General features: G+C 44.4%; 118 protein-coding genes and 2 pseudogenes (2 of these 120 only partly in view). 40 read left to right on the plus strand and 80 right to left on the minus strand.

Annotated features, from left to right (window positions below):
- From rpsE to AC3IT7_RS12940, 20 genes and pseudogenes are all read right to left on the minus strand, one after another.
- Positions 1-221, minus strand: partial view of a 30S ribosomal protein S5 gene (rpsE, locus tag AC3IT7_RS12845; protein ID WP_004281496.1) — the 5' end (the start) only. 277 nt of this gene lie to the left of the window's left edge; only the first 221 of its 498 coding nucleotides appear in the window; it begins with the start codon at positions 219-221; the stop codon falls past the left edge of the window.
- A gap of 2 nt (positions 222-223) precedes the next feature.
- The gene (rplR, locus tag AC3IT7_RS12850) at positions 224-574 is read right to left on the minus strand and encodes a 50S ribosomal protein L18 (protein WP_004281497.1); all 351 of its coding nucleotides are present in this window, start codon (positions 572-574) and stop codon (positions 224-226) included.
- Positions 575-588: 14 nt separating this feature from the next.
- Positions 589-1122, minus strand: a complete 534-nt coding sequence (rplF, locus tag AC3IT7_RS12855; RefSeq protein ID WP_004281498.1) for a 50S ribosomal protein L6 — start codon at positions 1120-1122, stop codon at positions 589-591.
- Between the two features lie 13 nt (positions 1123-1135).
- Positions 1136-1531 (minus strand): 30S ribosomal protein S8, encoded by a 396-nt coding sequence (rpsH, locus tag AC3IT7_RS12860; RefSeq protein ID WP_005094144.1) that lies wholly within the window; start codon positions 1529-1531, stop codon positions 1136-1138.
- Positions 1532-1543: 12 nt separating this feature from the next.
- Entirely contained in the window at positions 1544-1849 is a 306-nt protein-coding gene (gene rpsN / locus AC3IT7_RS12865; RefSeq protein WP_004281500.1) for a 30S ribosomal protein S14, read from the minus strand.
- Between the two features lie 9 nt (positions 1850-1858).
- Complete coding sequence (gene rplE / locus AC3IT7_RS12870; RefSeq protein WP_005094146.1) at positions 1859-2395, minus strand: 50S ribosomal protein L5; 537 nt, start codon at positions 2393-2395, stop codon at positions 1859-1861.
- Between the two features lie 16 nt (positions 2396-2411).
- Positions 2412-2729: a 50S ribosomal protein L24 gene (rplX, locus tag AC3IT7_RS12875; RefSeq protein WP_004281502.1), complete on the minus strand. Its 318-nt coding sequence runs from the start codon at positions 2727-2729 to the stop codon at positions 2412-2414.
- Between the two features lie 9 nt (positions 2730-2738).
- Positions 2739-3107, minus strand: a complete 369-nt coding sequence (rplN, locus tag AC3IT7_RS12880; protein ID WP_004281503.1) for a 50S ribosomal protein L14 — start codon at positions 3105-3107, stop codon at positions 2739-2741.
- Between the two features lie 91 nt (positions 3108-3198).
- Positions 3199-3456, minus strand: coding sequence for a 30S ribosomal protein S17 (gene rpsQ, locus AC3IT7_RS12885; RefSeq protein ID WP_004281504.1), 258 nt, complete (start codon positions 3454-3456; stop codon positions 3199-3201).
- Complete coding sequence (gene rpmC / locus AC3IT7_RS12890) at positions 3453-3650, minus strand: 50S ribosomal protein L29 (protein WP_004281505.1); 198 nt, start codon at positions 3648-3650, stop codon at positions 3453-3455. The genes rpsQ and rpmC overlap by 4 nt, the downstream gene beginning before the upstream one ends.
- The gene (gene rplP / locus AC3IT7_RS12895) at positions 3650-4063 is read right to left on the minus strand and encodes a 50S ribosomal protein L16 (RefSeq protein WP_067731185.1); all 414 of its coding nucleotides are present in this window, start codon (positions 4061-4063) and stop codon (positions 3650-3652) included. The genes rpmC and rplP overlap by 1 nt, the downstream gene beginning before the upstream one ends.
- Positions 4003-4819: pseudogene (gene rpsC, locus AC3IT7_RS12900) on the minus strand (30S ribosomal protein S3). Before rpsC ends, rplP begins: the two are co-directional and overlap by 61 nt.
- A gap of 1 nt (position 4820) precedes the next feature.
- On the minus strand, positions 4821-5150 hold the full coding sequence (rplV, locus tag AC3IT7_RS12905; protein WP_001982638.1) for a 50S ribosomal protein L22: 330 nt from the start codon (positions 5148-5150) through the stop codon (positions 4821-4823).
- Between the two features lie 11 nt (positions 5151-5161).
- Positions 5162-5437 carry a 30S ribosomal protein S19 gene (rpsS, locus tag AC3IT7_RS12910; protein WP_004281508.1) on the minus strand — a complete coding sequence of 92 codons (276 nt, stop codon included), beginning with the start codon at positions 5435-5437 and terminating at the stop codon, positions 5162-5164.
- A 19-nt stretch (positions 5438-5456) separates the two neighbouring features.
- A complete protein-coding gene (gene rplB / locus AC3IT7_RS12915; RefSeq protein WP_475654608.1) occupies positions 5457-6281 on the minus strand; it encodes a 50S ribosomal protein L2 in 825 nt (274 codons plus the stop codon).
- 11 nt (positions 6282-6292) lie between these two features.
- Positions 6293-6613 (minus strand): 50S ribosomal protein L23, encoded by a 321-nt coding sequence (rplW, locus tag AC3IT7_RS12920; protein WP_004281510.1) that lies wholly within the window; start codon positions 6611-6613, stop codon positions 6293-6295.
- Positions 6610-7212 carry a 50S ribosomal protein L4 gene (gene rplD / locus AC3IT7_RS12925; protein WP_005094150.1) on the minus strand — a complete coding sequence of 201 codons (603 nt, stop codon included), beginning with the start codon at positions 7210-7212 and terminating at the stop codon, positions 6610-6612. The genes rplW and rplD overlap by 4 nt, the downstream gene beginning before the upstream one ends.
- Positions 7213-7223: 11 nt before the next feature.
- Complete coding sequence (rplC, locus tag AC3IT7_RS12930) at positions 7224-7862, minus strand: 50S ribosomal protein L3 (RefSeq protein WP_005094152.1); 639 nt, start codon at positions 7860-7862, stop codon at positions 7224-7226.
- Positions 7863-7922: 60 nt separating this feature from the next.
- Positions 7923-8234 (minus strand): 30S ribosomal protein S10, encoded by a 312-nt coding sequence (gene rpsJ / locus AC3IT7_RS12935; RefSeq protein ID WP_000070912.1) that lies wholly within the window; start codon positions 8232-8234, stop codon positions 7923-7925.
- A 247-nt stretch (positions 8235-8481) separates the two neighbouring features.
- A complete protein-coding gene (locus AC3IT7_RS12940; RefSeq protein ID WP_489248718.1) occupies positions 8482-9243 on the minus strand; it encodes a type 1 glutamine amidotransferase in 762 nt (253 codons plus the stop codon).
- A gap of 163 nt (positions 9244-9406) precedes the next feature.
- On the opposite strand from AC3IT7_RS12940, the gene AC3IT7_RS12945 reads away from it, so the two are divergent.
- The 5 genes and pseudogenes from AC3IT7_RS12945 (at position 9407) to AC3IT7_RS12965 (ending at position 13984) form a co-directional block, all read left to right on the plus strand.
- A complete protein-coding gene (locus tag AC3IT7_RS12945; protein WP_489248719.1) occupies positions 9407-10612 on the plus strand; it encodes a PLP-dependent transferase in 1206 nt (401 codons plus the stop codon).
- 358 nt (positions 10613-10970) lie between these two features.
- Positions 10971-11732 carry a globin domain-containing protein gene (locus tag AC3IT7_RS12950; RefSeq protein ID WP_489248720.1) on the plus strand — a complete coding sequence of 254 codons (762 nt, stop codon included), beginning with the start codon at positions 10971-10973 and terminating at the stop codon, positions 11730-11732.
- 100 nt (positions 11733-11832) lie between these two features.
- Complete coding sequence (locus tag AC3IT7_RS12955) at positions 11833-12273, plus strand: RrF2 family transcriptional regulator (protein WP_489248721.1); 441 nt, start codon at positions 11833-11835, stop codon at positions 12271-12273.
- A gap of 105 nt (positions 12274-12378) precedes the next feature.
- Positions 12379-13155: pseudogene (yihA, locus tag AC3IT7_RS12960) on the plus strand (ribosome biogenesis GTP-binding protein YihA/YsxC); the annotation flags it as partial.
- A gap of 409 nt (positions 13156-13564) precedes the next feature.
- Entirely contained in the window at positions 13565-13984 is a 420-nt protein-coding gene (locus tag AC3IT7_RS12965) for a VOC family protein (protein WP_489248722.1), read from the plus strand.
- Here AC3IT7_RS12965 and AC3IT7_RS12970 read toward each other — a convergent pair.
- Together AC3IT7_RS12970 and AC3IT7_RS12975 are read right to left on the minus strand one after the other, a co-directional pair.
- Positions 13981-15219, minus strand: a complete 1239-nt coding sequence (locus tag AC3IT7_RS12970; protein WP_489248723.1) for a dicarboxylate/amino acid:cation symporter — start codon at positions 15217-15219, stop codon at positions 13981-13983. The two genes, AC3IT7_RS12965 and AC3IT7_RS12970, sit on opposite strands and share 4 nt — an antisense overlap.
- A 176-nt stretch (positions 15220-15395) precedes the next feature.
- Complete coding sequence (locus AC3IT7_RS12975) at positions 15396-16268, minus strand: acyl-CoA thioesterase (protein ID WP_475654616.1); 873 nt, start codon at positions 16266-16268, stop codon at positions 15396-15398.
- Between the two features lie 284 nt (positions 16269-16552).
- Between AC3IT7_RS12975 and plsB the strand changes: the two genes are divergently transcribed.
- Complete coding sequence (plsB, locus tag AC3IT7_RS12980; protein WP_489248724.1) at positions 16553-19120, plus strand: glycerol-3-phosphate 1-O-acyltransferase PlsB; 2568 nt, start codon at positions 16553-16555, stop codon at positions 19118-19120.
- 176 nt (positions 19121-19296) lie between these two features.
- Here the strand turns inward: plsB and AC3IT7_RS12985 are convergent, their stop codons facing one another.
- Entirely contained in the window at positions 19297-20136 is an 840-nt protein-coding gene (locus tag AC3IT7_RS12985; RefSeq protein WP_489248725.1) for an NAD-dependent epimerase/dehydratase family protein, read from the minus strand.
- A gap of 33 nt (positions 20137-20169) precedes the next feature.
- On the opposite strand from AC3IT7_RS12985, the gene recG reads away from it, so the two are divergent.
- Both recG and AC3IT7_RS12995 read left to right on the plus strand, forming a co-directional pair.
- Positions 20170-22215 carry an ATP-dependent DNA helicase RecG gene (gene recG, locus AC3IT7_RS12990; RefSeq protein WP_489248726.1) on the plus strand — a complete coding sequence of 682 codons (2046 nt, stop codon included), beginning with the start codon at positions 20170-20172 and terminating at the stop codon, positions 22213-22215.
- Positions 22202-22837 carry a ComF family protein gene (locus tag AC3IT7_RS12995; RefSeq protein ID WP_489248727.1) on the plus strand — a complete coding sequence of 212 codons (636 nt, stop codon included), beginning with the start codon at positions 22202-22204 and terminating at the stop codon, positions 22835-22837. Before recG ends, AC3IT7_RS12995 begins: the two co-directional genes overlap by 14 nt.
- A 3-nt stretch (positions 22838-22840) precedes the next feature.
- On the opposite strand, the gene AC3IT7_RS13000 is transcribed toward AC3IT7_RS12995, so the two are convergent.
- Together AC3IT7_RS13000 and AC3IT7_RS13005 are read right to left on the minus strand one after the other, a co-directional pair.
- Entirely contained in the window at positions 22841-23242 is a 402-nt protein-coding gene (locus tag AC3IT7_RS13000; protein ID WP_489248728.1) for an NUDIX hydrolase, read from the minus strand.
- Between the two features lie 31 nt (positions 23243-23273).
- Positions 23274-23864, minus strand: coding sequence for an LOG family protein (locus tag AC3IT7_RS13005; protein ID WP_489248729.1), 591 nt, complete (start codon positions 23862-23864; stop codon positions 23274-23276).
- Between the two features lie 152 nt (positions 23865-24016).
- On the opposite strand from AC3IT7_RS13005, the gene AC3IT7_RS13010 reads away from it, so the two are divergent.
- The gene (locus AC3IT7_RS13010) at positions 24017-25030 is read left to right on the plus strand and encodes a CorA family divalent cation transporter (RefSeq protein WP_475654623.1); all 1014 of its coding nucleotides are present in this window, start codon (positions 24017-24019) and stop codon (positions 25028-25030) included.
- Positions 25031-25271: 241 nt separating this feature from the next.
- Here AC3IT7_RS13010 and AC3IT7_RS13015 read toward each other — a convergent pair whose 3' ends face one another.
- The 8 genes from AC3IT7_RS13015 to dxs form a co-directional block, all read right to left on the minus strand.
- Entirely contained in the window at positions 25272-25562 is a 291-nt protein-coding gene (locus AC3IT7_RS13015; RefSeq protein WP_475654541.1) for an STAS domain-containing protein, read from the minus strand.
- Between the two features lie 15 nt (positions 25563-25577).
- On the minus strand, positions 25578-26210 hold the full coding sequence (locus tag AC3IT7_RS13020) for an MlaC/ttg2D family ABC transporter substrate-binding protein (RefSeq protein ID WP_489248730.1): 633 nt from the start codon (positions 26208-26210) through the stop codon (positions 25578-25580).
- A gap of 18 nt (positions 26211-26228) precedes the next feature.
- Entirely contained in the window at positions 26229-26906 is a 678-nt protein-coding gene (gene mlaD, locus AC3IT7_RS13025) for an outer membrane lipid asymmetry maintenance protein MlaD (RefSeq protein ID WP_489248731.1), read from the minus strand.
- Positions 26906-27685: a lipid asymmetry maintenance ABC transporter permease subunit MlaE gene (gene mlaE / locus AC3IT7_RS13030; RefSeq protein ID WP_005248230.1), complete on the minus strand. Its 780-nt coding sequence runs from the start codon at positions 27683-27685 to the stop codon at positions 26906-26908. The genes mlaD and mlaE overlap by 1 nt, the downstream gene beginning before the upstream one ends.
- On the minus strand, positions 27682-28500 hold the full coding sequence (locus tag AC3IT7_RS13035; RefSeq protein ID WP_489248732.1) for an ABC transporter ATP-binding protein: 819 nt from the start codon (positions 28498-28500) through the stop codon (positions 27682-27684). The genes mlaE and AC3IT7_RS13035 overlap by 4 nt, the downstream gene beginning before the upstream one ends.
- A 409-nt stretch (positions 28501-28909) precedes the next feature.
- The gene (locus tag AC3IT7_RS13040; RefSeq protein ID WP_489248733.1) at positions 28910-30793 is read right to left on the minus strand and encodes a DEAD/DEAH box helicase; all 1884 of its coding nucleotides are present in this window, start codon (positions 30791-30793) and stop codon (positions 28910-28912) included.
- Between the two features lie 551 nt (positions 30794-31344).
- Complete coding sequence (locus AC3IT7_RS13045) at positions 31345-32175, minus strand: inositol monophosphatase family protein (protein WP_475655171.1); 831 nt, start codon at positions 32173-32175, stop codon at positions 31345-31347.
- 114 nt (positions 32176-32289) lie between these two features.
- Positions 32290-34200 (minus strand): 1-deoxy-D-xylulose-5-phosphate synthase, encoded by a 1911-nt coding sequence (gene dxs, locus AC3IT7_RS13050; protein ID WP_489248734.1) that lies wholly within the window; start codon positions 34198-34200, stop codon positions 32290-32292.
- 308 nt (positions 34201-34508) lie between these two features.
- Between dxs and ribA the strand changes: the two genes are divergently transcribed.
- Positions 34509-35111, plus strand: a complete 603-nt coding sequence (ribA, locus tag AC3IT7_RS13055) for a GTP cyclohydrolase II (RefSeq protein ID WP_475654408.1) — start codon at positions 34509-34511, stop codon at positions 35109-35111.
- 99 nt (positions 35112-35210) lie between these two features.
- Here ribA and hemN read toward each other — a convergent pair whose 3' ends face one another.
- Entirely contained in the window at positions 35211-36584 is a 1374-nt protein-coding gene (gene hemN, locus AC3IT7_RS13060; protein ID WP_489248735.1) for an oxygen-independent coproporphyrinogen III oxidase, read from the minus strand.
- A 236-nt stretch (positions 36585-36820) separates the two neighbouring features.
- Here hemN and hemF point away from each other — a divergent pair, with 236 nt between their 5' ends.
- The 5 genes from hemF (at position 36821) to AC3IT7_RS13085 (ending at position 41781) form a co-directional block, all read left to right on the plus strand.
- On the plus strand, positions 36821-37762 hold the full coding sequence (gene hemF, locus AC3IT7_RS13065) for an oxygen-dependent coproporphyrinogen oxidase (protein WP_489248736.1): 942 nt from the start codon (positions 36821-36823) through the stop codon (positions 37760-37762).
- Between the two features lie 149 nt (positions 37763-37911).
- Positions 37912-38118, plus strand: coding sequence for a hypothetical protein (locus tag AC3IT7_RS13070; RefSeq protein WP_475653727.1), 207 nt, complete (start codon positions 37912-37914; stop codon positions 38116-38118).
- 97 nt (positions 38119-38215) lie between these two features.
- Positions 38216-39004, plus strand: a complete 789-nt coding sequence (gene aroE, locus AC3IT7_RS13075) for a shikimate dehydrogenase (protein ID WP_489248737.1) — start codon at positions 38216-38218, stop codon at positions 39002-39004.
- 397 nt (positions 39005-39401) lie between these two features.
- Positions 39402-41225: an acyl-CoA dehydrogenase C-terminal domain-containing protein gene (locus AC3IT7_RS13080; RefSeq protein WP_489248738.1), complete on the plus strand. Its 1824-nt coding sequence runs from the start codon at positions 39402-39404 to the stop codon at positions 41223-41225.
- A gap of 346 nt (positions 41226-41571) precedes the next feature.
- A complete protein-coding gene (locus tag AC3IT7_RS13085) occupies positions 41572-41781 on the plus strand; it encodes a cold-shock protein (protein WP_004281542.1) in 210 nt (69 codons plus the stop codon).
- 95 nt (positions 41782-41876) lie between these two features.
- On the opposite strand, the gene AC3IT7_RS13090 is transcribed toward AC3IT7_RS13085, so the two are convergent.
- A complete protein-coding gene (locus tag AC3IT7_RS13090) occupies positions 41877-42806 on the minus strand; it encodes an HNH endonuclease (RefSeq protein WP_489248739.1) in 930 nt (309 codons plus the stop codon).
- A 171-nt stretch (positions 42807-42977) separates the two neighbouring features.
- On the minus strand, positions 42978-44132 hold the full coding sequence (gene hemW, locus AC3IT7_RS13095; RefSeq protein WP_489248740.1) for a radical SAM family heme chaperone HemW: 1155 nt from the start codon (positions 44130-44132) through the stop codon (positions 42978-42980).
- A gap of 125 nt (positions 44133-44257) precedes the next feature.
- Between hemW and AC3IT7_RS13100 the strand changes: the two genes are divergently transcribed.
- The 4 genes from AC3IT7_RS13100 to AC3IT7_RS13115 all read left to right on the plus strand — a co-directional run bounded on the left by AC3IT7_RS13100 (position 44258) and on the right by AC3IT7_RS13115 (position 48260).
- Complete coding sequence (locus tag AC3IT7_RS13100) at positions 44258-44716, plus strand: DMT family transporter (RefSeq protein ID WP_475653408.1); 459 nt, start codon at positions 44258-44260, stop codon at positions 44714-44716.
- Between the two features lie 39 nt (positions 44717-44755).
- Complete coding sequence (locus AC3IT7_RS13105) at positions 44756-46114, plus strand: MATE family efflux transporter (RefSeq protein WP_489248741.1); 1359 nt, start codon at positions 44756-44758, stop codon at positions 46112-46114.
- A 499-nt stretch (positions 46115-46613) separates the two neighbouring features.
- Positions 46614-47912, plus strand: coding sequence for an ABC1 kinase family protein (locus tag AC3IT7_RS13110; protein ID WP_489248742.1), 1299 nt, complete (start codon positions 46614-46616; stop codon positions 47910-47912).
- 96 nt (positions 47913-48008) lie between these two features.
- The gene (locus tag AC3IT7_RS13115) at positions 48009-48260 is read left to right on the plus strand and encodes a type B 50S ribosomal protein L31 (protein ID WP_489248743.1); all 252 of its coding nucleotides are present in this window, start codon (positions 48009-48011) and stop codon (positions 48258-48260) included.
- Between the two features lie 80 nt (positions 48261-48340).
- Here the strand turns inward: AC3IT7_RS13115 and crcB are convergent, their stop codons facing one another.
- On the minus strand, positions 48341-48721 hold the full coding sequence (crcB, locus tag AC3IT7_RS13120) for a fluoride efflux transporter CrcB (protein WP_489248744.1): 381 nt from the start codon (positions 48719-48721) through the stop codon (positions 48341-48343).
- Positions 48722-48894: 173 nt separating this feature from the next.
- Between crcB and AC3IT7_RS13125 the strand changes: the two genes are divergently transcribed.
- Positions 48895-49227 carry a HopJ type III effector protein gene (locus AC3IT7_RS13125; protein WP_489248745.1) on the plus strand — a complete coding sequence of 111 codons (333 nt, stop codon included), beginning with the start codon at positions 48895-48897 and terminating at the stop codon, positions 49225-49227.
- A gap of 347 nt (positions 49228-49574) precedes the next feature.
- On the opposite strand, the gene AC3IT7_RS13130 is transcribed toward AC3IT7_RS13125, so the two are convergent.
- Positions 49575-50138, minus strand: a complete 564-nt coding sequence (locus AC3IT7_RS13130; RefSeq protein WP_489250021.1) for a hypothetical protein — start codon at positions 50136-50138, stop codon at positions 49575-49577.
- 191 nt (positions 50139-50329) lie between these two features.
- Between AC3IT7_RS13130 and AC3IT7_RS13135 the strand changes: the two genes are divergently transcribed.
- Complete coding sequence (locus tag AC3IT7_RS13135; RefSeq protein ID WP_489248746.1) at positions 50330-50959, plus strand: class I SAM-dependent methyltransferase; 630 nt, start codon at positions 50330-50332, stop codon at positions 50957-50959.
- An 18-nt stretch (positions 50960-50977) separates the two neighbouring features.
- Here the strand turns inward: AC3IT7_RS13135 and AC3IT7_RS13140 are convergent, their stop codons facing one another.
- Complete coding sequence (locus AC3IT7_RS13140; protein WP_489248747.1) at positions 50978-51556, minus strand: hypothetical protein; 579 nt, start codon at positions 51554-51556, stop codon at positions 50978-50980.
- A gap of 27 nt (positions 51557-51583) precedes the next feature.
- Complete coding sequence (locus AC3IT7_RS13145; protein WP_489248748.1) at positions 51584-52051, minus strand: Holliday junction resolvase-like protein; 468 nt, start codon at positions 52049-52051, stop codon at positions 51584-51586.
- Positions 52052-52176: 125 nt separating this feature from the next.
- Between AC3IT7_RS13145 and AC3IT7_RS13150 the strand changes: the two genes are divergently transcribed.
- The 4 genes from AC3IT7_RS13150 to AC3IT7_RS13165 all read left to right on the plus strand — a co-directional run bounded on the left by AC3IT7_RS13150 (position 52177) and on the right by AC3IT7_RS13165 (position 55348).
- Positions 52177-52821 (plus strand): ParA family protein, encoded by a 645-nt coding sequence (locus AC3IT7_RS13150; RefSeq protein WP_475655300.1) that lies wholly within the window; start codon positions 52177-52179, stop codon positions 52819-52821.
- Between the two features lie 89 nt (positions 52822-52910).
- Complete coding sequence (locus tag AC3IT7_RS13155; protein WP_489248749.1) at positions 52911-54080, plus strand: AI-2E family transporter; 1170 nt, start codon at positions 52911-52913, stop codon at positions 54078-54080.
- Positions 54081-54202: 122 nt separating this feature from the next.
- Positions 54203-54745, plus strand: coding sequence for a superoxide dismutase [Cu-Zn] SodC (gene sodC / locus AC3IT7_RS13160; protein WP_489248750.1), 543 nt, complete (start codon positions 54203-54205; stop codon positions 54743-54745).
- Between the two features lie 306 nt (positions 54746-55051).
- Positions 55052-55348 (plus strand): DUF3817 domain-containing protein, encoded by a 297-nt coding sequence (locus tag AC3IT7_RS13165; RefSeq protein WP_489248751.1) that lies wholly within the window; start codon positions 55052-55054, stop codon positions 55346-55348.
- A 252-nt stretch (positions 55349-55600) separates the two neighbouring features.
- On the opposite strand, the gene craA is transcribed toward AC3IT7_RS13165, so the two are convergent.
- The 5 genes from craA to AC3IT7_RS13190 all read right to left on the minus strand — a co-directional run bounded on the left by craA (position 55601) and on the right by AC3IT7_RS13190 (position 60793).
- A complete protein-coding gene (gene craA / locus AC3IT7_RS13170) occupies positions 55601-56830 on the minus strand; it encodes a chloramphenicol efflux MFS transporter CraA (protein ID WP_489248752.1) in 1230 nt (409 codons plus the stop codon).
- A gap of 147 nt (positions 56831-56977) precedes the next feature.
- Positions 56978-57634 carry an HNH endonuclease gene (locus tag AC3IT7_RS13175; RefSeq protein WP_489248753.1) on the minus strand — a complete coding sequence of 219 codons (657 nt, stop codon included), beginning with the start codon at positions 57632-57634 and terminating at the stop codon, positions 56978-56980.
- Positions 57631-58791 (minus strand): AAA family ATPase, encoded by a 1161-nt coding sequence (locus AC3IT7_RS13180; RefSeq protein ID WP_489248754.1) that lies wholly within the window; start codon positions 58789-58791, stop codon positions 57631-57633. Before AC3IT7_RS13180 ends, AC3IT7_RS13175 begins: the two co-directional genes overlap by 4 nt.
- A gap of 74 nt (positions 58792-58865) precedes the next feature.
- On the minus strand, positions 58866-59243 hold the full coding sequence (locus tag AC3IT7_RS13185) for a hypothetical protein (RefSeq protein WP_489248755.1): 378 nt from the start codon (positions 59241-59243) through the stop codon (positions 58866-58868).
- 140 nt (positions 59244-59383) lie between these two features.
- Positions 59384-60793 carry an FAD-binding oxidoreductase gene (locus AC3IT7_RS13190; RefSeq protein ID WP_475654260.1) on the minus strand — a complete coding sequence of 470 codons (1410 nt, stop codon included), beginning with the start codon at positions 60791-60793 and terminating at the stop codon, positions 59384-59386.
- 354 nt (positions 60794-61147) lie between these two features.
- Between AC3IT7_RS13190 and serA the strand changes: the two genes are divergently transcribed.
- Entirely contained in the window at positions 61148-62380 is a 1233-nt protein-coding gene (gene serA, locus AC3IT7_RS13195; protein WP_411689810.1) for a phosphoglycerate dehydrogenase, read from the plus strand.
- Between the two features lie 126 nt (positions 62381-62506).
- Complete coding sequence (locus AC3IT7_RS13200; protein ID WP_489248756.1) at positions 62507-63373, plus strand: EamA family transporter; 867 nt, start codon at positions 62507-62509, stop codon at positions 63371-63373.
- A 57-nt stretch (positions 63374-63430) separates the two neighbouring features.
- Here the strand turns inward: AC3IT7_RS13200 and AC3IT7_RS13205 are convergent, their stop codons facing one another.
- A complete protein-coding gene (locus AC3IT7_RS13205; RefSeq protein ID WP_489248757.1) occupies positions 63431-64561 on the minus strand; it encodes a hypothetical protein in 1131 nt (376 codons plus the stop codon).
- Positions 64562-64872: 311 nt separating this feature from the next.
- Here AC3IT7_RS13205 and AC3IT7_RS13210 point away from each other — a divergent pair, with 311 nt between their 5' ends.
- Positions 64873-65751, plus strand: coding sequence for an EamA family transporter (locus tag AC3IT7_RS13210; protein ID WP_489248758.1), 879 nt, complete (start codon positions 64873-64875; stop codon positions 65749-65751).
- A 148-nt stretch (positions 65752-65899) separates the two neighbouring features.
- On the opposite strand, the gene AC3IT7_RS13215 is transcribed toward AC3IT7_RS13210, so the two are convergent.
- The 3 genes from AC3IT7_RS13215 to truB form a co-directional block, all read right to left on the minus strand.
- Complete coding sequence (locus AC3IT7_RS13215) at positions 65900-66367, minus strand: hemerythrin domain-containing protein (RefSeq protein ID WP_489248759.1); 468 nt, start codon at positions 66365-66367, stop codon at positions 65900-65902.
- A 127-nt stretch (positions 66368-66494) separates the two neighbouring features.
- Complete coding sequence (locus tag AC3IT7_RS13220; protein WP_489248760.1) at positions 66495-67262, minus strand: sulfite exporter TauE/SafE family protein; 768 nt, start codon at positions 67260-67262, stop codon at positions 66495-66497.
- 12 nt (positions 67263-67274) lie between these two features.
- Positions 67275-68180, minus strand: coding sequence for a tRNA pseudouridine(55) synthase TruB (truB, locus tag AC3IT7_RS13225; protein WP_489248761.1), 906 nt, complete (start codon positions 68178-68180; stop codon positions 67275-67277).
- A gap of 154 nt (positions 68181-68334) precedes the next feature.
- Here truB and AC3IT7_RS13230 point away from each other — a divergent pair, with 154 nt between their 5' ends.
- The 4 genes from AC3IT7_RS13230 (at position 68335) to AC3IT7_RS13245 (ending at position 72923) form a co-directional block, all read left to right on the plus strand.
- Positions 68335-69363, plus strand: coding sequence for a lipase secretion chaperone (locus AC3IT7_RS13230; RefSeq protein ID WP_489248762.1), 1029 nt, complete (start codon positions 68335-68337; stop codon positions 69361-69363).
- Positions 69364-69751: 388 nt separating this feature from the next.
- On the plus strand, positions 69752-70762 hold the full coding sequence (locus AC3IT7_RS13235; RefSeq protein WP_489248763.1) for a lipase family alpha/beta hydrolase: 1011 nt from the start codon (positions 69752-69754) through the stop codon (positions 70760-70762).
- 80 nt (positions 70763-70842) lie between these two features.
- Entirely contained in the window at positions 70843-71814 is a 972-nt protein-coding gene (locus AC3IT7_RS13240) for an esterase/lipase family protein (protein WP_489248764.1), read from the plus strand.
- A gap of 140 nt (positions 71815-71954) precedes the next feature.
- A complete protein-coding gene (locus AC3IT7_RS13245; RefSeq protein WP_489248765.1) occupies positions 71955-72923 on the plus strand; it encodes an esterase/lipase family protein in 969 nt (322 codons plus the stop codon).
- A 71-nt stretch (positions 72924-72994) separates the two neighbouring features.
- On the opposite strand, the gene rplS is transcribed toward AC3IT7_RS13245, so the two are convergent.
- The 12 genes from rplS to ispH form a co-directional block, all read right to left on the minus strand.
- The gene (gene rplS, locus AC3IT7_RS13250; protein ID WP_489248766.1) at positions 72995-73369 is read right to left on the minus strand and encodes a 50S ribosomal protein L19; all 375 of its coding nucleotides are present in this window, start codon (positions 73367-73369) and stop codon (positions 72995-72997) included.
- A gap of 189 nt (positions 73370-73558) precedes the next feature.
- The gene (gene trmD, locus AC3IT7_RS13255; protein WP_489248767.1) at positions 73559-74293 is read right to left on the minus strand and encodes a tRNA (guanosine(37)-N1)-methyltransferase TrmD; all 735 of its coding nucleotides are present in this window, start codon (positions 74291-74293) and stop codon (positions 73559-73561) included.
- A gap of 27 nt (positions 74294-74320) precedes the next feature.
- Positions 74321-74869, minus strand: coding sequence for a ribosome maturation factor RimM (gene rimM / locus AC3IT7_RS13260; protein ID WP_005168821.1), 549 nt, complete (start codon positions 74867-74869; stop codon positions 74321-74323).
- 18 nt (positions 74870-74887) lie between these two features.
- Positions 74888-75145, minus strand: a complete 258-nt coding sequence (gene rpsP / locus AC3IT7_RS13265; RefSeq protein WP_005013161.1) for a 30S ribosomal protein S16 — start codon at positions 75143-75145, stop codon at positions 74888-74890.
- Between the two features lie 142 nt (positions 75146-75287).
- Entirely contained in the window at positions 75288-75776 is a 489-nt protein-coding gene (locus AC3IT7_RS13270) for a type IV pilin protein (RefSeq protein WP_489248768.1), read from the minus strand.
- Entirely contained in the window at positions 75770-76231 is a 462-nt protein-coding gene (locus AC3IT7_RS13275) for a type IV pilin protein (RefSeq protein ID WP_489248769.1), read from the minus strand. Before AC3IT7_RS13275 ends, AC3IT7_RS13270 begins: the two co-directional genes overlap by 7 nt.
- A gap of 9 nt (positions 76232-76240) precedes the next feature.
- A complete protein-coding gene (locus AC3IT7_RS13280) occupies positions 76241-80242 on the minus strand; it encodes a pilus assembly protein PilY (protein ID WP_489248770.1) in 4002 nt (1333 codons plus the stop codon).
- A 17-nt stretch (positions 80243-80259) separates the two neighbouring features.
- On the minus strand, positions 80260-81021 hold the full coding sequence (locus AC3IT7_RS13285; protein WP_489248771.1) for a pilus assembly PilX family protein: 762 nt from the start codon (positions 81019-81021) through the stop codon (positions 80260-80262).
- Positions 81018-82031, minus strand: a complete 1014-nt coding sequence (locus AC3IT7_RS13290; protein WP_489248772.1) for a PilW family protein — start codon at positions 82029-82031, stop codon at positions 81018-81020. Before AC3IT7_RS13290 ends, AC3IT7_RS13285 begins: the two co-directional genes overlap by 4 nt.
- A 2-nt stretch (positions 82032-82033) precedes the next feature.
- The gene (pilV, locus tag AC3IT7_RS13295) at positions 82034-82540 is read right to left on the minus strand and encodes a type IV pilus modification protein PilV (RefSeq protein ID WP_489248773.1); all 507 of its coding nucleotides are present in this window, start codon (positions 82538-82540) and stop codon (positions 82034-82036) included.
- Positions 82540-83028: a GspH/FimT family pseudopilin gene (locus AC3IT7_RS13300; RefSeq protein WP_489248774.1), complete on the minus strand. Its 489-nt coding sequence runs from the start codon at positions 83026-83028 to the stop codon at positions 82540-82542. The genes pilV and AC3IT7_RS13300 overlap by 1 nt, the downstream gene beginning before the upstream one ends.
- Before the next feature lie 161 nt (positions 83029-83189).
- The gene (gene ispH, locus AC3IT7_RS13305) at positions 83190-84140 is read right to left on the minus strand and encodes a 4-hydroxy-3-methylbut-2-enyl diphosphate reductase (RefSeq protein WP_489248775.1); all 951 of its coding nucleotides are present in this window, start codon (positions 84138-84140) and stop codon (positions 83190-83192) included.
- 134 nt (positions 84141-84274) lie between these two features.
- Here ispH and gmk point away from each other — a divergent pair, with 134 nt between their 5' ends.
- The 6 genes from gmk to bfr all read left to right on the plus strand — a co-directional run bounded on the left by gmk (position 84275) and on the right by bfr (position 89263).
- A complete protein-coding gene (gene gmk, locus AC3IT7_RS13310; RefSeq protein WP_407595271.1) occupies positions 84275-84898 on the plus strand; it encodes a guanylate kinase in 624 nt (207 codons plus the stop codon).
- Between the two features lie 76 nt (positions 84899-84974).
- Positions 84975-85256, plus strand: a complete 282-nt coding sequence (gene rpoZ / locus AC3IT7_RS13315) for a DNA-directed RNA polymerase subunit omega (protein WP_004896248.1) — start codon at positions 84975-84977, stop codon at positions 85254-85256.
- Between the two features lie 214 nt (positions 85257-85470).
- Positions 85471-87576 carry a RelA/SpoT family protein gene (locus AC3IT7_RS13320; protein WP_489248776.1) on the plus strand — a complete coding sequence of 702 codons (2106 nt, stop codon included), beginning with the start codon at positions 85471-85473 and terminating at the stop codon, positions 87574-87576.
- A gap of 75 nt (positions 87577-87651) precedes the next feature.
- On the plus strand, positions 87652-88035 hold the full coding sequence (locus tag AC3IT7_RS13325) for a RidA family protein (protein WP_005263848.1): 384 nt from the start codon (positions 87652-87654) through the stop codon (positions 88033-88035).
- Positions 88036-88378: 343 nt separating this feature from the next.
- Complete coding sequence (locus tag AC3IT7_RS13330; RefSeq protein ID WP_005094295.1) at positions 88379-88573, plus strand: bacterioferritin-associated ferredoxin; 195 nt, start codon at positions 88379-88381, stop codon at positions 88571-88573.
- A 225-nt stretch (positions 88574-88798) separates the two neighbouring features.
- Positions 88799-89263: a heteropolymeric bacterioferritin subunit Bfr gene (gene bfr, locus AC3IT7_RS13335; RefSeq protein WP_180049914.1), complete on the plus strand. Its 465-nt coding sequence runs from the start codon at positions 88799-88801 to the stop codon at positions 89261-89263.
- A 49-nt stretch (positions 89264-89312) separates the two neighbouring features.
- Here bfr and AC3IT7_RS13340 read toward each other — a convergent pair whose 3' ends face one another.
- Complete coding sequence (locus AC3IT7_RS13340) at positions 89313-90950, minus strand: PglL family O-oligosaccharyltransferase (RefSeq protein ID WP_489248777.1); 1638 nt, start codon at positions 90948-90950, stop codon at positions 89313-89315.
- 298 nt (positions 90951-91248) lie between these two features.
- Here AC3IT7_RS13340 and AC3IT7_RS13345 point away from each other — a divergent pair, with 298 nt between their 5' ends.
- Positions 91249-91689 (plus strand): pilin, encoded by a 441-nt coding sequence (locus tag AC3IT7_RS13345; RefSeq protein ID WP_489248778.1) that lies wholly within the window; start codon positions 91249-91251, stop codon positions 91687-91689.
- 119 nt (positions 91690-91808) lie between these two features.
- Here AC3IT7_RS13345 and AC3IT7_RS13350 read toward each other — a convergent pair whose 3' ends face one another.
- From AC3IT7_RS13350 to AC3IT7_RS13415, 14 genes are all read right to left on the minus strand, one after another.
- Positions 91809-91997: a hypothetical protein gene (locus tag AC3IT7_RS13350; RefSeq protein WP_489248779.1), complete on the minus strand. Its 189-nt coding sequence runs from the start codon at positions 91995-91997 to the stop codon at positions 91809-91811.
- A gap of 19 nt (positions 91998-92016) precedes the next feature.
- Positions 92017-92577, minus strand: a complete 561-nt coding sequence (locus tag AC3IT7_RS13355; RefSeq protein ID WP_489248780.1) for a TPM domain-containing protein — start codon at positions 92575-92577, stop codon at positions 92017-92019.
- Complete coding sequence (locus tag AC3IT7_RS13360) at positions 92571-93617, minus strand: TPM domain-containing protein (protein WP_489248781.1); 1047 nt, start codon at positions 93615-93617, stop codon at positions 92571-92573. Before AC3IT7_RS13360 ends, AC3IT7_RS13355 begins: the two co-directional genes overlap by 7 nt.
- 30 nt (positions 93618-93647) lie before the next feature.
- Positions 93648-94238, minus strand: coding sequence for a LemA family protein (locus AC3IT7_RS13365; protein WP_489248782.1), 591 nt, complete (start codon positions 94236-94238; stop codon positions 93648-93650).
- 183 nt (positions 94239-94421) lie between these two features.
- Positions 94422-95843, minus strand: a complete 1422-nt coding sequence (locus tag AC3IT7_RS13370) for an FAD-dependent oxidoreductase (protein ID WP_489248783.1) — start codon at positions 95841-95843, stop codon at positions 94422-94424.
- 73 nt (positions 95844-95916) lie between these two features.
- Entirely contained in the window at positions 95917-100392 is a 4476-nt protein-coding gene (gltB, locus tag AC3IT7_RS13375; protein ID WP_489248784.1) for a glutamate synthase large subunit, read from the minus strand.
- 448 nt (positions 100393-100840) lie between these two features.
- Complete coding sequence (locus tag AC3IT7_RS13380) at positions 100841-101713, minus strand: hypothetical protein (RefSeq protein ID WP_489248785.1); 873 nt, start codon at positions 101711-101713, stop codon at positions 100841-100843.
- 12 nt (positions 101714-101725) lie between these two features.
- Positions 101726-102805, minus strand: a complete 1080-nt coding sequence (gene aroB / locus AC3IT7_RS13385; protein ID WP_489248786.1) for a 3-dehydroquinate synthase — start codon at positions 102803-102805, stop codon at positions 101726-101728.
- Between the two features lie 28 nt (positions 102806-102833).
- Positions 102834-103370 (minus strand): shikimate kinase AroK, encoded by a 537-nt coding sequence (aroK, locus tag AC3IT7_RS13390; RefSeq protein WP_475655143.1) that lies wholly within the window; start codon positions 103368-103370, stop codon positions 102834-102836.
- Between the two features lie 36 nt (positions 103371-103406).
- Positions 103407-105572 (minus strand): type IV pilus secretin PilQ, encoded by a 2166-nt coding sequence (locus tag AC3IT7_RS13395; RefSeq protein ID WP_489248787.1) that lies wholly within the window; start codon positions 105570-105572, stop codon positions 103407-103409.
- Positions 105573-105587: 15 nt separating this feature from the next.
- Positions 105588-106115 (minus strand): pilus assembly protein PilP, encoded by a 528-nt coding sequence (locus tag AC3IT7_RS13400; RefSeq protein WP_475654396.1) that lies wholly within the window; start codon positions 106113-106115, stop codon positions 105588-105590.
- Positions 106115-106828 carry a type IV pilus inner membrane component PilO gene (locus AC3IT7_RS13405; RefSeq protein ID WP_475654397.1) on the minus strand — a complete coding sequence of 238 codons (714 nt, stop codon included), beginning with the start codon at positions 106826-106828 and terminating at the stop codon, positions 106115-106117. Before AC3IT7_RS13405 ends, AC3IT7_RS13400 begins: the two co-directional genes overlap by 1 nt.
- On the minus strand, positions 106825-107463 hold the full coding sequence (locus AC3IT7_RS13410; protein WP_489248788.1) for a PilN domain-containing protein: 639 nt from the start codon (positions 107461-107463) through the stop codon (positions 106825-106827). The genes AC3IT7_RS13405 and AC3IT7_RS13410 overlap by 4 nt, the downstream gene beginning before the upstream one ends.
- Entirely contained in the window at positions 107463-108521 is a 1059-nt protein-coding gene (locus tag AC3IT7_RS13415) for a pilus assembly protein PilM (protein ID WP_475654399.1), read from the minus strand. The genes AC3IT7_RS13410 and AC3IT7_RS13415 overlap by 1 nt, the downstream gene beginning before the upstream one ends.
- A gap of 165 nt (positions 108522-108686) precedes the next feature.
- On the opposite strand from AC3IT7_RS13415, the gene ponA reads away from it, so the two are divergent.
- Positions 108687-111212: a penicillin-binding protein PBP1a gene (gene ponA / locus AC3IT7_RS13420; RefSeq protein ID WP_489248789.1), complete on the plus strand. Its 2526-nt coding sequence runs from the start codon at positions 108687-108689 to the stop codon at positions 111210-111212.
- 53 nt (positions 111213-111265) lie between these two features.
- Here ponA and AC3IT7_RS13425 read toward each other — a convergent pair whose 3' ends face one another.
- The 4 genes in view from AC3IT7_RS13425 to AC3IT7_RS13440 are tightly spaced (at most 55 nt apart) and all read right to left on the minus strand, a layout consistent with a single transcriptional unit that may run on beyond the window.
- Complete coding sequence (locus tag AC3IT7_RS13425; RefSeq protein ID WP_489248790.1) at positions 111266-112069, minus strand: putative RNA methyltransferase; 804 nt, start codon at positions 112067-112069, stop codon at positions 111266-111268.
- A 55-nt stretch (positions 112070-112124) separates the two neighbouring features.
- Complete coding sequence (gene mraY, locus AC3IT7_RS13430) at positions 112125-113243, minus strand: phospho-N-acetylmuramoyl-pentapeptide-transferase (protein ID WP_005094334.1); 1119 nt, start codon at positions 113241-113243, stop codon at positions 112125-112127.
- Positions 113244-114647: a UDP-N-acetylmuramoyl-tripeptide--D-alanyl-D-alanine ligase gene (locus AC3IT7_RS13435; protein ID WP_489248791.1), complete on the minus strand. Its 1404-nt coding sequence runs from the start codon at positions 114645-114647 to the stop codon at positions 113244-113246.
- Positions 114648-114656: 9 nt separating this feature from the next.
- Positions 114657-115343 carry the 3' portion of a UDP-N-acetylmuramoyl-L-alanyl-D-glutamate--2,6-diaminopimelate ligase gene (locus AC3IT7_RS13440; protein ID WP_489248792.1) on the minus strand. It continues 810 nt past the right edge of the window, so 687 of the gene's 1497 nt are visible here — the last part of the coding sequence; its start codon lies beyond the right edge, outside the window; the stop codon is at positions 114657-114659.

The following is a 115343-nucleotide window of genomic DNA, read 5'->3' on the forward strand; positions in this document are numbered from 1 at the left end:
TCAACAGTAATCATGTTGCGACGAGCAGCTTCAAGTGCTTTAGAGATAGCAGCTGGAACTTCACGTGCTTTACCACGACCAAAACCTACGCGACCATTACCATCACCCACAACAGTTAATGCTGTGAAAGAGAAGATACGACCACCCTTAACAACTTTGGCTACACGATCAACGGCAACCAGCTTTTCAACAAGACCTTCGTTTTGTTCAACTTTAGCCATGATTAGAACTCCAAGCCGTTTTCACGAGCAGCATCAGCCAAGGCTTTGATACGACCATGATATTTAAAACCAGAACGGTCAAATGCAACTTTAGTAACACCAGCTGCTTTAGCGCGTTCTGCGATTAAAGCACCTACTTTCTGAGCTGCTTCAACGTTACCAGTTGTACCTGCACGTAGAGTAGCGTCTAAAGTAGAAGCTTGCGCTAATACTTTGCCACCATCTGCAGAGATAACTTGAGCATAGATGTGACGCGGAGTGCGGTTTACACACAAACGAGTCGCACCCAATGCACGGATGTGCAAGCGTGTGCTTTTCGCACGACGCAAACGGGATTGTTTCTTTTCGTTCATAAGAACCTCGCGCCTTATTTCTTCTTAGCTTCTTTACGAAGTACAACTTCGTCAGAATAACGAACACCTTTGCCTTTATACGGCTCTGGTGGACGGTAACCACGGATATCTGCAGCAACCTGACCTAAAGCTGCTTTATCAGCAGACTTAAGCACGATTTCAGTTGCAGTCGGAGTTTCAGCAGTTACACCTGCAGGAAGTGCATAATCGATCGGGTGAGAGAAACCAAGGTTAAGATGAACAACGTCACCTTTAACCGCAGCTTTATAACCAACACCGATAAGCTGTAACTTACGTTCGAAACCTTCGCTAACACCTTTTACAAGGTTGTTTAGCACAGCGCGAGCAGTACCAGCTTGCATCCAAGCGTCTTTCGACTCTTGTACTGGAGCAATAGCTAGAATACCGTCTTCCTGTTTAAGCTCGACCAGCGCATGCAGGTTGAAAGACAATGTACCTTTAGTGCCTTTCACTTCGACCTGCCGGCCGTTCTGAGTAACTGTTACACCATTCGGTACAGTTACTGGGGCTTTAGCCACACGAGACATGAGGAATCACCTATTAAGAAACAAAAGCAATAACTTCACCACCAACGCCTGCAGCACGTGCAGCGCGATCAGTCATGATGCCTTTGCTTGTAGAAACAATTGCAATACCTAAACCTTGCTTAACGCTTGGAAGTGCATCTTTACCGCGATACTGACGTAGACCTGGACGGCTTACGCGTTTCACAGTGTCAATCACTGGTTTGCCTTCAAAATATTTTAACGTAATTGTTAAAGTTGGTTTGCCTTCAGCTTCCGCAACTTCTACGTTAGAAATGTAACCTTCTTGTTGAAGTAAGTTAGCAATTGCAACCTTCAACTTAGAATTAGGCATAGAAACAGTTTGTTTCTTTGCCATTTGTGCGTTACGAACACGTGTTAGCATGTCGGCAACGGTATCTTGCATACTCATTTATAGTGCTCCTTACCAGCTTGCCTTAACAACGCCAGGTACATCACCTTGCATTACTGTTTCACGTAATTTGTTACGGCTTAAGCCGAACTTACGGAAGTAACCATGAGGACGACCAGTTAAACCACAACGGTTACGTAGACGTACTGGAGATGCATTACGTGGTAATGCCTGTAATTTCATCATCGCTTCGAAACGTTCTTCATCTGATGCATTTACGTTGGCAATCGTAGCTTTTAATTCAGCACGTTTTGCAGCGTATTTAGCAACAGTAGCTTCGCGTTTCGCTTCGCGATTAATCATACCTTTCTTAGCCATATCGACCTCTTATTTGAACGGGAAGCCGAATGCACGCATTAGCGCACGGCCTTCGTCATCGGTGCGAGCAGTCGTAGTAATGGTAATATCCATACCACGAATACGATCAATCTTGTCAAAATCGATTTCAGGGAACATGATCTGTTCCTTAAGACCCATTGAGTAGTTACCACGACCGTCAAATGATTTCGCTGAGAAACCACGGAAGTCACGGATACGAGGGATCGCAATCGAGATCAAACGGTCTAAGAATTCGTACATACGTTCGCCGCGTAAAGTAACTTTACAACCGATCGGCCAACCATCACGGATTTTGAAACCAGCGATTGATTTGCGAGCTAACGTAAGTACTGGTTTTTGACCAGCAATAGCTTGCATATCTGAAAGAGCACCATCAAGGAGTTTTTTGTCAGCAGCAGCTGCGCCAACACCCATGTTGATCGTGATTTTAGTGATGCGAGGAATCTCCATCACATTCTTAACGCCTAAAGTCTCTAGTAACTGAGCTTTAAGTTCGTCATTGTAACGTGTTTTAAGTCTGGCCATGGCCTATATCAACCTATTACTTCGCTACCGCCACTGATTCACCATTTGATTTGAATACGCGAGTTTTCACGCCATCAATCACTTGGTAACCAACACGGTCAGCCTTTTGGGTTGTAGCATTAAAAACTGCCACGTTTGAAATATGAAGCGAAGCTTCCTGAGTTACAACGCTACCTTCAGCGCCTGTAGCACGGTTCGGCTTTTGGTGCTTCTTCACCAAGTTAAGGCCTTCAACCTTAACACGGTCATTAGAAACAGACAGAACAGTACCCTGTTTGCCTTTTTCTTTACCTGCGATCACAATTACTTGATCGCCTTTTTTAATCTTAGCCATGATCGCCTCTTATAGAACTTCAGGAGCCAATGAAATAATTTTCATGAACTGTTCAGTACGAAGTTCACGAGTCACTGGTCCGAAAATACGAGTTGCAATCGGCGCTTTGTTGTTGTTCAAAATAACAGCAGCGTTATCGTCGAAACGAATCACTGAACCGTCTGCACGACGGATACCGAATTTTGTACGAACCACAACTGCATTCATCACGTCACCTTTTTTAACACGTGCGCGTGGAATTGCTTCTTTTACAGTAACTTTAATAATGTCGCCAACAGAAGCATAACGACGATGCGAGCCACCAAGTACTTTAATACATTGTACGCGGCGTGCACCACTGTTGTCTGCTACGTCGAGCATAGTTTCGGTCTGAATCATTGCCCTACTCCAAAACCGAGCAACACCGGTCGAAATTTCGAAAGGCTCAAAGAGTACTCGAAATTGACCGATGATGCAACAAGAACGTTAATTACTCAGCAGCTGCTTCAACAACTTCAACTAGAGTCCAAGACTTAGTTTTAGAAATTGGGCGGCTTTCTTTAATGGTTACAACATCACCAGCTTTCGCTGTGTTGTTCTCATCATGAGCATGTAATTTTGTTGAACGGCGGATTAATTTGCCATACAACGGGTGTTGAACTTGGCGTTCAATAAGAACAACGATAGATTTATCCATCTTGTCGCTTACAACTTTGCCAGTTAACGTGCGGACTGTTTTATCACTCATTGTCCGTTCCCCTGTTTTTCGGTAAGGAGGGTCTTAATACGAGCAATTGTCTGACGAGTAAGTGCAACTTCATGCGATTTACCCAATTGACCAGTTGCTTTCGCCATACGAAGACGGAATTGGTTAAGCTGTTGCTCATCAAGCAAAGCTGTCAACTCTTCTACCGACTTTTCACGTAGATCTTTAGTTTTCATTACATTACCGTCCGAGTCACGATAGCGGTTTTAAACGGAAGCTTAGCTGCTGCAAGCGTAAACGCTTCGCGAGCCAATTCTTCGTTAACACCATCAATTTCGTACAAGACTTTACCTGGTTTGATTTGGCAAACCCAATATTCCACAGAACCTTTACCTTTACCCATACGCACTTCAAGAGGCTTAGAAGTAATCGGTTTGTCCGGGAATACACGGATAAAGATCTTACCACCACGCTTAATACGACGGCTAATTGTACGACGCGCTGCTTCAATTTGACGCGCAGTCATTTGACCACGTTCAATTGATTTAAGTGCAATAGTACCGAAAGATACTGTGCTACCGCGGTGTGCTAGACCAGTGTTACGGCCTTTCTGCACTTTACGGAATTTAGTACGCTTAGGTTGCAACATGGATTATTCTCCTTTTTCAGCAGAACGATCATTGCGACGACCACGACGCTCTTGACCTTCACCACGACCACGACCGCGTTTAGCTGGACGTTCTTCTGCTGGAGCTGGGTTCATGACTTGTTTCATGCCGCCCAAGATCTCACCACGGAAGATCCAAACTTTAACACCGATCGTACCGTAAGTAGTCTCAGCACGCATAGTCGCATAGTCGATATCTGCACGAAGCGTATGTAAAGGTACACGACCTTCACGATACCACTCAGTACGAGCAATCTCAGCACCACCTAAACGGCCTGAAACTTCTACTTTGATACCTTTAGCACCAGCACGCATGGTGTTTTGTACCGCACGCTTCATAGCACGACGGAACATTACACGTTTTTCCAATTGAGAAGCAATTGCTTCAGCAACTAGACGCGCGTCTAAGTCTGGACGATCAATTTCATTGATACTTACTTGCGCAGGAACACCCATGATAGATGTTAATTCGCGTTGTAGTTTCTCAATATCTTCGCCTTTTTTACCGATAACGATACCAGGACGAGCAGTGCTAATAGTTACTTTAGCAGCGCCTGTAGGACGTTCGATAAGAATATTGCTGATCATCGCGTTTTTAAGTTTTTTGATTAAAAACTCACGAACTTGAAGATCTTTAAGCAAGTATTCAGCGTATTGTTTCGGATTCGCATACCAGTTAGCGTTATGACGTTTCACAACACCTAGGCGGATACCGATTGGATGAACCTTCTGACCCATATCAAACCCCTACCTTAACGGTGATGTGACAAGTACGCTTAGTAATACGATCTGCACGGCCTTTAGCACGTGGCATAATACGTTTCAGGCTCATGCCTTCATCAACGTAGATCGTAGAAACTTTAAGGTCGTCTACATCTAAACTGTTATTGTGTTCAGCGTTTGCAATCGCAGATTCCAACGCTTTCTTAACCAGAACTGCAGCTTTTTTGTTGCTGAAGTTAAGGATGTTAAGAGCGTGCGCAACAGATTTGCCGCGGATAAGATCTGCAACCAAACGAGCTTTTTGTGCCGAGATAGCGGCACCGCGTAATTTAGCAGTTACTTCCATCATAGCACCCATTAACGTTTAGATTTCTTGTCAACACCGTGACCGCGATAGGTACGAGTTGGTGCAAATTCACCAAGCTTGTGACCAACCATGTGTTCAGAAACGATCACAGGAACGTGGTTACGGCCATTGTGTACAGAAATTGTTAAACCAACAAAATCCGGTAGGATCATCGAACGACGCGACCAAGTTTTGATCGGCTTACGGTTATTAGCCGCGATAGCCGCTTCAACCTTAGCGAACAAGTGCGCATCGACGAATGGGCCTTTTTTCAGAGAACGAGGCATTGTCAGATTCCTTTACTTGTTACTTAACGCGACGGTCGCGAATGATCATCTTAGTCGTACGCTTATTGGTACGTGTCTTGTACCCTTTAGCTTTTTGACCCCATGGGCTTACAGGTTGAATACCTTTATTACGCCCTTCACCACCACCGTGCGGGTGATCAACCGGGTTCATCGCCATACCACGAACGGTAGGACGAACACCACGCCAGCGCGATGCACCAGCTTTACCCAGTGAACGAAGGTTGCTTTCTGAGTTAGATACTTCACCTAACACAGCGCGGCATTCAACGTGAATTTTACGCATCTCGCCTGAACGTAGACGAACGATAGCGTAAGAACCGTCACGACCCAACAGCTGAACTGAAGTACCAGCTGAACGAGCAATCTGCGCGCCTTTACCGATTTTAAGTTCGATGTTGTGAAGAGTAGAACCGATTGGCATGTTGCGAAGCGGCAAGCAGTTACCTGGACGAATTGGAGCATCGTTACCAGACTGTACTTTATCGCCAGCGCGAAGGCCTTTAGGCGCAATGATATAACGACGTTCACCATCAGCATACAATACAAGTGCAATGTGTGCAGTACGGTTAGGATCGTATTCAATACGCTCTACAGTTGCAGGAATACCATCTTTGTTACGTTTGAAGTCAACTAGACGATAGTGCTGCTTGTGACCGCCACCAACGTGACGAGTCGTGATGTGACCGTTGTTGTTACGGCCGCCAGTACGTTTTTTAGCTTCCACCAACGGAGAGTACGGTGCGCCTTTGTGAAGGTGACTATGAACCACTTTCTCTACAAAGCGACGTCCTGGAGACGTTGGCTTACATTTTTGAATAGGCATAATTCTCGTCCTTATTCCGCTGTGCTTTCAGCGGTATCGCCCAAGTCAGCCATTTCTACATCTTGGCCAGCTTTCAGGGTGACGTATGCTTTTTTAACATCAGAACGACGTCCTAATGTTTTACCAAAGCGTTTAGACTTACCTTTAGTAATAGTCGTGTTAACTTTAACAACTTCCACACCAAAGAGTTGTTCCACTGCTTTTTTGATTTCAAGCTTGTTTGCATTTAATGCAACTTTAAACACTTGAACACCAGCAGTTTCACCTAAAACTTGTGCTTTTTCTGAGAATACAGGTCCTTGCAGGACTTGATAGATACGTTCGTTGTTCATCCGAGTTCTACCTCAATTTTCTTAGCAGCAGCTACAGACATAACAACTTTGTCGAACGCAATCAAGCTAACCGGATCAATTGCAGCAGCATCAACCACATCTACGTGTGGAATGTTGCGCGCAGCAAGATACAGGTTCTCATCAACAGCATCAGTAACGATTAATGCACGAGTTGCATTCAAGTCGTTAAGCTTTGCAAGCAATTCTTTAGTTTTTGGCGCTGCAACAGCAAACTCATCAACTAAAATTAGGCGATCTTGACGAACAAGTTCAGCCATGATGCATTGCATAGCACCGCGGTACATTTTACGGTTTACTTTTTGAGACCAGTCTTGTGGACGAGCAGCAAAAGTTTTACCACCGCCAACCCAGATTGGGCTACGAATAGAACCAGCACGAGCGCGGCCAGTACCTTTTTGACGGAACGGCTTGCGACCACCGCCAGAAACGTCTGCACGTGATTTCTGAGCTTTTGAACCTTGACGGCCACCAGCTAAATAAGCTGTAACCACTTGGTGAACAAGAGCTTCATTAAATTCACGACCGAACGCAACTTCTGATAATTCAACAGCAGAGCCGGAAACAGTATTTAAATTCACGTTATTTCCCCTCAGGCCTTGATCGTAGGACGAACGATGACGTCGCCACCAGTAGCACCAGGAACCGCGCCTTTCACAACAAGAACTGAACGTTCTGTGTCGATAGCAACGATTTCAAGACCCTGTGTAGTTACGCGTTCAGCACCTAAATGGCCAGCCATTTTTTTGCCTTTGAATACGCGACCAGGAGTCTGGTTTTGACCAGTAGAACCTAAAACACGGTGAGAAAGTGAGTTACCGTGAGTTGCATCTTGCGTACGGAAGTTCCAACGCTTAACACCACCTTGGAAACCTTTACCTTTAGATTGACCAGTTACGTCAACAACTTGACCAACCTGGAACAATTCAACGGTAAGCGTACCACCAACTTCACGACCTTCAAGATCAGCTTCTGTAGCGCGGAATTCTTGAACCAGACGACCAGCAGCAACACCCGCTTTCGCGAAGTGGCCTTTCTGAGCGTTAGTTACGCGAGATTCGCGACGTTCACCAGTAGTGATTTGAATCGCTTGATAACCATCAGTTTCAAGCGTTTTGATTTGAGTGATGCGGTTAGGATCAACCTCAATCACTGTAACAGGCACAGAAACACCAGCATCTGTAAAGATACGTGTCATACCGCACTTGCGACCGACTAAACCAATAGCCATGTGCATAAACCTCTAAAAAAGCGGCCTAATTAACTTAGAGTGTTAATTAACCCGAAAGCCTTAACCCAATGCGATCTGAACATCAACACCAGCTGCAAGATCTAACTTCATCAATGCATCTACAGTTTTGTCTGTAGGTTGAACGATGTCGATCAAACGCTTGTAAGTACGGATTTCGTACTGGTCACGCGCGTCTTTGTTTACATGCGGTGATGTTAAAACGTTAAAACGTTCAATGCGTGTTGGCATTGGAATTGGACCACACACTTGTGCGCCAGTACGTTTTGCGGTTTCTACGATTTCTTGAGCTGATTGATCAATTAAACGATGATCAAAAGACTTAAGACGGATACGAATTCTCTGGTTAGACATACCAGTAAACTCCAAGCCAAATATATAAAGAATCACTCTTGACGCATCTCACCCCACTTTAATATGGGTAAGTGTCAAGAGCAGTGAAATATCACTAAGGTCGTGATCGATGCCACAACTGTAACGATAGTTAACTACTTTATTCGCAGTTAACCCCCTTCCTATCGAAGGGTCGCTTATTATAGCCATTGTTTAATGCATAAGCAAATCTCTTTTATGGTTTTCTCCAAGTTTTCACTTCTTGCTCTTAAAACAAGAGTTTATTTTCTGAATGCACAGCCGTTTTCGCCAGGACATATTCTATAGCTCGATTTAACATCTGATTTCCTTCAATAAATTTATTTTTATTGGTTTTTTTTAATTCAGACAGATCTTGCACATATTTTCCTGAAAATTGCCCCAGCTCCTCTTCATTCTCTAAAAATAAAGACAAGGTTTCCGGAGTAATCTCTGGATGAAACTGAAAACCCAGTACATTTTTGCCCAACTGGTACATCTGATTGCGGCAGGCTTCACTTTCTGCCAGATGCACCGCACCTTTAGGTAATTCAAAGGTTTCACTATGCCATTGCAGAACATTAAATTGTTCCGGCAATCGAAAACACTCTTTGGGAGGATGAGCAATTTTACGTACCGTGGTCCACCCCAGTTCCTGTTCCGGATTACGACTCACCCCCGCCCCCAAGGCATTGGCAATCAATTGCCCGCCCAGACATAAACCGATCGCCGGCTTGCCGTGGGACAGATAGCGACGTAACCAGCGTTTCTCTATCTTTAACCAGGGAAAATTTGCCTCATCATTGACGCTCATCGGTCCGCCCATGATGATCAGCAAATCCACCTCTTCAACCGCAGGCAATGCTTCAATATCCAAAGGACGATCCAGAGGTAAAGCAAAAAATTCGGTCGCGCTAATGTGCGCCTTGTGCTGCTTTAAAAACTCATAACAACTACCGTAGCCTTCAGCAGCAATATGCTGAAAATAATGCACTTTTAAATGCGACTTCATGTTCCTCAACCTATTTTTTTAGCTATATGGTTTTAGGTTTTGCAAAAATGAAGCCAACTATTTCCAAGACTTCATCTTTTTAAACAATTCACTACCTAACTGGCAGTGCGTCACGGATTCTCTTAAGCTAGGGTAATATTTGATTACATTTAAGAGCATTCACGTGAAAAAAAACTCTCAAACCGCCCTCATTCATGCACCACGAAAAGCCCCTCAATATATTTCTACGGTTCAACCTCCTCTGTTTCGTGCATCCACGATTATTTTTGAGAATACGGATGCACTATTTAATCGCCACTGGAGCGATGCTTATGACTATAGCTATGGCACCCATGGGACACCGACCACATTTACCTTAGCGGACAATATTGCCCAGATTGAAGGTGGTGAGTACTGTTTACTTGCCCCGAGCGGTTTATCCGCGATCAATCTGGTGAATTCATGTTTTTTAAGTCAGGGCGATGAAGTCTGGGTTGCCGATAATATTTATGGCCCAAATATGGAACATCTACGCAATCTGGAAAAGCGTTATGGCATATCAGTTAAAGTTTATAACCCTGTTGATGTCGAAACGTTCCAACCTTCAGAAAAAGCCAAACTGATCTGGCTGGAAGCAGCAGGCTCTGTGACTTTAGAGTTCCCAGATCTAACCGCTCTAGTCAAAAAAGCCAAAGCACACAATATCTTGACGGCGCTGGATAATACCTGGGGTGCAGGCTTGGCCTTTAATGCTTTTGATTTTGGCGAGGAACATTTAAGTGTCGATATCACCGTGCATGCTTTAACTAAATATCCAAGCGGTGGTGGTGACATCCTGATGGGTTCAGTGGTGACACGTGACCAAGCCTTACATCACAAACTGTTCCGTATGCACGCGCTTCAGGGCATAAGTGTTTCTGGTGATGATGTGGCACAGGTGCAGCGTAGCCTGGCTTCAATGCAACTGCGTTATCAGCATCAGTCACAAAGTGCGCTCAGTTTAGTTAAATGGCTCAAACAGCAAGTCGCCTTCGTACAGGTGCTACACCCTGCTGATCCAGACAGTGCAGGCCATGAATACTGGAAGGAGGTTTGCAAGGAGAATCATAGCGCAGGTTTAGTCAGTGTAATTTTCAATGCTGAATATGGTCTGGAAGATATCCGTCGATTTTGTGATGCACTCACACTGTTTAAATTAGGCTTTAGCTGGGGTGGCCCGGTCAGCCTGGTCATGCTGTACAATTTAAAAGACATGCGTGTATTGGCCCATTCCCATTTGAAAGAGGGCTTTCTGGTTCGCTTCTGTATTGGACTGGAACAGCCTGAAGATTTGATCCAAGACATTCAATCTGCCTTGGAACAGATTAAAAAGCCTACAAATCAAGCATAAAGAATAATGCTTTGTGCCCCTGGCTGTATTACTAAAACACTCCCTCGCAAGAGCTGGTTTTGTATTTGCAGTCTGCCTATCAGCATGGCCTGCTTGCTGGGGAAAGACCTCGCAAGCAATTTTAGCAAAAGTGCCGCTCATCGTCTGGGTAGAGATGGGTTTCAAAAAAAAACACCTTGCCTATTAGGCCCAATTCGGGCAATCCAACTGTTTTTTATCCGATCATGATGGCGAGTTTTATTGGATATTTTTATATCCCATAATTTTTTTAAGGTTTTATCATCTGCAGGGATTGTCAAGCCGATTTAAAAGATGTAATTTAAATACATCTTTTAAAAACCACCTGTAGATGGCTCTCATGACTCCACAACATATTGAACTTGTACAAGCCACTGTTCCTGTCTTACGTGAAAACGGCGTAGCACTGACCACTTATTTTTATAACCGCATGTTGAACAATCATCCAGAGTTGAAAAATACCTTCAACATGGATCACCAAAGTACTGGCCGTCAACCGCGCGCCCTGGCTGCTGCAGTACTGGCTTATGCCGAAAACATTACCAATCCAAGTGTTTTGGCCAAAGCTGTAGAACGCATTACCACCAAACATGTCAGTCTGGATATCCAGCCAGATCAATATGCCATTGTCGGTGAGAACCTGCTGCACTCGATCAGTGAAGTATTGGACGTACCAATGGACTCAGACCTGATTGCAGCCTGGAAAGAAGCCTATATGCAACTGGCAGATATCCTGATTGGGGTAGAGAAATCCAAATATGCAGCTTTGGCATCTGAAACAGGTGGCTGGGCGGGCTGGCGCGAATTTGAAGTGACCGCAGTCAATGATACTGATGCAGGCAAAACCTTCACCCTTAAAGCCAAAGATGGTGCAGCAATTGCACCTGCTGAAGCGGGTGAGCACATTTCAGTACGTGTACAGGTACCTGAACAGGATATTCGCCAACCGCAACAGTTCAGCTTTGACAATACGCAACATGATCAATATCAAATTAACGTGAAAGCGGAAGAAAACCCAACTGCATTCTCGGTTGCACACACCTTGATCAACCATTATCAGGTGGGTGATGTGGTCGAAGTTTCTGCACCATTAAAGCTTTAATTCTAAACATGGTTTAGACTAGTATTACATTTTTATTAAAAGCTCCGTTTTCGGAGCTTTTAATGCTCCACTCCTTCACTTGGTTTTTGCTGCCCATTCTATGCAACTCAATAAATTCACCGACTATGCGCTGCGAATCCTGATGTATGTCGCACAGCCACGTGATCTGCCCTATACCATTGCAGAACTTGCCGAGCGCTTGCAGGTTTCGCAGAACCATGCCATGAAAATTGTACATTTTATGGCAAAGCAGGACTGGCTGATTACAACCCGGGGTAAAGGTGGCGGGATCCGTTTAAATCCATCCAGCTTAAAGCTTCAGCTGGGACAGATTGTGCGGGTTTTGCAACGTGACAGCAATGTGGTGGAATGCAATAGTCCCCCTTGTGTATTACGTCCGACATGCGGATTAAAAGGCATCCTGGATGATGCCGTGGAACAGTTTTATAGCAGCCTGGACCAATATGTGCTGAAAGATGTCATTGCCCCACGTAATCCACGTTTAAGTAGCCATTCTCCGATCAGCCTGGTCAATCTCTGATTTATTTCTGGTCAGCCCTCATGACTTATTCTTGCGGCAAAGTTCGCTTGCCTGTGCGACTTCCTTTATAATGTTTCTTTGTAGATCATTTATTGAAGTTGAGTTATGCACCACAGCAGAGGAAAATCCAAAAACAGTAAGACAGCCCATGCACCCAAGCAAAAGATCAGCTATGCGAAAAAAGTTGATTCTGCCATTACTGAATATTCTGTGCGCTCACTCAACTGGCTACGCAAAGCCGAATTTTTAATGAGTGCACCAAAACTCAGTCTTTGTGTAGAAGATACTGGCTATGAAATTGCCTTTGCCGGCCGTTCCAATGCAGGCAAATCCAGTGCGATTAATGCCCTGACCAACCAAAAGCAGTTGGCACGTGCATCGAAAAGACCTGGTCGTACCCAGATGATCAACTTTTTCAGCCTGGGTAATCCGGATCAGCGTCTGGTCGATTTACCGGGGTATGGCTATGCTGCCGTACCTGAAGCCATGAAAATTGTTTGGCAAAAAGAACTGGAAAACTATCTGATTCATCGTCAAAGCTTACAAGGCTTGGTGCTGTTGATGGATATCCGCCATCCACTGCAACATTTCGATGTGATGATGCTGGAATGGGCTTATTCACGTCATTTGTTTGTACATGTGCTTTTGACCAAATCAGATAAGCTGAACCGTGGCCCTGCCTCGAAAGCACTTCAGGAAGTCAAAGCCGCATTGAAAAAAATGAAACTGGACTTCTCCATTCAACTGTTCTCCTCCATGAACAAAGAAGGTCTGGAAGAACTGGCCAGTGTTATGGGCGGACGTCTGAATTTCACCCTGGATCAAGCGACTCAATTTGATTTAGACAGCATTCCGGAAGTATCGGCTCATGACCTGAATGAGTTCGATGAACCGCTTGAAATAGCTGAATTCGACTCCGAATCTGCTGTAGCGACTAGCGACGATGTTTCGGCGCATGATTTAAATGAGGCTGAAGAACCACTGGAACTGCTGGAGCAGGATCAGTCAGAGCTTAAGGCCGCAGATGAGCTGAACCAGAATCAACGATCAGCTGAATAATCAAATAACAAAATATTTGATTAATTGATTTAAATGAGAAACCTCCGTTATGCCGCATAACGGAGGTTTTTTTACAGGCTAATTTTCGCTAGATCATACAGTGCTACTGATAACAGCAGCAGTTTGTTGAGATGCTGCACTGTATTTACATGAACACTGTATTTCTGCTGAATGGCCGAATCTCGATTCATATTAGAATAAATCTTGTTCAACTGTAGATCAGGAAAACATTATGAAACCCTCTATCTCTGTCATCACTCTGGCGGTACAGGATCTAGAGCAAGCATTGCAATTTTATTGTGAAGGTTTAGGTTTTAGCAGTGATGGAATTATTGGTCAGGAATTTGAGTATGGAGCGGTGGCTTTTATTCAACTGCAATCCGGCCTTCAGCTTGCCTTATGGCCACAGCGTAGCCTGCAGCAAGATACCGGTCTTGCCTTGAGTCCGATCTGCCCCACGCAAATGGCACTGGGGCATCATGTATTTAGCCCCTTAGAGGTTGACCAGATCATGACGCTGGCTGAACGTGCGAGCGCTCAAATCATCAAAGCTGCACATACGACTTTTTATGGCGGATATGCAGGTTATTTTCAGGATCCCGATGGTCATCTCTGGGAAATTTTCTGGAATCCTGGCTTAGAGCAGAACTAAACCGAACTTTCGGGTTCACGGGTATGTCGGTCTACCACCACACTGATCATCATATCGCCCTGCACATTGACCACGGTACGTACCGTATCGAGTAAACGGTCAATCGGCAACAGAATCGCAATTGCTTCTGCCGGCAAACCCACCGATTGCAAGACCATGATCATGGTGACCATACCGGCGCTTGGAATCCCAGGTGCACCCAAAGAGGCAATCATCGCCGTGGCACATACCACCAGCTGTTGTCCCAGACTCAGATCCAGTCCCATTAAATTGGCGATAAATAAGGCGGCGGCGGCCTCATAAAGAGCTGTACCATCCATATTCAATTGCGTTCCCAATGGAATCACAAAACCTGCCGTATGCGGACGCACACCCAGATTTTCCTGCGCACATTTCATGGACAGTGGCATGGTGGCCGAACTGGAACTGGTGGCAAATGCGGTGATTAAAGCTGCCCGCGTACCTTTAAAAAAGGTGATCGGATCCATTTTGCCAAAAATCCACAACAATACAGGCAAGACCACAATGCCATGAAAAATTGTGGTGCCGGTGACTACCGCAGCAAACTCAGCCAGACGACTGAGAACCGAAATATCCTCGGTTGCGATCAGCTTGGCCAGCAAGGCAAAAATACCGAAAGGTGCCAGCTTCATGACCCAGCCAATCATCAACATCATGATTTCAAAAAACTGGTGACTGAGTTTGCGCACAGTACGGAATTTATCTCCACCTGCGACCAGTGCTACACCGACAAATAAGGCAAAGACCACCACCGCCAGGACATTGCCATCTGCAAATGCTTTAAACGGATTGATCAAGGTATTTTGAATAAAGTTGGTAAAAAATGAGGACGGTGTCAGTGTATCCGGAGTCTGATGCTGTGCCATGGCATCTTGGAACATCAGTACATCGACGCCCTTGCCGACATTAAACAGATGCGCACAGGCCAACCCTAAAATGAGTGCCAGAGTGGTCGTGGTCACGCAGCACATCAGGGTGATTTTCCAGGTACGACTCAACTGTCCACCGGCCTGCAGATTGGATACGCCGACCACAATCGAGCTGAAAATCAGCGGAACCAACAGCATTTTGAGTAAGCCGATAAAGATACTGCTGACAATTCCGATGCCATACAAGCTGACATCAAAAAATGAGGTCTGCGGAAATACAGTCAGTAAAAATCCAAACAGCACCCCCAATACGGCGGCAATTAAAATTTGCGTATTTAAGCTCATCTTTTCATGCATTTTAATATTGATCTTAAGCGGCACTATGCCATGCCGATTCTGCAGAATCGAGTAGTATTTTATAAACGCGTGCTTGGCACAGGGCGTCAAATCATGATTTTTCTGTAGATTAAAAATAAAAAAACCGAATCTGGGATTCGGCTTTCTGAGCAAGCATATAAAAATTATTGGGTTTCGATTTCACGCAAGCGGATCAGACCTTCCTGGGTGGTACTACAAACCAGTTCACCATTCTGCCACATCCGGCCAAAGTTCAGACCGCGTGAGCTGGCGCTTTGCGTCGCTTCCATGTCATACAGCATCCATTCATCAGCACGAAATGGCTTATGGAAATACATGGCATGGTCAATACTGGCACATTGCAGGCTTGGCGAAATATAGCTCAGACCATGTGGACGCAGTGCAGTCGTCATCAAAGTAAAGTCTGAATAAAAAGCGGCAATGGCCTGATGTAATGAAACCTGATCTACCTCGGCTGGAATACGGTCATGGGTGCGGATATAGTGCGCATAAGACGGCGCTTCCGGCTGAGGCTGGAACGGATTTTGCGGATTAATCGGGCGGATCTCGACGTGACGATCACGGGTGAAAGATGCACGGACATTTTCCGGAATAAACTCAATCATTTGTTTGATCAGTTCTGCTTCATTTTTCAGGCTTTCTGCTGGCGGATATTCAGGTTCAGAAATCTGGTAATTCAAACCTTCTTCTGGCTCTGCAAAAGACACCATACACATGAAAATGGTCCGGCCATGCTGAATCGCACGAACCTGACGGCTGATAAAGCTTTTACCGTCACGGATACGTTCTACTTCATAAATAATAGGTGCATTGACATCACCCCCAAACAGGAAATAGGCATGTAATGAATGTGCAGGACGGTCTGTTGTATAAGACGCAGCGCGCAGTGCCTGCCCCAGAACCTGACCGCCGAACACGCGCTTGCCTACCAGATTACGGCTGATTCCCCGGAAAATGTTTTCTTCTAACTTTTCTAAGCTGAGCAGCTCGACCAGTTCCTGTGTTAAGGCATTCATAAGCAACCTACGTAATATTGGAGATATCCCAAAATGGAAAAACAGATCTAAATAACGAATATGGAATATTCTGCCACAAAATCAGACCGAAACTCTAAAGATTGCATGACTGTTCTGTCATACTGATGGCATAAGTGACTAGGAAAAGCATCTGCTTTCACGCTAAAATTAAAGCACTTCTGTTGAAGTTGTTAAAAAAAGATATATGGTTTCACTTTAGAAACCCGCAAAATAAATCCCCCTCAGAAGTCCTGTGGTTTTGGTCAGTAAAATTAGGAGCAGCTATGTCCAAGAATGGCTTTGGTCAAATGTATCGCAAGCTTTCAAGTAAGCTACTTGATCTTGTGGTTACCCCTCATGTTCTTGGGGAAGTACCAAGTGAAGTGACAGCACCTGAATCTGATCAGACCGCAGCAGAATCGCACAAGCTGGTCTGCTACGTCTTACAGAATCATTCGCGCAGTAATGCACTGGTGGTCGATGCCGAAACTCGCCGTCTGAAGTTAGCCCCTGCCCTTGATCCGATGCAGATCGGCAACAGCAAAGAAAAAGCATCCGTACTGTTCCTGCAGCATCATGATGAAAACAACCTGCTGAGTTCACCTCCGCATGCATTTCCACCGCGCCTATTACGCCTGATTGAAATCCTGGAGCAGCACCCTGAGCTGGATGTCGAACTGGTACCGGTGACCGTGCTTTGGGGACGTGAACCGGAAAAAGAAGACTCCTGGTTTAAACTGCTGTTTACCGATACCTGGTCTACACCAAGTCGGGTCAAGCAACTGGTCAATATCGGCCTGCATGGTCGTCAGTCTTATTTAGAGTTTCATGAGCCACAGTCGTTACGTGCCATGATTGACTATGCCAAAGAAACGCATCCAAATTCAGCGCCGGCGACTTATATTGTCAGCACTTTAAATGACTATCTGGATGGTCAGCGCGAAGTGATTCTCGGGCCGGATCTGTCTGACCGTCGCAATGTCATGCATGGCTTGATCAAATCGCCGGATGTACAGGCAGCTATTCGCAATGACAGCATTCGCAGTAAAATTTCCATGCTGGAATCCGAACGTCGTGCCATTGGCTATCTGAACGAAATCGTTTCCGATTATTCTCACTCGACTGTACGCTTTGCCGACAAAGCCCTGACCCGCTTATGGACGCAACTGTATGACGGCGTGGAAGTGCATAACTTCAGTACCGTGCGGGAACTGGCCAAGGATTACGAGATTGTCTATACCCCATGTCACCGTAGCCACATCGACTATTTATTATTGTCTTATGTGATCTATCGTCGTGGTCTGATGGTGCCTTATATCGCTGCGGGCGATAACCTGAATATGCCTTTTGTCGGGCAGATTTTACGTGGTGGCGGTGCCTTCTTTATTCGCCGTACTTTCCGTGGCAATGCACTGTACACTACGGTATTTAAAGAATATCTGTATAGCGTGCTATCACGTAACACCCCGCTGGAATACTTTATTGAAGGCGGTCGTTCACGTACCGGTCGTTTGCTGCCACCTAAAACGGGCATGCTGGCAATGACCGTACATGGCCATTTACGTGGCAAGTCCAAGCCGATTGTTTTTGTTCCGACCTATATTGGCTATGAACGCCTGATGGAAGGCGGCACCTATGTCGGTGAGATGAGCGGCAAGCCGAAAGAAGCAGAATCGATTTTCGGGATTGTAAAAACCCTGCGCAAAATTGAACGTATTTTTGGCAAGGTGCATCTGAACTTCGGTGAGCCGGTCTTTCTGGATGACATCCTGAAACAGCATGGCGCAGAAAACATTAAAATTGAAAAGAACGATGATCCGATTCCGCAAGCTGTTTCTGATGCGGTAAACAGCTCTGCACAGGCAATTCTGGAAAATATCAACCGTGCGGTGGTGATCAATCCGGTATCCCTGTTGTCGCTGATCCTGCTGGCAACGCCAAAACATACCCTGGATGAAGAAATCTGTATCAAGCAGCTGGATACCTATCGTACCCTGCTGGCAGCATTACCCTATGATGAACGGATGGAAGTTACTCCGCTGTCCGGCAAAGAAATTATTGCCTATGCGATGAAACTGAAACTGATCAAGCGGGTAAAACATGTGCTGGGCGATATTATTGCCATTGAAGATAATCAGGCAGTGTTGCTGACCTATTTCCGCAACAATATCGTACATTCCTTTGTACTTCCGTCGTTAATTGCAGCCCTGGCCGAACACAATGGCACGATCCGCCGTCATGATGTGGTCAATATCAGCAGTACCCTGTATCCATTCTTGAAAGCAGAGCTGTTTTTAAAATGGCGTGAAGATGAGATTCAGGATCAGGTCAATGCGCATATCGACAACCTGATTTATGCCAAACTGATTGCTGAGGATGGCGAAAACCTGGTTGCTCCGGCACCAAATAGCGAAGCGCATCATCAGCTGGAAGTACTGGCTGCACCGGTGACCCAAAGTCTGGAACGTTATTACATGACTCTGGCCCTGATTACCCAGCGTGGTTCAGGCAATATTTCAACCCGTCAGGTTGAAGAATTGAGTTATTTGGTGGGTCAGCGTCTGTCTGTGCTGTACGAGTTCAATTCGCCAGAATTCTTCGATAAAGCCCTGTTCCAGAGTTTTATCAAAGTCTTGACCCAAAAAGGTTATCTGTGTACCAATGAAGACAATGCCATTGTCTTTGATGAGCAGCTGACCAACGTGGCGCAATATGCCGATCTGGTACTGGATGAAGTGAAACTGCAGATGCTGCATCACATCACCGCCTTTACCGATGACGAGCTGAAAGAAGCCCTGGATGCAGTAGCGGCGGAACAAGCCAAGAAACGCGCCAAGCGCAAGAAGAAGTAAGTTTTAGGTAAAGCTAAAGAGAGGTTGAGACCTCTCTTCTTTATTTGGGTCGTTATAAAAACGATACATTCCCTTTCTTTGCATGAGATGAGAAACACTGCTTCGCAAGGGGATGAGGGAAAATGTTCAAAAAATTCTTTACCTCTCCCTAGCCCTCTCCTAACAGGAGAGGGAATTTAATTCTCCTTTTTAAAGGAAGCTGAGGAGGAATTACTTTTCTTCATTAATTCAAAATAATCTTCAAAACAGTCTGGATGCTTTAATTCAAATCCCATTTGCTGCATTCGAGTCGCATAGAGCTTTTTACCGGTGATCTGCCCGCTCTCGAGCTTCAGTACAGGCAACTGCATCTGCTGCTGAAACCACTGCACAACTTCATGCAAAAGTTTCGGATCATTATTGGTCACTATATAAGACTTTTCAGGATGTTCCACGTGAATCATCTGTGACAAGAAACGTGATAAATCTTCAATATGAATTCGATTCGACCAGTGCAGATTTGGATAGGCCGTCATAGAGACTGCCATTTTCTGCATACGCGCAACTGAAGCGCCATAAATTCCGCTTGGCCGAATAATCGTACATTGCTCAGGATAAGCCGCTAAATACGCCTGCTCCATCTGATACAGGATTTTGCCTTGCACATCATTGGGCTGTAAAGACGTATCATCATCTACCCTTTCTCCAGAATTTTGCCCATAGACCCGTGTCGATGACACCACCACAATTCCTTGCAGTGGATGCTGCTTCAAGGCAGTCACAATCGGCTGAACTGAGTCCAGATAGGTCTGCTGATAGCCTTCAACTGTACTTTGTTTGGGGCTAAGTAATACATAGACCCAGTCAATCGGTACGACTGTGGTTAAATCCAGTTGATGCACATCCTGAATCAGATGAGTTGCAAATGAATCTGTTTTGGGACTTGAGCTAATTGTGCTAATTTGATGACCTTGCTCAAATAGTTGTTTGGCAACACGCCGGGATGTTTTACCATAACCGATAAATAAAATATGCATTGAGCACCGAATCACGAATCTGGTTGAGGGGACATGGCTGCAGTCCATCAGTTACAAGGCGTTGGCAATGCCGCCGCTGCATTACTTGAAAAATTAAATATCTTCAATACTGATGATTTGCTTTTTCATCTACCACGTGACTATGAAGACCGTAGCACGATCATTCCCATGAATCAATTGAGCGTGGGACGCAGCTATTTGCTGGAAGGCATCGTTAAAGGCGTAGATTTCCCGCCGGGTAAACGCAAGTCCATGGCAGTACTGCTAGATGATGATTTTGGTAAAGTCACTTTACGTTTTTATCATATTTATAAAGGCATTACCGACCGCTGTAAACTCGGTAACCGTTTAAGAATTTTTGGTGAAGTCCGGGTTGGTGCGCGCGGTCTGGAAATGTATCACCCCGAGCTGCAAGTCATTAGCGAAGATACCCCGCTACCGCAAACCCAACTCACCGCAATTTACCCGGCAACTGAAGGTCTGACCCAGCCAAAAATACGGGATTACATTCAGCAGGCCCTGGCACAGTATAGCGATCATCTGCCCGAACTGCTGCCGGCCAAGTTTAGCAATGGTTATGCCCTGAAACAGGCACTGGAATACATCCATCATCCGCCAGTCAATGCCAATATGTTGCAACTGGCGCAAGGTTCTCATCCGGCTCAGCAACGTCTGATTTTTGAAGAGCTGGTGGCGCATCAGATCAGCTTGTTGACCCGGCGTGCCTTTATCCAGCAGGTCGAAGCACCTTCATTCGCGCCAAGTAAGACTTATGCCAAACAGTTTTTAGCCAGTCTAGCTTTTGAAATGACTGGTGCACAAAAACGCGTATCCAGGGAAATTGCACAGGATTTAAAAAGCAATAAGCCGATGTTGCGTCTGGTGCAAGGCGATGTTGGCGCCGGTAAAACACTGGTCGCCGGTGTCGCAGCCTGCCATGCCTTGGAAGAAGGCTGGCAAGTGGCACTGATGGCACCCACCGAAATTCTGGCCGAGCAGCATTATCTCAACTTTAAACGCTGGTTTGAGCCTTTGGGCTTAAATGTCGCCTGGCTGTCTGGCAAGCAGAAAGGCAAAGCCCGCGCCGCAGCAGAACAGCTGATTCGGGACGGAAGTGCGCATCTGGTCATCGGCACCCATGCCCTGTTTCAGGAAAATGTCGAGTTTGCCAAACTGGGTCTGGTGATTATTGATGAACAGCATCGCTTCGGGGTCGATCAGCGACTTGCTTTACGCAATAAAGGTCTAGATGGCATGTCACCACATCAACTGGTGATGACTGCAACCCCGATTCCGCGCACCCTGGCCATGTCAGCCTATGGTGACCTGGACACCTCGGTAATTGACGAACTGCCACCGGGACGCACCCCGATTCAGACCGTGACCATTCCACTGGATCGCCGTGAAGAAGTCTTGCAACGCATTGCCAGCAACTGCGCCGAAGGCAAACAGGCCTATTGGGTCTGTACGCTGGTAGAACAGTCTGAAACCCTGGATGCCCAAGCGGCTGAAGCGACTTTTGCCGAGATTCGCGAGCGTTTTCCTGAACTGAATATTGGTCTGGTGCATGGCAAAATGAAAGCCGATGAAAAACAGGCGGTGATGCAGCAATTTAAGAACAATGAATTACAGCTCCTGATTGCCACCACTGTGATCGAAGTCGGCGTGGATGTTCCGAATGCCTCCATTATGGTGATTGAAAATGCCGAGCGTCTGGGTCTGTCACAGCTACATCAGCTACGCGGCCGGGTCGGTCGTGGTGCCAAGGCCAGTTTCTGTGCGCTGCTATATAAACATCCGCTCTCCCAAAATGGGCAGGAACGTCTAAGGATTATGCGCGAGACCAATGATGGTTTTATGATTGCCGAGAAAGATCTGGAATTGCGTGGCCCGGGTGAACTTCTGGGCACTAAACAGACTGGTGACATGAATTTCCGCGTGGCCAAGCTGGAACGTGACGATCATCTACTCAATCAGGCACATTATGTGGCACAGCAAATCCTGAAAGATTATCCAGATCAGGCCGAAGCATTGTTACAGCGCTGGCTACCAGAAGCACCACGCTATGCCTATGTTTAAATTATTTGCCCATGGAAAAACCTGGCTGAATAAATTGCAACCCTGTCAGCTGTGCCAAACCGATTATCAAACCATTCATTCGGTCTGTCAGGACTGCTGGCAGCAACTTCCCTGGACACGAAATACGATTCAACGTCAGGAAATGCAGTTCCAGATTGCCTGCGACTATGCCTATCCCATGGATCGGTTGATTCAGCTGTTTAAATATGAACAGAAGCTACATTTGCAAAATTTACTGGCCGGTACACTGCTAAGTTTAGAGCTACCCAAGGTCAGTGCCATAGTCCCGATGCCGATTTCGACTCAGCGTCTGGCCGAACGCGGCTATAATCAATCTCTGGTGCTGGCCAAACATGTGGCGAAACAGTTGCATGTTCCCATCTGGCAACCGATCACTCGTCTCAAACAGCATTCACAAAAAGGCTTAAGCCGTCTGGAACGGATTGAAGATATCCAGTCACAATTCCAGATCAGCACCACCACCAGAATTCGTTACCGCCGCGTACTGATCATTGATGATGTAGTCACCACAGGCAGTTCGGTTCGAGCTTTAAGCCAGAAACTTGAAGAACTGGGCTGTCAAAAAATTTATGCAGCCTGTCTGGCAGGTGCACAAATCTGAAATTTAAGCCTGAGCCAGTAAATTGGACTTGACCCATGGAATCACAATTTCAGTGGTCAAAGGCGCCAGCAGAACCTCTTTTTCGTCCAGATCCACCCATTTCATTTCTGCAATTTCGGCTTCAATTTTAGGTGCTCGCTCCAGCGTTACCCAATAGACATAGCTCACCAGTTGATGATCGGGCTCATTGGCGGTCTGGGTTTCAAAACGTCCAATAAATTGCTGAATCTGTGCCTGCGTGCCAATTTCTTCCTGAATTTCACGCAACATGGCGGCTTCGGGCGCTTCATTCGGTTCCAGCTTGCCACCAACCTGCATAAAGCAGGATGTACCCTGCTTGCGAACCACCAGCAGTTGCTGTGCCTCATTCAAAATAATGGCTGCAGCCACCGTAATCACTTTCATTTATGTTCTACAATTGCCCAATATGCACGGCTTATTTTACAAGGTCAGTCTGATCAACCATACCCCATTTCGCTTCAGGCGGCTGATAACTTGCAAATTGCTGCAAAATATCTTCCAGATCATCACTAATAATCAACGCCTCGGTAAAACGTGATTTAGTAAAACCTTTCTCGGTGGTCATGCGGATAAACTTGATCAGATCATCATAGAAACCATCCGTATTGAGAAAAGCACAAGGTTTCTGATGAATTCCCAATTGTGCCCAGGTCCATTGTTCAAAAATTTCTTCCAGCGTTCCTGCACCCCCCGGAATAGCAATAAATCCCTGTGCCAGTCCCGACATCCGGGTTTTACGCTCATGCATATTGTCCACCACATACAGTTCGGTAATATGCGGATGTGCCAGCTCGCGATTGACCAGCTGTCTTGGAATCACTCCAATCACCTTACCGCCAGCCGCCAAGGCACTATCAGCAATAATACCCATTAAACCGGAACGACCTCCGCCATACACTAGAGTTTGCTGTCTTGCCGCCAGAGTCTGGCCGACTTTTTCGGCAACCTGCGCATACAGCGGATCAGAACCCAGTGCGGAACCACAAAATATTGCGATAGAATTCATCATTTCATCCTTCAATTGACGCTATATTGTACGAAATCGCTGCAAGCGCGCTATTTCCGAAAATAACTGCTTAATATCAGTGTTTTTATTCAATTCCTTGTCTAAAATACACCCATTCCAATTCATATACTGCGCCCGGGAGAAAAGACAGCATGCTTGAAGCCTTTTACGCCACAGAGCGCGGTAGCTTAGAAGATATCACCATCAATGGTGATTTCGACCTGCATCCAGATTTAGTCTGGCTCGATCTGATTGCCCCTTCACAGGAAGAGCAGCAATGGATTCTCGATGCCTATGAGCAAAACTTACCGACCTTAAAATCACTGGAAGATATCTCCTCGAGTGCCCGATTTTACCGTGATGATGACGGTATTTTGCACATCAGTACCTATTTTTTAACCAAAAATAAAAATTATCAGGTCGAAAACGAACACGAAGATGAATCCAGCATGCTGGCGACGGTACAAACCGTGGCGTTTATTCTGCATAAGGATCGTCTGTTTACCTTGCGCGGCGAAAAACTGGTGGCCTTTCGTGCCTTCCGTGCCCGCGCACGGCGGAATGACTATGAAATCGACTATAAAGATCCAACCTGGATTTTATTGGGTCTGCTTGAAGCCAAGCTGGATGAACTGGCCGATATTCTGGAAGATGTGCATAAAGATTTAGAAAAATATTCAACTGAAGTGTTGAATAACCGTCACCGTGAACAGATTCTGGATCTGGATGACATGATTACCCGCTTGGCTCAACTCGAAGATATGCTGGGTAAAGCGCAGCTGTGTTTAATCGATTTACGTCGTGTTCTGACCTTCCTGTCACGTCCACGTGCCTTGGGCAGTCATATTTATGATGCGGATATCCGGGAACTGAGTGAAGATGTGCGCTCGCTGGTCGAGCATGATGCCTTCCTGTTCCAGAAAGTACGCTTCCTGCTGGATACTACGTCCGGATTTATTAATACTGAACAGAACGATACCATTCGTCGATTCTCGATTCTGCCAAGTATGCTCGCACCACCGATGCTGATTGCCAGTATCTACGGCATGAATACCGAAGTGCTGCCCTTTGCACAAGGCACCATGAGTTTTGTTATGGTCAGTATTATTTTGATTGGCTTCCTGATTGGCCCATTGATTTACTTTAGATGGAAGAAATGGATTTAATTTCTTCACCCTCTCTCTAACTCTCTCCCATAGGGAGAGAGGATTTCCAATATTTATTGAGATAGTAGTTTTTAAAAATATCATTTCTATCCATAAATTTAGAGAGGAAGTTCCCTCTCCTTTTAGGAGAGGGTTAGGGTGAGGTCATATTTTAATCCTTCCTAACGTCCTTTTGATAAAGGAAGGAATTTACTTTTAAAATGTATCAACAATAAAAGAAAGCACCTTACGGTGCTTTCTTTTACTGAATGATATTTAAATCACCCTGCAAATGACTGGCCTGAATGATATTCATCATTTTCGCAGGAACAGCTTTAAACTGAAGCCCTTGAGCCTGGGGGGTCTGGCGCAACCAGCGCACCAAGACCGCCAAAGCCAAAGTACTGCCACTTTCAAGCCCAGCCAGGTTAACCACAAGCGGAAACTGGTTCTGTGACTGGATTAGCCGCAGGCCATCTAAGTAATAGTCCTGCGCATTGTCATAGTCAATTTTGCCTGAAACCTGTAATTCCTGATCCTTGAATGTAATCACGGCTCACCTGTCTGATTATTTCTTGTCGATTGCAGCTTCTGCATCCGGTTTGAAGTTGGCAATCGCTTTATCAATATTACCGCCATTACGTTTTACTGTCGCAGCAAACTGGTTACGGAACTGCAGACCTAGATCAATACCAGATACGTTGATATTACGGATTTTCCATTGTGAACCCTTGTCCACCAGCTGGAAAGCTACCGGAATTTTCTCGCCCTTGTTGTTAAAGTCGATGGTCACGACAGGGTTTTTGCTGTTGCTGGCCTTGTAAGGACGAATGCTATAAGTCTGATTGCTGAACTTGGCAAATGCAGAACCATAGTTTTCAATTAAGGTTTCACGGAAATTCTTTTCAAACTGTGCACGCTGCGCTGCAGTACTATACTGGTTGGTCGCATAAGTTCCCATCACAATACGTGTGAAAGATTGAGAATCGATATATGGATCCAGATTTTGACGCACAATGCTTTTTACCAAAGCTGGATTGGATTGCAATTTTGCATTATCAGCTTTGAGGCGTTCAATTAAACCATCTGCTACTTTTTTAATAAAAGCAGGTGGTGCTTCAGACGGTGCAGCAAACACTGTACCAGCAATCATTGTGGAAAGAATGCTTACTGCAAGCGTTTGTTTTACTAAAGTCTTCACTGAAATCTCCTCAATCTATTATTCAACAAATGCAGGCTCTGCAGTTGCTGTTGCTGAATCTGTCGCCTGTTCTGGCGCAGCTTCTTGACTCTCTGACGATTTGCCGGCGCCGCCGGTAATGAACTTCGTCACTAAATCTTCAATTTCCATGGTGCCTTGGGTATTGGCAATCTGGTCGCCGCGCTGTAAATAACTCAGACCGCCACCTGGAATAATTTTCAGGTATTTTTCACCCAATAATCCATTGGTCGCTACCATAATATAAGCGTCTTCATCAATATTGGTGATGGAGTTCATGTTAGCTAAGAGTTGTTTTTCCATGTCTTTTTGTTGCGCTGGTGCAGCTGCTTCATAGTCCGAACTGTAGCGTAACTCGTCCAGAGCTTCCTGCTGAACTTGCTTTAATTGTTCAGCATTAAACGAGGTTAATGAACCATCCAAAGTCATATGCACGGTCGCCAGACGTGTTACAGGATCCAGGGTAATCTCATCGACCTGTCCTACTTTCACGCCACTTAAAGCGACTTTGGCACGGGGCTTGATGCCATTTACATTTTCAAAGGTTGCCGTCATTTTATAGCTGTCGGAAATATTACTTCCCACCAGTCCACTGACACGCATCGCCAAAAAGAACAGGGCAATCCCGAACAAAATAACAAAAACACCAACGGCCAGCTCACTAGTACGTGATTTCATTAAACACCTCCGAACATGACCGCAGTCAACACAAAATCAAAGCCTAAAACGCACAGTGAAGAATATACGACTGTACGGGTTGTAGAAGTTGCAATACCTTCCGATGTGGGTACACAGGCATAGCCTTGATATACCGCAATCCAGGTACAAATTAATGCGAATACAAAACTTTTAATAATAGTGCCATTCAAGACATCTTTATAAAATTGCACACTGCTTTCCATGCCGCTCCAATACGCACCCTCATCGGCACCCAGGAAATCGACACCGACCATTTTACCGCCCATAATACCGACTGCGGCGAAGATGACCGAGAGCATGGGCAAGCTGAAAATCCCCGCCCAGAGACGTGGTGAAATCACCCGTTTCAAAGGGTCTACACCGATCATTTCCATACTGGACAACTGTTCAGTGGCTTTCATCAGGCCAATTTCTGCGGTCAAGGCCGAACCGGCACGTCCTGCAAACAGCAAAGCGGCGACCACAGGTGCCAATTCACGTAACAAGGTCAATGCCACCGCTGTACCAAGCATGGATTCACTGCCAAAGGTCGACAGAATACTGAACATCTGCAAGCCCAGCACGGCACCAATAAACAAGCCAGACACCACAATGATCAGCAGGGACAACACCCCAACCCGATACATCTGATACACAAACAGTTTTACCCCAAGCCAGGTCGGCATTGAAAATAAAATCTGCAACAGCATCAGGGTGGCAACCCCAATGCCCTGTACACGTTCAATAACGCGTCTACCTAATGCGGCAATTGCATTCATGAACGTACCTCATCACTTAAATAAGCCTGATGACTAAACTGGTAATCGACCGGGCCTTCGACAGAACCTGTCAGGAATTGCTGCACAAACGCGGATGGATGGGCTTTCAGCTCCGCAGGTGTACCCTCACCCTGCACCTTGCCTTCAGCCACGACATAAATATAATCGGCAATCGACAAGGTTTCTGCCACATCATGCGAGACAATAATGGTGGTCAAATCCAGTGCTTCACGCAATGAACGGATTAAACGAGTCAAGACCCCCATCACAATCGGATCTTGTCCGGCAAAGGGTTCATCGTACATGATCAGCTCAGGATCAAGTGCAATCGCCCGGGCCAGAGCCACACGCCGGTTCATACCACCAGACAACTCGGACGGCATCATCTGTTCTGCACCGCGCAAACCGACTGATTCCAGTTTTAATGCCACAATTTCCTTGATCAAATGTTCTGGCAGCTTGGTATGGGCACGGATTGGAAATGCGACATTTTCATACACGCTCATATCGGTAAACAAAGCACCGCTCTGAAACAGCATGCCCATACGTGCACGTGCTGAAAAAAGTTCGGAACGTGACATCGAGGCAATATCTTTGCCATCCAATAAGACCTGACCATGTTCGGGCGTCAGCTGTCCACCAATCAATCTTAATAAGGTGGTTTTACCGGTTCCCGATGGCCCCATGATGGCGGTAATCTGTCCACGACGAATCGTTAAACTCACGTCGTCATAAATCACGCGCTCACCCCGTTTGAAGCTCAAATTCTTGACTTCAATCAAAGACTGATTATCTCGCGCTGTTTGATTTTTCATAGCTGAGTTTATTCCTGCATTTTTTCAGCATGCATACTATAAAGGAACGAAGTTCAAAATGTTAGCAGTTGAACAAGATGGGTGAATGGCATAAAAAATAGAAATACTTCAATATTAAGTATATTTTTATAATAAAAAGATAGGGTTAAGTTTAATCTAAGCCAACTTGCTCAATTAAAAAGACTGTATAAATAATAGATAATATTACACAAAATCAAAGTCAATGCGATATATGGCATATACACCTCTATCAATTGAGATCGAACAGTTAAACGTTTCATATGAATAATTATCATAACTCTGACTAAATATGATTTAGTAGACATTTTACGTTAAAAAGCAAAAAACTCAATGCATAAAAAAACCGGTATTTCTACCGGTTTTTTCTATCTTAATCTAGCGATTAAAATTAGTCGTTAAATTTACGACGCGGACGATCTTCACCACCGAACGAACGTTCACCACGTGGTTTGTCATCAAAGTTGCGACGGACTGGACGATCACCGAAATCACGTTTCGGACGGTCATCACCAAATGAACGCGCTGGACGATCACCGAAACCACCTTCACGACGTGGAGCAGGACGATCACCAAAATCACGTTTTGGACGATCACCATAACCGCCTTCACGAGCTGGTTTGTAATCTACACGGTTGCCACGGTTGTCATCATTAGAGCGAGGACGGTCGCCAAAACCACCTTCACGACGTGGAGCTGGACGATCACCGAAGTCACGCTTTGGACGGTCATCAAACGAACGTTGTGGACGATCACCGAAACCGCCTTCACGACGTGGAGCTGGACGATCACCAAAGTCACGCTTTGGACGGTCATCAAACGAACGTTGTGGACGATCACCGAAACCGCCTTCACGACGTGGAGCTGGACGATCACCGAAGTCGCGACGTGGACGATCTTCGCCACCGAACGCTGGACGTTCGCTACGAGGTTTGTCATCGAAGCTACGACGTGGACGATCATCACCGCCTTCGCGACGTTTGAAGTTGCTTTCACCTTCAAAACGACGACCACCGCCAAAACCACCACGACCGCCATCACGACCACGACCGCCGCCATCACGACCACGACCACGGCCAGCGCCATCACGGCTACCGCGTGCTGGAGGTGGAGACGGCTCAAGACCTTCGATTTCAGATACGTTTAGACGAGCTTCCAGGAAGTCTTCTAAAGCACGGATCTTGCCGCGTTCACGGTAAGTTGCCAGTGTAATGGCTTTACCTGTACGACCAGCACGACCTGTACGGCCAATACGATGTACATAGTCTTCGTTCTTCATCGGAAGACCGAAGTTAATTACGTGTGAAATTGTTGGTACGTCAAGACCACGTGCAGCTACGTCTGTAGCAACCAGGATTTTTGCACGACCTTCACGGATGCTGCGTAAACGACGGTTACGAACTGTTTGTGGCATCGCACCGTGCAGTGCTACAACTGATAGACCTGCTTCAGCCAGTTCTTCAGCCAGCATATCTGTGTCTTCTTGAGTTGACGCAAATACTACTGCTTGATCAACGTCTTCTTCATTCAACCAGTGAGTCAGAAGTTTTTTCTTGTGTTCAAAACCGTCAGTCCAGTGTAAAGTCTGAGTAATATCAGTATTGGTAGAGTGACCAGTTTCAATCGAAATACGCAATGGATCATTCATCATGCGTTCTGCAAGTGTAATGATACGTGGTGCGAAAGTCGCAGAGAACATAAGAGTCTGTTTACGGTTAGCAGCCAACTCACCAATTGCTTCCAAGTCTTCAGAGAAGCCTAGATCAAGCATACGGTCAGCTTCATCGACGATCAACGCGTCAACTTTGTCAAGTTTGATTTGACGACGATTCACCAGGTCAAGTAAACGGCCTGGAGTTGCAACAACAACTTGCGCGCCTTTTAACTGTTGAATTTGCTTACCGAAAGGCATACCGCCCATGATTGCAGCAATACGAACACCTTTCATGTGACGTACAAATGCAATTGCGTCTTGACATACTTGTTGTGCCAATTCACGAGTCGGTGAAATCACCAAAATATTCGGTTGAGTTACCGCTTTCATGCGGTCTTTAAACGGTACTAATGTATCTTGGTTTGCCAAAGCATTTAACGTAGGAAGTAAGAATGCAGCAGTTTTACCAGAACCTGTTTGGCTTGATACAAGAAGGTCTTTACCTTCAAGTGCAGCTGGAATCGCTTGTTCTTGTACAGGAGTTGGAGTGGTAAAGCCTAAAGCGTCGAGAGCCTGGGTTAGAGATTCGTCGAGGGAAAAATCAGCAAAAGTTTTGCTCATAGAGAGTGTTCACCCTGAAGTGGGTGCTCCATTAAATAAATTACAATATGGACATCGGCAAAAAGCGGCACAGCAAATAGAGCTGAAAAAGTTAGGATTCAGCAGCGATCCGAATAACGACGATGTGGATATAACGCACGTATATGATTACGGCCGCAAACCTGAAGGAATCGCTTAAGCGATTGGGGCGCGAAGGATATGTCCTCTCTATGGACAGAACGCGCATACAATGATTAGAAGATAGTGTTCAGGTAAAGAACGGAAAATTAAGTGCGTGGCAAGATTATAGCAGAATAATCAACAATGTCATTAAGTTTTCAAATAAATTTGCTTTATTTTTAATTTATATATGAATTTCATAGACTTAAATATGAATATAAAATGTAACGGCTGGTATAAAAAAGCAGTTTTTGCCAATTCACTTGATAATTCCAGTATCCATGTGCGTTAAAAAGACAGGCTTCTCCTGCCTGTTAACTATTTCACTGCTGCAAAAAAAGGCATCCCGTAGGATGCCTTTTCAATATTAGATCTGATTCATCTAAGCCCGATTATTTTGCTGCTTCACCCCAAGCAGGAACAACTGCTTGCATTAAAGGCTTAAGCATTTTCATTGAACAAGCCAAAACTTGACCATTTTCCATAGAGTCGCTACCACCACGTGCATCAACTACAGTACCGCCTGCTTCTTTCACGATCAATTCGCCAGCTGCGATATCCCAAGGTTTCAAACCAAGTTCAAAATAACCATCAAAACGGCCTGCAGCAACATAGGCTAAATCCAATGCTGCAGAACCTGAACGGCGATATTGCGCGCCAGCTTCAGTCACGTTTAACAAACTTTGAAAATGGTTCTTGGCATAAGATACAACTTCGCCATTACGCTTGGCACGGTAAGCGTGACCAACAGCCATAAAGGTATTTTCCAGGCTGTCTTTGACATTTACGCGAATACGGCGCTGGTTCATCATGGCACCACGACCACGACTGGCAGAGAATAGCTCATCTTTCACCGGGTCATAAATCACCCCGTGTTGAGTAATGCCTTTGTGCTGAACTGCGATAGAGATACAGAAATGCGGGAAACCGTTAATGAAGTTTAAAGTACCATCCAGTGGATCGATCACCCAACACCAATCGGCGTCATGACCTTTACCTTCCTGATAGCCAAACTCTTCACCAAGGAAACTGTGATTTTTATAGCTTTTACGTAGGGTATCGATGGTCAACTGTTCCAAATAACGGTCTACACGCGTTACCGGACCATCAATTCCTTTTTCTTCGACTTGTAGATCGAGTTTATGACGATTCTGATGCGCTTTTAAAAGCTCTTGACCAACTAACTGAGCCGCACGCGCAGCCATCACCACCATAGGTTCCATTGAACACCCACTACAAATTTGAAGACACTGATAAAGAATAATGCATAAAAGCCCCGACATCTTAGCAAATATCGGGGCTTTTTTGGGAAAAATGTGACTAAAATTTTTAAGAACTTATGACAAAGCGCTTTGCCCTAAAGTTGACCACGTATGATTCATTGATTTTTCAATACCTTGCGCATCAAGACCAGCCTGCTGCAACATTTGGGTATGGGTCGCCTGTGCCATAAACGTGTCGTCCAGACCCAGATTCAGCATCGGTTTTACAATCTGTGCTTCTGCCAGATATTCATTCACCGCACTGCCTGCTCCGCCCATGATGGCATGTTCTTCAACCGTCACAAACAGACTGGTACTTAAGGCCAGATCATCCAGCATTTGCGTATCCAGAGGCTTGATAAAACGCATGTTGATTACACGTACACCAATCTCATGTTTCAGGGCAAATGCTTCTGCAGCTTCCACAGCGACCTGTACCCGGCTACCGAAAGCCAGTATCGAAATATATTCATCATACTGGGTATTCAAACGGGCGACTATTTCAGCCTGACCGACCGGAATCTCAATCATTTTTTGCTGGATCTCGACGCCCAGCCCATTGCCACGTGGATAACGTACGGCTGCTGGCCCAGGATATAAATAGGCAGTATGCAACATCTGGCGACATTCATTTTCGTCTTTTGGTGCCATGATCACGATATTCGGAATGGTACGCATATAGGCATAATCATATGCCCCTGCATGCGTCGGGCCATCTTCACCGACCAGACCGGCACGGTCGATACCGAAAGTGACATCCAGATTCTGCAAGGCCACGTCATGCACCAACTGGTCATACCCGCGCTGCAAGAAGGTCGAATAAATTGCCACCACCGGTTTTAAGCCTTCACAAGCCATGCCCGCAGCCAGCGTGACTGCGTGCTGCTCTGCAATTGCGACATCAAAGAAGCGTTGCGGATATTCTTTGGCAAACTGTACCATGCCCGAGCCTTCACACATCGCCGGTGTAATCGCAAGCAAGCGTGAATCTTGTGCGGCTTCATCGCAAAGCCATTGCCCAAAGACATCTGAATATTTTGGCGCAGGATTGGCCGAAGCTACGGCGTTGAGTTTATTAATTGCGTGATATTTGATTTGATCCGATTCGGCCGGCGCAAAGCCCTTGCCTTTTTTGGTATAGATATGAATCAGACGTGGCCCTGTACGCTTTTTCAGCGCAGTAAAGACATGCACCAGCTGTTTGACATCGTGACCATCGTAAGGGCCAAAATAATCAAAACCGATGGCTTTAAACAGGTTATCTGCGGCATCAGTCGCGGCACTGTGCAAACGCGAGTTATACAGCCATTCCGGATGCGGCTGTACATAGGCTTCGCCCTGCTCGGTGATATTTACGAATTCACCGCGCTCCCAGATAGCGGCCAGATGCTTGGCAAAACCACCAGTACTGCAAGAAATCGACATATCGTTGTCATTCAGCACCACCATCAGATCGGCATTATGTGCCACCGCATCATTCAAGGCTTCGAAAGCCATGCCCGCAGTCATGGCACCATCACCAATAATCGACACCACTTCACACGGCTTATTCTGATAATGGCGTGCCAAGGCCATGCCCAGACCGGCAGAAATCGCTGTTGAAGAATGCCCCACCCCAAAGGTATCGAATTCAGATTCTTCACGCGCCGGGAATGCGGCCAGACCATCTTTGGCACGAATGGTGGTGAGCTGTTCACGACGACCGGTCAGTGCTTTATGCGGATAGGCCTGATGACCCACATCCCAGATCAAGCGATCATGCGGGGTGTTAAAGCAATAGTGTAAAGCCACGGTGAGCTCAATGACGCCGAGATTGGCACCAAAATGTCCGCCACTTTGCCCGGCAGCATACAAAATGAATTGACGTAACTCATCCGCCACTTGTGCTAGCTGGCTTTGCGCGAGTAAACGTAGTTGCTCAGGATGATTGATCGTATCCAGCAACGGTGTTACAGGGCGTTGAGTAGGGATTTCTGTATACAGCATATTATGGCAAAGCCTTCTAAAGCCTGGCAAATCTAAAGCTAGGTCAATGGGGAGTACCCGATCATATAGCTGAATTGTAGCAGCTTCAATTCAGCTACGCTTCTAGCGATGCAATATTAAACAATGATCTCATCGGGGTGAAAAAATCGCAGGCTACGATTATCCTGAATAATCTTACTATTTATCAACTATTATCGTGTGCTTTCTACAAAAAAGAAAATCTAATGCAGAATTTCAGCTTTGCAATTCTACCAATGTTCAATCATTACGCTATACTTTAGCACTTTCAGGATTTAACGGGTTCAGCTGTGCCAATCGAATTTGTCGCAACGTCAAGACTACCTACCGCTCACGGTGAATTTAAAATTACTGTATTTCAAGACCCTAAGACCGGTGAAGAACATGTCGCGCTCTCCAAAGGACTTGAAGAGGCATCTGATGAACCTGTGGTGGTTCGGGTACATTCTGAGTGTTTAACCGGTGATGCCTTTGCTTCACTGAAATGTGACTGTGGCCCGCAATTACAAGCAACTTTAAAGCTGATCAATGAATTGGGTCGCGGAGCGATTCTGTATTTGCGTCAGGAAGGACGTGGTATTGGCCTGACCAACAAGATTCGCGCCTACGCGCTGCAAGATCAGGGGCATGATACGGTCGATGCCAATCTCATGCTGAACTTGCCGGCAGATGCACGTCAATACGATATGTGCAGCATTATGCTGGATCATTTACAGGTCAAAGCGGTACGCCTGGTGACCAACAACCCTTCAAAAATAGAAGCGCTCAAAGCACAAGGCATCAATGTGGTCGATCGTGTTCCCTTAACAGTGGGCTTAAACCCGTTTAATGAGCAATATCTCAAGACCAAGCATGAACGGATGGCGCATCTTTATCAGAAAGAAGATTTTTAAAGATCTATAGCAAATCCCCCAACCCTCCTTTGCTAAAGGAGGGAGATCCCCCCTCTTTAAAAAAGATGAGGAGCACTGCTCCGCAAGAGGGGGAAGTTCCTAAATCGTCATCGAGAAAATCCGGCTCTCCGGCATGCGTCGCTTTAAACGTAAATCAAAAGCCATACAGATATTACGCACAAATGGTTTCCCTTTCTCCAGAACAGTGACTGCCGAGTCTGTGATTTGAATCAGGCCATCCTGCGCCATTTCTTCAAGCTGCAGCAACACCTCATCAATTTCAGGGAAAAACATTGCCGGATTTTCCCAAGACGTAGTAAAACTGCACATCAAATTCAGTATATGTTGCCGGATGATCAGGTCTTCCTGATTGAGTACATGCCCTTTAAACACCGGAATTTCATTGCGCTCTAAATACTCATAATATTCTTCAATAGTTTTGACATTCTGGGCAAAGCTGTACCAACTATCACTGATCGAAGAAATCCCCAGCCCAATCATCACTTGAGTTTTAGAAGCGGTATAACCCATAAAGTTGCGGTGTAAGGTCCCCGCTTGAAAAGACTGATACATCGCATCTTTTTCTAAAGCAAAATGATCCATGCCAATCTCATGATAACCATGCTCCAGCAGTTTCTTTTTGCCCGCTTCATAGCACTGGCGTTTGATCGCATCTTTGGGTACATCGGCATCTTTAAAACCACGCTGTCCATTGCCTTTGATCCAGGGCACATGGGCATAGCTATATAAAGCCAGACGATCGGGCAACAGTGCATTGGTTTGCTCAATGGTATTTAAGACATCATCCAGACTCTGAAATGGCAGACCAAACACCAGATCATGCGAAATCGATTCATAGCCAATTTCACGCGCCCATTCGGTCACCTGCTTGACATGTGCATAAGGCTGAATGCGGTGAATGGCTTTTTGCACGGTTTCATTATAATCCTGCACCCCATAACTGACCCGACGAAAACCCAAGTCATATAAACCTTGCAGATGCTCACGCGTGGTATTATTGGGATGCCCTTCAAAACTGAATTCATGCTCAGCTGCTATATCTGCTTTGGCCAAAATACCTTGAATCAGTTGAGTCAGATGCTGAATAGAAAAGAAAGTTGGCGTTCCGCCGCCCAAATGAATCTCTTTAATAACAGGCTTTTCTTGTAATAGCTCACAGTATAAATCCCATTCTTTTAATACCGCCTGAATATAAGGCTGCTCCATTTCATGTTTTTTCGTGATTTTCTTATGGCAACCACAAAAGGTACACAGGCTTTCACAAAATGGCAGATGGATATACAGGCTGATGCCTTCACTTTGATTGGATTTAGCAAAGGATTTTTTCAGCGTCTGTTTCCAGGTTTCGAGCGAGAAATTTTGCGCTTCCCAATAGGGAACCGTCGGATAACTGGTATAGCGTGGCCCGGGAACATTATATTTTTGAATCAGGGAATTGACCTGTACCGACATGACACCCACCTATTACCATGGAAAAATGCTCAAGCTCATGAGCGCTTGCGAGTTATTGTGCGGAGCTTGAAAAAAGAATTCAACCTAGCCGATTGGTCGGATTTAATGATCCATGCTGTCCATAAACAGTGAAGTTTAAAACCTGGATCAACCCGCTACCTCACTAAATAGACCTTAATCTTTTGCTGTTTTTATGCTTTGATGTAACTCGTTTTTTATTTCCCTACGAGGCTCTGATGCAGCATCCTACATCTGCGGATATTCAACGCGTTCGTGAATTTCTCCTCGACTTGCAGGCTCGAATTTGTGCAGCACTGGAACAACAGGAACGTGCTGGCGGTGGTACGGCCGAATTTATCATTGATGACTGGGAGCGTCCGGAAGGTGGTGGTGGCCGTTCACGTGTCTTGCAAAATGGCACTGTGATTGAAAAAGGCGGGGTCATGTTCTCTCACATCAACATTTCCAAACTGCCCGCTTCTGCAACCGAACGCCACCCGGATATTGCCGGTGCCAAAGCCCAGGCCATGGGCGTGTCTCTGGTGATTCATCCGAAAAATCCCAATGTACCGACCTCACATGCCAATGTGCGTTTATTCGTCGCGGAAAAAGAAGGCCAGGATCCGATCTGGTGGTTTGGTGGCGGTTTTGACCTGACCCCGTTTTATCCAAATGACGAAGATGTGCTTGCATGGCATCAAACCGCGCATGACCTGTGTGCGCCATTCGGTGAAGAAATTTATCCTGAACACAAGCAGTGGTGTGATGACTATTTTTATCTGAAACACCGGGATGAACAGCGTGGCGTCGGTGGGCTATTCTTTGACGACCTGAATCAGTGGGATTTCGAAACCTGTTTTAACTATATGCAAGCGGTGGGTAATGGTTATCTGGAAGCGATTCTGCCAATTTTCCAGCGTAATCAGGATAAATCTTATACCGAAGCACAACGCGAGTTCCAGTTGTATCGTCGTGGCCGTTATGTCGAATACAATCTGGTGTATGACCGCGGCACCCTGTTTGGTTTACAGACCGGAGGCCGGATCGAGTCGATTTTAGTAAGCTTACCGCCACTGACCGGCTGGTCCTATCGACCAGAATGGGATGAAGGCTCGCCGGAAAAACGTTTGACCGATTACTATCTGAAACCCCATGACTGGCTCACAGAATTAAAATAAACCGCAATGAAATGATACAAACAGCTCTTAAATAGAGGGCTGTTTTAATCGATTATTCCTTTATAATACTGCTTAACAATCCCAGATCTGGTCGCAGCATCCTGTCGCTACACCGATCACCCTTCATGGGATGTCTAGTGAGAATAACAATGCATCATCTTCAATTAAATCTTCCTGTTTTTGCCTTTTGGCTTTTTCTTGCTTTAGCTACCAGTGCCATCAGTACTGCAATCTTGAGTCACAATCTGTTTCTGGATGGCGCAGCCATTCTGGTCAGCATCCTGACTGTGGTGGGCGCTGTTCTCAGTATAGCGCTGGTATTTGCAGAACATATTATGGATATCTGCAGTTCCTAAGCTCCCATTCTGAGTCGTCATTTAATCTGGCGCAGGCTTTAGTCCCTGCGCTTTTTCACGTATATTGATGTGCATTTCAGCACATGGACATTGTGAAATGAGCAAACTATTTGCGGTCATTGGCAATCCGATTGAACAGTCACGTTCTCCAGAATTACACCACGCTTTTGCAGCCAAAACCGGCATCGATCTGAATTACACTAAACGTCTGGCGCCGCTGGATGGCTTTGAAGCCAATATTCAGGATTTTTTTGGCAATGGCGGTCTTGGTATGAATGTCACGGTACCCTTCAAAGAACAGGCCTTTGCCCAGTGTCAGGTGCTGAGTGAACGGGCTAAAATTGCCAAGGCGGTAAATACCCTATGGATGGAAAATGGCGTTCTGCATGGTGACAATACGGATGGCCAAGGTCTGGTCGAGGCCATTCACGCCTTAAACTGGCCATTGGCCAATAGCAGTATTTTGATTATCGGTGCAGGCGGTGCAACCCGTGGCGTGATCTACCCTTTAGCCCAGGCCGGCGCAAAAAAAATTGTGATTGCCAACCGTACCCTGGCACGCGCTGAACAACTGGTCGCAGACCTTCAGCACGCCGTAGCGCAGCTTGAATTACAGGCGATTGCACTGGAAAATCTTGCGGGCGAGTTTGATCTGGTGATTAATGCCACTTCTGCCAGCCTCAGCGGTGATGCCCTGGTTTTGCCAGACACGCTTCAGTTTAAATATGCCTATGAAATGGCTTATGGCAAACCCTCTTCCTTTCTTGATCAGGCTCAGGCTCGTGGTGTGCCCACGTCTGAAGGCTTCGGCATGCTGGTCGGTCAGGCGCTTGAATCTTTTGCGATCTGGAATGGCATCAAGCCTGATTTAAAAGATTTTCTGTAAAGATCCTGTGAACTGGATCAGCACTATTCGGATTGCAACAGCAATCCGAATTTATTTTAATGCCCTGACTAGAAACTTAAAGCTCAGTCATTGGATTTAATGACATTTTTAACTTGAATCTTTTATTGATAACAATTGAGTACAATTCATACGAAAGTAGCACTAGACAACCCGCTGTCCAATTCATTAAAGTCCAATCAGATAAGAAGTTTTCAACCTTTCTGTAATCTGATCGCCGAGGAATGACATCAGCCGATATGATTTCCAGGTGCTAAGATCCGATTCGCCTTTCTGACATTTTTATTTGCTTGCCTTATCAATGTTTTTTTATCTCAAATATGAATAATCAAAGAATCGATACAGATAATCCAAAACTATTTTAATCAGGATTAAACGCATGCCAGCATATAAAGCCCCTTTACACGACATTCGCTTCTTGATGAATGAGGTGCTCGATTACCCTGCGCACTACCAGAACTTGTCGAATGGTGAATATGCCGATGCCGACACGGTAGACATGATCTTGGAAGGTGCAGCAGATTTCTGTGAAAATGTACTCTCCCCATTGAATCAAAGTGGCGATGCGGAAGGCTGTCATTTTGAAAATGGCGAAGTGAAAACGCCTAAAGGCTTTAAGGAAGCTTACGATCAGTTCGTACAAGGTGGCTGGCAAGGTCTGTCTTATCCTGAAGAATTTGGCGGTCAAAACCTGCCAATGTCTTTGAACCTGATCAAATCGGAAATGATGGGGAGTGCAAACTGGTCATTCCAGATGTATCCGGGTTTAAGCGTTGGCTGTATCAATACCATTATCCAGTATGGTACTGATGAGCAAAAAAATACCTATCTGCCGCATCTGGTTGCAGGAACCTGGGCCGGCACCATGTGTCTGACTGAACCGCAATGTGGTACTGACCTGGGTCAGGTGAAAACTAAAGCCGAGCCAAAAGAAGATGGCACCTATGCCATTTCCGGAACCAAAATCTTTATTTCTGCAGGCGAGCACGATCTTACTGAAAATATCATCCATATCGTGCTGGCACGCCTTCCGGATGCTCCTCAGGGCACTAAAGGTATTTCCCTGTTTATCGTACCGAAATTTATTGCGGCAGCCGATGGTGGTATCGGTGAGCGTAATCCGGTGAACTGCGGTTCGATTGAACACAAAATGGGGATTCGCGCTTCAGCAACGGCTGTACTGAATTTCGACAATGCCACGGGTTATCTGATTGGTGAGCCAAATAAAGGCTTGCATGCCATGTTTACCTTCATGAACACGGCGCGTATTGGTACTGCAATCCAGGGCATCTGTCATGCAGAGCTATCTTTCCAGGGTGCCCTGCCATATGCCAAAGAACGTATGTCGATGCGCGCCCTGTCGGGTAAAAAAGATCCGGAAAAAGTGGCGGATGCCATCATTCACCATGCCGATGTCCGCCGTATGCTTCTGACCCAAAAAGCCATTGCTGAAGGTGGTCGTGCCATGATTTATCATGCAGCACAAATTGCCGACAACATGAATGATGCCTTGGTACGTGGTGATACTGCGGCCTTTGAACAGCATGATGATCACCTCGGTTTCTATACCCCGATTCTGAAAGGTTTCCTGACAGAAATGGGCTATGAAGCATCAAATCATGGTATGCAGGTCTTTGGTGGTCATGGCTATATCAAGGAATGGGGCATGGAACAGATCGTGCGTGATTCACGTATCTCTACCTTGTATGAAGGTACCACAGGTGTACAGGCACTGGATCTGATTGGTCGTAAAGTACTATTAACCTCGAAAGGCAAAGTGATTCGCGACTATACCGCTGAAATCCTGAAATTTTGTGGTCAGCATGCACGTAATAAATACATGCGCCGTTTTGCCTGGGACCTCACCAAGCTCTGTGCACAGTGGAATGCATTGACTGTTCGCATCATGCTGGCAGCCCGTAAAGACCGTGATATCGTCTCTTCTGCTTCGGTCGATTTCCTGATGTTCTCGGGTTATGTGATGATGGCCTACTTCTGGGCTCAACAGGCCGCAGTCGCTTCAGCCAAGCTGGCATCTGGCGATGGTGCAGAAGTCCCTGAGTTCTATAAAGCCAAAATCAAAACTGCTGATTTCTACTTTGAACGTATTCTGCCTCGCACCCAAGGTCATGCTGAAGCGATGGTGAATCCATCCAAAACCATGACGGCACTGGCGCCAGAGCACTTTAGTTTCGATTACTAAGCTGTAAATTGAATTGAAAAGAGCGCTTCGGCGCTCTTTTTATTGAGAACTGCCTGTCTCTACTTCTAAAAATATTCATTTGAATAGAAAATATACAAATTTAATTTTATATTTTTCAAGTTACTAGGAAATTATATAAATAAAACGCTTGTATATCTCAAAATAAGCGGTATGATAATCCCAACTAGAAAAATTCTTGTTTTGGTTAGTTTCTTTTAAGTATCGCAGTTTTAGTCATAAACCTTCGTATTACAGATCAAAAAGCTCCATCCTTTTTATTTTTCAAAGTTACAGTTAGTCATCTGAAATTTTGGCTATAAATTCATACGATTCAATAGGTTATATTATGTCTAATACAGTTAACGGTACAGTAAAATGGTTCAACGAAACTAAAGGTTTCGGTTTCATTCAACAAGAATCAGGTCCAGACGTTTTTGCTCACTTCAGCGAAATCACTGGTTCAGGTTTCAAAACTTTAGTTGAAGGCCAAAAGGTTTCTTTCAGCGTAGCTCAAGGTCAAAAAGGCCCTACAGCTGTAAATATCGTTGCTCTATAATTTAGACGCAAGATATTGAAAAAAAGCACTCTTAGAGTGCTTTTTTTGTGCCTGCAATTTCTTTGATTCAGCTGCAGCTTTTAAAGAGCATGGGGTTAACCTAAAAACCGGTATGCTCTATGCCACGCTAAAAACTCCTGATCTGGTGCGAAACGCTTTGGTACTTCTATGCGCTTGGCATGATAAGGCTGCAAATAAGCATGTAGACTTGCATCTTGTTTTGTCTGCTCAGCAATACATACTTTGAACTGCTCATCAATACTTATAAAGCCCTGATCAAAAGCTTGATCCAGTAAAGACGATAAACAAATTCCATTCTGCGGATTTTTACGTTGGACATGATTTTCCGACCAAGGCACAATATGAGAAGCAACTAAAAATGCTTTGGTTTTAATGCCAGAAATGGCACAGCGATACTGATAATTAAGTTTGACTTGTAAAGCAAACTCCCGATGCGCGGAACCTCGAGTTTTAAGCTCGGCTCGCTGATCTGCCACACTATAATCTATAATATCTTGACCAAGACGTGTATTGAAACATCGCTCTGGTGTTTCTCCCGCGCCCGCTAATTGCAACAACCGCCAAAAATCATCTGCTGTAATTTCATTCATGCCATATTGTTGAAAGAAATGTTCCCAACTGGCACCGCGCGTTTTAAAACTCCATTGAAAATCGGTCAAATCCGATTGCAGAATGGGATCGATAAAACGTATGCCATCGATTATTTGAGCAAATACTGGTTTAGTACGGCGCTTCTGATGATCTTGAGGAATAGCCGTGTTGGCAACAATTTTTGCAATGCGTCCAGCACCATACAGATAAAATTGATTTTTAATCTCCGAAGCTTTCTGTGGCCGGCGATATAGAAAGAAATCCCCTTCCCGGACCCGGTTATATTTAGACTGATCCCAATGATATTCTTCAAAGTCTAGATCTTCATAGACCAGATGATCCGCTTTACTGTCAAAAATAAAAAATCGCGTCTCAGCTAAATCTAGTCTGTGAAAAGCCCACAATCTATCCACCTCGCCCCCTAATAAATTGTAATATTCATATTATCTAATTCTTGAATAGTCTCAGAAATATGAGAAACAGGAAAGCTTGAGTATGGTTTTAAGCCTTTTATTTTGTGTAATAAAAAAACCTCATAAAGCTATATGAGGTTTTTCCAAAATTGATCAGAACATTAAAATCAGTTAAAGGAACTCTTCTAGAACCGAGTTTAAAAAGATATGCCCCTGCTCGGTACATGCAAGCCGGTTTTGATCATTGAGCATTAATTTTCTGTCACGCAAAGAACTCAATAACGCTTGCAAGGCATCTAGACGCTGACCGGTACGCTCGGTATAGAGTCTGGCTTCTACTCCCTGATTTAAACGTAGCGCATTCATCATAAACTCAAATGGCATCTCTTCAGCTTCAATACGCTTAAACTGCAAATGTTCAGCAGGTACTTTGGCCAAATAATCCTTAGGTAAGCGGGTTTTCTGGAAACGATACACGCCATCTGGCTGAGTGATTTTGCCATGTGCACCTGCACCAATCGCCAGATAATCACCGAATTGCCAATAATTCAGGTTATGTGCTGAAGGCAACTCTTTACGCCAGGCCGAAACTTCATAATTGATAAAGCCTTGCGCTTTAAGGTAGATCTCGCCCTGCTCCTGAATATCTTCGAGTACATCATCTACCGGCAGAATTGGCTGAGTCCGGAAAAATACCGTATTGGGTTCAATGGTGAGCTGATACCAGGAAATATGTGTGGCACCACTTTCTACCGCAAGTTTTAAATCATGCAGCGCCTGATCTAAAGTCTGTTCAGGTAGACCATGCATTAAATCGACATTAATTCGCTGAAAGCTGGCTTCACGCGCCAAGCCAATGGCAGAAATGGCATCTGCATTACTGTGAATCCGTCCCAGACGCTTGAGATGGTCGGTATTGAAACTCTGTACCCCGATCGACAAACGGTTAATACCGGCCTGTAAATACCCTGAAAACGGGTCATGCTCTATGGTACCCGGATTGGCTTCCAGCGTAATTTCACAGTCTTCTACAAAGGCAATAATGGCCTGTAGCTGAGCAAATAGCCATTGGTAGCCTGGGGCAGAAATCAGTGACGGCGTACCCCCACCAATAAATACACTATGAATCTGGCGACCTTGGGCAAAATCGGCTTGAGTTTTAAAGTCTTCGACCAGGGCAGCTAAATATTCCTGTTCCAGTTCCAGAGATAAGCCACCATCAGGAACAGCGTGCGAATTAAAGTCACAATACGGACATTTGCGCACACACCATGGCATATGGATATACAGGGACAAAGGGATGATAGCAGGATTCAATTCAGCCAAGGAACTACTCAAAAAGGACTACAAGATATAGCTGAATTTTAACATGACTCGGCCACAACACTGCTAAAATTAAAATCGACCTGAATGATCGTTAAAAATTTAAATAGAATTAGACAGTTAAAACTATGAAAATATCTTCTCAACTGATTATTTTACTGCCTCTGGTGTTTGCTATTGGTGTTTTGCTGACTTTGCAGACCGCGATCAACACCCAGCTGAAAGAATATTTATATTCTCCGATTCAGGCTGCATTTTTTTCCTTTTTGATTGGTACAATAGTACTGGCCTTAATCGTGCTTTTTCAGTCCAACCCCAAACCTGGTTTGCAGGAATTGATCAGTATTCCCTGGTATTTGTGGCTTGGGGGAATTTTGGGTGTGTATGCGATTAGTATGAGTATTTATGCAGCGCCCAAACTAGGCTTCTTGGTTCTTACCGGCCTGATTATTTTTGGTCAGATGGTCATGTCGATGCTGGTCGATCATCTGGGTCTACTGGGCAATGAAAAAATGCCGATTAACTGGCAACGTCTTTTAGGCGGCGGAGTAATTTTTATTGGTGTGCTTCTCACGTTACAACGCTAAAGCTTCTATTTAAGCACATGATCACCATGAGTAATTTTTGTGTCGAATGTTTCACCGGTTACGACCTTTGGTTTTGAATTAAAAAAACTGTTTCATCTGATGTTGCCAATTCTGGTGACACAATTTTCTCAGGCTGGTCTGGGTCTGATTGATACCATTATGGCCGGTCACCTGTCTGCGACCGATCTTGCAGCAATTGCAGTCGGGGTGGGTTTATGGATTCCGGTGATGCTGCTGTTTAGTGGCATCATGATTGCCACGACTCCACTGGTGGCAGAAGCCAATGGTGCACGCACACCAGAGAAAATTGCCACCATTGCACGCCAGTCACTGTGGGTTGCCTTGATTCTCGGGATTATTGCCGGCCTGATTTTACAACTGTTGCCAGCCAGCTTGCCTTTATTAGGCGTACCGGAAAGCCTGCAGCCCAAAGCCAGCTTATTCTTGCATGCAATTGGCTTTGGTATGCCGGCTGTGACCATGTATGCGGCCTTACGTGGTTATTCTGAAGCGATTGGCCATCCGCGTCCGGTGACCGTGATCAGTTTATTGGCACTGGTTTTACTGGTACCGCTCAACTATGTGTTTATGTATGGAATCGGGCCAGTACCCGCCTTGGGCAGTGCCGGCTGTGGTTTTGCCACCGCGATTTTACAGTGGTTAATGCTGCTGACTCTGGCACTATATATTTTTAAAAACAAGGCCTACCAACTCACCCAGCCGTTTACCCATTGGGAAACAATCGATCCGGCATGGTTAAAACGTATTTTGCAGCTTGGTCTTCCAATCGGACTGGCGATTTTCTTTGAAGTCAGTATTTTTAGTACGGCGGCAATTGTCTTGAGTCCTTTGGGAGAAACCATTGTTGCTGCACATCAGATTGCCATTTCAGTGACTTCACAGCTGTTTATGATTCCGATGTCCCTGGCAATTGCCCTGACGATTCGGGTCGGCACCTATTATGGTGAACAGAACTGGCTGGCCATGCGTAAAGTGCAATATCTGGGTCTGATCACGGCCACTATTCTGGCGCTCATGACCATGCTTCTGCTTTGGCTGTTGCGTAGTGAAATTGTGGCTCTATATACCTCGGATATGGTGGTCAGCCAGATTGCGGTATATCTGATTTTATTTGCAATTGCTTATCAACTGATGGATGCCTGGCAGATCAGTGCGGCAGGTTGCCTGCGCGGTATGCAGGATACCAAAGCGCCGATGTGGATTACCATGCTGGCTTACTGGATCATTGCCTTCCCTGTCGGTGTCTACCTGTCCCGCTTTAGCGATATGGGCGCCGCCGGTGTCTGGGTCGGCCTGATTGTGGGTCTGAGTGTGGCCTGTGTACTTTTACTCGGTCGTTTATACAGCAACAATAAACGTTTAAGTCTCGGTCATTAAATGCCTTCAGTTGAATTACTGAAGCTAAAAATGCGCTGTGATTAAAGATCCGGCGCATGTTTTAATTCTTGTAGAATCTCCAGCTCATCGATTGGCCCTTTTAAAGCTCATGCTCAGTAAGCCATATAATCTATAACCTTCATTTCAGGCCTGGCTTATCCCGTACAACAATATCGATCAATGTGAGCAATAAAATATCGATAGAGTTTTATTGAATTGTGTTGATTACTACGAGCTGTTTTATTTGAATTTTTGGTACTAGAACATCATTCAGAACGCATACACAACCTTATCTCAAACAATGAGGTATTCAGGTCTATTGTTCCAGCTCAAGTATCAGAGACCAAGAAAAATCTTTTGATAAATCAAAGATGATGCATGAAAGATGGAGAAACTCAAGAAAATCACAACACAACATCTACAATTAAATCTAGGCAATTCAACCTTTGTCACCTATGATCAAATACATCAGATAATTGTTGGTTTTAAGGAATCTCGCATGGCAAAAACGGCTAGCACACCCGGTCGTCGCTTTATGAAACTTGCCGGAATGACCGCAAGTATTGCAGGTAAAACCCTATCCAATTCAATTAAAAATTTAACTGCCGACGAAGAGCAGAAAAATACTGCGCGCAGCAAATTATTTCAGGATATTGGCGTACAGATCGCAGACACGTTGGGAGAAATGAAAGGCGCGGTCATGAAAGTGGGACAAATTGCCTCACAATATAAAGATATTTTCCCGCCCGAAGTTGCCAAAGCCATTGCCAAATTGCAACGTCAGGCACCGCCTATGCCCTTTAAGGACATTCAGGCGCAAGTTGAAAAAGAACTCGGGAAACCTTTACAGCAGTTATTCCAGCATTTTGATGAGCAGCCCTTTGCCGCTGCATCAATTGGTCAGGTACATAAAGCGACTTTGCCCAATGGCCAGCAAGTCGTGGTCAAGGTGCAGTATCCGGGGGTGGATGAGGCCTGTGAAAGTGACTTAAAACAGGTCCGTCTGGCACTGCGAATGATGGGCGTGTTGAAGATTGACCGTAAACTTCAGGATCAGTTGTTTAAAGAAATTCAGCATAGTCTGGACAATGAACTGAATTATGAAATTGAAGCCCAGAATCTGGAAGTTGCCCGTGCCTTTCATGAATCCCTGGATCATAAAATTGTGATTCCACAGGTTTTTCATGAGTATTCCTCACGGCATATTCTGACCTTGAGTCAGGAAATGGGAGAAAGTATTGAAACCGCCAGCACCTGGCCACTGGAAACCCGCAATGCCTTGGGCCGCCGTCTGCTGCGTGCAATTGGTCAGGAAATTTTTTATCTGAAACGTTTTCACTGCGACCCGCATCCGGGTAACTTTGCCTTCCGTGAAGATGGTTCTGTGATTGTATATGATTATGGTGGTGTCAAAACCCTGTCCACCGAAGTGATTGGACATTTCCGGGAACTGATTCATGCTGCACGCGAGAAGAATACTGCGGTCATGGAACAGCAATTAGATGCCCTGCATTCTTTGACTGAAACCGGAAAATTCCCGCCGGAACTGTATGAGCAATGGCTGGAAATCCTGATGCGCCCGCTGGTCACCAATTATGACTTTGCGGAAAACTCGGCCCATCATGATGGTATGGAGTTGCTTAAACCTTCTCTGAAATATTGGGATGTATTTAAGCCATCTCCAGATACTTTAATGGTCAACCGGACCATTTCAGGACAATACTGGAATCTGATTCATTTGAAAGTTCATGATGATCTGAGTGATGTGTTTGAAGAGTTGGTGCCCCGTCGAAGCTAGGTTTGGCTCAAAGGCTTACACACTGTAACCCGAGATGACTTGAAGTATGTAATGTTATACCATAACATTATATTTAGAACCATAAGGAGATCATCTATGCGTCCAGATATTCACCCAGCCTACCGTGAAGTATTGTTCCATGACACCAATGCTGATGCTTATTTTGTTATTGGCAGCACCATAGACTCTAGCCAGACCAAAGAATATGAAGGAAAAACATATCCTTATGTTACCTTAGATATTTCAAGTGCTTCTCATCCCTTCTATACCGGCGAGCAGCGTCAAACCAGCAACGAAGGTCGTGTGGCAAGCTTCAATAAACGTTTTGCCCGCTTTAAACGCGGTTAAATACTAAAACTTCTGATTATCTGTTAATCATGGTTTATGTCAGGAAATGCCTCCAGTTTCCTGACTTTTTTATGTCTGTTTCAGCCTTGTGCCAAGGCCAGTGAGGTCAAATAAAAACCCAGTGCCAAAATAATAATTCCCACGATCACACTCGATAGCGCATACAGCAGTGCCAGACCAGCAGCGCCCTGCTTCAACAGCTGAAAGCTTTCCAGACCAAAACTGGAAAATGTGGTAAAGCCGCCAAGAATTCCCACCATCAGAAACAGTCGCGCTTCCTGCTGTAATACTGGATACTTCTGGCTACAGGCAAAAAAGATTCCGGCACATAAACAGCCGAGAATGTTGATCCACCAGGTCGGCCACGGGAACTGCATCTGTGGTTTCAGCAAGCATATTCCTGCAGCATAACGCAGACTGGCACCGATTGCCCCGCCCATTGCTACCCAAAGCCAGCCCATATTTATTCCCATTCTATTTACTGATCAAGTTGATTTTATCCAAAATTTCAAATGCTTTATGGACTATTTTCCTTATTATCTTGAACTGAAAATCAATTAAATACCATGGAACTTGGCAAGAAAATTGGTATATTCATCACCTCAAATTTTCATCAATGGCTCAGGGAAAAAGCATGGCACAAGATCTATTGGCACAATTGGCCGCAGGCGAAGCAAAATTTGCAGATGTAATTGCTTATATCGAATCACGTTATACCCATAACCCGACTGCGTTTAAAAATGGGCAGCAGAGCAATGCGGCCACTGAAAACCAGGGTAGCGCCAAAGTCTTTGCCTTTGCGCAGCTCCATGCGCTGGATCAGGCTCAAACCTTAAGCCTGTTTGCCGAGCACTACGCAGCGGTACAAGCAACACCGGAAGCCAGCGACCATCAGAATATCCGCCAGTTTATGCAAAATGGCTGGGATGGGATTGTATTTGAAGGTCAGGCTTTAACTGCCAAATAAAGCGTCGGTAAAAAAGAAAAGCGCTCCTAAAAGCTAATGCTGATCAGTTAAAGAATTTAGCAATAGATTCTTTAACTTTTTAGGCGTTCATGCGGGAGTCTTCAGCTTTTTAAATCAAATATCTGTAAAGTATTTATTGCTTTGATTTCGCCCACGTGAGAAGCGCAGCTTCGTAAGGCAGGCATCTTGCGGTGCAATACATCGCATGCCTGAAACGGTCGTGCTTGATTGCTCAGTTAGTCAATATAATCATCAACTAGAAAAATAAAATGCCAGTCAATTACTCAACTGACTGGTATTTCTGAGAGAAGCGGTTTTTATTGGTATTTGAATCAGACGTTTTTGGATCAGCTTTTACCGACTTTTTCAATCCACTGAATGGAACTGACACGGAATACCTCACAGGCTCCATCACCCGTATCGGTCGGAGTCAGTGAAGACGTCCAGACCAGATCCTTATCACGCACTTCAACCAGCTCTCCTTGCATACGCACCAGATCACCACGCTTCACCTTTTTAATAGCCTTGGCAATTTCAGGATTGGCCGGAATGATATGCATATTGGATACCATCTGTTTGGCTTGTTCTACCGGCACCGGCACCCGATCCATTTTCCAGTTCAGATAACGGTCATATTGATTGACACTAATATGTCGGGCAATTTCAGGTTCAGCAAACAGGCCCCAACTGACGGCATAATCAATCGGAGAGAATTTGGCTTGCGGGTCAGAATTATAAACCTTGGAACCCAGAATACGAAAATCACCCTTAAACGGCTGCAATACCGAAATGGACTGACCCTTGGCAACAGGCGGCAAGCCTTTGGCAATATTATGGTCGACCGAGCTATAGCCGGCAACAGGCAGTAACAGGCTGGCCAGCAATGCATAATGTTTAAAGTGTTTGAACATCATTTTTAATCTAATCCTCATTGAATTGATCAAACGTTTTAAGGATATCTTCCTTGATCTTACGTATTTTTTAATGAATAAACAGTTGAACTTGGTAACAAACTGGATGTATTTAGTCAGCTTGGGCATTCCCGAATATTCTATTTTTCAGTTAAGCTCATCCGTAATCTTTGCAAATTAAAATAATCCAGATGCTGTATCAACTTTATCAACACCATGTCTTCCCGCATCTTTTGAATCAGGTGATGCAAACACCATTCTTGATGGATTTACGCCGTGAACTGCTTTTGGGTGTCTCAAATGAAGTGCTGGAAATTGGTTTTGGTACCGGGCTGAACCTGCCTTTTTATCAGTCGGTTGATAAGGTCTACGCCCTGGAACCGAATGCAGCCATTTTCAGACTGGCCGCAGCGCGCATCCAGCAGGCTGCTTTTCAGGTCGAACAGATTCAGGCCAGCGCAGAAGCATTACCTTTTGCAGCGAATAGCCTGCAACATGTGGTCTCGACCTGGACACTGTGCAGTGTTCCAGACCTGGAGCAGAGCCTAAATGAAATTTATCGGGTGCTACAGCCGGGCGGTCGTTTGCATGTGGTCGAACATGTGCTGAATCGGCAGAATTTAAATATCCAGCGTCTGCAACATTTACTCACCCCGATTCAAAAGAGGGTTGCAGATGGCTGTCATTTAAACCGTGATATTGAAACTGCCTTGCTGGAAACTGGTTTTGAAATTGAAAAGTTGAATTATATGGATGCCGCAGGAATTCCGAAAATTGGCCAACGCATGTTGCTGGCCCGACTGCGCAAGCCCCAAGGTTAATTCAGCATTTTCTTTAATTTAATGCTGTTGAAGCTGCGTCACGCGCAGCAACTGACAATGGGCACGATATTCCGAACCTGAACCGACCGTGAATTCTTGTCCAGTCGTGCCTGAATGAACGGTTACCAGATCACCGCTGAGTGTGATTTTTTGACCCGACTTTAGCCTGCGAATCTGATCAGCAATTTTCTGGTTTGCCGCAATCAGGCTAAAATGCTGGACATGGGTCACGAGGAACTCTCGTGCCGCATTGCTGACCTGTCCTTCAATATAATAACAGCGCTTTTCTTTATCAAATTCTGGAGTTGCCTGCAGCTTAGACAGAGATTGACTGAGCAACAGCACATCAATATTACTGACATAGGCCAGATCATTGAAATGTCCGACCATGGGACTGGCCTGATGCAAGACGCGACGATTCGGTTTAACAAAACGTTTATCATGCACCGTAAAGGTGGCCGAAATGGGCTGAATCGGCTGTACCTGAAAGTTTTTCAAGACACCTCGTTCTTCCAGATGGGGAATAGCACGAAAAAACTCATTCCAGACCCACAGTCCAAGCATAAACAGCAGCGCAGTGATCAGTAATTTTTGCATAGGTTTTTATTCTTCATTTGGTCCGGATCAATGATTGAAATCAATCCGGATGGTTTCAAAACGTACTCGCCCTTCCTGAACTGCACGGGCAATCGCTTGCTGGCCTTTGCTCAGACGTGCTCCACCACTTTTGATATCAATCAGAACCACTTCAATATCTTCGGCATCACCGTCCCCGTCCCGGAAATCGCTATAGCCATCAAAAACCACATAATCGACGGGATCACCCAGGAACTTGGCATCACTGGGCAGATATTGAAATTCCGGCATAATCGGTGCGAGCTGTTCTGCCATTTTGCCTTTCAGGACTGCACGGCTGGTATTGACACTGCGTTTTTGAGCTGCGACCAAGGCCTGCTGATGCTCTAGCTCCAGCTCGGCAATATACTGTTCATATTCGGCCTTGATCCGTCCATTGCGTGTCTGACTTAAAATAATGGTGGTCAGCACCACCCCGATACATGCGCCAATCAGCATAGCCATCCATATGGACATTGAATCTTCCTAATTGAGTTGATTTTTTTCAGCATGATATTCGACTGAAGTTGAAAACATCAGCCATTGGTGTGCTTGAAAAGAATGATATGCTAGGCTGGAACAGAATAAAATCACCTTGGGTCATGAAAACAATTTTAGTTGCGAATCAGAAAGGCGGTTGTGGCAAAACCATGACAGCCATTAGTTTAGCGTCAGCACTCGCACAAAAAGGTTATAAGGTGGCGTTGGCCGATGCCGATAACCAGAAATCTGCATTGCAATGGCTCAAACACCGCCCAGAACAGGCAACACCAATTCAAAGTCTGGACTGGCGCAATCATAAGTCGATTGGTGATGCGCCAAAGCAGATTGAATATCTGGTAATTGATGCGCCAGGTGCCTTGACCGAAGATCATGCCGAACAGCTGATCAGTGAGGCGCATGCGATTATCATTCCAATCCAGCCGTCATTTTTTGATATTGATTCGACCCGCCGCTTTCTCAAGCATTTGCAGGACATCAAACGTATCCGTAAAGGCAAGGTCGAAATTTTACTTTTGGCCAACCGCACCAAACCGAATGCCGCTAGCCATCAGGAAATACAGCAGTTTTTTGACAAGATCGATCAGCAGCCGGTGGCCTGGATTTCGGAACGTGCGCCTTATAGCCGACTGGCCATGCAAGGTCTGTCAGTCTTTGATAAACCTCAGAAAATTTATCGGGATTTACAGGCTCAATGGCAACCGGTGCTAAATGCCATTATTGATGATCCAAGCCAGTGGTTTTGAGTCCATAGCCTGAATCCAGGCACAACTGTGGGAAAATAATCACGCTACTTACCAAGCCGTCATTTTCGATCGCTTTCTTTTCAGTTAATATGCCTGAACACGACCTAAAAAATGAGCCATTAAATTCAGTGCAAAAGTACGCGCCTACATTACAAAAAGTCTTATTATTTGGATTGTTCTTTATCCTGATTTTTTTGAGTTTTCATATACTCAAATATTTCATCATCCCTGTAGTTTGGGCAGCCATTATTGCCTATATGACTTGGCCCCTGTATCAGTCGGTGTTACGCATGTGCGGCAATCGACCGACACTGAGTGCCACCGTGATGATTCTGGCCGTGATTCTGGTGTTTGGTCTGCCGTTTATCTTTGCCATTTTTATGTTGCAGCATGAAGGTCGTAACCTGTATTTCGAATTGCAGCGACAGGTTTTTTCCGGTCATCTAGATGTTCCTGACTTTATTCGCAACCTTCCGATTGTCGGCAAGGAAATTAGCCGAACCTTAAATGAAATCAATACCGATCCGAACAGTATCGCGATGTCGGTATCGGCCTGGATTCAAGGTCATCTGAATTATGGCAAGATAGTCTTGAATGAAGTCAGCAAAAATATCTTTAAATTGTGTTTTGCCATACTTTCCCTGTTTTTCTTCTACCGTGATGGCCAGACCATTTTAGATCAGGTTCGTAAAGCCTTTGAAATGGTGGTGGGGCCGCGTGTGCATCACTATTTTTTTACCATTTCTGCCACGACCCGTGCCGTAGTCTATGGGGTCGGCTTGACTGCAATTGCCCAGTCTTTATTGGCAGGTCTGAGTTATTTTGTCGCTGGTGTACCAAATCCGATGGTGTTGACCATTGTCACCTTTATTTTTGCCCTGATTCCTTTTGGCCCTCCGGTGGCTTATACCGCTGTATCCCTGTGGCTGTTTTCGCAGGGGCAGACCATTGAGGCAATCGGGGTGATGGCGTGGGGTGTCTGTATTGTCAGTACCGCCGATAACGTGATTCGTCCGCTGGTAATCTCTGGTGCAACCCAAATTCCATTTCTGCTGATCATGTTTGGTGTGCTGGGCGGTATTGCCAGCTTTGGTCTGGTCGGAGTATTTATTGGCCCAGTAATTCTGGCAGTACTGCTGGCCATCTGGCGAGAATGGTTACATGAAAGCAATCTGAATGAACCGCTGATGATGCCTAAAGCTACCATGGCACATGATATTGATCCGGAAACAGAAGATCCGCCATCCAAAGCGCCCTAATGCAACAGTTGCAGCGACTTAAACAAAACAAAACATTTAAGTACTGATTCTATATAGAGCTTCTGATCTTGCTCTGTTTCAATGGTTTTACAAAACAGAATAAAGATCAGGATGCCAATACCATGTCTTCATTGTTTAAAATTACGACACTTTGCGCACTTAGTGCTGCGCTTTTCACTGGTTGTGCTTCAACCTCACCATCTAATGAACTGGTCAGAGCAGTGACAGTCAATGCCGTAACTGCTCAGGGTGTAGGTCAAGAGATTGGCACTATCTTACTCAGTGACAGTCCGGCCGGTCTGGTCATTCGTACTAACCTGAAACAGCTGCCTGCCGGTGAGCGTGGTTTCCATGTTCACGAAAATGGTTCATGCGCACCTGCCATGAAAGATGGCAAATTGGGTGCAGCACTGGCTGCTGGCAGTCATTACAACCCTAATCAGTCACCCAACCACGGTACGCCTGCTACCGGTCACTTAGGTGATTTACCTGCATTAAAAGTCAACAGTGACGGTACTGCCCGTGTCACCCTGCTTGCCCCTCGCCTGAAACTGGCAGATGTTCAGGGTCGGGCCATTATGGTTCATGCTGGCGGCGATAACTATTCTGATAATCCCTTACCATTAGGTGGTGGCGGTGATCGTATTGCATGTGGTGTGATCTAAACACCAAACCGGTTATCGTAAAGCTAAATAAAAAAAGACGGGCAATCTGCTCGTCTTTTTTTGGAAATTTTTAAAGTAGATCTCTGAATTAATTTTTACTGTTCAAAAGCATCAGTTTATTGCGCCCTCACCTTGCCAGCATTCTTACAATTATGACCTGAAATTTTACTTGCCAAGATTAGATAACCGACTGCTTTACTTGGTTATAACTTATTAAAAATAATCAATATATTTAGATTTTTAAGATTCAATATTCAATTGATATTCGGTACACTCGAAGCTTATCTAGTTAAATCAGCATGCATCATGAACATCAAAACTTTACGTCTGGTCGGTTTGCTTGAAGGGATTTCATTCCTGCTTTTGTTATTTATTGCGATGCCAGTGAAATACATGATGGATAATCCGATTTTAGTGAAATATATCGGTATGGGTCATGGCCTACTGTTTGTGCTTTTTTTGGTGGTGCTATTTGCAGTATGTGAAAAACAGAAATGGTCACTAAGCATGTTTATCATGGGCTTGATTGCTTCAATTCTGCCATTTGGGCCATTTATTTTTGATCTGAAACTGAAAAAACTAGAGCAGCCCGTTGAAGCTTAACTGTGGAATTCTAATATAATTAGATCATTATAAAGGAAATCCTCTCTCCCACAGGGAGAGAGGACCTTCAATCTCTATCTATTTTTCATTATTAATTCTAAAACCCATTAAATCTAATGAAAATTCCCTCGCCTTTGAGGAAAGGGTACTTATTTAAATACTTAACCTCACCCTAGCCCTCTCCTGAAAGTAGAGGGAACTCCTGTATTAAACATATGATTTCAATAATTTATAAATTCCATCAATAAGAAGTCAAAACTCCCCACTCGCCTTTCGCTCTGAAATAATCTGCTTTAAGCTCAAACGTGGCAAAGTAAACCACAGTGCAATCAAGATAAAAGATGCAATGCAATAGGCCCAGATATCATAAGCTTCATAAGCCATTCGAACCGCTTCAATCACGACAAAAAAGCTTAGCATCAGAATAATCGAAACCGTCGCGGCCACCGTACCCTTGGACACTTCAGAAGACATCAGCGCAAAACGATATAATACTGAGAAACTGACACCTTCCCCAAGACTGATACAGGTGGTACCAATAATCAGGCAATGCACAAAATAGTCCGGAATAAACAGACCGAATATTAGTAAACCTGTACCAAACAGCATCAGTGGCACACCCAATAATACGGTTTTCCCTAGCGGCATTTTGTCGATAATTTTCAGCAGCACCAGATTACCAATAATTAACCCACCCAAGACCGGAAACTGTGCCAGACCATATTGCACGCTGCTGAATCCAAACTGCTCGACCAGAATTACGGGTGACAATGCAATCCATAACATCAAGGGCAGACTGACCAAGGGCAAGGCCGCGGTCATAATCACAAAGCGCTTATTTTTGAGCACCTGTTTAAAGTCATCCAGAATATAGCTGAAGGGCTGCTTGGGAACGCTGACTTTCAGGTTTGGCATTTTGGCTTTCAGACCGAACCAGCTTAAAAACGACAGAAATGCAATGCCGATAAAGCCCCAATGCCAGGAGATATGATCGATCATAAAGGCACCCAGCACTGGCCCGAGCAAGGGTGCCAATAAAGAAACATTGGCCATCAGCGCCATGACTTTAATGGCATCGCGCTCTTCAAAGCTTTCCTGAATGGCGGCATAACCGACGGCGGTAATGAAGGACAGTCCAAAGCCCTGTAAAAAGCGCAGGAACAAGAAGCTTTCGATATTCGGGGTTAATAAAATCGCCAGACAGCTGATCGTGAAAAATGCCACCCCACCCAGGAGTACGGTTTTACGTCCGAGACGGTCAGACAATGGCCCCAGGATCGCGGCAACAAATGCTCCACCCAACAGGAAAAAGGACATGGAAGATGGCGCCCAAGAACTGCTTACCCCAAAGTCACGGGTAATCGACAGCATAGCTGGTTGGATCAAGTCATTACAGATATAAACGGAAAATTCGAACAGAACCAGCGCCAACGGGAACATGAGTGTGGCACGGGTCAGTTTTTGGGTTTGGATTTTTTGCATGGGAGAGTTAATACTCATTTACTCTTTTTTTAGAATTTTAAAAGAGCTGACTTTAAAAAATTAAGCGAAGTGTATCAGAGTCTAATTTCTAAATTAATCCCAATTTTACAGATATCTTCAATACTTTACTCACTCATTAAAATTATCTTAAACTACTTGACCCAAGGTCAAAATATTATTTGTTATTTCTATTGTAATTCCTTGCAATGTATCTAGATCACCTTGTTCTAATTCTTCCAATCTAAAATAACTATAAGTAAAATTACCTTTTTTATCTTGAGGGTAATATTTACAGTACTTTTTACCGTTCATAGTAGAAATACAGACATGTAAATGATCATAATATCTATCAATATTAGGATGTATAAATTTATAGAAGTCTGAGTCTTTATATCTTAATCCTTCTTCATTATATAAGCCACTATTTAATCTATTTATAAAGTTTAGTCTTTCATCAATATTTTTATTATCTTTAAAAAATTTAGCAATTTCTTTTAAGTCTCCACTTAGAAAATCTATTCGATCCTTTTTAATCATCATATTACATCTCTTACAGGCTAAGGATAAATTCTCAATATCAAATCTTTGTTTGGAAAAAATTGACTTAGGTAATATATGCTCAATGTCAATTACTAGCTTAAATTCACCCATAAAATCTTTCGCACAATAGCAACATTGCTTCTCATCTTTTAAAAATTCATCTTTTATTTTAGCTTTCAATGACTTGAATAGATCATCATCCCATCCTTTGTCCTCATTGATAAGTCTTTCTAAAAGCTTTTTTTCTTCTGGAGTTAAATTCATTGTTTCGCACCAATATTTTCTAGGGCGTGATTTTTTACTAAATTTAGTGTTTCCATCTGGTTTTTATCAATTGAAGCATTTTCAAACTTATTTATCATGTCTAAAAAGAATTCAATATTAATTTCCTTAGTATGTAAATCATTTAAAAGTTGATTTAATTTTCTAGACAAAAAAGAGTTCTGAGGGGTTAGTACTCCGAATACATTCCAATAAATTGCTTCGATACTAAGCTCATCTTTACTTGTAATTTTATTCACACCATCTTGATCAATATGAAATATAGAATAGCTAAGACTTATTGTATCTAATTTATCAAAGAAAAGATCAGCCAAAATAAGAGGAGAATGTGTAGCAATAAAAATCTTAATATTATATTTATAAAATAGATTACTAATATTTTCTAAGTATTCTATTTGCCATTTTGGATGTAAGCTAACTTCAGGTTCATCAATAATTAATATATTATTTTTTTCACTTCTAATTGATGTAGCTATAAAGAAAATACCTGTTATTAATTTTTTCTCACCTGAACTTAAATGATCAAATTTAAATAATTTTACCCCCTTAGAAAAGTATAGATCAAATTTAGCATTCCAATATTTTTTTATTAAAAATAGGAATTTTATTGTATTTTCATTATTACCATATAAATCTTCATCTAAACATATCTCTAATATTTGATCAGTATTAACAAGTTCGACTGTATGCAAGTAGTTCAAATAAGAATGTACATAATCGAAATGGGTATAATCTCCATCAAAATCATCAAGCCTTTTGTAGAAATTATGATCTATAAACTTTTTATCTACTGCTATATATAAACTGCCATCGTAACCCACATAATCTAGAATATCCCTTATTTGACGTAAGGTAAAATCAGTATCATACAAATCTCCCCGATCAATTGCCATGAAGGAGTTTTCAATGAATCTATATACTAGACTTCTAAAATTTTTAGCAAGATCACTATATGAGAGATAATTTTTACTCAATTTAGGTAAATTCTTACATCCAGCATTATTAATTATTATTAAGTTATTATTACGTTCTGATTTAAGCTCTTGTGTAATTCTGCTTAATTTGGTTGTTTTTCCACTCCCATTTTCGCCAATTAATATATTTATTTGGGTTTGAGAGTTTAAAATTAGCTCATCCATATTTTTCCTAAAAGCAAAAAAGCGCATCCTCTAGATACGCTTTTAACCAAAATCTGCCTAAAGATCAAACACTATTATGGACAAACTGCCTTCTGGAAAGTCTTGGTATTGGCCCCACGCATACAGCGATATAACTTTTCAGCATTCTGCATTTTCCAGTTTTTCTCTTCTTTTTTGAAATGATAAATAGTCTGAATAGATCTGACCGAATCATCCATCAAACCTGTTTCAGTTACCTTCACCTGCCCAACAGTCGGTGACTCCACATTATTAAAGAACTGACGGATCTCGACTGTTGCCAGCTCCTTACGCAAATCAGGTCTCATCTTCAAAACCTGATCCAATGGCGTATCGGAAGTAGACTGTACTTTTGCAATCACCTGCTGGGTAGTCGCACAACCCGACATCATCATACCCAGACCTAAAGCTGTAACTGCCAATAAACGTAACATATTTCTTAATCCCAATATCCTTATTATATAGATTCATCATGCCGGGCTTTTCATCACAAAACCATTTAGACTCTGTAACCTGATTTACACAGCAATAAAAAAAGTGCACCTTTCGATGCACTTTCATGAATTCAATCAGATTAAAGATCGAATAATTTACCCGGGTTCATGATGCCGTTTGGATCGAACACTTTTTTCAGGGCTTTCATGTATTCAATTTCTTCCGCAGAACGTGAATATTCAAGGTATGGTTTCTTGGTCATACCTACGCCATGTTCGGCAGAAATTGAACCGTCATATTTTTTTACGGTATCAAATACATACTTGTTCACCACCTGACATTTGGCAAAGAATTCATCTTTAGACAAATCGGCAGGTTTCAAAATATTCAGGTGCAAGTTACCGTCACCAATATGACCGAACCAGCAGATCTCAAAGTCAGGATAATTGTCTGCAACAATGGCATCAATTTCCTTAATAAACGCAGGGACGTGGGTAATCAGTACAGAAATGTCATTTTTGTATGGAATAAATGGCGCGATTGACTCAGAAATATCTTCACGTAAACGCCATAAACTTTCGACCTGCTCCAGGCTCTGGCTCATTACGCCGTCCAGTACCCAGCCTTGTTCCATGCAATGCTCAAAAATTTCCATCGCCTTGTCCATGATTGGTTCAAACGGCGCTTCAAATTCAAGCAAGACATAGAATGGACATTCTGTTTCAAATGGGCGTTGCACGTGACCATTTGCCAGAACTTTTTGCATTGCAAGCTCACCAAAGAACTCAAATGCTGTTAAATCAATTTTCGCCTGGAAAGCATGCAATAACGGCATGATTGCATCAAAATCAGGTACACCCAGTACCATCACTTGCAGGTCTTGCGGTTGACGTTCAAGCTTGATTTCTGCTTCAGTCACCAGACCCAGCGTACCCTCACCACCGATGAACAAGTGTTGAAGTGCATAACCAGTAGCATTCTTGATCATGCCTTTGTTCAGACGCAATACATCACCTTTACCGGTTACCACCGTCAGGCCAAGTATCCAGTTACGGGTCATACCATATTTAATGACTTTAATACCGCCGGCATTGGTACCAATGTTCCCGCCAATTTGTGATGAACCCGCAGAAGCAAAGTCGACCGGGTAATACATGCCCTGTTCTTCAGCATAATTTTGCAGTTGTTCAGTCACCACACCCGCTTGCACACGCACCATACGGTCTGCCGGGAAAAACTCCAGAATCTGGTTCATCTTGTCCATGCTGACCACGATCTCGCCATCAGCAGCCACGGCACCAGCTGAAAGGCCAGTACGACCACCCGATGGAGTCACGGCAACATTGAACTGATTGGCAAGCTTCACAATTGCTTGAACCTGTTCAGTTGTTGATGGGAAAACGATGACCGATGGGTTTGGATCAAAGTGCTTAGTATGATCGCGACCCCAATTCTGGAGGCTGTCCGTATCGGTTTTAATACGGTTTTCACCCACAATTGCAGTCAATTGGGTCAATAACTCAGGGGTTAAAGCGACTGGAGCATTCATCGTTTGCAGACCTAGCATGATTTAAACAAGAAAGACTTCGCTGGTTTATTTGCATATTTTTTAGGCATAAAAACCTGTATACAAATCAGGCGAAACATGATGATTAAAGCACCAAAAATGGGAGCTTAAACAGCATGGCGCAATATTATAAGCTATTTTTTGGGGTTTCCCGCGAAAAATGACAATTTTGATAATATACCTTTGAAAATACAGATTTAATTCAACCAGAATTAGCAGCATTGTTCATATATCTGCTCAAAATACCTGAGGTGACTGTCATCAAGGAAATGTATAACCGCCCTTTTCCTGTGCTATTATACCGCGACTAAATTTGGCCTTTGTAGCGGAGCCGTAATGAGCCAACATCTATCTCTACCTAAAGATAAAATCCGTTTTCTATTGTTAGAAGGCGTTCACCAGAACGCAATCGATACATTGAATGCAGCTGGATACACCAACATCGACTATCGTAAAACAGCGCTCGAAGGCGAAGCGTTGAAAGAAGCGATTAAAGATGCTCACTTCGTCGGTATTCGTTCCCGTACTCAACTGACTGAAGAAGTATTTGAAGCTGCGAACAAACTGATTGCAGTAGGTTGTTTCTGTATCGGGACCAACCAGGTGAACCTTGATGCTGCGATGCGTCGCGGTATTCCGGTATTTAACGCCCCTTACTCAAATACCCGTTCGGTTGCTGAACTGGTATTGGCAGAAACTATTCTTCTTCTGCGCCGTGTACCTGAAAAATCAACAGATACACATGCAGGTGGCTGGAACAAGTCGGCTGTCGGTTCATTCGAAACACGTGGTAAAACTTTAGGTATCGTAGGTTACGGTTCAATCGGTTCACAACTTTCTGTACTGGCGGAAAGCCTGGGCATGAAAGTAACCTATTATGATGCGGTGACCAAGTTACCTTTAGGTAATGCACGTCAGGTCGGCTCTATGGGCGAATTGCTTGCCAATGCAGACGTAGTAACTTTACACGTTCCGGATCTGCCATCTACCCGTAATTTCTTTGGCAAAGAACAGTTTGCGCAAATGAAAGAAGGTTCAATCTTCCTGAATGCGGCACGTGGTACATGTGTCGTAATTGAAGATCTGGCAGATGCGATCAAGTCTGGTCACATTGCGGGTGCTGCGGTCGACGTATTCCCGAAAGAGCCGAAAGCCAATGGTGAAGAATTCGTTTCTCCACTACGTAACCTGCCAAACGTGATTCTGACTCCACACGTGGGTGGTTCAACCATGGAAGCGCAAGCCAACATTGGTCTGGAAGTGGCTGAGAAATTCGTGGCTTACTCTGATAAAGGTATGACTTTATCTGCAGTAAACTTCCCGGAAATCGCGTTGCCATTGACTGAAGGCAAACACCGTTTACTTCATATTCATAAAAACATTCCAGGTGTATTGTCTAAGATCAACAACCTGTTTGCTGAACACGGTATCAACATCTCTGGTCAGTCTCTCATGACTAAAGGCGATGTAGGTTACCTAGTGATGGATGTCGATGCGACTGCTTCTCAGGAAGCTCTGGAAACGCTTCACAACGTTGAAGGCACAATTCGCGTACGCGTATTGTTCTAATTCAGATTTAAAAAAAGCCACAGTCTTCGGGCTGTGGCTTTTTTATTGCTTCAAGGTTTTTATATTTAAGCCTGATCCAGCGTTTGCCGCGCTCCCGCTCTTCGAGTCATCGAAACAAATTTAGTCATGCCCAATTTTAAAATTGCACCTATCGTGCAAGCGCCACTGATTCTACTGATTGCGATGATCAGTCTGCAAAGCAGTGGCTCCTTCGCCAAATATCTGTTTGCTCAGTTTCCCATTCTGACGGTTTCAGCCATGCGCCTGCTTTTGGGTGCTTTAATTCTGGCACTGATTTTTAAAATTTGGCAAATTAACTTCAAACAGGTGAAATGGTCAGCCATTATCAGTTACGGCATTGCCCTGGCTGGGATGAACATGCTGTTTTATCTGGCGATTGATCGCCTGCCCATCGGTATTGCCGTCGCGTTTGAATTTATTGGCCCCTTAAGTGTGGCGCTATTTTATGCCAGGCAGAAGTTTGATTTTGTTTGGGTCGGACTGGCTATTCTCGGCCTGATTTTGCTGTTCCCATTTGATCAGGCGGCACAGTCACTGGATCCGATCGGAATTCTGTTTGCCTTAGGCGCTGGTGGCTGCTGGGCACTCTATATTGTCGCGGGGCAAAAGCCTTCAGGGGTTTCGGGCAATCATACCGTATGTCTGGGCATGTTTGTCGGCATGCTGCTCTTGATGCCGATCGCGCTCTTTGCTGGAATGCCGGCACATACCTTTGAGCCGGTGAGCTTGCTGTATTTTGTGGCTTTGGCCGTGCTGGCCAGTGCAGTACCCTTTAGCCTGGAAATGATCGCATTACGTAATTTAAGTGCCCTGAGTTTTGGTACCTTGATGAGTCTGGAACCTGCAATTGCAGCCCTTTCTGGTTTTATCTTCTTGGGCGAGACCCTGTTATGGACGCAGTGGCTGGCATTGGCTACGATTATTAGTGCATCAATTGGCTGTACGATAACGGCACAAAGACGGAAAACCTAAATAAAAAATAAAGGCGCCAGAGCGCCTTTATTTAAGCTGGTTTTATTAAAAATTCTTTTAACGTGGTGTGGCATCTTTAATTGCAGTATTTAATGCAGTTGCTGCTGTCACATTATAGCCATCACATGCAGAAGCAAGCTGATCATAATTATAGCCTGTCCATTTGATCATTAAAGGATCTGCACCTTCTTGTATTAACCGGTCCAGGGTCACCCTTCTGGACTGTGCAATATAGTCGGCATGATCAATATGTTCCCCATGTTCAGAGAACGCACTGTTATAGATTCCACCCTGATATTCGATCGCACCAAAATATTTATAATATTGCAGGGCATCATCTTTATATTCTGCTTTTTTATATTTCAAGTTAGACATCGTGCCATCTAGAATGGTTTTTGCCAGATTTTCAATTGCTTCACTAGCCTGCCATTCTGCAAGTGTGCGATAGTCCGTTTTTATTTCCGGATCAAATTCAATATATTCTTCTTCAGGATGTTCGGCCAGAATACGGAAACATTGCGATCCGGCCGGGAATGTACGGGCCTTTTGTAAACCGACAAAATTGGTTGCAAACTCATTATAATATTTACGTGCAGGTGCTGTGGCAGCATCAATATTAAAGAAAAGTCGAGTCGCAGTATCATCATACATCTTCACTACAGCAATATTGGTGCGTTCAGTTAATGCCTTACCGGACAGGTCGTACCACTGTATATGCCGATGATTGCTGATGTTATTTTCAGGTATTGTCACAGGGCGGCTTGTAAATTTATCTGGTGCATTTTCTAATACTTTTTCCAGCTTGTAGCCTAATGCGGTACGTGCCCGATCTGCCGGGAACACACCTTGCGCGGTGACATAAATTGGGAAGACCATGTCTGTATCAATATCATATTCCGTATCCACGGCGCTGTTGTCATCTGCATATAAAATACTGTCAGTAATTTTATTTTTATGACTGGCCAATAGCAGCTTTTGCGATTCCATCTCGGATGCATCAATATTCGGCAAGTTGAATTGATAGGTATAGAATTCCGAAATTGTGCCTGATGCATCATCACCCGGGGTTCCAGGATTGCTTGGTGTCGGTTGACCTGTGACTGGTCCATTATTATCAGAATTATCAGAGTCACCACATGCTGCAAGCATGCAGCTCAAAACGGCGCAAGAGAGTATTCTTAATTTCATTATTATCTACCTTATTATTTTCATTGTTATTTTAATGCTGCCCCAAATCGGGATCTAAGACATTTTAATAAATATAAGAATAAGATCAATTTAAAAATTGATTAATTTGTAACCACCATGTGGTGTGAAATTAACTTTGAATTTAAAAACCTCACATTCCTGTTCTAAAAAAATTGAAATGTATTGGCCCCAATTCAGGCTCGCCTGCACAAAATATTCTTCCTCCCTACTCATCAAAAATTAACCAGTTTGCTATAATCCCGGCTTCGCCTATTTCTCATTTGTGCCCGCTCTGGGTTCAAGCTGCTCCCATGCCAAACGCCCAACTCCTTGCCGTACTGTTCATGGTGTTATCCATGAGCTCCTACCAGATCAGCGCTTCTTTTGCCAAGCAACTGTTTAGCAGCCTCGATCCGGTCACTGTCACTATTTTAAGACTCTGTTTTGCCGCAATCATTGTCTGTGTGATGTTTCGCTCCTGGAAAATTATCTCCCGCCTGCCTTTTCTAAAATGGCGAGATTTACTCTGCTATAGCGCAGCCCTTGGAGTAATGAATATTTTATTCTATCTATCTCTGGGACGTTTACCGCAGGGAATCGCAGTCGGGTTGGAATTCATTGGTCCTTTGGGGCTGGCTCTGCTTTCGATTAAACATAGCAGCGATTATATCTGGGTGTTACTGGCCATTCTGGGCATCGCGCTGATGGTGCCGTGGGGACAAGCTGCCAATCATCAGTTTGACCTGGTCGGTGCTGCCTGTGCCCTGGGTGCAGGTTTATGCTGGGCATTTTATATTTTCTTTGGTCAACGCGTGGTTCAGCAAAAAATCGGCATGCATGCACTGACCATTGCCATTAGCATTTCAGCCCTATGTCTGCTACCAATCGGACTCTACAACAATGCGCCTGCGCTGATTGATACCCGGTATTGGGGTCAGGCTCTTGTCATAGCGATTCTGGCTACCGCGATTCCTTATGCGCTGGACTTAAAAGCCTTGCAGCATTTAAACAAAACCAGTTATGGAACCCTGTCTAGCCTGTCGCCAGCTCTGGCTGCACTGACCGGTTTTCTGTTATTGGGCGAGAAAATCAGTTTACTGCAGGCGGTCGCTCTGGTCTGCATTATGTTGGCCTCAGTCGGTGTGACTGTACGTGCTGCACGTCAAGGCTCGGCAGAAGCAAAGGCCTGAAAGCCTTATTTGAAAATTAATAACTGATTAAATATTTTTATTCATTCTTGGGCTTTCTTACTGTGGAAAGAAGACAAAACAAACCGCTCAGAACAAAAAAGATGGCACCAGAGCCATCTTTTTGCTTTAGTCGATTTGAATTTAAAGTTTAGCCTTGTACCAGCATATCTTTTTTCATGTCTTTATAACGTTGATATTCGTTCTTGTACTGTACTGCTAATGCTGTCTTCTGCTCTTCAGCAAGAATTTTGCCGGCCTGCTGAAAGAAACCGTGTTCTTCTTCTTGCAAATGATGATGCACCTTCTCTGAAAGTTTCTTGGCCATCGCGATCCAGCCCGGATTGCTAAATTCGGTTGCAGTCAGTTCTTCAACCATCTCGTCCATCTCATGATGTTCGGCCAGAGCATGCCGGGTAATATTCAGTCCCGAATCGGTCATCATCAATGGAATATAGAAGTAGCGGTCTTCAGCCGCTTCATGTGCAAACAGTTCATTTTTCAGTTGTTTGAACAACTCACGGCGTTCTGGTGTATCCCCGGAAGTTTGCAGTAATTGTTCTGCAAGATCACGCTGAATTTCATGACTTTCCCTTAATGCTTCAAAAATGGTGGTCATGTCATTTTTCTCCTGTTATTTGTCATGTCTTGTTGCATCATAGACAGAAAAACGCATGGGTTCAGGAGGCTTTATAAGTACAAATTGTATAAAAAACTTTAATATTGAGAATAGTTTACATCTATTTTTAGAGGAAAAACATCTGATAGGCCATCCGGCAAATCAGCAAACTGACCAGAATCAAAAATAAAATCCGGATAAAACCACTACCATATTTAAAGGCCAGTTTGACCCCCAGCAAGGAGCCGCAGATATTGGCCACAGCCATCATGGCCCCCACCACAAACAGCACATGCCCGCTAGGAATGAAAAAGGTTAAGGCTGCCAGATTGGTGGTGAAATTGGCAATTTTAGACAAAGCCGAAGCATGTAAAAAATCGACACTGAGATAACGAATGAAAAAGAAAATAAAGAAACTGCCCGTGCCCGGCCCAAAAATTCCGTCATAAAACCCGATTGCCAGACTGCCCAAGGCTGCCAGAATCAGCATTTTCCGACTCAGTTTTTGTTCGCTATGCACCTGACCAAACTGCTTTTTCGTCAAGGTATAGACCGCAATCACGATCAGCATGATCAGCACAAAGGGCTTAAGAATCTCGACTGGAATCAGGGTGACACTAGCAGCACCAATAAACGAGCTGACAAAACTACACAGCGCAATCACGCCAAAAAGCAGCCACGGCAGCTTCACCCGACGCAAATAAGAAAATGCCGCAGAACCAGTACCAAAAATTGAGGCCAGTTTATTGGTACCAAATACCGTAGCCGGCTGTAAATGCGGCAGACTGCCCATAATTGCGGGAATCTGGATCAGACCACCACCACCCACGGCCGCATCAATCGCACCTGCCATAAAGGCAAATAGCACAAGGCTGACAATGATCTCAATTTCCATAAGGACTCGCTCTTAGAGATTTAATACACGTTTCGGAATCAGACGTTTTTTATCGCTAATTTCTGCCAGACCCAAACATTTTTCGCCATCAAAGACCAAGACCTGTTCAGCCGCATCATGCTCGATATTGCTTTCCATACCACGGCTAAAGTATTCTGCACGGCCTTCGGGCACCTGCACTTGCGGGAAATGCTGTACTGGCGCATAAGCCGGTAATAACAATGCATCACGCTCGGCTTCACTCAGGCTTTCCAGATATTCAATGGTATAACTCGGAATCAGATCAAAATGACCGGTTTTAATGCGGTGTAAATATGTCAAATGTCCGTAAATACCCAAGGCTTTGGCAATATCTTCACCCAAAACCCGGATATACGTCCCTTTGGAACAGGTCACATCTAAGGTAATGCTATTTTCGCTAAAGGATAAAAGTTCAATTGCCAAAATCGTGATTGGACGCGCTTCACGTTCAATTTCAATACCTTTACGTGCCAGCTCATATAAAGGCCGGCCTTCTTTTTTTAGCGCAGAATACATCGGGGGCACTTGCTGAATATCGCCGATAAATTGTGCCAGTGTGTCTTGAATCACTTGCTCAGATAACGCAGGTACAGCTTGCTCAAGCAGTACTTCGCCTTCCACATCACCGGTGGTGGTGCTATGCCCGAGAAAAATGGTGGTCTGATAACGCTTGACCGAATCTAACAAATAATGCGAAAACTTGGTCGCCTCTCCTAAACATATCGGCAACAAGCCGGATGCCAGAGGATCCAGCGCCCCGGTATGGCCTGCTTTTTGCGCACGATACAACCAGCGAACTCTTTGCAATGCAGCATTGGAACTGATGCCCAAAGGTTTATTCAAAAGGAAGACACCACTAAGATGACGACGCTGAATTTTAGGAGATGATGCTTTCATGGCAAAAAATCAGACATTTTATAAATTGGCGCCATGGTAAAACCCTACGAGATGATTTACAACTTTTCTATCGTATTTGATGATTTTTATGGCATATTCAGCTGAATCAAAATTCCAAAAATAATGAAACCGAAAAAAAACAGGTGCATAGGATATGCAAAAATATAAGATCTGGATCATTCTGGCTTTGGTGGTATTGTGCTTTATCAGCCTGATGCTCTGGTTATCTCCCCAGAATGAAAGACCGGCAGAAACCGCCAGCCAGTCACCGCTCAGTGAACTGCGTACCACAGCCAGCACACTGACTTTAAATAACCCTGCCAATGCAGCGTTCCCCAGTGCCAGCCAGCAAGATACCGAAATTAATTGCCAGATGCAGCTCGATGCCAGTAACCGTCTGACTGTCAATGAACAGACCCGAAACTGTTTTGAATACTTTATTACCCAGTTCGGTGAAAAAAATCTGGAGCAAATCCAGCAGGATTTTCAAGCCTATATTCGCCAAAACCATAAAGAACCTGCCGTTTCACAAATTCTGGATTTATGGGATCGCTATATTCAGTATCGTCAAGCTTTAGGCCAGCTGACTGCACCTGCCGGCCTCGATCAGGAAGATCCGGCCTATTACCGCAGCATCTATAGCAGTACCCAAAATTTGCGTAAACAATATTTTTCCAATTATGAAATTGAAGGTTTATTTGGCACCGAAGACACCTATCATGAATATACGCTGGACCGGATGGCGGTGCTGGCAGACAAAAACTTGAGTGAAACTGAAAAAGCCCAGAAGCTCAAAAGCCTGTTCGAACAATTGCCACAGGACTGGCAGGAAAACCTAGAACAACTGAATAAACTCGAAGATTTACGCAAACTCACTGCAGATATCAAAGCCCGTGGCGGCACAGCTGCCGATATCCGCCAAATGCGCTTAAACCTGCTCGGTCCTGAGGCGACACAACGTCTGGAGCAACTGGATGGCGAACGTGCCAGCTGGAAATCCAGTGTGACAAATTATCTCAATGCGCGGGACAGCATCATGCAAAGCAGCATGAGTGACAGTGCCAAACAGCAAGCGGTTCAGAAACTACGCCAGCAACATTTTCAACAGCCGAATGAGCAACTGCGGGTCGAAACTTTTGAACAGATCCATGATCAAGGAGGCAAACTCCCCTTCGCCGATTAACTCTAAAAGCCATCAGCTGTTGATGGCTTTTTTTATGACGCTGTATTGAAGCTCTTGTATTTTGCATATCGCTATTGGCAAGTTGTTTCCAAATATTTCTTATTTACATAAAATAACCTGCATCAGTTTTTTATATTTCAGCGACTTGCAATTTAAATACATCTGTAAATAAAACATATTCTTACAATGTAAATCCCTCTCGTCCTGCGTGTCCCTAAATGACATGGTTTTAGCCCCCTGAAGTGAAAAAATACCGCTGCTTACAAAGAAAAATGGCTCAGCCAATCAAGGCCAAAACTGTATTTTAAATACCTCTGATGGTATGGCCTACAGCACTCCAGAAAAGCAATGATTGCTTTAATAACGATAAAATTAAAAAGGGACGGTTATGCGTACTTTCAACAAGACAGCACAGTTACTGACTGTGACTTTAGCAGCGGCTTTGGGCTTAAGCTTTGCTGCACAAACCCAGGCAGCGGCAAGTGCCACACAAGTCATCGAAAAGACCAAGTCCGATTATGCCAAAACCAAATATCCGATTCTGATGGTCCATGGCTGGCTAGGCTGGTCACGAATTGGAACCGATAGTATTGGTCTGGATTACTGGTATCAGATTCTGCCAGATATGGCGCGTAATGGTTCCACCGTATTTGCTGCCCAATTATCTCCTGCAAATACTACGGCATATCGCGGTGAACAGCTAATCAGCCAGGTTGAAGATGTGATCGCCATTACAGGCAAGTCTAAGGTCAACCTGATTGGCCACTCTCATGGCGGGCCAACAGTGCTTTATGTCGCTTCAACCAAACCAGAATATCTGGCCTCAATTACGGGAGTTGCAGGCACTTACCACGGCTCGAAAGTCGCCGATGACATTCAGAACAACACTCTGACCCGTACAGCCTTTAATATTTTAGGCGACTATATCATTGGGCCGCTAATTGCTTTGGGCCAGCTGAAGCCGGAACTCGAAATCGATTTTGATGCCTCGATGAAATCATTGACACAAACAGGTTCTCGGCAATTTAATGCCACGGTGGCAAAAGCTGCTGTCAAAGATGGCGTTTTGGCAGCCACCGAAAACTGTAATAAAAACCTCAAACCTAAAGATTCTAAAGGCATTTATTACTACTCATGGACAGGTGTAGCACAAGCCACTAATGCTCTGGATATTGACACGATTTTAATGCAGCTGGGCCCACTGTCTTATGGCAATAAAGATAATGATGGCATGGTGGCACGTTGTAGTGCGTATATGGGTAAAGTCATTAATGACAATTACAAACTGAATCATACCGATCTTGCCAATATGATGTTTGGCTTAAAAGGCCTATTTGCTCCAGATCCGGTGACGCTATATCGTCAGCATGCAAATCGCTTAAAGCTGCAAGGTTTATAAGTGGTGCTTGCCTTTATCAGGACTGATAAAGGCTTTGCTATATAACCGGTCATCATTTTCCGGATAACGGAGATAAAATAATGAAGATTATAAACCTGATCGTCAGTCTATTCATTGGATTCAGCTGTTCCCTAGCTTATGCCAAGCAGAGTGCACTACTGGAATATACTTCTAAATTCACTATATCCAGCTACGCCAAAACCCATTATCCGCTCATTTTTGTCCATGGCTTCGGTCTGGGCTTTAACCGCATCGGAACCGACAACCTTGGTTTAGATTATTGGTATCAAATCCCGCAAGATTTAGCCCGTCATGGTGCTCGGGTATTTTCCGCGGAATTATCTGCGGTTGCATCCAATGAACTGCGCGGTGAACAGTTGTTACTACAAATTGATGAAGTTCTTGCCCTGACGGGTAAAGCTAAAGTCAATCTGATCGGACATAGTCAAGGTGGACCCACCATTCAATATATCGAAGCTGTTGCACCTGCCAAAGTGGCTTCACTGACCGCAATTGCAGGCGCAATGAAAGGCACACCGGTTTTTGTCAATGCCAGCCAGACGCCTTTACTAGAACCACTGATCCATGCCATTGGAACAATTTTAGGCTACAGCATGAATCTGGTGACAGCAAACCAATATCCTGTAAATATTACAGCGGCCTTAAGTGCCATGCATCCTGAAGACATGCGAGCCTTCAATATCAAATACGGCTCTGCTGCGATTCCTAAAGACTGTCAGACCCAAGGCATGAAGATCACAGCCAATGGCATTCATCATTACTCCTGGATGGGCAACCGGCAAACGACTAATCCTCTGGATATTATTGAATCGACCATTGTCAGTTTAGGCGGAACTTTCCTGAAAGGTGAAGCCAATGATGGCGCATTACCTTTATGCAGTGGACGTTATGGCCAAGTCATTCGTCAGGACTATGCCCACAATCATTTCGATGAAGTGAACCAGTTCTTCGGTATTCTGGGACCTTTTGCCCAAGACCCGATTGCACTGTATCGCCAGCATGCCAACCGGCTCAAACTGCAAGGCTTATAAATCATTCACTATTATCCAATCCATTAATCATAATTTTTAAATACAGCAACCTAAAACCGGACTCATCCCTTGCAGATGGGTCATTTGGCAAAGCAGGATGAGGATCATTCTGGCAAAACAACAAAAATGAGGAAAATAGCATGAAATACGGATTATTAATCACAAGTCTGCTGTTGGCAGGCACATGCGCCACGACTCAGGCATCCACTCAGGCCAGTCAGGTCACGGCGAAAGCTAGCTCGCACTATGCCAAGACCCAATACCCCATCGTGTTTGCACACGGGATGGCGGGCTTTATCCGTGTGGGTACAGATCAGTTTGGTCTGGATTACTGGTATCAGATTTTACCGGATCTGGCCCGCAATGGTGCAAATGTCTGGGCAACACGCGTATCGCCATTTAACTCGTCAGAAATTCGTGGTGAGCAACTTTTAGAGCAAGTAAAGGAAATAAGGGCCATTAGCGGAGCAGCCAAAGTCAATCTGATTGGACATTCACACGGCGGGCCAACCATTCGTTATGTGGCGGGTGTAGCACCTGAGCTGGTGGCATCTCTGACTTCAGTCGGTGCACCGCATAAAGGCTCGCCCGTGGCAGACCTGATTCTTCAGGCAGAAGGTACACCACTACAAGGTCCGCTCGTCGGCAGTGTTAATCTGGTGTCTAAAGCGATTACCTGGGCACAGGGTCTGGATCCAAACAGCTTCCCGCATGATTCGCTTGCAGGTGGTCGCAGCCTGACTCTGGCAGGATCTGCTCAATTTAACCAGAAATATCCACTGGGTATGCCAAATAGCGCCTGTGGCGAAGGTGCCTATCAACAGAATAATATTTATAATTATTCATTTACCGGCACTGGCACAGTCACCAATATCCTCGATCCGGATTCTGCCCTAAAGGTCACCAGCCTGCTGATCGATGGTGGTAAGGACAATGATGGCCTGGTATCACGTTGCAGTGCCAAATTTGGCAAGACCATTCGTGACAATTACAACTGGAATCATCTGGATGAAGTCAATATGGTATTGGGTCTGAAAAACATCTTTGCCCCTGATCCGGTCGATGTTTATCGCCAGCATGCCAATCGGTTAAAGCTACAAGGTTTATGATTTTTATACCAATTTTTAAATATAAAAAATGCGCCCAAAGGCGCATTTTTTTACTCGTATAAAACTTAAAATTAAGCTTTAACTTTACGAGCTGGTAATTTTTCACGGATACGTGCAGCTTTACCAGACAATTCGCGTAGGTAGTAAAGTTTAGCGCGACGAACGTCACCACGACGTTTCACTTCAACTTTAGCAACGATTGGAGAGTGAGTTTGGAATACACGCTCAACACCAACACCGCTAGAAATTTTACGTACTGTGAACGCAGAGTTCAAACCACGGTTTTTCTTAGCAATTACAACACCTTCAAAAGCCTGAAGACGCTCACGGTCGCCCTCTTTAACTTTTACAGAAACAATTACTGTATCACCTGGTGCAAATGCAGGGATATCTTGTCTCAATTGTGCATTTTCAATTACTTGAACTAAAGGATGCTTACCGCTCATGGGGTATCTCCAATAATGCGAGTCAGAAGAGGTCTGATCATCGCGGGGGCTAGAGGCTAAAGCGCATAGACCCGATTATCTTTCCCTTTAAGGTTGACCATCTCAACCCTAAAGAGCCTATTAAAGAATACTTAAACATCAGTGTTTAAGTACAGTGTTCGAAGACAGAACCAATTTCTTGGCGATGCCTTACAAATCTTTTAGCCATTTTTTTTGCTGCTTGGTCAGTTCCACTTGTTCAACCAATTCAGGTCGACGTTCAAGCGTTCGCTGATAACGCTGCAAAAACCGCCATTTTTCAATGTTTGCATGATGACCTGATTTTAACACCTCAGGTACATCCAAACCTTCAAACTGGTCAGGCTTGGTATATTGTGGGCAGTCTAAAAGACCATCCACAAAGGAGTCTTGCACATGGGATTGTTCATCTGACATCGCACCCGGAAGTCTCCGGATAATACTGTCCAATAAAACCATCGCTGGCAGTTCACCACCCGATAATACGTAATCGCCAATTGACCATTCCTGATCAACATAGTGCTGGATCAAACGTTCATCGACCCCTTCATAACGTCCACACAGTACAATCAGTCCGTCATATTTGACGAAGTCCTGTACCGCAGCTTCATTTAAGGTTTTTCCTTGCGGTGACATATACACCACAGGAACATGAACTGCACCTGCTTCATTTGCAAGCTCTTTGGCACGGTGAATTGCTTGTGCCAGAGGCTCTGCCATCATCACCATACCCGGACCACCACCGAATGGACGTTCATCCACCCGTTTATAGTTGCCCGTTGCAAAATCGCGTGGATTGATGCAATGAATTTGCATCAAATCACGTTTTGCTGCGCGCCCGCTAATACCATAGGCTGTAATCGCTTCAAACATTTCAGGAAAAAGCGTAATGACTGCAAAAAACATCGCAGACTCCCTTATTTCCAAAAAGTGTTAGTAATCTACGCCCCAATTGACGTAAATACGACCAGCTTCCAGATCAACGCGTTGCACCACATCTTTATGCCATGGAATCATGCGCTCTTCGCCATCGATGCTGTCTGGGGTTGCGCGAACCACCATGACATCATTGGCACCTGTTTCAAACAGCTCAAAAATTTGACCGAGATTAATTTCTTGTTCCTGATCATCCAGACCTAACACCGTTAGACCTTTTAAATCAGACCAATAATATTCATCTACACCCGCTTGAGGCAGTTGCGATTTAGCGATCCAGACATTGGTGCCAACCAGTTCATCTGCGCCAGTGCGATCACTCACACCTTTTAAGCTAACGACCAGGCCTTTACCATGTGGTTTCCAACGTTTTACATCGACAATTTGCCAACCTGCTTTGGTCTCAATGTACCAAGGCAGATAGTCAAATATGTTGCTCATGGGTTCTGTATTGGAATAGACCCAGAGCCACCCATTTAATCCATATGCTGAACGTAGCTGTCCAATCTGAATACGATCTTCGGGAACATTCTGTGTTGGTGTCATGGGCAATCTACTACTATATTAAACAGCAGCTGCAGCTTTTTTAGCTTGAGCAGCTAAAGAAGCAACGCGATCTGAAGGTTGAGCACCTTGAGAAACCCAGTGAGCAAAACGGTCAGCATCTAAACGAAGTTTTTCTGCTTTACCTTGAGCTGTAGGGTTGAAGAAACCGATACGTTCGATGAAACGACCGTCACGTGCATTACGGCTATCAGTCACAATGATTTGATAGAACGGACGTTTTTTAGCACCACCGCGTGCAAGACGAATAACAACCATGATAGAACCTTATAGTTTTTACGGATTATCCTTGCACCGACCATCGATACAGCTCAAACCCCTTTCATAGAGGGCAGTATTTTACGCGAAGTTTGCCCCGAATGAAAGATTAAAAGTAGGTTAGCTACAATTTTGGATTTAGTTAGCGGCCGTCCCAGTTTGATGTGGCAGATGGAGTACATGCTGTACCAGAATTATCTGTACCTTTGATCCAACAACGTTCACCTTTAAAATTCAAACCAATATGGCCATCACGATATTGTGTTGCAGTCGAAATCGGTATTGCAATCAAGACCCATTTTTCAGAACCTAAAGGTGTCGTATCTTTTACACTCCCATCTGTATCAATCCATTTTAAAGCTATTGTATAAAGAGGACTTCCTTGTTCGGGATAGGCTGCTTTAATCCCAAAATCATTAGCAACTGCACCTTTTACCTTAAAATTTGCAATTTTATAACGCTGTATCTGAGAAGCAATCTGCAGCATGCTTGCCTGCATCTCCGTTCTTTTTGTTTTACGTACATGTTGTTGATAGGAGGGATAAGCAATTGCAGCCAGAATACCAATAATAGCAACAACAATCATTAACTCAATCAAAGTGAAGCCTGTCTGTCGATTTCTAATCACCATTCTTCACCCCCTCTACCACAACTGCTATAGGTAATATTTGCCTTTGCTTTATTCTTACACTTTAAACCTGTACTAGTTTGCAAGAAAGAGACATTCGTTCCGTCCGCATGAATTGCTTTAATTACCCATTGCTGGCCATCAGCCTTATATTCAGTACCATCTTTATCATCTAGTTTAAAACTAGTATCAGTTCCATCTTTAATTTCAATAGTATAATTTCTTATAGTTTGTGGCGTTAAGTTAAACCCTTGATAACTGAAATTCCGAGATTTCCACTTGGACAACTCAATAACTAATCTCTGAATTTCTTGTTGCACTTGAGATGCCTCTGCACGCCGAGCATAATTCTGATAACTGGGAATAGCAATCACAGCAAAAATTGCCACAATTACTACTACAACCATAAGTTCTATCAGAGTAAAACCTCGTTCAGCAAATTTATTCATTTTATTCATAAACTCACCTTAACGAAATTTTTGGTACCAGCGTTGAGGAATTAAGCACATTTGTGTTTCTTCGCTTGCACCACCTGCTCCTGTTACTGTAATTGTCATACGTCCACCAGTTGAAATACAGTAATTTGAAGCACTTGTTGGTCGCTCATCACCAGAACCTCCACCGGTCCCACCGCCAGAACCACCACCGGCCCCACCGCCTTTTTTATTGTCATTACCGACAGTAATGGTGTGAATGCCTGCACCAATAAATGAACGTCCCGAACCTGTAGGGTCTGAACTCTTACACTGACCATAAGGCAAACAGAAAGTAGTCATCAAACTTGCACCTTTCACACCTGCACCACAGTCACCAGACAGACCATCTTTACTTGCATCAAATGTTGAAACAAACAATTTATTATTTAAAGCAACTGGGGTTCCAAAAACTTTCTCTGTCTGCTTAGTATAATCATCACAATCACCATGCCCTGTTAGACAGTTAGTAAATTCATAGTACCAACCGTTAGAACTAGCAGGTGCTTTGATCGTACTGTCATTCTTACGATCATCATCGTTAAGCTTAATTAATTCTGAGATTTTCAGATCTTTAGTTGTCCAAGATATCGCACTGAATAAATTTTTGCGGGATACATCTTTATCATAAATATTATAAATTGCATCATATCCATAACTACTATCTGCAAATAATGGTTTACTACGGTTGCCACTGCCCTGAGAGATTATTGCAAAAATATTGCCATTATTACTATAGAGTGAAAAAGCCGGCATATCATAAAAACGTGGGCTTTTGCCTCCACTTACATGACCATCAAATAGACGAACTGGAGTTTTTACAATCTTACCGATTGTAGATTGTGTGTTATCAAAATCCACACGGAAAATTTGCCCGCCGAGATCGCCGAAATAGATATGATCTATAAGGTCATCGCCATTACGATCTACACTTCGAATTTCACTCACTACACTATATTGCATTTCTGCATGGTGAGTACCAATTACACCACTAGTTGTCGTATTTGCACTCGACGTAGCATTAGCGCTGCCCCACCATAATAAATCTCCTGCTTTGGTCGTGCCTATATCTTCTGCTGCGAACATATATACACCTGCACCAATTTTATTAATTTGGTTATATGCAGGATTTTCATATGCCATATCGTAACCACCACCAACAAACATTACACGTGTACGCTTTCCACCCCAATTCACAAAGCCGATTGTTGGTTTGGACCAGCTTTGTCCCATACAACCCAATGGATTAGAGTTACTACAACTGCCTGATGGATCAATGTGAAATTTAAGTTTTGGCTTGTTAATATCTTGAAGATTTAAAGCATAGTAACTTTTGCCCCCCATGCGTAAGCCACCATACACATCCTGTACACCCTTCTGGCCACCCTTACCAGAACCAACAGTCAAATTACCAGAATTATCAATAACATACTCAGTATATGCAGTCCAAGGCCCATCTATACCATAAAACAGATTATTCATCCCACCATTAGTTGCTTCAGGCACATCAAGAGCCTTTCTTTGTTTTTCTAACATCTCATTTGGTATAAATGTAAATACTTCCTCACCTCCGCTAGCTGTACCAGATTCCCCGGCTTTTACCACATGTAACATACCCTGCGTGGTGCCAAACAAAATGTAATCTTCACGATCCTCGGAATCCATTCTCTTATCTGTAGTATTAAAAACCAGCTTACCTTTATTTGTTAACATCACAGGATATGAATGCATAACTGCACCAGTTTGACGAAATTCTGGCTCTAAAATCAAAGCATTCAGATCAGTTGGCGGATTCGCTGCATCAATGTTATATCCTAAGGATCGTGTTAGATATCCTCTGTATTGGTCATATCTGTATACGTTATCAGTCAAATCAGTTGGCTTTATTTGTCTTAGATCGCCACTGGATACTCCAGAAAATATTGAATCGATACCTGAACCACTGGAATATTTACGATTAGTAAAAACTTTACGTTTTATTGTTCCCGCACTTGGATTATTTAATGGATCTGTTCTTAGAGCCAATTTAGACCAGAATCCACCACGTAAAGCAAATTTTGTACTTCCTGGAGTATTCTCATCCATATCAACATTATCTGATGTTATCGACTTAGCCCAATAATCAAAATTATCAAGGATTTTTCCATCATCATCGACTATTTTATTACCATTCTTGCCTTTTAATATCCCATTTTCATCTACTAGATATTTTTTTAAGTTACCTGCCCATAATTGAAATGTTTTATCTGGGGTAGGTTGGAACTGTTGATAATAAGCATCATCTTGTAATACAGCCGGATTTAACGCATCTTTAGGAATAGTGGGTGAGCCAGTAGTTACCGAAGGAATTTCTGTGGTTAAATCATTAATAAAGTGATTGACACTATCTACTACATCTTTTGAACTTGAGCCTGAATACCAGCCTCCACCTCCACGTATTCCCCATTCTGCTGCTCTTTTAGTTGCTGTATTAATAGTGCCTAAGGCAGCTAAATTTTGTTCACGTGTTTTATTGCGGTCAAATGATTGAATATCATTAAAAGCATTACCAAAACCGACAACTGCGGTTTTAATTTGAAGTGTGGTTGGGTTATTAGTTAATAGACGATTACTAAAACTTAAAACACAGTTAGTACCGGTCGCACTCTCAGAACAATTGAAACTATTATCATTAAGAGCGTTTCTCATTGCTTTTTGTTCATTAGACTGACCACTTGGCTCACCATCTGTCAGTACATAAATTCCTTGTCCACTGCACTGCTTTTCTTCCGGCGTTTGACTTAGAGATGAAGGCATATCGTATTTGGTAGCATTACTTACTTTAGCTGAACTAATCGAATAGTTAAAACCATTTTGAAGGGAGCTATCACGTACAATTGGCCCTGTATAAACATAACAAGTACCTGTCTTGTTAGATGCACTTCCGCCGGCACTATTTCTGACTCCTACTGTACATGAGGACGCCGTATATTTAGTCAGATCAATAGGCAGGAAGTTAAAATCTCGCGCTGCTGTATTAGTGTGACTTGTTGAAGGCCAATAATTACATGCACCATTTGTATCCCAGCTCATACATTGAGTATATTTCAAGCCTCCATCATTATAAGTAAAGAAGACCTGCTTACCGGTAGTTCCACTATACAACTCGGTATCATTAAATGTTTTCGTTCCCATCATGTATGCAGCAGCTTCAGTATAAGCATTTGCCGTAGGCGTTCCTCCACGAGCGTATAACTTGGTCGCTACTGCCTCTAGCAACCAGGCGCGCTGTTTCTTTGTTACACCATTTATTGTGACGTCCTGATCTAAACGTCGTGCTGGCACCAATACATATCCATTGCTACCTGTTCCATTGAAAGAATAAGCTGATAACCCAATAATTTTATCGTCAGTTACTGCTGTAATTCCTTTACTTGTATTGCCATGTAACAAATCGAACATAGCATCTTTAATCCGCGTCAAACGATCATAATAACGACGCTGTTCACCTTCATATCGATAATTATAACCACCTGAACCACTCTCATTAGTATAACTATTATGATCCGATGGTATTGCGGTTAGTACGTCACCCCAAGTACACCCTTCTTTAGTTTCAGCATCATTTTCACATTTTTGCCACTGATTATGGGTACCAGATCCTCCACTTTTACGCCATGATCTATATTTATAGGCTCTTGCTGTTACCTGACAATAATAGCGAGTATAAGTCGGTGACCCATTCGTCGAAGTTTCAGTTCCAGATGTCCCCATACTGATATGACTTGGGACATCACAAGCATCTCTATCATTTGTAAGCTGTGGAGCCCCCATACTTCCTGAAATATCAAATAACATCATTAAAGTAATATTACCTGAACGGGCTTGTTGATAAATTTCAATATCACTGGCCCGTGTTGTCGTATTTGCAATCATCATTGTAGATAATGCAGTAATACTGACAGCAAGCAGTTTACGACGATAAGAAATCTGAGTTTTGTTTTGTATCGTTTTCATCTTTTCTTACTCCAGTATTACACGAAGTCTTGAGCAATCACGTATTCAGTGACTGTTGATTCAAAAGGGACATTTAATTCTGACAAACACTGAGTCACACTTTTATCAGCATTGGTAACTGGTGTGACTCCGCTTGGAATAACTACTTCATTCATATGGGAATCAAAACATTGATCAATTTTTGTTTTATCTGCTGTAGTTAAGGCAGGCATGATTGAAACTGCAAAAACTTTAACTGGCTTACTGCGTTGCAATTTCACAGTGTTGTCATCTGTTCCCAAAATTTGTCCATAAAATGGATCTTTTTCTGCTTCTGATGAATATTTAACAGCAACTTGCGTTATCACAGCTTTACGACCACTCGTGAAAAAATTTGTTCCACTTACATTCGTTTTACAATATCCATCTTTACCAAAGCTATCATTTTTTGGCTTTGAATCAGGTGCATTCCATTCGATAATGCTTGCACGAGTAATCTCAAAAAAATCTGGTTTATCTGCACCACGAAAACAGAACACTAACTCTTTATCTTTATTCACTGCCCCATCAATATATCCAAACATTCCACTACTACTTAATGATTGAATAATATTATTTTCTTTTTCTACATTAAAAAATGCAGCATCTGCATTCTGGAGCATTAATTGAGTGGCTTGACTATTGGTCGCAATATTTAAAGTCACGATACTTTGACGGATTGCTAAGGTCCCAATAACTGTAATAGCAACAAGTAGAATAAGAACAACGATTAACGTTGCCCCTCGCTGACTTTTCTTCATTGTCCTCTCTCCCCAAAAGTATTACGGAGTGCAACTGTTTGAGAAACCACCTGGCGGACATATTTATTGGTTGTATTGGTTGGTATTTTCACTCTTACTTTTTTATCAAGCACTTGGAATTCCTGATCGTCTTTGATCATTGATTCATTCCCTACACCTTGCGCAGAACGAACTAAAGCCCCTAATTGAACAGACAATATACGTGGTCGGGGAGCACCTAGCGCCATATAGTCATCAATAGAAATATATCTAAGCTTTTCATCATTCTGAACCCCAAGCAGGACGTGAAAATAATCGACCCGCTTCATAATAATTTCACCATTATTACCAAAAGATTCGATCTTATCTGACAAAGGAGTACCCGATTCACTGTACCACCCAGCATCACACGCCAAGGCCAAAGCAGCATTTGGTTCCTTGCTATCCTTATTAGTATCCACTCTTAAAAAATAACGCTGCACGATTATACGCAATGGTGTTTCAACCGCACCGGTCATTACTGGAAACTTGATTTCTTCTCCTTCACAATCAAAGCCACCAATCCAATTGCTACCAACCCTTGTATATTGAGGTTTGTACTGAATCACCAACTGATCACTACTTTCACCTTGTACATTCGACAAACCTGTAGCTCCACTCGATAATAAGTTTGTTGTTACCGTTGTCCCTATTAAATTTTCAGGTAAATTACTATAAGTAATATTTGGTGTTACTGTTGTATCTTTAAAACCGTTGGCACTAGACGTCAGTACAATCCCACCTTGGACTGTTCGATCATTGACTCCAGAATTTAAGCTATTCAGGTTTGTATGTCTGATATCCTGTACTATGTACCCCAACCCGAAGTTCGCATCATCTTGAATATTTGCAAAACCCTGTTGTAATGCATTGCTTTTTTGCCCTGTTATAAACAGCAAAATTGCTGCAGCCACTATAATTAGCCCAAGGGCCAGTGATATCATTAACTCAATGAGAGTAAAACCCGTCTGTTTATATGGATTTGAGGACATGATTAATATACCTCCATAATTAAACAGGTTGATGCTGGATCATAAACTGTCCCTGTCGTACAATTTCCCGCATCTTCTAGACCATCTGTTGCTGCTGTATTACCCCAAGCAACATAAATACATTTACGACCATCACTATTGCCTTGGCAATCTAACAAGTTGACTGTCATTCCTACAGAGTTAGCACGCTGCACTACCTGTGCCACGTCATAATCTGCCATTTCACCAGTCGAACACTCTTTTTCTGAACAATTTTTACTATATTCAGCCTGAGCATCTGCATCAGTTATTGCATCTACATAATCATCTAAAGCACCACGATTCACCCTGATTCTTTCAGCAAAATCTCTTGATAGATTTATTGCCTGAACTCGATAGCTCCCTTCAGAAGTCGCTTCAACTGCCCTATACTGCAAAACGATAAATCCCAATACCCCCAATGCAAGAATCAAAAGAGCTACTAAAATTTCTACCAATCCGACACCTGATTGATGCTTTGTATGTTGCATCAGCAATTCCCCTCACTAATTGGTTGGAGTGCACCCATTTTTGTTATTGTTATTATTTTTGACTTATCACCATTTGTCTTATCGCAGATTACTATCGATGTATCTGAACTTGCACCTTTCACTTTGCCAGTCATTTCAAATGTAATTGAGGTCTCAGTTCCCGACAATATCGACTTTCCAGCTGGCCCCCAAAGATATAAAAGCTTACTTTCTCTTTGTTTTTTTAATGCAGCATTTGCAGCAATTTCATCAGAACGCTTAATAAATGCTTCTTGGTCTTCCACAATCTCCAGCTTTACGTCCTGACGCACTAAAACTGCTTGTGACCGTGCTTCTTTAATTAAGCCTGCTAAATCCTGTGTGCTCTTGGACAAGTTTTGCCGGCCTACAAGATTCCCAAAAGAAGGAGCAGCCATCGTCGCAATAATTCCCAACACCGCAATCGTCACCATTAACTCAATTAAGGTAAACCCCTGAATTTTGCGCATACTCTCTCCCCCTAGGTCTAAGCTTGACCCATTTAAACTATTACTTATTAAAATTACAAAAACTACACACAACAGATAAAAGGTATAAAAAAACAGATAATTGCCAAAATCCAATTATCTGTCAATTTTTAAAAAATTCAGAATGTTAAATACTTAACACTTCAGACTTGAGTTACCGAAATACGTAACTCTTTCGGCAAACTAAAGGTGATATTCTCTTCACGCCCATCCAGCTCATGTGGTGCCTGAGCGCCCCAGTCCTGCAAACGCTGAATCACCTGTTTAATTAAAATTTCCGGTGCAGAAGCACCTGCTGTGACTCCAATCTGGGCATTTTCTTTAAACCATTCCTGTTTAAGTTCATCGGCATTATCGACCAGATAAGCGGCCTTACCCATACGTTCCGCCAGCTCACGCAAACGATTGGAGTTAGATGAGTTTGGCGAACCGACTACAAGTACCACATCACAACGTTCAGCCAAGTCACGTACTGCATCCTGACGGTTTTGCGTAGCGTAACAAATATCGTCTTTACGCGGCCCCTGAATTAAAGGGAATTTTTGGCGCAAGGCATCAATGACTTTGGCAGTGTCATCAATCGACAAGGTTGTTTGGGTGACAAAAGCGACTTTTTCTGGGTGATGCACGCTTAAAGCCGCAACATCTTCTTCATCTTCTACTAAATAGATATTACCGCCATTTTTTTTATCATATTGACCCATGGTGCCTTCGACTTCCGGGTGGCCTTCATGGCCAATCAGAATGGCTTCTACGCCTTCACGTGCATATTTGGTCACTTCGATATGTACTTTAGTGACCAACGGGCAAGTCGCGTCAAAAACTTTTAAACCACGGCGTTCAGCCTCAAGCTGTACCGCTTTTGAAACCCCATGTGCGCTAAAAATCACAATATTGTCGTCAGGGACTTCATCAAGTTCATCCACAAAGATGGCGCCACGCTGACGCAAGTCATCTACGACAAATTTGTTATGTACCACTTCATGCCGTACATAAATCGGTGGATTAAAGCATTCTAGGGCACGGTTCACGATCGCAATGGCACGATCTACACCAGCACAAAAACCACGTGGGTTGGCTAAAACAATTTCCATAGAATCCTCAATACTCACACCATTTTTAGCGGTTCAATTGAAATAAATGTAAAACAATCGACTGACAACTATTTAGTTTAAAGCCGCTCTACTCTAAAATAGAGAAGATATTTTATCATATCAGGAAAAATATCATGTCGGGTCTCTTGTTTGTCGTTTCTGCAGCGTCTGGAACAGGCAAAACATCCCTCGTTAAAGCCCTACTTGAGCGTGTCAATAACCTTCACGTTTCTGTGTCACATACCACACGCGGTCAACGACCTGGCGAACTCGATGGCGTGCACTATCATTTCTCCGATAAAGAAGATTTTTTAAATCTGGTCAATGAAGGTGGTTTTATTGAATACGCAGAAGTGTTCGGTAATTACTACGGCACTGCACAGGCAACTGTTAAAGAGCAATTGGCCAAAGGCCATGATGTGCTGCTTGAAATTGACTGGCAAGGTGCACAGCAAGTCCGTCGTCTTTTTCCTGAATCAAAACAAATCTTTATTCTACCACCAAGCCAGTTTGACCTGCGTGAACGTCTGTCTAACCGCGGCACCGACACGGTGGATGTGATCGAACATCGCCTCAGCTGTGCAGTGGAAGATATGCAGCAATATAGCAACTTTGACTATATTATTATCAATGATGACTTTAATAAGGCACTGCATGACCTGGAAGCGGTCATTATCGCCAACCGCTTGACCTTGTCGCAACAGGCCAACCGTCATGAAAAACTGATTCAGCAGCTCATCACACCAACTGAACAGTGATTAAAACTTGAGTCTATAGACAAAGCCTTTTATACTGTGCAGTCTGTTAAAATTTATTATTCAAACGAGAATTCTTATGGCACGCGTCACCGTTGAAGATTGTTTAGACCATGTAGACAACCGCTTTGAGCTTGTACTAGTGGCAAGCAAGCGCGCGCGTCAATTGGCACGTCAAGGTATTGAACCAACTGTAGAATGGGACAATGACAAACCGACTGTTGTTGCTTTGCGTGAAATCGCTGTAGGTCATGTATCAAAAGACATTTTGAAACAGCGTGATCAAGACTATCAGACATCAAGTCTGGACCTGGCACTTTCTGCAAATAATCTGAACTTAGACGGTTTTTCTTTCCAATAAGAGATCGTCACTGAAAAAGCCTAGTTTTAAACTAGGCTTTTTTTGTTATGTGACTTTTATATTTATGCCAGAACGGTTATAACATAAGGGTTAGCCATACAACTTGAATCGGCTTGATCCTTGTTAAAGTAAAAGACAGGCAAGCGATACAATTTGTATTTGATCAAAGCTTTCATGGTTTTATTTGTAAGAATTTCAGTTTTAAAGGTGTTTTATGCCAGGCCCACAGGTCAGTCAAGCCAAGCAGCAGTTAGAGATCATTATCGACGCGTATTTAAATCAAAACGATGTCGAACGTGTGCTTGCGGCCTGTGATTATGCAGATATTGCCCATGACGGCATTGTGCGTAAAAGTGGCGAACCCTATATTCTGCATCCGATTGCGGTCAGCTGTATTCTGGCGCATATGCGTCTTGACCCTGAAACGTTGATGGCCGCACTGCTGCATGATGTGATTGAAGACACCGACTTTAACAAAGACGATATTACCGAGACTTTTGGTTTTACTGTGGCCGAACTGGTCGATGGCGTGACCAAACTGAGTCATTCCAGCGATAAAGAATATAATAAAGCCGCTTCATTCCGGAAAATTCTGCAAGCCACCTTACAAGATCCACGTGTCATTATTGTGAAACTGGCCGACCGCTATCACAACATGACCACCCTGGAGGCACTGCGTCCGGACAAACGCGCGCGTATTGCCCGCGAAACCTTTGAAATTTTTGTGCCGATGGCGCGTATTGTCGGCATGAATGAAATGGCCGATAATCTGGAACATTTGTGCTATCAGAATCTTGATCTGGATATGTACAACAACGTTCAGACCGCACTACAGGAAACCAAGCCGAAACGCTGTGAATATCAGGCCAAATGGGAAAAGAACCTGACCGAACTGCTGCAAAAAAATGCCATTCAGGGCCGTATTAAAAAGAAAAATAACAATATTGAATTACTCCGCCACTTTGTGAAAAACGATATCGACCTGCAAGAACTGACGCATAGCCATGCCTTTGAAATTATTTTACAAAGCATTGCCGATTGTGACCGTCTCGCGGAAATTCTGACTCAAAGCTTTAAAATTCAAAGCTATGAAGATCATATCCGCCGTCCACTGCCTGGCGGCAACCAGTCCCTGATGATGCGCCTGAAAGGCGAAAAGACCACCTTGTCTTTGACCATCCAAACCGAACTGATGCGTAAAGCCGCACGTTTTGGTGTGGTACTGGGTGAAAATGCCCCGCAAGCCTGTCGCTCTGCAATTCAGGCCTCGATGCAGAACCTGAACGTTCTGGTCGATGGTGAATGTGCCAAAACTACATTCAGTGAATTACTGGATTATCTGCATCAGGAAAAAATCTGGGTCTATACCCCGCATGGGCATTTACATGAATTGCCGCAAGGCGCGACCGCGGTCGATTTTGCTTATGCTGCCAGCCTGTTTCTGGGTAACCATGCCATCGGGGCCAAAATTAACAATGAGACCAAACCGCTCTCTACCCCGCTAGTCAGTGGCCAGGTGGTCGAAATCATTACCGATGTTCTTGCCACCCCAAATCCGGACTGGCTCAGCTTTATCAATACCCAGAAAGCCCGCCGTGCCATTCAGAATATATTGCGTGATCAAGATCTGGACGAACAGCGTCTGGTCGGTCAGCAAGCACTGAATCGTGCCCTGAAACTGTTTCATCGCTCAATTCGGGATCTGACCGAAGCCGACTGGAAAAACCTGCTGGAATGGCGTCATATTGCAACCAAGGAGCAGCTGTTTGAACAGATTGCTGTTGGTGATTTATTGCCACAACTGGTGGCCAATCATTTGTTTGCCCAAGACCAGCATCAGAATATTGCCAGCTCGGGACGCCTGATTCAGGGTACTGAAGGCGTCGATGTCAAATATGCCCATTGCTGCAATCCGGTGCTGGGCGACCCGATTCAGGGTCATCTGACCCGTCGCGGCCTGATTGTGCATCGTTCACGCTGTCATAACCTGCTGCATGAACAGCATCAGCATCCGGAAAATATCATGCCCTTACAGTGGACTGCCGATGATCTGGACGACATCAGCTTTACCGCCTATCTCTGCATTGACCTGGCCATGGATGATGAGCAGATTTCTGACCTGATCTATCAATGTCGTAAAGCACATTCCGGGGTGGAAATGGTGCGTAGCCAGGATGAACAGACCTATGTCAATATCGTGGTACACAACCGTAAACAGATTGCACAAATTATTCGTGACCTGCGTATGTATTTCGGTTTTCCGCGCATTACCCGTCTGACCCAGCCGGTCATTCTGAGCGAAGCCTCTAAAGCGAGTTAATCATTTAAAACGATAATGCTGTTGTCGGTTGAACTGATCGAATATGATGCATATTGATGATAAAAGGAGAAATTCATGTCCCGCCAAGTAATCCATACTGAAAATGCCCCTGCTGCGATTGGTACCTATTCGCAAGCTATTTTAGTGGGTGATACCCTATATCTATCCGGTCAAATTGGTCTGGATCCATATAGTATGGAACTGGTTGAAGGCATTGAAGCTCAGATTCGCCGCGTATTCGACAACTTGAAAGCGGTTTGTGAAGCGGCAGGTGGCTCTTTGGCAGATATCGCCAAACTAAATATCTATCTGACCGATTTATCGCACTTCCAGCTGGTCAACCAGATCATGGGTGAATATTTTGCCCAGCCTTATCCAGCACGTGCCGCTTTGGGCGTTGCCAGTCTGCCTAAAGATGCCTTAGTTGAAATGGATGGCGTTGTCATTATTCAGCAATAATCTGGAAACTTATTCAACCCATCTTTTTTAAAATCATAAAATGCTCATATTATTGATATTTCAATAGATATTAAAAATCTCTTCTCCCTGTTGGAGAGGGGATTTTCTTTAATGGGTAAAATGATTGATGAAAGAATTCGGATAGCCAAGCTTCTATATGGCTCGCAATGCTGAATCCCCCTAATCGTAAAAATCCTCATAATACTTAAATTTCCGTTCAGATATTTATTTTTTATCTAAATCACCAATCATTATAAAAGCTATTTCAAATGATTTTTATTGACAAACGATAACAATTATCAATAATATTACTTATCTTATTTAAACACTGTGGTTGTGTCCTATGTACGTTTGTTTATGCCGTGGCATTACAGATCAAGACATTAAAGATGCTATTGCAAATGGCGCTGAAAGTTATCGTGATGTACGCGATGCATTGGACTTGGGAACTTGCTGTGGCCGCTGTGCCCCGGAAGCCCGTATGATCATCAGTGATGAAGTTTCACAAATTGCGGCCCGTCTGGCTGTGGCCGCCTAAATCGAATAAAGATAATGATAACGCCAATGATCTAAGATCATTCTTCCTCCCCCGCCTCTGACTCTGGCGGGTTTTTATTGTCATTCATCTAAGCCGAGATGGATTCGATTGCGATTTTCATTTGCTGTTCTATAAATTACTCGCCATTGCCCCCTGACTTGCTTTACTATCATGAGTTAGAGCACTTTCTTAGAAAGATAAATCAGGTTCAAATGGAGTTATGTGATGAAAGGCAATCGTGATGTGATTAATCAGCTCAATCAGGTGTTGTATCACCACCTAACTGCGATTAACCAGTATTTCCTGCATTCGCGCATGTTTAATGACTGGGGTATTGAGAAACTGGGCTCGGCAGAATATAAAGAATCCATTGTTCAGATGAAGCATGCCGACAAGATTATTGAACGAATTTTATTTTTAGAAGGTCTGCCAAATCTGCAACATTTGGGCAAACTGTATATCGGCCAGCACACTCAAGAAGTGCTGCATTGTGATGTACGTAAAGTTAAAGAAAATATCGAAACCATTCAGAAAGCTGTGGCACTGGCTGAAACTGAAATGGATTATGTGACTCGCGATCTGCTACAGGAAATTCTGGAAAAAGAAGAAAACTATCTGGACTGGACAACCACGCAAATCGACCTGATTGAAAGTGTGGGTATCGAAAACTATATTCAAAGTCAGCTTTAAGATTCGATTCACAATAAAAAAAGCCAGCATCTGCTGGCTTTTTTTGTACTTATTGGAGCGGCATATCCCGAGTCACTTCTGCATAGCTGAGTTCAGTTTTCTGAATCGTATTTAAACGCTGAAGTTGATGCTGTGCTTCATCTACATAGCCGTTGTAGGCCAATAAACGAATATATTTTAAAAAGTTGTATTTGGTTGGATAGCTCACCACCAGCTTTTCATATTGATGAATTTCATCTTCGCTCATCTTGCGATAAGGATTGACCCGAATCCAGGCAATCCGGTGATTAAATTCAGTCAACAGATAAATCGGCTTTTCATTAGTGATTTTTTCTGGCTGCATTTCATAGCGAATACTTTGTCCGAGTTTTGGCACCGCAACATCATAATCCCGGTAAATCACGAGCAATAAGATCAATCCAAAGCTGAAAGTCAGTTTCATCCATATCGAAGGCAATGTAATCGTTTTAATCTTTGGATTTTGTGCCAAGACCGTCCCCAGAATAAAACCGACTGGCAACAAGAAATAGGCATAGTGTTGTGGAAACTCAAACATGGCATGTGTGACAAATGCCCCAATCATCAGAATCCCGATGACAGACTCTGGGGTATTGATCCAGCGTTGTAGCTGATAACCCAAATAACTAAAATAGGCCAAGAAAGGCAGACCGATGAACAGTCCATTCCAGAGCAAAAAGTCCAGAATAAAATTATGCGCGCTACGAATCCAGACCGGACCTTGCACCGTATCGCTGATCGAGACAAAAGCCACACTGGTCTGATACCAGCCATAGCCAAACCATGGCTGTGCCTGAATGGCTGCCAGCATTTGCTCCCAGATCGCGAGGCGTGACATATCTCCGGTGGCACGTGACACCACATCCCGACTTTGCACGACATCCGCATCCATCGCCTGTGCAGCGAACTGACTGAGTAATGGAAAAGCCACGATACAGGCAATAAAGAAAATGAACCAAGCTGTGCTGTAGTACCATTTCAGACGAATAATGCCTTTATATTGATAGAAACCTAGATACAGCATAATCGCGATGGCAGCGACCCAAGCAGTACGTGACTGACTTAAAGCCACTCCCATAACAATCACTGCAGCGGTGGCAAATAGCCATTTGGTCTGGATTTTTTTCTTTTCATATAAGTAAAGGCAGCTCATCAATGCCATAACTAAAAAAGTTGCCATATTATTTGGCTGGGCAAAGTTAGCATAAGGCCGTTGAGTACCACTGATATTCACCATACCTGGTAAAGTCGCGTCCAGATTGGTCCATTGGCATATCGCAATAATTCCTGTGGCTGTACCTGATGCTAGAAATACATAGCTTAGATTAGTAAAGGTTTCTTCTCGGCCATAGTTTCCTGTTGACAGGTGATAACCCAACACACTTGCCAGCCAAAAGCTAAACACGAAAATACAGCCCATCATGGCGATACTAAAAAAGAACACCTGCCCTGCCAAAAAATGGATCAGCGGTACACCAGCGAGGAGCAATAAAGGAAAACTAATAGCTAGAATTTTTAATTTTTCTTTTAAGCAGATTGCAGCCAAGGCGAATAGTGCAAAAAATGCGTATAGCTCACCGGTATAGGTCACCCAGGGACGGTAATGAATCGGCATGAGCCATGCAAGGGAGATCAGGATTGCTGCGATGAGGGCAAGCGTGAATTTCATGGAAATATCAGGCAGTAGAAATTTGGCACATGATAAACAAAAAAGCAGATTTGAGGTAATTAGATCTTACTTTATAAAATATTTAATTCTAATTAAGCATATAGTGAGCAGGAACTGACATTTATTGTCACTTAGTTACATAAATTTACTTATATATTTTTTAGATTTTTAAACTATTAAATAATCTATTGATTTAATGAGAAATTATTTAGTAATATACTTTGGCACACTTTGTGCAAACTATAAATTAGCTTACAAAGCTTATAATTAAATTAACAAAACATTTGTGGAGAATGTTATGAATGCTCAAAAAGGCTTTACGTTGATCGAACTGATGATTGTAGTCGCAATTATCGGTATTTTAGCTGCAATTGCGATTCCTGCTTACCAAAATTATATTGCTAAGTCCCAAGTTACTCGTGTTTTAGCTGAAATATCTCCAATGAAAACTGCTATTGAAACGAATCTTCTAAATGGTGAAGATGTTACTGCCGCTGCTGACCTCGGTTACACTACTTCAACTCTTCTTACAGAAGCTCCTACTGTAGTTTCTTCTAAATCAGCAGGTACAGCGTCAATTACAGGTAAAGTTGGAAATAAAGCTGCAGCTGCACTTACCGGCTCTGAGGTTATTCTTACACGCGCGGCTACTGGTGCTTGGACTTGTACAGTTAAAGCTGGATCAAATGATGGTTGGAAAGATTCATTTATTCCAACTGGTTGTACTAAAGCTGCTTAAAATTTATTAATAAAACAAACTAAAACGCATCAATTTTGATGCGTTTTTTATTTCAAGCCAAAATTTTCCAATGACAGTGCATTAAACTTTTCTAATAGTTTTTCAGAGTCCTCTTTTAACTATTTACAATCGCTTTTTACAGCTTTAGTCTTATCTTTTCCCTGTTCAATCCATTGTGCAGGCGAAAGAACATATTGTCCTGCTTGCTGTACATCAAGCTCAATTGCCTCTATAAGTGCAGCATACCGGCTCTTCATCAGACCCCGCTTACGCCCAGATTCAAGCGCCATCATAATATGATTAATCATTAAAGAATTTAAAAAAAAATCACCCCAATATAATCGGCTTATTCCCTAATTCATTCTTTAAGTCATCTATTTTCCGATCATAGTATTGATCCAATACTTCTCCAATCTGTTTTACACCTTCAATGACACCTTCTTTAAACCTCTGCTGAACCAGATTTTGAATAATGCTTTGACAGATTTCATCCCAGACTTGCTGGGTCGTTGCATTCTTAATTCCCCGATCAATCACAATTTCAACCTTATGCTCGCAGAGGTTCAAATAGAGTAATACCCCACTATTATATTCAGTATCCCAAACCCCAATTTCAGCAAATAACTGTCGGGCACGACAAAGTGTATCTTGATAATAAGCAGATCGTGAAGGTAGACAGCCTTCAATCACCACCTGAATTTCCCCGACATGCCCATGCTCGGCTTCTTCCACCGCCACTGCAATCGCATGCTGATCCTGCTTGGAAAAAAAGCGCTTGGTTGCCGGCATATAAAAGAAATGCTTGAGCCAGCGCTTAAAGCTCGGCTGCGCATGCTCTTCCAGCTTCGGCCGCGTGACAATTTCTGTCGTATCTGTCGTTGTTACCATGAGCCTGATGCTCCTCCCCCACCAAATCCACCACCGCCACCGCCGAAGCCGCCGCCCCCAAAACCACCACGGCCACTACCGCCGCGGCCACCACCTGCCATAAAGGCATGTAAAATCAGCTGCGCAAGCGAGGTGACCAGTAAAAAGAATACTCCGGCACCAATCATTAAACTGGCAATTAAACCCATGCCATTGACCAGACCGGCAGCTGTGCCCGCAACTGCGGCAGTTGCAGCACTGAGTTTTCTGCCAAAAATCATGGAACCGACGACACCAGCCACAATAATAAACAGTACGCTACTGAACGTTGCCTTACTGGCTTTTTGTGCCTGATAAGCCTGTTCCTGACGCTCTTTTAGTTCATCAGCTGCCTGTGCTGCAATTTCAGGATCAAGATTTAAAATCCGTTCTATTTCAGCCAGTCCTGAGTCGATCCCCTGAGCATATTGAGCCTGTTTAAAATACGGCGTGATCTTGTCATTGATAATCCGGCCTGCCACGATATCGGGCAGTACACCTTCCAGACCATAACCGGTCAGGATCTGAATACGGCGATCATTGATGGCAATCGTCATCAATAAACCATTATCGCGTTTGGCTGAACCGAGCTGCCAGGCGTCAGCCACGCGCATGGAATAATCAAAAATATCTTCCTGCCCCGTGGTCGGAACAATCACGACACCAATCTGGCCTTTACCGGCATTATGCAATTTTAAAATGCGTTGACTAATCGCCTGTTTTTCAGCTGGACTAAGTAAATTCGCCTGATCAATCACCGGTTCATTCAGACTGGGTAAATCACGCTGTATCTGGCCTTCAGCCATATCATTGGCAATTTGTGGCTGCTGGGCTGGTGTTACTTCAGTATCCGTTGGAGCTGTTTGAGAATTAGTCACAGCCGGCTTTTGTAATATTTCGCGCGCCACAATGACTTCTTCAGTATCCGTAGCTGTGGCGGTTTCTGCTGATACAGGCACTACCATCCCCATGGCCAACATGAGGAGCAATCCGGCACAGTATTTCAGCAGCATCTCAGACATCTGATTTCTCGCTTATTTACAAGTCAGTCATTATTCAAAGGAAACCGTTGGAGCTTTTTGGGCACTTTGCTCGGCACTAAAGTTTGGTTTGGTATCCATACCAATTACTTTGGCGGTCATCACTTGCGGGAATTGACGCGCATAAGAGTTAAAGTCCTGAACCGTAGTGATGTAACGGTTACGTGCCACAGCGATTCTATTTTCAGTGCCTTCGAGCTGCACCTGCAAATCACGGAACTGCTGATTGGCTTTCAGGTCTGGATAATTCTCAGTCACCGCCAATAAACGCGATAGAGCACTGGTCATTTGCGACTGCGCTTCCTGATAACGCTGGAATAATTCAGGATCTTCCAGTACTTCACGATCTACTTTTAAACCGGCAACATTGGCACGTGCTTGAGTCACTTCGGTCAATACCTGCTCTTCATGCGCGGCATAGCCTTTGACTACATTGATCAGATTCGGCACCAGATCGGCACGGCGCTGATACTGGTTTTGCACTTCAGACCATGATGCGGTAACCGCCTCATCTTTCACCTGCAAAGTGTTATAGCCACATCCTGTGAGGGTCAAAGTACTGGCCAGCATCAGGGTTATTAAAGATTGTTTTAATAGACGCATGATGTTTATCCTCAATTATTTATTGATATTTATTTAATTAATTTGATTTTAAACAGTATTTTCTAAAGTTTTGTTACTTTTTATAATATTTTTTAATGGGCTGTTTTTCCATTGGATCAGACTCAAAAATAAAAAACCCGCCGAAGCGGGTTTTCTTGAATGATATACGTTGCTGGTTAACGATTAGATATCCAGATAATCCAGGATCCCTTCTGCGGCCTGACGGCCTTCCCAGATCGCAGTAACCACCAGATCAGAACCGCGCACCATGTCACCACCGGCAAAGATTTTTGGATTTGAGGTCTGGAACTTATATTGCTGCTGTTCAGCGGCAACGACACGCCCCGAACCATCCAGATTAATTTCTACATCGGTGAACCAATCTGCTGGACTAGTACGGAAACCGAAAGCAAGCAGGACTGCATCCGCCGGAAGAATTTCTTCTGAACCCGGAATCGGCTCTGGACTACGGCGACCACGGCTATCTGGCTCACCTAGCTGAGTAGTAATAAATTTCACGCCAGTCACTTTTCCATTTTCACCGACAATCTCGATTGGCTGACGGTTGAATTGAAATTCCACCCCTTCTTCACGTGCATTTTGTACTTCACGGCGTGAACCCGGCATGTTTTCTTCATCACGACGATAAGCACAAGTTACTGTCTCAGCACCTTGACGAATTGAAGTCCGGTTACAGTCCATCGCTGTATCACCACCGCCCAGCACAATGACTTTTTTGCCTTGTACGCTGATGTATTCAGCCGGATCTTTTTCCCAGCCTTGAGTACGGTTGACATTGGCAATCAGGAAGTCCAGTGCATCAACAACACCATCCAGGTCTTCGCCAGCAAAACCACCTTTCATGTAGGTATAGGTGCCCATACCCATGAATACCGCATCATAATCGGCAAGTAACTGGTCAATCGTGACATCGGTGCCAATTTCAGTATTGAGACGGAATTCGACGCCCATACCAGTGAAAATTTCACGGCGGCGTTTCATCACATCTTTTTCCATTTTAAATTCTGGAATACCAAAAGTCAGCAAACCACCAATTTCAGGACGTTTGTCAAACACGACTGGCTTTACGCCAGCACGAACCAAAATATCCGCACAGCCAAGTCCCGCAGGACCTGCACCAATGATCGCGACTTTTTTATTGGTCCACTTCACATTAGACATATCCGGACGCCAGCCCAAAGCAAAGGCGGTGTCATTGATATATTTTTCAGCATTACCAATGGTGACTGCACCGAAACCGTCGTTCAGGGTACAGGCCCCTTCACATAAACGGTCTTGCGGACAAACACGGCCACAGACTTCCGGCAAGGTATTGGTCTGGTGGCACAGTTCCGCTGCCTGAAACAAACGTCCTTCAGCCACCAGTTTCAACCAGTTCGGAATGTAGTTATGTACCGGACATTTCCATTCACAATACGGGTTACCACAACCGAGACAACGATGGGTCTGATTGGCAGCGATTTCCGCAGTAAACGGTTTATAAATTTCCACAAATTCTGCTTTGCGGACATCAAGCTCTTTTTTCTCTGGATCTTGGCGTGCGACATCCAGAAATTGAAAGTCATTACTCAGGCGTTCTGCCATGTCTCTCTCCGTGGCTAGATGTAAGGGGTTCACAGTTGCCTTACATCTGGCTTTATATCTGTTCGTCGTGGAATTATTGTGGATCAGCTTGAGTTGTTTTTAACAGCGTTTGCAAGTTGGCTGCTTTCGGTTTTACCAACCAGAACTTGCGGCTGTAGAAATCAAACTCGTGGCGGATCTTGTACGCCCAAGCACTACCGGTTTCTTTAATATGTTCATCCAGGATACGGCCCAGGAAGGCTTTGTGCTCTTCCATCGCTTCGGTGGAAATACGATTCAGCTCAATCAGTTCGTGGTTATAATGATCAACGAAGTCATTATCCAGATCAAGTACATAAGCAAAACCACCGGTCATACCCGCACCGAAGTTGTGTCCGACTTTACCCAGTACAGTCACAATCCCACCGGTCATATATTCACAGCAGTGATCGCCGGCACCTTCGATGACAGCAAATGCACCCGAGTTACGCACCGCGAAACGCTCGCCTGCCGTACCCGCGGCATATAGCTTACCGCCAGTGGCACCGTACAAACAGGTGTTACCAATGATTGCGGTATTTTGGGTCTGGAAAGGTGAACCTTTTGGTGGGAAGATCGAGATGCGACCACCGGCCATACCTTTACCGACATAGTCATTGGCATCGCCTTCAAGGCTGATGTGCAAGCCACCGGCATTCCAGACACCGAGTGACTGACCTGCTGTACCGTTCAGGTTCACTTTCACCGGATGGTTTTCCATGCTCAGGTTGCCATAACGGCGGGCAATTTCACCGGATAAACGCGCACCAATCGAACGGTCACAGTTACCAATCGAGAAGTGATACTCACCCCCTGTTCCGGCTTCAATCGCAGGCAGGATTTCTGCCACCATTTGCTCTGCCAGAATACCTTTGTCAAATGGCGCATTGCCCTGTACTTCGCAGTACTGTGCTTTGCCTTGTGCCGCAGGATGTGATTCCAGTAATTTGCTCAGATCCAAATGCGCATGCTTGGCAGTTTCACCTGGCAACACTTCCAGCAGGTCGGTACGGCCGATCAGGTCTTTCAGGCTTGATACACCGAGTGCAGCCAGCCATTCACGGGTTTCTTCAGCAATAAAGGTGAAGAAGTTGATCAGCATTTGTGGCTCGCCAATATAATGCTCTTGACGCAAATGATCTTGTTGAGTCGCAACACCGGTTGCACAGTTGTTTAAGTGGCAAATACGCAGGTATTTACAGCCCAATGCAATCATCGGCGTTGAACCGAAACCAAAGCTTTCAGCACCCAGAATTGCTGCTTTCACGACATCCAGACCGGTTTTTAAACCGCCATCAGTCTGTACGCGAACTTTACCACGCAGGTCGTTGACACGAAGCGCTTGATGCGCCTCGGAAAGCCCCAGCTCCCACGGTGAACCTGCATGATGAATTGAAGAAAGTGGCGAAGCCGCTGTACCGCCGTCATAACCTGAAATGGTAATGAAATCGGCATAGGCTTTCGCGACACCTGCCGCAATCGTCCCGACACCTGGTTCAGAAACCAGCTTAACTGACACCATCGCCTGTGGGTTAACCTGTTTTAAATCAAAGATCAACTGTGATAAATCTTCAATTGAATAGATGTCGTGATGCGGAGGTGGCGAAATAAGCGTTACACCCGGTACAGAATAACGTAAACGGGCAATCAGACCATTCACTTTACCACCCGGCAACTGACCACCTTCACCTGGTTTTGCACCTTGCGCGACTTTAATTTGCAGGACTTCTGCGGAAGTTAAATACGCAGGTGTCACCCCAAATCGGCCCGATGCAATCTGTTTGATTTTCGAGTTACGGATGGTGCCGTAACGCGCTGGATCTTCACCGCCCTCGCCTGAATTGGAACGACCACCAATGGTGTTCATGGCAATCGCAATCGCTTCATGTGCTTCTGGTGACAATGCACCCAAAGACATGCCGGCAGAGTCAAAACGCGGCAGGATCTCTTCTACCGATTCCACTTGTTCAACAGGAATCGAATTGTCTGTTTTGAGTTTAAATAAGTCACGAATCGTGGCAATCGGACGGTTGTTGACCAGCTCTGCATATTCTTTAAAATCAGCATAATTACCTGAACGCACCGCCTTGTGCAGCGAGTTGATCACGTCCGGGTTAAAGGCATGATATTCCTTGCCAAAGACAAATTTCAGCAGGCCGCCCTGATCGATTGGCTTACGGTTTTTCCAGGCAATATCTGCCAGCTGTTTCTGGTCATTTTCAACGTCAACAAAGGTCGCACCCTGGATACGGCTCGGCACACCTACGAAACATGTATCGACCACTTCATTGGACAGACCCACGGCTTCAAACAACTGACCACCGCGATACGAGGCAACTGTCGAAATTCCCATTTTTGACAGGACTTTTAATAAGCCTTTCTCAATGCCTTTACGGAAGTTGTTTTGTGCATAGATCGGATCACCCAAGAGCTCGCCTTTGGCAACCAGATCATTAATCACGTCATAAGCCAGGTACGGATAGATCGCCGTTGCACCAAAGCCAAGAAGTACTGCAAACTGGTGCGGATCACGGGCAAAACCGGTTTCAATAATCAGATTGGCATCGGTACGTAAACCGGTATTAATCAAATGATGATGCACTGCACCAGTCACCATAAAGGCATTGGCTGGCAAGTAGCCTTCACGGATTTTCTTGTCGGAAAGTACCAGTAAAGTTTTGCCATCACGAATCGCTTGTGCTGATTCTTCACAAATACGCAGGATTGCGGCTTGCAGACCTTCAGTTTCAGCATAGTTCAGATCGATATCCGCAATTTCATAGCCTTTACGACCCAAAGTACGGATCTGGTGCATTTTCGAATTTGACAGTACCGGACTGGAAATAATCAGGCGATCGGCATGTTCAGGCCCCTGTTCAAACACGTTCTGCTCACGGCCTAAACAGGTTTCCAGTGACATCACAATCGATTCACGTAATGGATCGATTGGTGGATTGGTCACCTGTGCAAACTGCTGGCGGAAATAATCCGAGACATGGCGCACCTGACGTGACAATACTGCCATTGGCGTATCATCACCCATGGAACCTACCGCTTCCTGACCGCTTTCTGCGATTGGACGCAATAGCTGGTCACGTTCTTCAAAGGTCACCATGAACATTTTCTGTGAGGCTTTCAGGCCATCACCTTTCAAGCCTTGATCACATAAATATTCTTCCAGTTCCGGACTGCCTTGCAGACGGACAGAATTGTCACGTAACCATTCACGGTATGGACGCATCCGTTTTAGATGATTATTGACATCTTGCGTATCCAGTACCTTGCCGGTTTGCGTATCGATGACCAGCATTTGACCTGGGCCGACACGACCTTTAGAAATCACATCTTCAGGTTGATAACCCCATACCCCAATTTCCGACGCCAGCGTGATATAACCATTTTTGGTAATCACCCAACGTGCCGGACGTAGACCGTTACGATCCAGCATACAGATGGCATGACGGCCATCCTGAATTACCAGACCTGCCGGACCATCCCAGGCTTCCATATGTTTCGAGTTAAACTCATAGAATGCACGCAAGTCAGCATCAAGCGTTTCCACGTTCTGCCAAGCCGGCGGTACCAGCATACGTAGGGCACGGAACAGATCCATACCGCCACCGACCAGAATTTCCAGCATATTGTCCAGACTTGAAGAGTCTGAACCGGTACGGTTTACGATTGGATTCAGTTCAGTTAAGCCAGGCAATAACGGATTTTCAAATTTTGGTACCCGCGCCATGGCCCAGTTACGGTTCGCAGTAATGGTATTGATTTCACCATTGTGCGCCAGATAACGGAACGGCTGTGCCAACGGCCAGCGTGGCAAAGTATTGGTCGAGAAACGTTGGTGGAACACCACAATATGCGATTCCAGACGCGGATCGGCCAGATCGGTATAAAAATCGGCAATCGCTTCCGGCATCATCAGGCCTTTATAACTGATGACTGTTGAACATAAGGTAGTGACATAGAATGAAGTGTCATTTACCAGCAACTGTTCTGCACGACGACGCGCCAGGAATAATTTGCGGTTAAATTCAACCTCAGTCACACCCATCGGGCAATTGACAATAATCTGTTCAAATGCCGGCATCGATTGCAAGGCAATTTCACCCAAAGCATTGACATTGGTTGGAATCAGACGCCAAGCCAGAACGATTAAGCCTTCAGCTTCAATTTCTTTGTTTAAAACCTGTTTGGCATGTGCAGCAAGGGCAGGATCAAGATTCAGGAATACCGAACCCACAGCAAAGACTTCACTTAAAGTCGTATCACTTAAGCGCTTTGCTTCTTCACGGAAGAATTTCTTCGGCATCGCCAACAGCAGGCCACAACCATCCCCAGTCTTACCATCCGCGGCAATACCACCACGGTGGGTCATACAACTCAGACTATGAATCGCGGTCTTGACGAGATCATGGCTTGCATCACCCTGCATATGGGCAATTAAACCGAAACCACAGTTATCTTTAAACTCATCCGGTTGGTATAAACCTTGAGCGGGAGCTACATTATTAGGCGATGGCATGTGCATAGCGTACCCTTCTTTCACGAAGCCTCAATAGGCTGTTAAACAATCTAAATTCTTCTCTGCACTGCGTTGAATGGACTTTCGAAGACCGTTTTAATCGAGCAAAATTTTTCCTCTTTATTTCTTCAGCGTAGTCCTTTTTTAGACTGAATGCATAAAAAATAAAGTTTATTTTGCTGATGAATAACATAAAAATTAGGAATAAATATGACATTCATACATTGTCATCGAATCATTTTTCGCGCTAAAACAGGGAGATTAATTCAACTCATGCACCAATAAAGCAAATTACATGCCAACAAACAGCGCATAAATTAAAACCATACACATGACAGAGATTTAGTATAGATCAGAGCAATACAGCTTATTTTTAATGGGTATTTTTTGCACCAAAAGCGCACATTTATAATTATATAATTGCCTGGGTGCGCTATTTTAGACCGATTTAATTAAAAGGATCACTAATCTCATTATTTTGAGGGCGGGAAGGAGTTCCCGGGTTGGGTCGATTATTATTATATTGTAGTTGCGGTGTACCCTCTACAGCGCTCTCAGATTTTTGTACATCAACAACATTGCCAGAAGAATCACGACGTACAATCGTGGTACTGGTCGTTGCATCAGCACTAGATGACTTGCTCTGAGGCTGGGTCTGCTGTCTTAGCCGTACCGATTCATCGATCTTCGGTAAAGGAACGTTTTTCAAGCGCACCTCATACAGCTTCTGATTACTTGCTAACTCATCTGAACCCAGATTATTCACCAGACCGACATACTGCTGGATTTGCACAATTTCAGGTTGGACTGACGCGGGCAGATTTATATTCAAGTTAGCCAAAGCCTGTTTGGCTTCTGCTGCTGATTTATATCGACCATAGAGCAGCACATATTGTTCAGGCTGATTTTCACCCGATATTCTTAAATAGATAAAAGGCTTACGATCTGACTGTTTCTTAAGAAAGCTTTTTAGGATGGCTTCATTACTTACGCGAAATAACTCAATCACATGCTGGTTTTTAGCTTCATTGACAAATTTGGTGCCACGAAATTCCGGTTCATGATTGGCATTCACAATGGTGCGCGTATTCAAGTCAAGGGGTTGAACCTCGTCGAAAAGCGCACCAAGATGGGTCATGGTTGCTACTTTTTCCGGCTGAATTTGTAGCTGAGCTTTAGTTTCCGGCTTTTTTTCTACTTCAACCACGGTATCTGGGTCAGTAATAGCCCAGAAGATCAAGGCTGCAAATAGACAGCATATCCCACAGACCAGCCAGAAATAATGCTGAACCTTTTGCCAAGGAGTGTGTAATGCTGCCATAAAAACTAAAACCTATGCCTGATTGGCCAAAATTGCCTGTTGCATTAACTCAAGATCAAAGTCTCGGGTAATCACAGCTTTGCCTAATTGTTGCAACAATACCAGACGCAATTGCCCATTTAAGACTTTTTTGTCATGGGCCATATAAGCCAGGAAATCATCCAGAGGGATTTTAGGACAAACGATCGGAAGTTTGGCACGAGAAATGATTTTTTTTGTACGTTCTAGATCATCTTGAGAAATCCAGCCCATACGCTGTGATAAATCTGCTGCCATCACCATACCGGTTGCCACAGCTTCGCCATGTAGCCAGACCCCGTAACCCATATAGGATTCAATCGCATGACCAAAGGTATGCCCTAAATTGAGTAAAGCACGCTCACCCTGTTCTTTCTCATCATTGGCCACAATTCGGGCCTTATGCGCACAGGAGCGGTAAACCGCTTCAGCCAGCAACTTTTCATCGCGGCCAATCAGTGCCTCCATATGCTCTTCAAGCCAGAGCAGGAATTCTTCATCACCGAGTAGCGCATACTTAATTACTTCAGCCAGACCGGCAGAAAGTTCACGATCGGGCAAAGTAGAAAGTTGCGACATATCGGCCAGCACCACTTGCGGTTGCTGGAATGCACCAATCATGTTTTTACCCAGTGGATGGTTAATCCCGGTTTTTCCACCTACACTAGAATCGACCTGAGACAGCAATGTCGTTGGTACCTGGATGAAATATACCCCGCGCTGGAAACAGGCCGAAGCAAAACCTGCCATATCGCCAATTACACCGCCACCAAGCGCCAGCACAGTACAGTCACGGTTAAAACCAGCTTCAAGCAATGCATCAAAGATCAGGTTCAGATGCTGGCTATCTTTAAATTTTTCACCATCCGGCAAAATACAAGTCGCAACACGCTTGTCCAGGGCTTCAATCGCAGTTTGATAACGCTGTAAATAAAGTGGCGCAACCGTAGTATTGCTCACAATCATCACCTGCTTGCCATGAATATAGGATGCCAACAAGGCCTGTGGATCCAGATCGCTCCCGATAAAAATAGGGTAACGACGTTCTCCGAGTTCTACATATAAGGTTTGCATGCTTGATTAACCACTTTATTCAATGAACTTAGTTTTTGGAAGTAATGAGATTGAGAATCCGCTGCGCCAAATCACGTGCCGCACCTTGATTGGTCTCAATGATATGATGCGCCACCTCCCGATACAAGGGATCACGGACTGCCAATAAATCACGCAACTTTTGTTCCGGATTTTCAACTTGCAACAGTGGACGGTTTTTATCACGATAAGTACGCTGCAGCTGAATTTCAACCGGCGTATACAGGTAAACGACTATCCCACGCTGTTTTAGATAGTCTCGATTCAAGAGCTGGGTGATGGCACCACCACCCGTGGCTAAAACCAGTTGAGCGCGTGAAGTCAGCTCATCAATTACAGCAGTTTCACGGTCACGGAAACCCTGTTCCCCTTCCTTTTCAAAAATCCAGGGAATCGTCGCACCTGTTTTACGTTCAATTTCATGATCACTGTCTAGAAATTCGCGTCCTAACAATTCTGCGAGATGTCGTCCTACTGTTGTTTTACCGGCCCCCATCGGCCCTACCAAATAAATATTTGGCAGGGTTTCAAACTCTTTGCTTGGCAAGGAGTCACCTATTCGTTTTGTTAAATTCAAAATATATTAATGATTTCTTGAAACACTGTCATTAACAATTCGAGGTGTAACGAAAATCAGTAGCTCACGCTTATTGTCCGCTTTTAAATCTTTACGGAACAAACGCCCCAGATAAGGCAGGTCACCCAAGAATGGTACCTTGGTTTGTGCATTACGGGTTTCCTGCTCAAAAATACCACCCAGGACAACTGTTTCACCGTTATCCACCAGTACATTGGTATTGATCTGATTTTTATTGATGGTCAATTGCCCTGTTGGGGTCGGGTTACCTGGTGAGTCACTGGTAATATTGAGCTCCATCTGTACTTTACCGTCTGGAGTAATACTTGGCGTGACATCCAGACTTAAAGTTGCATCAATAAACTCGGTGGTAGAGACTGCATTGGCGCCGCCACCTTCAGCAGATTGATACGGAATTTGTGAACCAGAGGCTACAGTCGCTTTTTGCTTGTCTGCAGTCAGTACTTTAGGTGTAGAAATTACTTCTCCATAGCCATCAGCCTGCAGTGCAGACAGTTCAAGATCCAGCATAAAGTCAGATAGGCTGATTAAGCCAAAAGCAATACGGCTGGCACCCGGGCTGGTAACCCCCAAATCTACATTCAGGTTGTCTGGTCGTTGAATTTCATACTTCCAACCACCAAAATCACTCTCTTGCGGATCTCTGAGATCCCACAAGGTTGTATCACTACCACCAACCAGAAGGTTGTTATTATTGGTAATTCCTTGTGACAGAATTCCCCACTTCACGCCCATTTCTTTGGTGAAGTCAGTGGTGGCGCGCACAATACGTGCCTCAACCATCACCTGCTTGACCTGTACATCGAGCAGATCCACCATATTTCGAATTTTATCAATAAAAGGCTGGGTATCATTCACGATAATGGTATTGGTTCGTGCATCCACAGATACCGAACCACGTGAACTCAACAGGCTTTCTTTATCATCATTATTGGTGGTATTGCTCGACCCACCTGAACTAGATGCACCTTTATTCTGTGTAATCAGTTTTTCAATATCTGCAGCCTTTGCATAACTGAGCTGCATATATTCGGTCTGGATCGGGGCAAGTGCAACACTCTGCTTGATCGCTTTGGCTTCTTCCTCTTCAGCCTTGATCAGCTCTGCCACTGGTGCAATCCAGATTACATTACCATTACGGCGTTTATCCAGATTTTTGGTTTTCAGTACAATATCCAGTGCCTGATCCCAAGGCACTTCTTTTAGGCGCAAGGTAATATTGCCTTGGACACTGTCTGCTGCCACCATATTGATATCGGTAAAATCGGCTAAGAGCTGCAGCACACGACGGACTTCAATATCCTGGAAATCTAGCGAAATTTTCTTGCCGGTATAAGCAACCGCCTTCGGACGTAGCGGACTCTTGGCTTCCGGACGTTTCAAACTGATGGTCAGTTTATTGTCAGTCTGATAAGCCATATATTCATAGCTTTCTGCAGACTGGATCGTAATCACACCCGATCCATTCTGGTTCACCGCATCGACACTCGACACAGGCGTCGCGAAATCATTCACATTCAGACGACGGGTCAAATGCGTCGGAATCTTGGTTCCCAAGGTCCGGACAATGACTTTCGTGCCCTGCTGCTGCACATCGACCGGGGTATTGTTGCCTGCCAGATCAATGATGACCTGACCTTCACCTTGCGCACCACGCTGGAAACCAATATTGCTAATTCCCTGAGCTGACTGCTGTAACACAGGTTGAGCCGTGGTGACTGGCGTTACCGAATTAATTTTCAGGATAAAGGTATTGCCTTCAACTCGCGTGGTAAAAGCACCTGCATCTGCCAGATTAACCGTCAAACGGGCACGTTGTGCATCTGAAGTCACATCGACCGAACTGGCTTCGCGGGTTGCAACCGCAATATTACTTTGTTTTAAGTTTTGTTGTGCCTTGTCAAAATCTAAGATCAAACGTGAAGGCGACTCTAATTGATAGGCTTGTGGCTGTGGTGGCAAACCATTAAACATCACCCGGATTTCAGTTCCTTGTCCAGGAAGCTGCATAGGTACGATATTGGTCACGGCCACTTGCGCGCTGGCAGCTTGCATCACCGCAATCGCAACAGCACCCATTGAAAACTGACGAAACACACGATTCATTGTATTAGCATCCCCAAAAATAAATTCTTTAATACTCTTATTCATTGTTATTTCCTAAACTTATGGTGCCGGCCCAATCAGAACCAGACTTCGCGGACGCTCCACATATCCTTCACGGCCATCTGGAATAATCTCAATCAAATCGATCTGTGTCGGTGTAATACCCGTCACACGCCCATGATTAAGCCCCATATAGCTACCACGCTGTATCCGTTCGATCTCGCCATCTGGTGTCTGGATTAAAGCCAGAATCTGTCCGGCCTGATTGCGTAGACTGCCTTTCATGCTCAAGGTTTCCAGAGGATAACTTTCTAGTGGTTGCAGTTGGCGTGACAAGTTTGGATAAACCCGTTTCCCCGCCATAATTTTCAGCTCGGCAGCCAGAGAACTTGGCAGGAAAGGACTCTTGATCTGATGTGCTGCATAATTGAAGGTTTCAACTGGCATAAAATCAGGAGCAGGTTCAATTGGTAAAGGCGGCTGATTACGAATATTAGCCATTTCCTGATTGACTGCATCAATACGCGAATCACATCCCAGCAATACCAATCCAAGCGCTAAAACTGAAGTAATTTTCATTCTATTCATTACTGCGCCCCCTGAGTTGTGCTACCCGCTGCTGCAGAAGTATCAGCATTGCCGACATAGCGATAGGTTTTGGCCTTGACCACATAATCAATCACCGGAATCTCAGATTTTTTCTCTTTATTCTCAGTACCGGTAATGGTGAAGTCATGCAAGGTCACGATACGTGACAAGCCGGCAATACTGCTGACAAAAGAGCCAAATGCGTGATAATCGCCAGTCGCTTCAATCGCAATCGGCTGTTCAATAAAGAACTCCTGCTTGATTTCCGGTTCCAGACGGATATTTTTAAATTTCAGACCTGAATTCACCCCACTCAGGTTAATATCTTCGACCAGACCTGGAATTTCAGTTTCCTTCGGCAACTGTTCTAATTGCTGGTTAAAACGCGCTTCCATTTCCTGGAGCTGGATTTGATATTGTTGCAGGTTGCGTAATTTGGACTCTTTTTCACGGAATTCATTCAGCAGGTTCTGTTCCTGTGCACTGGCTTGTGAAATGGACTCAATCGTACTTCTGATCATGACAAAATAAATCAGTGCAAATGCCAGCGCGACAATAAAAATCCAGCAGGTAATCTTGACCGATAATGGCCAGCTACCATAATTATTTGGATCTAATGTATTGAATTGCTGAAAAAACTTTTCAACCGTCATTTTATTTTTAGGTACAGCCACGACATCCTGGCTGAATTCATCGAATTCTTCATTACTCATGATGATGCCCCCGCAGCTGTATTGACTGGTTGCTGTTCTTCGTTCAGTACCGGCTGAGCAATCTGATCCAGATCTACCGTCACGGTAAAGCTGCCATAAGACTCTTCAACACGTGGAATGATCGAGCTCGGTGCCTTTTCTTTGGCTTCTTCAGCCACCAGGAACGCATTCATAAATGCATTCCGGTACCAGGATGAAGCTTCCAGATTCCGTAACAGTTCGGCTACGGTATTTGGACTCTCGGCCCTACCTTCAATGGTAAATTTATCGCCAGTACGCTGAAACTTGGTGATATACATATTGGCCGGAGTTACCCGTACTATTTCATCAATCAAGTGCACTGCAATCGGACGCTGGGTTTGTAAGCCCTGAATCAGCTTCATGCGCTCAACAATGGCATTGCGCTGTTCTTGCAGACCTTCCAGAGCCTTTAACTGCACATCCAGATTCTGGTTAGTACTTGAAATCAGCTGATTGGCCTGTTCCTGATCCTGAAGCTTGTGGTCATAATAAAACCAGGTCGAACCTGCTGTTGCCAAACCCAAAAGAAGCGCGCCTACGCAGATCGCCACAAATTCATTATTTCTTTTAATTCTTAGCTCATCACGCCAAGGAAGTAAGTTAATCTTTGCCATTAATCAAAACTCCTCAATGCCAGACCGCATGCAACCATGAGTGATGACGCGTCATTTTCAATTTTTTTAATATCAATCTGAGGAGAAAAGCCCATTTGCAGAAATGGGTTCGCGATCGTGACCCGGTAACCGAGTTTTTGCTGTAATAATTTTGCCAGGCCTGGAATATTGGCATTTCCGCCGGCCAATAGAATGTGATCAATCTCATTAAACTGAGAAGATGAAAAGAAGAATTGCAAGGAACGTGCTGCCTGTTGCACCACCGCATCCAGAAACGGCTCCAGCACTTCAATGTCGTAGTCATCTGGTAAGGCACGGGTTTTTTTAGCCCGTCCGGCTTCTTCAAAAGACAATCCATAACGGTTCTGGATTTCCTGAGTCAGCTGTTTGCCCCCAAACACTTGTTCACGGGTATAAATAATTTTGTTGTTCTGCATGACGGATAAGGTGGTCATACTATGACCAATATCCAGAATGCCGACTGTATTGACCCCCATCGGCAAAGTATCAGAGAACACTTTAAACGCATTTTCCAGCGCAAAACTTTCTACATCCGCGATTTTAGGTGTCAGTCCGGCAATTTCCAACACCTCAGAACGTGCTTCGACATTTTCAATCCGTGTTGCCACCAACAGCACATTGACCCGGTTCGGGTTACTCAGACGCTCCGGCAGAACTTCAAAGTCCAGACTGGCTTCATCAAGTGGGAACGGAATATATTGCTCTGCATCTTCACGAATCTGAACTTCACGTTCATCATTCGACATGTCTGCATCCATCTCGATGGTTTTGGTAATCACCATCGCTGTAGGAATCGCAAAGGCTGCCTGATTCGACTGGATATTGGCCAAATTAATTGCACGCCCAAGCGCATCAGCGACTGCTTCCGGATTCAAGATGTTTTTTTCAACAACACTGTTTTCCGATAATGGGACCAGCGCATAGCTCTCCACCCAGTACCGACCGCTTTTTACAGAAAGTTCTAAAACCTTAACAGAAGTCGAACTAATATCGACTCCTATTAACCCCTTATTTGGTTTACGATATAACCTGCGCACAATATAATTCCTATTATTTTTTTGTCCCCAATCCAATCTAGCTTGCCAATCAATCCGATCTATAATTTTACATAGATACAATAACTCATCTAACAATATGTATATCTAAAGGATATACTGACCGGTAATTAGTTCGCCATTAGCTCTTATTAAAACTTACTTGTTATGAAAAAGCTATCTTGTTCAGGCCTTGTTCATCCATTTTTTTTGATCATTATCATTATAGTGATCTCAATTCCGATGGGTTTTTATGGCATGTATCTCTATATTGCCCCATCTTTGCCTGAAATGTCCACGCTTAAAAAGGCGCCTTTATTAAAGCCTTTACAAGTTTTTAGTTCAGATAATGAATTAATTGCCGAGTATGGTGGCAAGCTTTCGGTTCCCGTGAAATATGAACAAATTCCATCAGAATTTATTCATGCCTTCCTCGCAGCGGAAGATTCCAGCTTTTTCGAGCATAGCGGAATCAGTTTTAAAGGCCTGGGACGTGCAGTCAGTGAAAGTATTACCGGTTCAGATGTGCAGACCGGTGGTTCTACCATTACCATGCAGGTCGCCAAAAATTACTATCTCAGTCCTGAACGCACCTTAAAGCGCAAACTGACTGAAATTTTTCTGGCCCGTAAAATCGAGCAAAGCCTGACCAAAGAAGACATTCTGACGCTGTATGTCAATAAGATCTTTCTGGGTAAAAATGCCTATGGGATCGCAGCAGCAGCCAAAATTTACTATAACAAGAGCTTAGAAGAACTTTCGATTGCACAGATGGCCATGATCGCCGGCCTGCCCAAAGCACCTTCTCGCTACAATCCGGTCGCAAATCCCAAACGCGCTCTCGAGCGGCGTAACTGGATTTTAGGACGAATGCTGCAACTGGGCTATCTGAACCAGAGCCAGTATCAACAAGCGATTGCTGAACCCATCAGCCTGGACATGCCTGACCGCAGTACCCGCAACAAATTTCCGTATGTCGGCGAAATGGTACGTTCTGAACTGGTACAAAACTTTGGCGAACAGGCCGTAGATTCTGGCTACAAGGTTTATACCACCATTCATAGCGAGCGTCAGGCCTATGCAGAACAGGCAGTACAAGACGGTCTGGAAGCTTATGACCGCCGTCATGGCTGGCGTGGTGCCGAGGCACATGATCAGCCACTAGACAATTTCCGGGCCTATGCCAATACGTATCCAGCCCAGGTGACCAAGGTTGCCAATTCCAGTTTTGAAGCCCTGATGCAGGATGGCACTACGGTTACCGTACCTTGGTCCGGCATGTCATGGGCGCGTCCCTTTCGCAATGTTAACAGTGTAGGCGGTGCACCGAGCAGAGCTTCCGAGATTGTCAAAGTTAAAGATATTATTCGCTTAAGACCCAATCAGAATAAAAGCTCCTGGTCACTGGTACAGGTTCCCAATGTACAAGGACAATTGATTGCGATTAACCCAAATAGTGGTGCAATTGAAGCGATTGTCGGTGGCTATAACTTTTATCAGTCAAAATTTAACCGCGCGATTCAAGGCTGGCGTCAACCCGGCTCAACCATCAAACCCTTTGTTTATGCACTGGCTTTAGAGCGAGGCATGACACCACACACTATGGTCAATGATGCACCAATTACCATTGGTAAATGGTCACCACGTAATTCAGACGGCCGTTATCTCGGCATGATCCCGCTGCGCCGGGCTCTTTATCTTTCACGCAATACAGTTTCAGTGCGTTTGTTGCAGGCAGTGGGGATTGAACGGACCCGTCAGCTGTTTATGGATTTTGGCTTGCAGGATAATCAGATCCCACGTAACTACACCATTGCACTCGGTACTCCTCAGGTGCTACCGATCCAGATGGCGACGGGTTATGCCACCTTTGCCAATGGCGGTTACCGGATCCAGCCGCATTTCATTACCCGTATTGAAGATGCCTATGGCAATACCATTTTTGAAGCCAAGCCTGAATATGCCTGTATTTCATGTATCAATAGCAAAGAAGAACCGGCTCAACCGGCCGACCCGATTACCGCAGATGATGAAGCGATTGCAATCAATAATACAAGCCTGGCGCAGCAACCAGTGCTACCTAAGGTATCTGCCGAGGACAGTAATTATCGTCAGGCGCAGCGTATTTTAAAATCCAGCTCTGCCTATGATATGGCAAATATTCTGCGTGATGTGATTCAGCATGGTACTGGCCGTGCAGCTTTAAGAATCGGGCGAAATGATATTGGCGGTAAAACCGGAACCACCAATGATGCCAAAGATGCCTGGTTTGCAGGATTCAATGGCAAACTGGTCACCGTCACCTGGGTCGGTTTCGATCAACCCAAGACTTTAGGTCGTCGTGAATATGGCGGTGTAGCCGCTTTGCCAATTTGGACCGACTTTATGGGCAATGCCCTAAAGGGTCAGCCAGAAGCCTGGGTGCGCTTGGACCCGAATGCCAAAGCACCAGTGAACCGCAACAAGGCAGCCCAAGGTGAGGAGGAGCAAAATGATCCATCTTCGCCGCCTCTGGCGACAGCACTGTACCGCCCTGCCCCTGTGGTGGTACCAAAACGGCAGGAAAATGATTTTGAGGATTTACCGGATCAGCCAATCCGCTTGCCAGAAGATGAAAGAGCTGTCCCGTCAGAACAGCCTCTTCAGCCGAAACAGGCAGACTCCCTAGATACCCTGATCGAAGAAGTCCGGTAATCCAAGAAAGATAAAAAAGCCCTCAATTGAGGGCTTTTTTATCTTCAGTCTATTTATTTTTTCTGGAACAGGTAAATCTGATATTGCGCCAACAATTCAAGCTGGTCCTGCTGTTCAAGTGCGAGACGGCGCTCCGGCTTGGCTTTGTAGGCATAGGGTGTCATGGCAATCAGGTTTTTTAAATCTGTCTGTGACAAAGTCATCGGTGCATCAATCACCTGCTCACTGACCAGATTAAACTGATCCTGAAGTTGCTCGACAAACTTTTGCGGCTCATGCGGTTTAACTTCCTCAAACAGGGCTTCGCGCATGGCATATAAATGTTGTGGTGCTGGAGTCACCAGCATCAAATAACCGTCAGTTTTTAAAACCCGTAAAATTTCCTGTTTTGGAATCGGGCTGAACAAGCTGGTACACATATCAATGGATTGATCGAGTACCGGTAAAGTCGCCCCTGTTCCTACTACCCAGGTGATATTTTTATTCAGCTTGGCGGCCACCTGAACCGCATTTTTGGCAATATCCACCGCCACACATTGCAGTACTTCTTGTTGCATCGCATCGGTGTAATAACCTTCACCACAGCCAATATCCAGCAAGTTTTCAATACGTAATTCACGTATCTTTTCGACCACGGCCTGTTGCAACGGGGCATAATGTCCTGCACTCAAAAATGCACGGCGCGCCTGTACGGACTCAGGTGTATCTCCTGGATTTTTACTGTGTTTATGTTGAACCACATGTAAATTTACATAGCCCTGCTTGGCCACATCATAGCTATGCTGATTGTCACAGCGCCAGGTGCGTTCGTTTAATTTGAGCTGCTCACGACAAACAGGACACATCAGTAGGTTCATTTTAAATCTCCAAAACAAAAAAGCCGGCATGCGCCGACTTTTTCAAATGCATTTCTTAGCGCAATTTTAAGGTCATTAGACCCAAAACTACCAGCATAATCGTAATAATCCAGAAACGGATCACCACCTGGGTTTCACGCCAGCCTTTCTTTTCATAATGATGATGCAGTGGTGCCATTAAGAATACACGCTTATTACGCATACGCAGTGAGCCAATTTGCAGGAACACTGAAATGGCTTCAACCAGGAACACACCGGCCATGATCGCAAAGACGATTTCCTGACGAACCATCACAGCAATCGTCCCCAGCATCGCACCTAAGGATAAAGCACCGACATCGCCCATAAACACTTGTGCAGGATGGGCGTTGTACCACAAGAATGCCAGACCGGCACCAATCATTGCCGCACAAATCACTACCAGTTCAGAGGAGTATTTTACATAGGGAATATGCAGATAATTAGCAAAACGCACATCACCTGCCAGATAGGCAAATACACCCAGACCTGCTGCGACCAGCACGATTGGCATGATCGCCAGACCATCTAGGCCATCGGTCAGGTTCACAGCATTAGATGCACCATTAATCACAAAGTAAGTGAAAATAATAAAGCCAATCCCCAGTGGAATCGCCGACAGCGGAATGGTCAAATCTTTGAAAAATGGAATCAACAGGTCCAGCATATTGGCGGTATGCACCGGATTGGTCTGCTGCTGTGCAATCACATAGAGCGCAATACCAACACCCAATGCACCGACTGAAGTCCAGAAGAATTTTTTCTTCGCAGGCAGGCCGGCATTGTCTTTATAACGGATCTTGATCCAGTCATCCGCCCAGCCGACGGCACCGAAAATCACCATCACCGCCAGTACAATCCAGACATAAGGATTGGAAAGATCGGCCCAGAGTAAAGTTGAGATACCAATCGAAAGCAGGATCAGTACCCCGCCCATGGTTGGTGTACCCATTTTCTTGGCATGGTTTTCAGGGGCATACGAGCTAACAGCCTGACCATATTTGAGGGCTTGAAGCTTGCGAATCATGATTGGGCCAAGCACCAGACCAATCGTCAATGCCGTCAGGACACTGAGCAAAGCACGTAAAGTTAAATAACGAACCACCTGAAACGTGCTGTCAAAGCCCGCCAAATGTTCAAAGAGCCATAACAGCATTTAGAGTTTCTCCATCAATGCAGCCATCAATGTTTCCATATGGGTATAACGCGACCCTTTAAACAGAAATGACATTGGCTGAGGTTGATGTGTTTCAATCAAACGAATTAAAAATGGTAATGCCTGCTCCTGATTCAGGAATGCCTGCATTTTTTTGCCATATTGGGTACTACGGGCCCCTTCTTGCATGGCAGGCGCAAATTCACCCACAGCCACCACAAAGTTCAGACCTTTGACCGAGACCAGATCTCGACCCAGCTTATAATGTTCCATCGCAGCCGATGCACCGAGTTCACCAATATCACCGGTGACCATGACCCGAATGCCCTGCTGCTGTGCTAACACATCTGCTGCTGCACGCATCGAGCTCGGATTGGCATTGTAGGTATCATCAATCAGTAAATATTGTTCATGCTGGATAAAGTTCAAACGGCCTTTGGCACCTACAGCCTGTTCCAGGCCGGCCACGATATCATCCAGACCAATACCGATTGCCAAGGCAAAGGCAGCTGCAGCTGTGGCATTTTCAACATTATGCTCACCGGCAAATGGCAAATTCACCGCCCGGTTACCTTGTGGGGTATTTAAGACAAAGTTTGCAGTCTGAGGATGTAATTCCACATCAGTTGCATACACGTCACCACCCGCACCAAAACTTAAGCTTTGTTCAGTCTTTACTGCGGCACGAATAGTATCAGCAAAATCATCTGCAGCCGGCATAATCGAAGTTTCGGAAATATGCGCATAAATTTCCGATTTGGCAGTGCAAATTCCATCACGACCACCGAATTCGCCCAAATGGGCAGTTCCGATGTTAATGATGCCAGCCACATGTGGCTGCACCATTTTCGAGGTGTAATCAATTTCACCCTGATGGCTTGCTCCAAGCTCCATCACAGCATACTGATGCTCTGGACGTAGCTCCAATAACATTACCGGCACACCGAGATCATTGTTCAGGTTGCCACGCGTGATCAGGGTCGGTGCCAGACGAGACAAGATACTGCCTAACATTTCCTTGGTGGTGGTCTTGCCACTGCTGCCGGTCAGCGCAATCACTTTCAGCTGCGGATTCTGCTGCCGACGATAAGCGCCCAACTGCCCAAGTGCCAAACGGGTATCTTCTACCACCAGCTGGCAAATATCAGCATCAAGCGGGCGGCTGACGATGGCCATCTGGCAACCATTTTTAGCCACCTGCTCAACGAAATCATGCGCGTCAAAACGCTCACCTTTTAAAGCCAGGAATGCATCACCTTGTTCAGCATCACGTGAATCGGTCAAAATTCGCTTGATCTCGCCTTGAGGTTTTTGCTCATTGAGCCAATAGCCTTGCGTGGCCTGTTCAAGCTGTTCTGCTGTCCATGGCACCAAAGGCACGGTACTTGTTGTTGAGGTATGCATATCTGAATCCTAATACGCTGGATAAGCTGAATCTGTGTTGTGATGCTGCGCATCAATCGCGGCCTGAACTTCCACCACATCATCAAACCAATGGCGTACACCATCAATTTCCTGATAGTTTTCATGACCTTTACCAGCAATGACCACAATATCGCCAGCATGCGCATGTTGTACTGCAAACTTGATCGCTTCACGACGGTCATGAATTTCATGATAGGTTTTGCCTGAAAAGTCGATGCCATTTTTCATATCGGCAAAAATTTGTTCAGGGTTTTCGCTGCGCGGGTTATCCGAGGTCAAGACGGCAATATCTGCACCGTCTAATGCCGCCTGGGTCATCAATGGGCGCTTACCACGATCGCGATCGCCGCCACAACCGAAAGCTGCCCAGAGGTTTTTTGAGACATGGCGCTTCAAGGTCACTAGCACCTGAGTCAAGGCATCAGGCGTATGCGCATAATCCACTACAAACAGACGCTCACCATCACGCAGCACCTGCATCCGGCCTGGTGCACCTTGCAACTGGGCTACGCTCGCAATCAGGCTGGCCAGATCAAAGCCCGCTTGCTCTGCCATGATCAGACTGGCAACCAGATTTTCAATATTGAAATGACCCAGTAGCGGACTACGCACAGCAAATGTACCTTGCGCTGTAAGCAGCTTAAACTCGGCACCTGAAATGCTGTACTGAATATC

This window comes from Acinetobacter sp. KH_038, from assembly GCF_057839405.1.

Coding starts and splice junctions, on each gene's coding strand:
- rplS (WP_489248766.1), bottom strand. CDS start 73,369: ATGAGCGGTAAGCATCCTTTAGTTCAAGTAATTGAAAATGCACAATTG.
- AC3IT7_RS13080 (WP_489248738.1), top strand. CDS start 39,402: ATGCCAGCATATAAAGCCCCTTTACACGACATTCGCTTCTTGATGAAT.
- AC3IT7_RS12970 (WP_489248723.1), bottom strand. CDS start 15,219: ATGAGCTTAAATACGCAAATTTTAATTGCCGCCGTATTGGGGGTGCTG.
- hemN (WP_489248735.1), bottom strand. CDS start 36,584: ATGTCGGTACAGGTCAATTCCCTGATTCAAAAATATAATGTTCCCGGG.
- gmk (WP_407595271.1), top strand. CDS start 84,275: ATGTCGGGTCTCTTGTTTGTCGTTTCTGCAGCGTCTGGAACAGGCAAA.
- rimM (WP_005168821.1), bottom strand. CDS start 74,869: ATGACACCAACACAGAATGTTCCCGAAGATCGTATTCAGATTGGACAG.
- rpsJ (WP_000070912.1), bottom strand. CDS start 8,234: ATGTCTAACCAGAGAATTCGTATCCGTCTTAAGTCTTTTGATCATCGT.
- AC3IT7_RS13165 (WP_489248751.1), top strand. CDS start 55,052: ATGAACATCAAAACTTTACGTCTGGTCGGTTTGCTTGAAGGGATTTCA.
- AC3IT7_RS13135 (WP_489248746.1), top strand. CDS start 50,330: ATGCTGTATCAACTTTATCAACACCATGTCTTCCCGCATCTTTTGAAT.
- AC3IT7_RS13100 (WP_475653408.1), top strand. CDS start 44,258: ATGAAAATATCTTCTCAACTGATTATTTTACTGCCTCTGGTGTTTGCT.
- aroE (WP_489248737.1), top strand. CDS start 38,216: ATGAGCAAACTATTTGCGGTCATTGGCAATCCGATTGAACAGTCACGT.
- AC3IT7_RS12995 (WP_489248727.1), top strand. CDS start 22,202: ATGCCTATGTTTAAATTATTTGCCCATGGAAAAACCTGGCTGAATAAA.
- ponA (WP_489248789.1), top strand. CDS start 108,687: ATGAAAAAGCTATCTTGTTCAGGCCTTGTTCATCCATTTTTTTTGATC.
- AC3IT7_RS13395 (WP_489248787.1), bottom strand. CDS start 105,572: ATGAATAAGAGTATTAAAGAATTTATTTTTGGGGATGCTAATACAATG.
- AC3IT7_RS13200 (WP_489248756.1), top strand. CDS start 62,507: ATGCCCAATTTTAAAATTGCACCTATCGTGCAAGCGCCACTGATTCTA.
- AC3IT7_RS12955 (WP_489248721.1), top strand. CDS start 11,833: ATGCAACTCAATAAATTCACCGACTATGCGCTGCGAATCCTGATGTAT.
- truB (WP_489248761.1), bottom strand. CDS start 68,180: ATGAAAGCATCATCTCCTAAAATTCAGCGTCGTCATCTTAGTGGTGTC.
- AC3IT7_RS13320 (WP_489248776.1), top strand. CDS start 85,471: ATGCCAGGCCCACAGGTCAGTCAAGCCAAGCAGCAGTTAGAGATCATT.
- AC3IT7_RS13235 (WP_489248763.1), top strand. CDS start 69,752: ATGCGTACTTTCAACAAGACAGCACAGTTACTGACTGTGACTTTAGCA.
- rpsH (WP_005094144.1), bottom strand. CDS start 1,531: ATGAGTATGCAAGATACCGTTGCCGACATGCTAACACGTGTTCGTAAC.
- AC3IT7_RS13215 (WP_489248759.1), bottom strand. CDS start 66,367: ATGACCACCATTTTTGAAGCATTAAGGGAAAGTCATGAAATTCAGCGT.
- AC3IT7_RS13410 (WP_489248788.1), bottom strand. CDS start 107,463: ATGGCAAAGATTAACTTACTTCCTTGGCGTGATGAGCTAAGAATTAAA.
- AC3IT7_RS12940 (WP_489248718.1), bottom strand. CDS start 9,243: ATGAAGTCGCATTTAAAAGTGCATTATTTTCAGCATATTGCTGCTGAA.
- AC3IT7_RS13350 (WP_489248779.1), bottom strand. CDS start 91,997: ATGATTAATCATATTATGATGGCGCTTGAATCTGGGCGTAAGCGGGGT.
- AC3IT7_RS13435 (WP_489248791.1), bottom strand. CDS start 114,647: ATGCATACCTCAACAACAAGTACCGTGCCTTTGGTGCCATGGACAGCA.
- rpmC (WP_004281505.1), bottom strand. CDS start 3,650: ATGAAAACTAAAGATCTACGTGAAAAGTCGGTAGAAGAGTTGACAGCT.
- rplR (WP_004281497.1), bottom strand. CDS start 574: ATGAACGAAAAGAAACAATCCCGTTTGCGTCGTGCGAAAAGCACACGC.
- AC3IT7_RS13340 (WP_489248777.1), bottom strand. CDS start 90,950: ATGAAATTCACGCTTGCCCTCATCGCAGCAATCCTGATCTCCCTTGCA.
- AC3IT7_RS13290 (WP_489248772.1), bottom strand. CDS start 82,031: ATGTCCTCAAATCCATATAAACAGACGGGTTTTACTCTCATTGAGTTA.
- AC3IT7_RS13040 (WP_489248733.1), bottom strand. CDS start 30,793: ATGAGCAAAACTTTTGCTGATTTTTCCCTCGACGAATCTCTAACCCAG.
- AC3IT7_RS12950 (WP_489248720.1), top strand. CDS start 10,971: ATGACTCCACAACATATTGAACTTGTACAAGCCACTGTTCCTGTCTTA.
- AC3IT7_RS13425 (WP_489248790.1), bottom strand. CDS start 112,069: ATGAACCTACTGATGTGTCCTGTTTGTCGTGAGCAGCTCAAATTAAAC.
- AC3IT7_RS13240 (WP_489248764.1), top strand. CDS start 70,843: ATGAAGATTATAAACCTGATCGTCAGTCTATTCATTGGATTCAGCTGT.
- mlaE (WP_005248230.1), bottom strand. CDS start 27,685: ATGAATGCAATTGCCGCATTAGGTAGACGCGTTATTGAACGTGTACAG.
- AC3IT7_RS13035 (WP_489248732.1), bottom strand. CDS start 28,500: ATGAAAAATCAAACAGCGCGAGATAATCAGTCTTTGATTGAAGTCAAG.
- AC3IT7_RS13370 (WP_489248783.1), bottom strand. CDS start 95,843: ATGGCAGAACGCCTGAGTAATGACTTTCAATTTCTGGATGTCGCACGC.
- AC3IT7_RS13300 (WP_489248774.1), bottom strand. CDS start 83,028: ATGCGCAAAATTCAGGGGTTTACCTTAATTGAGTTAATGGTGACGATT.
- mraY (WP_005094334.1), bottom strand. CDS start 113,243: ATGCTGTTATGGCTCTTTGAACATTTGGCGGGCTTTGACAGCACGTTT.
- AC3IT7_RS13155 (WP_489248749.1), top strand. CDS start 52,911: ATGCCTGAACACGACCTAAAAAATGAGCCATTAAATTCAGTGCAAAAG.
- rpoZ (WP_004896248.1), top strand. CDS start 84,975: ATGGCACGCGTCACCGTTGAAGATTGTTTAGACCATGTAGACAACCGC.
- AC3IT7_RS13380 (WP_489248785.1), bottom strand. CDS start 101,713: ATGGCAGCATTACACACTCCTTGGCAAAAGGTTCAGCATTATTTCTGG.
- AC3IT7_RS13325 (WP_005263848.1), top strand. CDS start 87,652: ATGTCCCGCCAAGTAATCCATACTGAAAATGCCCCTGCTGCGATTGGT.
- aroB (WP_489248786.1), bottom strand. CDS start 102,805: ATGCAAACCTTATATGTAGAACTCGGAGAACGTCGTTACCCTATTTTT.
- AC3IT7_RS13270 (WP_489248768.1), bottom strand. CDS start 75,776: ATGGTGATTAGAAATCGACAGACAGGCTTCACTTTGATTGAGTTAATG.
- rplV (WP_001982638.1), bottom strand. CDS start 5,150: ATGGAAGTAACTGCTAAATTACGCGGTGCCGCTATCTCGGCACAAAAA.
- rplP (WP_067731185.1), bottom strand. CDS start 4,063: ATGTTGCAACCTAAGCGTACTAAATTCCGTAAAGTGCAGAAAGGCCGT.
- AC3IT7_RS12985 (WP_489248725.1), bottom strand. CDS start 20,136: ATGCATATTTTATTTATCGGTTATGGTAAAACATCCCGGCGTGTTGCC.
- AC3IT7_RS12965 (WP_489248722.1), top strand. CDS start 13,565: ATGAAACCCTCTATCTCTGTCATCACTCTGGCGGTACAGGATCTAGAG.
- AC3IT7_RS13355 (WP_489248780.1), bottom strand. CDS start 92,577: ATGGTAACAACGACAGATACGACAGAAATTGTCACGCGGCCGAAGCTG.
- AC3IT7_RS13005 (WP_489248729.1), bottom strand. CDS start 23,864: ATGAATTCTATCGCAATATTTTGTGGTTCCGCACTGGGTTCTGATCCG.
- AC3IT7_RS13185 (WP_489248755.1), bottom strand. CDS start 59,243: ATGTTACGTTTATTGGCAGTTACAGCTTTAGGTCTGGGTATGATGATG.
- AC3IT7_RS12975 (WP_475654616.1), bottom strand. CDS start 16,268: ATGAATGCCTTAACACAGGAACTGGTCGAGCTGCTCAGCTTAGAAAAG.
- craA (WP_489248752.1), bottom strand. CDS start 56,830: ATGCAAAAAATCCAAACCCAAAAACTGACCCGTGCCACACTCATGTTC.
- AC3IT7_RS13345 (WP_489248778.1), top strand. CDS start 91,249: ATGAATGCTCAAAAAGGCTTTACGTTGATCGAACTGATGATTGTAGTC.
- rplF (WP_004281498.1), bottom strand. CDS start 1,122: ATGTCTCGTGTGGCTAAAGCCCCAGTAACTGTACCGAATGGTGTAACA.
- AC3IT7_RS13400 (WP_475654396.1), bottom strand. CDS start 106,115: ATGAATAGAATGAAAATTACTTCAGTTTTAGCGCTTGGATTGGTATTG.
- rpsN (WP_004281500.1), bottom strand. CDS start 1,849: ATGGCTAAGAAAGGTATGATTAATCGCGAAGCGAAACGCGAAGCTACT.
- rplX (WP_004281502.1), bottom strand. CDS start 2,729: ATGGCTAAGATTAAAAAAGGCGATCAAGTAATTGTGATCGCAGGTAAA.
- plsB (WP_489248724.1), top strand. CDS start 16,553: ATGTCCAAGAATGGCTTTGGTCAAATGTATCGCAAGCTTTCAAGTAAG.
- AC3IT7_RS13140 (WP_489248747.1), bottom strand. CDS start 51,556: ATGCAAAAATTACTGATCACTGCGCTGCTGTTTATGCTTGGACTGTGG.
- AC3IT7_RS13205 (WP_489248757.1), bottom strand. CDS start 64,561: ATGAAATTAAGAATACTCTCTTGCGCCGTTTTGAGCTGCATGCTTGCA.
- AC3IT7_RS13130 (WP_489250021.1), bottom strand. CDS start 50,138: ATGTTCAAACACTTTAAACATTATGCATTGCTGGCCAGCCTGTTACTG.
- AC3IT7_RS13070 (WP_475653727.1), top strand. CDS start 37,912: ATGCATCATCTTCAATTAAATCTTCCTGTTTTTGCCTTTTGGCTTTTT.
- crcB (WP_489248744.1), bottom strand. CDS start 48,721: ATGGGCTGGCTTTGGGTAGCAATGGGCGGGGCAATCGGTGCCAGTCTG.
- trmD (WP_489248767.1), bottom strand. CDS start 74,293: ATGTTTTTTGCAGTCATTACGCTTTTTCCTGAAATGTTTGAAGCGATT.
- AC3IT7_RS13115 (WP_489248743.1), top strand. CDS start 48,009: ATGCGTCCAGATATTCACCCAGCCTACCGTGAAGTATTGTTCCATGAC.
- bfr (WP_180049914.1), top strand. CDS start 88,799: ATGAAAGGCAATCGTGATGTGATTAATCAGCTCAATCAGGTGTTGTAT.
- gltB (WP_489248784.1), bottom strand. CDS start 100,392: ATGCCATCGCCTAATAATGTAGCTCCCGCTCAAGGTTTATACCAACCG.
- AC3IT7_RS13145 (WP_489248748.1), bottom strand. CDS start 52,051: ATGTCCATATGGATGGCTATGCTGATTGGCGCATGTATCGGGGTGGTG.
- hemF (WP_489248736.1), top strand. CDS start 36,821: ATGCAGCATCCTACATCTGCGGATATTCAACGCGTTCGTGAATTTCTC.
- AC3IT7_RS13360 (WP_489248781.1), bottom strand. CDS start 93,617: ATGTCTGAGATGCTGCTGAAATACTGTGCCGGATTGCTCCTCATGTTG.
- AC3IT7_RS13275 (WP_489248769.1), bottom strand. CDS start 76,231: ATGAATAAAATGAATAAATTTGCTGAACGAGGTTTTACTCTGATAGAA.
- ispH (WP_489248775.1), bottom strand. CDS start 84,140: ATGGAAATTGTTTTAGCCAACCCACGTGGTTTTTGTGCTGGTGTAGAT.
- mlaD (WP_489248731.1), bottom strand. CDS start 26,906: ATGAAATCACGTACTAGTGAGCTGGCCGTTGGTGTTTTTGTTATTTTG.
- AC3IT7_RS13110 (WP_489248742.1), top strand. CDS start 46,614: ATGGCAAAAACGGCTAGCACACCCGGTCGTCGCTTTATGAAACTTGCC.
- AC3IT7_RS13190 (WP_475654260.1), bottom strand. CDS start 60,793: ATGAATGCTCCAGTCGCTTTAACCCCTGAGTTATTGACCCAATTGACT.
- rplC (WP_005094152.1), bottom strand. CDS start 7,862: ATGGCTATTGGTTTAGTCGGTCGCAAGTGCGGTATGACACGTATCTTT.
- serA (WP_411689810.1), top strand. CDS start 61,148: ATGAGCCAACATCTATCTCTACCTAAAGATAAAATCCGTTTTCTATTG.
- AC3IT7_RS13245 (WP_489248765.1), top strand. CDS start 71,955: ATGAAATACGGATTATTAATCACAAGTCTGCTGTTGGCAGGCACATGC.
- rpsS (WP_004281508.1), bottom strand. CDS start 5,437: ATGCCTCGTTCTCTGAAAAAAGGCCCATTCGTCGATGCGCACTTGTTC.
- AC3IT7_RS13330 (WP_005094295.1), top strand. CDS start 88,379: ATGTACGTTTGTTTATGCCGTGGCATTACAGATCAAGACATTAAAGAT.
- pilV (WP_489248773.1), bottom strand. CDS start 82,540: ATGCAACATACAAAGCATCAATCAGGTGTCGGATTGGTAGAAATTTTA.
- AC3IT7_RS13180 (WP_489248754.1), bottom strand. CDS start 58,791: ATGGATGAGCTAATTTTAAACTCTCAAACCCAAATAAATATATTAATT.
- rplE (WP_005094146.1), bottom strand. CDS start 2,395: ATGGCCAGACTTAAAACACGTTACAATGACGAACTTAAAGCTCAGTTA.
- AC3IT7_RS13000 (WP_489248728.1), bottom strand. CDS start 23,242: ATGAAAGTGATTACGGTGGCTGCAGCCATTATTTTGAATGAGGCACAG.
- recG (WP_489248726.1), top strand. CDS start 20,170: ATGGCTGCAGTCCATCAGTTACAAGGCGTTGGCAATGCCGCCGCTGCA.
- AC3IT7_RS13045 (WP_475655171.1), bottom strand. CDS start 32,175: ATGGAACCTATGGTGGTGATGGCTGCGCGTGCGGCTCAGTTAGTTGGT.
- AC3IT7_RS13150 (WP_475655300.1), top strand. CDS start 52,177: ATGAAAACAATTTTAGTTGCGAATCAGAAAGGCGGTTGTGGCAAAACC.
- rplN (WP_004281503.1), bottom strand. CDS start 3,107: ATGATTCAGACCGAAACTATGCTCGACGTAGCAGACAACAGTGGTGCA.
- AC3IT7_RS13405 (WP_475654397.1), bottom strand. CDS start 106,828: ATGAGTAATGAAGAATTCGATGAATTCAGCCAGGATGTCGTGGCTGTA.
- AC3IT7_RS13210 (WP_489248758.1), top strand. CDS start 64,873: ATGCCAAACGCCCAACTCCTTGCCGTACTGTTCATGGTGTTATCCATG.
- rplB (WP_475654608.1), bottom strand. CDS start 6,281: ATGCCTATTCAAAAATGTAAGCCAACGTCTCCAGGACGTCGCTTTGTA.
- sodC (WP_489248750.1), top strand. CDS start 54,203: ATGTCTTCATTGTTTAAAATTACGACACTTTGCGCACTTAGTGCTGCG.
- rplW (WP_004281510.1), bottom strand. CDS start 6,613: ATGAACAACGAACGTATCTATCAAGTCCTGCAAGGACCTGTATTCTCA.
- dxs (WP_489248734.1), bottom strand. CDS start 34,200: ATGCTGTATACAGAAATCCCTACTCAACGCCCTGTAACACCGTTGCTG.
- AC3IT7_RS13220 (WP_489248760.1), bottom strand. CDS start 67,262: ATGGAAATTGAGATCATTGTCAGCCTTGTGCTATTTGCCTTTATGGCA.
- rpsQ (WP_004281504.1), bottom strand. CDS start 3,456: ATGAGTGATAAAACAGTCCGCACGTTAACTGGCAAAGTTGTAAGCGAC.
- rpsP (WP_005013161.1), bottom strand. CDS start 75,145: ATGGTTGTTATTCGTCTTGCACGCGGTGGTGCTAAAAAACGTCCGTTC.
- AC3IT7_RS13285 (WP_489248771.1), bottom strand. CDS start 81,021: ATGAAGAAAAGTCAGCGAGGGGCAACGTTAATCGTTGTTCTTATTCTA.
- AC3IT7_RS13010 (WP_475654623.1), top strand. CDS start 24,017: ATGCTTGAAGCCTTTTACGCCACAGAGCGCGGTAGCTTAGAAGATATC.
- AC3IT7_RS13365 (WP_489248782.1), bottom strand. CDS start 94,238: ATGCGTCTATTAAAACAATCTTTAATAACCCTGATGCTGGCCAGTACT.
- AC3IT7_RS13125 (WP_489248745.1), top strand. CDS start 48,895: ATGGCACAAGATCTATTGGCACAATTGGCCGCAGGCGAAGCAAAATTT.
- AC3IT7_RS13085 (WP_004281542.1), top strand. CDS start 41,572: ATGTCTAATACAGTTAACGGTACAGTAAAATGGTTCAACGAAACTAAA.
- AC3IT7_RS13280 (WP_489248770.1), bottom strand. CDS start 80,242: ATGAAAACGATACAAAACAAAACTCAGATTTCTTATCGTCGTAAACTG.
- AC3IT7_RS13230 (WP_489248762.1), top strand. CDS start 68,335: ATGCAAAAATATAAGATCTGGATCATTCTGGCTTTGGTGGTATTGTGC.
- AC3IT7_RS13175 (WP_489248753.1), bottom strand. CDS start 57,634: ATGAATTTAACTCCAGAAGAAAAAAAGCTTTTAGAAAGACTTATCAAT.